Below are 115,343 nucleotides of genomic sequence, written 5' to 3'. Positions count from 1 at the left end.
ATTCGTTTGATTGCATCAATAAAATTGATTCAAGTGCTGTCTTTATTGATTAAATTAAAAATGTTATAGAGAATGAAACAATTAGTAAAGCAAGGGCCGTTGCTAACTTTCCTTCTGTTACGCTTCCACCACTGATAAGAGCACCTACTGTTTTACTCCAAATTGAAAAGCTATAACACAGTTAAAGTAACTGGCCACCGTTTTTTTGACGTTAGAGAGAGCCACTTGAATTTTTATAGTATTCAATAAGAACATCTATATTTAGATTTTGAAACTCTATTTCTGAGAGTTTCTCATTTATTCTGTCGCTTCTGTATGCTCTAAGAAACAAGGCCTTAAAGGATTACGTAGATTCCTTTGTAAAAAAACATGACTAAACTCCAATCAAATTGCTGTAAGAACGCTATTTAACGACTGTAAACAACCGTGATTAACCGGTTGTTTTTTTGCATTAGAAAGGGGAAATCGGCAATGGACCAAGTTCTTGTCCTCCGACAGGATAGCTGTAAGAGACAAGAACTTGTACCGATTGCCGATAATGGACAAGAACATGTTACTATTGCCGATTTGATAGGTGTCTATTTTGATTTACTAAATACAAAAAACTATATATCTGCAGGGAATAATGCGATGCTTGTCGGCACCTCTATATAGTCCAATAGTGGAAAAAAATGAGAATGGAAAGCTCTATGAGATCAAGCAAGATCATTAAGAGACATTGTTTCACGGTTGGCTGTGCTGTCATTCCTTTCTGGAGGAAGCGAAAGAAGGGATCATTAGTGCCGGGAAATTTATGAATGAATTGTATGAGGAATTATTAATGCCTGAATGAACAACACGCAAATCTAATCTGTCATTATTTGATGCTGAGCTATCACCTTTATGGTTATTAGATGTATAATCAGGGTGAAAGCTCAGACAACATACGCCCCAGCCTAGGATAAGAGCTATAAGGCTGGTTTTTTTTATTTACACTAGTGATTCTGAGGGATAGTTTATAAAATTGGTGAAAAACGACATGTAAATTTGCAGTGCTAGGTGAAGCAGGTCCTAGATTTGCAAGAATGACAAAAAGATAAATTGTTAAGCTGAAAGGCGTGAAAGAGGTGGGGGAAGGAAAAAGAAGAAACTGGAAGTCCCTGGTGTTTTTCAGTGTATTGCTTATTTTTATTATTGCAGGATGTTCTACATCACAAGAGACTCATCAACTCGGGAGAGAGAAGGAGCAGGAATTTGACCAAGGAAGTAGAATGAAATTTTCCAGCCTTTCTGAACAAAAGATCGTAGATTTTGCTAAGCTCAGTAAGGTTTGGGGAGTGGTGAAATACTATCATCCTAAGGTTGTATCTGGAGATGTAAATTGGGATTATGAGCTGTTTCGGGTGATGCCCTCTATTTTAGAAGAAAATTCAGATGTGAATTCAATTCTCTATGAGTGGGTTCATTCATTAGGCAGCAAGTCCATTTCTAAAGAGCTTGATGTTCAATATCAATTTTCCGAAGATTCCATACAGCTCAGTCCATCTACAGATTGGTCCAAGGATGAAGAATATCTCGGAACAGACTTGAGTCTTGAATTATCGAAGCTTCTGGATTCTAATATTTCAGAACGAGAATATGCATATGTTAGTTTTAAGGACGATTCATTCTTTCCGTCTATGGGAAATGAAAACCCGTACTCTAATATGAATTTCGATGATACAGGATACAGGTTGCTAGGTTTATTCCGCTACTGGAATATTATCGAATATTACTATCCGTATAAAGATGTCATCGGAGAAGATTGGGATCGAGTGCTTCTGGAGTTTATTCCTAAAATGGTAGATGGATCGGATTATGACTCCTATTTCATGACTTTAGCAGAACTGACAACTAGAATACATGATTCTCATGCATATTTGGTGGGCAAAGATAGAGAGCCGATTACTGATTATTTTGGAACGTATCGGGTTCCCGTAAACTTTATCGAAATTAACAATCAGATTGTTATAAATAAAGTAATTAACAAGTGTGGACTTGAGGTCGGAGACATTGTATTAAAAGTAGGCGACAAAAATATAGATGAATTATTAGAAGATAGAAGAAAATATATATCACAGTCGCGAGAAGACACGGCCAGCTTATTTTTTCTTAATTTATTCCGAACTGAACAGAAGAATACGGACGTTACTGTAATTCGGCAGGGAAATAAGAGGAACATTAGTGCAGTAGGCAGTCAACAAGACATTAATTTCCTGGTGGATACGAAATCACAAGCAATGGAGAGTGGAGAAATCTACTATATTAACGCTGGTCTCTTGAAAGATGGAGAGATTGATAAAATCATGAAAAAATGGTGGAACACTAAAGGACTAATTGTAGATCTTAGAAACTACCCATCTAGCATACTTACTTATGAATTAGCCAAATATCTGATCGCTTCTGAAAAAGAATTTGCCACAGTATCAGTCCCCAATCGTGCAATACCCGGTGAATTTTATTTCCTTGAGCCTTTGGTTTCAGGGAAGCCCCAAGAAACAAATGCCGTTTATAAAGGGAAAGTAGTGATTCTAATCAATGAACATACTGCTAGTCAAGGCGAGTTTACAACGATGTCTCTTAGAAATACAGAAAACTCCATAGTTCTCGGTAGGCCGTCTGCTGGAACTGATGGTGATATACGTATCATTATGCTTCCAGGAAAAATAAAAACCGCTATAAGTGGACTCGGCATATTTAATCCAGATAAAAACCCAACGCAAAGAATAGGATTGCAGCCAGATATTCGTCTTGATCCTACCATTGAAGGGATTATGGAAGGCAGAGACGAGTATATTGAGAGAGCTGTTGAATTAATTAAAGGTGGTTATTAATTATGAAAGTGTATTTGGAATATATGCGGGAGGTCATCGCTTCTTGAAATTTGAACTAGGACGTTGCTTACACTTTCTCCAAGCTGAAGGGAAGAAGAGCGGCAAACCGGTCTTCACGAAAAAAATGAACTGGAAAGAAGCCGACGATATTCGCCTGGAATACACGAACGGGAAAGATACGCTTGCGATCACGAAGTATACTGTGGACGCCGATGGAAGCAAGAATAATGGATTTTTTGACGATGATTTACCGGCAAATGTTTTCCCGAAATACGTTTTTTGGCAAGATGGCGGTAAATTTGGATATAGCATTTCAACCTCATCGGATCTATCACGACAAGAGAAGATCGGAATTCTAAAAGCTGCAATTAAAAAATAACATCTCAAGGCAGGCGCCCATATCGCCCTAGAACTAGGGTCGATATGGGTTTTTTATGTTGGAACAATTGATATAAGTGAATGGTGGACAAGAACTCGATCCCATTGCCGAAAATGATTAAGAACTTAGTCTCGTTGCCAATTGTAAAAATAATTGAGGGTGAGGCTTCTTCGTGAATATTAAGTGACATGACTGGATTTATTATAGGTTCACAATGGTAGTATATATCGAACGTGAAAATATATTTTGTGAGAAGCGCAAATTTGAATTAGCAGAAAGCAAACATAAGGTGATAAAAATCAAAGCCATCTGTTTCAATTTAATGTATATTTTAAACCGTGAGGTGAAGAAATTGTGACAGACAACAAAATTATAGTGCAATTTACAATGCTGACATTTTTTATAGCCTATCTTGTGTCAGGTGCAATGATTGTTCTTGGGCTATTCGGATTCTAGGTACACTCTTCGGTTCAAGAATCGTTACAGAACTTAGGGATGAGTATTCCTTTTGCAATCTATATTTTGTCGCCCGCTATTACTTCATTTATCGTTCTGAAGAAAAATAACAAAATAACAGATTTTAAGGAATGGTTGAAAACTGTTTTTTACGCTAAAAATAATATATCTCTTTGTTTCCAAAATGAAAACATTCACACCATTAAGATTGGCTTGTATGGATGCATATGTTAAAAAGTATGACTGATAATCAAATTGATAAATTAAGTCCTAATTAAGAAGTGGCTTTTTTTGTGACTGAAAACAGAGGGAGTCAGATAAGGGACCATGTACTTGTCCTACAAGGGACTATATTATTGTCCTCCTGTCGGTGGACAATAACATAGTCCCATAAGAGCCCGCGCCCAGCGCGGGTTTTCTGTATTAAGGGGGCATTGAGGGAGGGAACACGCTCTCCTTCAATGAAATCATTGCTATACGGAGAACTTAATAGGTCACCTTGTATGCTCTATTGCAAATAAAAATCATATATAGGATAGGTGAATAAAATGATTGATTTATTACAGTTACAAAAAAGAGTTTATCAGAATAAAATTGCGAAGGGATTTAATGTTACTGATATTTTTCAAGAATTTTGTTTTATATATGGCGAATTATCAGAAGCTTGCGAAGCTTATCTGAAAAAGAAAGACGATTTGGGTGAAGAATTGGCTGATGTTGCACTCTACTTAATAGGACTTTCGGAACTTCTAGGAATTAACTTGGAAGAAGAGATAATGCATAAAATGGAAAAAAACGAAAAAAGAAAATACGAAAATAAAGATGGTGTTCTTACAAAAGTAAAAGAATAATATAAAGAATTTCACACAACACGATAACTACTACGACAATTGGATCCCGCTATCGCTACGGAGCTAGCCCCTCAATTTAAGACCGAACCGAAATGGGAAGGCCTTTTTAAGCTTACTTTAACCGGAGATGATCAAATCCCAATGAACAAACGAGGGAGAGGTGTACGTCGGTTTGTCCTTTTGAACTTCTTTCGAGCTGAAGTTGAATGTAAACAAGCAGATGTAGTCACTCCAGGGGTCATTTATGCCATTGAAAATCGAAACGCCCCAGTTGTGTAAAATAAATCCTGCGGTTCCATATTTATAAAGCGACCCTCGAATTATCATGCTGCACTTCGGCGGAAGCACTTTAAAAGACTGAGTGTCGTTAAACTATCTTAGAATGCTAGGAACCCCTTTAGTCCATATTTACGACCGGATATACATAAAAGAAGAGAGAACCAGTTATACAGATCGTAAAAATGCTGTTGTACTTTACTTTAAAGGAATTGAACTTAAGAATATTCATGTACAGACTGGAGTCACCCCAAGAATCTTCGAAGGCTCGTACACCGCTACATGTCAATCTCAGTTGACGGTCTCGTTTGGGGCTTTAGATGTGATATTAATTTAGGACCTGTTGCTATTCCAATGAGAAGAGGGATTATCGAGCGTTTTTTTGAACAGATCCCGAAAAGAATGCTGTTAAATACAAAATGACCTTTGATCATTTAAAACAACTTATAGACATCAGATATCTGATTACAACGGAAAGCCGCATGGAGGGATTTATCACCAAACACCTCTGGAACTCCTTGGAAAACGTTTAAATTCTGGATTATTACCGAGACAATTAGAAGAAGAACTCCGCAAAGAGGTGTTATTTATGCATCTTTGTCAGGGGACAAGAACATAGTCCTATAAGAACCCGAGCCCCGCGCGGTTTTTGTATTTTAAGGGATCAAGTTCTTGTCCTTTACTCCAGACAAGAACTTGATCCCTTAGCCGTTAATGGACAGGAACATGGTCCTATTACCGATTTGATATTCATTTTTCCTCAAGGACAAGTATATAGTCACATTGACGATTAAATGGATGTCTAATGAAAGGTTATAATACTTAACGTTGGGGCAACTTTTACTCCTTGGTTTCTTTGTCCTTGCCGCCGATATTAAATCCTAACTTTCCATTATATTTGCCTACCTGTCCGGCAACTCCTAAGCCTGCTCCTTGACCGCCGCCGAGTTGTGCCTTGGCCTGGGCGCCGAGACCATTTTCGCCACCAAGCTGCAAATGGGTTTGCAGTCCCGCGCCTTGACTGAACCCCAAGTGTCCTTCGGCATCAGCACTTATACCGTACTCTCCTCCGACCTGCGCCCCCGTATGAAACCCTGCCTCTTTACCGCCACCTATTTGGGTTTTTGCCTGAGCCGCAATCCCGTACTTGCCGAAGGCCTGGGCTTCGGTATTGAGCCCTAGACCCTGGTTGCTGTCCAGATGAGTATTGCCTTGCGCATGGATTCCATATGAAGGAGTGCCCATATGGCCGCCCGCATACATACCCATGCTACCTAAGGCTAAATTCCCGCCAGCATTTAAACCAATGCCGTGTTTACCGCCTACTTCTCCTCCGGTATTTAGCTTAATCCCCTGCCCGCTGGATACATTTTCGTTCATATAACCATTTAGAGGTTCTTTTTTGGTGTTTTCGCTGTCTGAGGGTAGATCTGCCAGGCTGCTTTCTGAACGGAAGTGATGGTAGTAATGAGAGTAAGGGAAAGGATTGTAATGGGTAAAGTAAGGGTATACGGATGGATTAGCCTGGCTGTTTGGATATTCGTTCCCAAAGGTCATATGGGATACCTCCATTATTCAATTTATTACAACAGCCTATTCATGGATGAGTTGAAGTGATACCCTTCCTAAGTAAACCGTATGAATCCAAGGTTCGCAGTCGATGCACAATGAGGGCGAAGTATCACTTATTTTTAACGGGGAAATCTACAACTACCGGGAGCTGCGTGAATCGGTGCCGACGGCGTGGCCAGCTGCTGTGTGCCGCGCACCTGGTTGCTTCGGACACATAGGTGGGCGGAACGACCGAAGTCAGTGACCAATCTCGTTAATTTTGTAAGAAAACATGGTTATTGATCGACTCATTTATATAGGTGGATTTTATATGCCGAAAAAAGTGGGGGAATCAGCAAAGGGACCAAGTTCTTGTCCTATAAAACCGACAAATGAATAATAATGTTCAATGACACAAAAGTGCCAACATAAGCTACTCGAAAAAAGCTTGTTAGATCAGGCTTTTCTTTTTTATGTAGGTACATTTGTTTCAAAGAAAAATGCACAAATGTGCCTACATACTAAACCAGACAGTGGTTTTATGCTCAGCCTTATGAATTACTTGAATATTCAGGATACAATGCAGCTAACACGATTTCTTGATTACGTAGAGGTTAAATTAGAAAGCAAATCTAGAGAATATTCAATACAATAATAGGAGATGTAATTATACAGGTTTTACTTGAAAAGGAGTTACATATGCTGAAAAAGAGTTTTTAAGTGTTAAGCCCTATCCTCGGCGCTTATTTAGGTACATTGTTATGGTATGCACCCTTATAGCAATTCCCATCCCAAGAAAAGCATAGGGCAATTTTTAACTGGTATCAAAGAAATCTTGCATGAGAAGGGTCGCTGGCTGTATGCGATATTTGCAATCGGAGGAATCTGTATGTTTGCAAGCTTCGGAATCCTGTTCCATTTATCTGAGACTTTGGAAGCAAAGTATAAGTTGTATGGAGCTTCAAAGGTATTTGTACTGGCAATTCCTCTTGCGTTGCTGTGTCTGGCCTTTTATGGGAGCGGTAAAATCATCGGCAAAAACAAGGTATTAATGAAATGGCTCGGCTTTAGTGGAATGGCTCTACTCCCGGCAGCAATGCTCATTACTGGCTTTAGTCAGAATATTTATTTCATGGTAGGATTCTTAAGTTTAGGCGGGATTGGAATTGGGGTTGTATTACCTTGTATGGATACGCTGATCACTGAAGGAATTCAAAAAGAAAATTGAGGCACGATCACTTCTTTATATAGCAGTATGAGGTTTATCGGAGGCACTGGGGCCACCGGTTGTTTCACTTCTAATGAACCGAGGACGTTGGGTCTTATTCTTTACTATGGCAGCCGTAGGAGCGGTCGACGGACTGCTATCCTTATTCGCTGTTACTCCAAGCTAGGGAAAGACGGGAGGGGAGAACAATCAGAAGCAAAGCACCTTAGGCATAAGATAGGGAATTCCATGCGCTAGCGTGTGCGATAGTTCACTGTCTGAGCAAGGAGTGGTATATTTTGAAATTAACCATTCGATGGGTAGATTCTTTATCTTTGCGGAGAGTGATGCTGTTGATGGTATTTCTCTCCAGTATATAACTGGCTTTAATAGTCAAATGGAATACTTAGGTGAAGGTAAAGGGTGAACCTTTTCTCACTGCGGACTAAATAAAAAGTAATTTGATCCTGATAATCTTAGTCAAGCATTGGGAATCTGTTATCATAAGCAGATTAGCACATTTAACGTTCCCTTCCTTATTCATCAGTCAAGGAAACGATATAAACTCCCGACAGTTACGAATATCATGGGAATTGACTTGAAAATCTCGAGACTTATTGAATATAAAACATAATTTTTTTCCGTAGCAAGAGAAAATTCTAGGATAGGAAGTCTAGAGAAGGGGAAAATACTTTTGGGTACTGCCAGCCCAATAATATTTGGAGGGAACAAAATGAAAAAGGTTGCTACTTTTGCATCAGTTGCATGCCTTAGTTTACTTTTAAGTATTCCTGCATTTGCGAACCAAGATGAAGCAAACCTAGGTATACAAACACAGTACTCGGTCAATCAAACGAACAACTTGAATGTAAAGAATGATAATACAACGGTGAATCAGAATTCAACAGCTAATCAGAATGGAAATTACAGAGCCCAAGCAGTCGCGAATGAGAATCGGGGAACTAATTGGAGCTGGTTGGGTCTTTTAGGTTTGCTTGGACTTACAGGTTTACGAAAAAGAAGTCCTGAAAGAAGCCACGAAAGAAGTTAAGCTTTTTAGAACTAGAAGGGAATAACTTCTCACAACTAAAACCCCATCAAGTTTATGCTTGATGGGGTTTTGCAATGGAACTCAGGTTGAGCGTAGCTTGAGGATATCATATGTGGAAACGTAAACTTTAGACTTCAATAATAATCGGAAGAATCATTGGACGCCGTTTTGTTTTCTCATAAAGAAATTTGCCTATACTATGTTAATATCAATACCATCCAGACTGTTGATCGACATATAAGAAGTAAGTATTATGGAATCATTCTAATTGCATAAAACAATTTTGGCAGTTACTAAAAAATGATGGGGAAGACTTTCCTGATATTTGTCCATACGCTTATGCTTATTTAAAAGGCGTAAAACACTTTTAAAGACTGAATGTTTTTATCGTTTCGATATTCGAAGCAATGATGTAGCCCGAAGTGGAGGACGATTTGGATATGAGCTGCTTACTAATGCAATAACTGATGACATCAAATTATTATTGGAAGAATATGTTTTTACGAGTGTCTAAAATATGCAGATGAAATATTAGTTCTTGGTAAGAAAATTATTAACTGTGATAAGATACTCATGAGCACAAAAGCTAACTTCAAAATTGCTTTTAAATATCAAGAGGTTAAAGTTAAGAGCGCTGAAAATATAAACTTCAAGATGAATTATGAGAATACAATCAACACAAAAATCACTAAACATCAATGCCCAAATCATAGCTTAAGAAAAAAGAGTGCTATTTCAAAGATGATATCTTACGTACCGGCACGAATATCCATTGATTATCAAAAATTATGAACTAAAAATGGGACCAAGTTCTTGTCCTCGGTCAGAAGACAAGAACATAGTCCCATAAGAGCCCGCGCCCAGCGCTGGTTTTCTGATTTATGGGACCAAGTTCTTGTCCTTTACTCAGGACAAGAACTTGGTCCCATTGCCGAAAATGGACAAGAACATGTTACTATTGCCGATTTGATTATCTAATGTATGTCTTACACCGACTTGACGCAGGCCACAGGTGTCGAATGCTCGCCTATACTCGCGTTCGGAAACAAGGAAGCGTTTGGAATCTGCTGGCGGACGGCATTTGTGTGAGTGATCAGAATAGACCCGGACGTAAAACCATTCCTTTGTAAAGGTGGTGCCCCGAAACGGGAAGCAAACCCAAAAAACATAGGACAATTATTCCTGCTAAGTTATATAATATAAGAGGAAAGTAATATGCTGCTTTTGCTACCTGCGACCTATTCATGAAATGTCTTAGCAAAATTGGTAGATGCTTTACTATTAATAATTAAGCGGGGAGAAGGCTATATGAAACGAAAGAGTTGGATTTATTCGCTAATGCTAGCAATTATAGTATCGGTTGTATTCGGGGTTGGCAGTATTTATGCGGCTGCACAGAACATCACCGACATTGTCAAAGTGACCAAACCTGCTGAGATAAAAGTTGGGGAGTGGAAATCATACGAAATAGCCATCACTGACTGGACCGATGCAGACGTTACGGAACATGACTTCACTCCAATCTCTTCAGATGAGAATGTTGTCAAGGTCGTACGAAAAACGCAATGGGTTTCTGAACTTCATGCAATAAATAAAGGGAATGCTACCTTAACTGTCAATATTGGAGAAAAGTTTGAACCTTATGTATTCAATGTTCAAGTGGTGGATGATTATACAGTCATTCCTGAACCAACTAAGCCGGTAGTTATAAAGGAACCTACACACGAAGAAATTATGTTACAGGATCTTGAAGATTACATTGAGCAGTTGCAGCCATTAGGAAGCTATGAAAAGAAAGCCATAACTACGTTAAATCAAAATAGATTCCTGAACGATTCAACAAGAAAAACAGTCTTTCTTACTTTAAACAATACTGTATTGCCCAATTATACTAAATTTGTATCCGGGTTGAAAAACCTCAAAGCTAATAATGTAGAGTTGAAAGAAATACATACCTACTATCTGGCAGGAGCAAAACTCCAGTTGGAAGGGTTCACTATAATGCGGGACAGCTTGAAGACGACCAAAATAAATTGGTCCAAATTCAATGCAGGTGAAAAGAAGGTGGCAGAAGGAATTAAGCAATTGAACAAATCTGAAATGCTTCTTGACAAGTATGCAATTAAATATGTCAAATAAATAAAATAATAAACAGAACCCTTAAAGTGCTTTAAGTTAAGGGTTCTGTTATTTTTTTGAGGGGCCTGTGCCAAATATATAGACCATTAAGGCATGCCGGCAGGGAGCTGGGGCACGAATGCTTCAAGAATGTAGATTATGTCTTAAAGATAAAGTTCTTATAAATTCTCACATCAGCACAAAAGCTAACTTCAAAATGGCTTTTAAATACCAAGAGGTTAAAGGTAAGAGCGCTGAAAGTATAAACTTTAAGATGTATTATGAGAATACAATCAACACAAGAATCACTGAATATCAATGCCCCAATCATAGCTTAAGAAAAAAGAAAGCTATTTCAAAAATGAAATCCTATGTACCAGCACGGATATCCATTGATTATCCAAAAAATTATGAACTGATTAATTACGTAAGTTCTTATATAAAGAAGCATGATTATTGAAAACTGCTCCAGTTGAGTTGTTTTTTTATGGCCAGAATAGGGGCTTTGTCGGCAAAGGGACTAAGTTCTTGTCCTACAAGGGACTATGTTTTTGTCCACCGACAACACCTTGACAAAATAAGAACCAAACAGGGCTTTTCCCAACCCATAGACATATGTACAAAATACGGGTTTTGTGAGTAAGTAGTATATAAACTAATTCGGCCGTTACGAATACCGTTCACATCTATTATTCGTTGCGTAATCTTCCCGCTTCTATCCTTATACACGATTTCAATTCTCTGGCCAATCTGTATTTTCATAAAGAGAGCCTCCGAATGGGAACGTTTGTTTCTACTATACACGGACATACGTTTGTTTATCAACGTTTTGAAATATTTAACTACTTTTCATTCTGGCTATATGAGCATGAAGCGGCAGAACCATGCTAATGCCGTAGATAACGAATCTGGATTGATCCTAAGCCGCTCCGATATCTATTGTTGCTTGTTGTTTGAGTTAATCGTCGAATGCCTTAAATAACCATTCAGACATGTTGTGCAAGGTATTATAATAAATTATTTTTAAGCGGCTTAAGTGCTATTTATTGACTCGAGTATTCTTTTTCATACATATTAATGTTACGGTTAGGAGAGTATCCATTCGTTTTAAGCGATCGATTCTCTATCATATTCATGCATCATATCCTCGATCCACTCTACATCTGTAAGAACTTCATAACAATCTACAGTCATACGACCGTTAATTCCAGCTGCAGAGTTATCATCGGTATCCTGGGAGTCAAATATAGTGAGGACTCTATGCATGATTGCAAGTAGCTCAACTAATAAACCGCGATAAGTACTTTGAGATAAGCCAGGGAAGCATGCAGTAATAGATGGGTACGAAGCTTTAATTGCTACATCACTATCCCATTCACCTTCAAATGCCATAAGTATGCCTTTTGCTGTGATCAGATTTTCTGCTGACAAAATGTACTTTTCACCGGTACTTGTAAATAGCGCGAACGCTGCAAAGCGTGCTTTAATACCATCATATTTCGGTAACGAATAATTGGATTATGCATATTTCTCCTTTTTTAATAAATATTTACATCATGTTTCTTCAGCTATCGCAAAATCCTTTATCGATAATGGTCTATTTTTGTCGAATGTAAACTTATTGTTGTAAAAATTTCTAGTCAAGTTAGATTGACTCTCCTTCATATGTTACAAATTCCTTAAAAGGGGTAAGTTTGGTGTCATTCTCCCTTAAAGGGTTAATCTTTGTGTCGCAATTTTATGACACTAAGTTTCCCTTGAAAATAAAAAAAACCTTATTTAATAAGGTTTTAAAACAGGTAATGTTTGTGTCACTGTACACTAATGCTGTCTAATGACACAATCCCCCCCTCATTAGTGACACAAATCTCCCCTCATTTGCTTCTGGTCGCTCTTATCTTTATTGTAACGAGGGGAGATTTGTGTCATTAGTTAAATATAAGGTTATGAGTGTGGTGACACTTCGCGGCGACAGCTTCATCCGAGGAGGTATTTTGAATTGAAAAATTGGCAGTCTTCGTAATTTTAATCACTGAACCTTTGTCCAACATTTGTTTTTTTATCCAAATCAACATATACCGTGATACTTTCAGTTGAAACAGTCTCAGTATGATTAAATGTAACGGACCTATCCTCCCATTTGTAGATCAAACCACCCAAAACTGAAAAGGGATAGATCGTATCCACCTCTACTCAAATTATTCTTTGTCAAAATAATCATCTGGCAAATTTAATTCTTTCAAACAACCTATAAATTTTCCCCTGAAATTATTTTTGCTTTTATATTCCGGCCATGCAGCCTTATAATAAGGCAATAACTTCTTATGAGGGATAATGCCCCAAAATAAAATAGTGTTTTTCACAACCTCCTTGTCGCCACCCATTAACATCTGTTCAATGGTTTCCCAACTTTCCGATTTGTCATTGCAATTGCGTGTGGCATAGATTGCGGTAGTTTGTATATTCGAGTCGGTGTGGCACAAAAAGGGCGCAAAGTTTTGTAGTGTAATCGCGCCGGAGGATTCCAAAACATACCCCACATGACGTAACGTTTCCGGGTCCTGAACCCTGTCAAGACTTTGCAATATCACTTTTATAAATTCCGCTAAATCAAATGATTTACCGTACCAGTTCAGAATGTTTAAAGCTTGTAGAAAATCCTCATTTCTTTCAGAATGCAACAGCTCGAGAAGAAAGTCTCTTCCCGCGTCAACAGAGGTTTTGCAGATTAGCTGAATGGCTGTGGTGCGATCATTTTGCCTTTGCTCAGCAACGCTTTTTAAAAAATCAATGGTTGGCTGCAAGATTTTCTTAAACTTGAACATTCCATTAAGCGCTTTTAACTTGATTTCTTCGTTTGGGGCGTTTTGATAAACCTGTATCAACACATTTTCATCGCCCGGCATTCTGCTGCCAAACCACGCGATATCATAATCCAGAATAATTTCGTCCAGCCAGCGCTCATACCAGTCCAGAAAGTTGTCTTCATAGATAAAGAAAAAGGGATGATCAGGATAAAAATCTGAAGTGTAAACGATTTTCCCACTGTGTTGCCCTTCAAGTACGAGATACATATCGTATTCGCAGCCTTGTGTGCCAATGCACAACATGCCGCCCATCACCCTATCACGTGCGGCGTCGTATTCCAGGTCGGAGATGTCCTCATCATTGATCAGGGGCTCGGTCAGATGGTTCCATTCCTCTTTTGTCATTCTGGGGTGCAGAACGCATTTTGTAGTGAGTGCATTTCTATCGGTATAGGAAGTTGCCTTTTCAATCGAATAAATCCCGTAATACGGCCCGGCACCTCCATTTCCGACTTTCGTTAAAAACTGCGTATAAGGCTCCGGGAGTGTGACCTGATTCTTTGCTTGCCAGTCCGCAAGCTCTTTTGCTGTAAGCTTTTCATCAACCCTGTATTTGTGTGAGGATGCTCCAAACACCAAAAAAGTCGTATCTTTGCGCATGGCCTTTTCGAGTTTGTTTTTTATTCGATCAAGTTGCGTTTCTTTCTTCCAAAACAACATATTGAATCCCCCCTGTTGATTATAGCCGGGCTTCCTTCGTTTGCTTATCCAACAATTTCAGCAGATGCGGAAATCGGTATTCACCATGCATACTTTGTATGTGCTCGGCAGCGACTGCTACCTCCATCCGATAGATTTTATATACAAAGCGACAGCGATGATCATTGATAGCGATTCCTTCCTTTATGCTCATTTTAAGTTATAGATTATAGCCATTATATCACTTAGTATTTTTTCTGCCGGCAGGCGCAGCACAGAAAATATCTCAACCATGAGGTTCTATCAATACTTATTCATGAGCAATCCAGAGTAGCCGAGATGGGGCTTACGGGCCAATTTTTCATTGATATGCCAATCGGACTGATTGCTAGCTACAGGCTATTATGAGCTTTCCCTCAAGGAATTGTAATATCGATGTAATCAACTATATCCCTCTCATTCCTGGATTTAATATCTATATTAAACAGAGTTACTATTAAACAGACTGATAATGATCTACGGGTAAGTTCCGTTTGTATAATGAAAGGCAGCTCCGGTGGTGAACAGCGATGCCAAGAGAAGAGTGGTTGTTATCATTTGATGATTTGTATTTCAAAAATATGCTTTTATTGAATCATTGAGCCGTTCCGCGGCAGCTCGTCCGAGTGAGTGCATCCTATGCTCACCGATCATGCCAGCAGGCAACATAGCGCCCGGACAGCACGTCATGACGGTCATGTACCTTCCACGGCAGGATGTGCATGCAGCGCCCTTCCAGCGTCAGCGGCTCAGGACACGGTCCTCCCGACTGATAAAAAGAAGTTGCAGCTGCAGCGCATTTTCAATCTTGCTGCGAAACTCCAGATCATGCATCTTAAACCGCCCGGGGTGATAGCTTTTGACGAACAGCCACCCCTTGTTCGTCTCGACAATCCACTTCTCGTTCATTAGCCCACGCCTTACACGCTCGGCAGACAGCATCTCAGCCGAAAAATGCTTTTTCAGCCAACCCGCGATTTCGTTGACTAATTGGTCCTCAGTCGTCAACAGCATTTAAAGCCAACTTTTCTAATCGACATTTTAGCTATCTAACCAAAGGAAACATTTTCTCAAGCAAAAGTTCCCTTCCAGATTCACCCTCATGATCTGAGGCTTAAAAAGCGTCAGTTGCATCTTGACAGTAACGACACTTCTGAAAATACCTGTTCAAGAGGAGCCAAAAACTTGCCGTTACTTATGATACGGTTCAGCGTATCACTCTAACGGCGAATTTTTTAGGGCACTGGTTGTGTTTAGTTTGAAGTAAAGTTTTGCTGCTGCATGAGTACTTCATGTGTACCTTCTTCAACTATTCTGCCCGGTCCAAAAACATATTTCGGCTAGCAAGTTTCGCCAACCCCATCCTATGAGTAACAATTACGGCGATCTTTCCTTTTCAAGAAGGAAAGACGGTTGTGTTTGACCTCTTGCTCTATCTGACTCTGCTTGGTGGGCTAATACGGCCTCTACACAATAATATTACGATTATGCATAAAATCGTCCGTTAGCGAACAAGCTACTTGTTAGCGCTCCAGTGAGCGCTTCAATTACCAGGAGGCGATATACTAATGTCAAAACCGGATAATCGGGCAGATAATGTTGAGCATTTACAGCAAAGTATTCAGAATACACAGCAAAACCTGAATGAAGCTGAAGGATATTTAAACGAATTCTCCTCTGAAATTAGCAGCGAGGAACGTAACCAAATCGAAGAAAAAAATGAACGCCGTAAAGAAAGTATTAAAGGTTTTCGAGAGGAAGTTAAGGACGAAGCAGAACATTCTCAGGAGTAAGAAAAAAAAACGGCGATTCAACCCCAAAAATTCGAGTGGGGCTGAATCGCCGTTTTCTTAATAAGGGCCATTCCATGAAACGTTGAGTTTTATGGCTGACTGACGAGCACGCAAGCGGTTTGTCCGGTCATGGTCATGACTGGCAAATGGAATAAACCAGGCGTATTCAATATCGAAGAGTTCGATCCGGATCCATTCATGGAAGAGCTGAACAAATGGGGACTATACAATATTCAAAATTGTTCATAATAGCTTACCTTCATGAACAATTGAATCTCTTTTTAGAAATTGATTTGTCTCTAACGAGTATTAAACTTTAAAGTGTATTAAAACATATCTTCAGCTATCCTTAATTGCCTTTCCCGTTCTTTAGTGGCAGCCCCGACCAACGAGGAATCGTTGGATATATCTTAAGTCAAAGGCTCTGATATCACCAGCTATACGCTTTTCTAGCGTTTCTATCCCTAAAACAATTCGCGGGTCATTTATAAGATGTTGATCCAGATGATCCAGGTGTAACAGCAACGTTCAAAGCCCATTTGGCCAGGAACTTCTGCGGTAATTTTTCAAGCGTCTCTTCAAGTTGATTTCTTAATTCAATATTATCTACAATCTTTATCTTTGGACTGCTGTAAGTGAACTCGTTAGTTTCTTTTTTTTGCTGCTCATGTTTATTCCATGCGAATTCCTCAATATCCAAACGATCACTCTCCCATTACAACACGGCACTGTTTAATTGCTTCAGATCTTCTTTTATAAAAAGTGTGTACCACACCGAAAAAATGTAAATTAACCATATTCTACGTGAATAGTCACCTTTATTACTCCGATGCTGGATAAACATCTCTTCGATGATATTCATATTGAATATCTCTTCAATACCGCTATAGCGTATTTGCTCAAACATTATATCTGAAATCGGGGTCTTAAGCCAATCACGAATCGGTACTGGAAACCCTAGTTTTGGGCGATTCACAATAGCATCCGGAACGATTCCTTCCATAGCTTTACGCAAAGCTAGTTTTGTTGTATTTTTGCCAATCCGACTGGAGACTGGAATTTTACTAGCCGTTTCAAAAACCTCTTTATCTAAAAATGGTACTCTTAATTCCAATGAATGTGCCATGGACAACTTATCTGCTTTTGACAAAATATCGCCAGGTAACCAAAAATTCATATCAATAAACTGCATTCTTGTCGTAGGATCTAGGTGCACTGTCTTATCATAAAAAGGCTTAACGATATCCGTAGGATGCAAAAAGCTATTTTGAGCGTGTACCGATTCATGGAGCAAATTCATCTTTCCACTTTTGTTAAAGATATTAGCATTACCGAAAAAGCGTTCCTCTAAAGGTGTCAGCCCCCGAAGTAAATAATTTTTGCCATAAAAATGATATGGATAGATGGTTAATGATTTTCGTAACGAATTCTTTATGAAGTTGGGCATCCATGTGATGGGTCTTAATGCATCTGGCTCTCTATAGATTCTGTATCCTCCGAATAATTCGTCAGCGCCTTCCCCTGATAGGACAACCGTAACATGATCTTTAGCAAGCTGATTTAGATGATAGAGTGCAATGGCGGAAGGATCCGCAACAGGCTCATCTAGATGCCATACCGTTTTCGGTATACTTTCAAAGAAATCTTTTTCAGATAAGACGTGAAAATAATGATCCGTACCCAGTTTGGCTGCCGTTTGATTTGCAATGATTGTCTCATTGTTCACCCCTTCAAATCCAATCGAAAATGTCTTTGTTGATTCTTCTGCTTTCATCATTGCAGCTATAGCTGTAGAGTCAATTCCACTGGACAAAAAACACCCTCTATTCACATCACTTTGTAAATGAAGGCTTACAGACTCTTTCAATTTCCATTGAATTTCTTCGGCATAGTCTGCTAAAGATCGTTCTACCGGATGAAAATGGGGCTCCCAATATTTCTCGAACTTCATTTCGCCTTCAGCGTTAACAATTACTCGCTCTGCAGGTCCTAATTTATGAATATGTTCAAACATTGTATCCGGTTGCGGGACATACTGAAAAGTTAAGTAGCTGAACAAACTTTGATACTGAAGCTTTCTAGGCACTCCTTGAACAGCAAGTATGCTTTTAATTTCCGAAGCAAATAAAAGATTATTCTCATCTTTGTAATAATAAAAAGGCTTGATACCAAAATGATCCCTAGCAGCAAAAAGGGTCTGTTCCTTAAGGTCCCAAATCGCAAAACTAAACATTCCACGTAAATGATGGACACAGTCTTTACCGTATTCCTCATATAAATGCACAATGACTTCTGTATCTGATTGTGTTTGAAAGTGATGGCCCTTCAGCATAAGCTGATCTCGTAGTGTTTTATAATTATAGATTTCACCATTAAAAACAATCCAAAGCGAACGATCTTCATTCGTCATCGGTTGGTTGCCATCACGTAAATCAATAATGGACAATCTTCGAAAACCGAGTCCAATGCGAGAATCGAGCCATACGCCCTCATGATTAGGTCCTCGGTGATGAATTGCCCCTGTCATTTGTTTTAAGGTTTCTTCTTGCGGGGCGTGCCCATTCAACTTTAATATTACTGCAATTCCGCACATGCTATTGTAGTCCTTCCTATAATAAAGATTAGGTTATAGAGTGCCCACAATTGCTATGAACAATCATCATTTTTTAGAATCCCGGTATTGAATCGTACTTTAATCCATAAAAAAACGTCGAACGATTCACAATATGAATCGTTCGACTGTTACTATTCGATATTAACCTGCTTAACTATCTTCGCCCCCTGTTTGCGTAAGGCATCATAATCGTACACTTCTTTAATTTCACCTAACTGGCTTTCAATAGTAGTTAGATCATTCATTTTAAAATAGTTACTCAAAATCTCGTACGGTGTTATTCCTGGTTTCTTCCCTGGTACATCTTCTATCGCTTCTTTCCATGGTAAGTTTGCCTTATCCATCGTTAACTCCAAAGCGGCCCCAGTTTCATAACGCACACTTCTTTCCAAAAAAGAAGGTGACTCCGCTTGTCCGTTAGCAATAAAATCATATGCCTGCATAAATGTCACATGGTAAGGCTCCTGCTTGGTGGCCAGCACCATTAAATTACCGCCAGTTAACTTACTATAGCGATATTCCAAATACCTTGCAGAACCTTCAATGGCTTCTGCCTTCGTCTCGCCAATTAATTGGGGCCATTTATAGTACCTGTAATTTCGTACAACTGTCCAATCACGTAAATACTGTTGAATGCGTTGAGGATTGTTTTCAGCCATTGCTTGATCCAACAGCTTAAACTCGATGCCCATCAAAGCGTAATTCTCCTCATTTACAGGATAGTTATCGATATGCTCAGCCCCATTGGTATCATACGTCCAGTCTTTTTGTTTGAAGATATGAAACCCTTCATGCAATAAAAAAGTAGAAAAATTAAAATATAGCGTGGGATCGCTGAACATTTTGGGATAATACTTAAAATACATTGTTTCTATACCTTTCAGATTTAGCGTCCCAAAATTAGCTGGAAACCATGCAGAGAGGGTTGTCGGTGAAAAACGACTGATCCGATATACCTTCGGTAAGCCCATCGACTCGGGCATTTTGATTTCTTCGGCAAAAATCCCTTCCTGCATAGGTACATTCACGGCAAACCCTTCGCTACGAATCAGTCCGCTATCCTTAGTCGTTCGCACCAGCAACAAAGGTTTGGTGTCAAATCGATAATCCTCATTCCAGAGTTGATCACTGGATTGCTCGAAATTGTTATACAACTTGGATAACTCCGTCAGCATCAGCCGATCGGTTTCAGGCAAGGATTCAAACGTAGTTCTGTAGGTCTTATTTAATAAAATGGATACCAAGCATATCCCAACTATACCTGCCAATATCGATAACAGGATGTTTCTTTTTCTATTCCTTTTGCTCATGGTTTACCTCGCTGTTTATTTCTTGTTATATGAGTAGTATGATTCAAGCTAAAAAAAACGTCAAATGATTCACCATATGAATCGTTCGACGTTTTCTCATTCAAACTTATTTTATTTCACTCATGAAGCTTCTGAAGTTCTCCACGATTTCTTTTGATCGAGTATGGTGTAAATAATGTTCGCCTTCAAACATCATTATCTTCCCATGTAGAGAATCTTTGATCTGTTCTTCATGTAAAGCTTTCCAGCCCTCAACATCAGAATTATCTTCTACTAAGAAGAATATCACAGGAAGTTCTTTAGGGAAATTTAATGTTTCAGCGGCTTTGAAATTGCTTGAGAAATGATCTGCTTCGTTGATGATGTTAGGATTCATCATGTTTTTAAGCGAAATCATTCTATTTTGCTCTTTCGTTTCATCATCCACATCGGGTGCAATGATTTGATCAGGAGAGAGTTTAACCAGCAATCTGTAAAAACCTGATTGTTTAAGTGATTTCAAGGCTGCTGTTGGAAGTTCATCGCCGGCCCCTTGTGCCGGAACACTGCTATCGATCCCTACGAAGGCACTAACTTCATTTTTGTATTTGTTCACATAGTCTAGAGCATAAATTCCGGATATGGAATGTCCCATCAGAATATAACGGTCTATATTTAATTGTTGTAAACTTTCATGTAATTCACTCACAATATTTTCAGTACTTCGTTCTTTTTCGGTGACATCACTTAATCCATAGCCAAATGGCTCAACTACAACCACTTTGTAAAATGGAGATAACTCGTCCACTAGCGGCTTAAAATCAATACCCGGCGCTGCAGTTCCGTATCCTGGTAGTAATACCACCGTCTCTTCACCATTTCCTTGAATCGTGACGTTCATGTTTTTTCCATCTACAGGTACAAGCTGACCATAGGGTTCAATTTTACCTTTCTCAATTTTGTTGCAGATCACATTAACAGTAAAAACAATGGCTAGAATAAGCGCAATGGCTATGACTATAACTCCTATTGCTTTAAGTAAAAAGAAAAATGTCTTTTTCATCATGTAATTCCCGCTCCCCCACATATTTATATCTTCTCTTCTGTCCATTTCATTCTAACAATCCAGTCTTAGATCCTATGAAACACAAACTTAAGTGAACCTTAACTTTCAGGATCAGCTAACAAAATCAAATTAAGCTTCCGTTAAGATAACTTTTTATAAATAGGATTCATCCGCCGTCCATTGGATACCAAAAAAACACCTTTAGATATTCGCTGATTAGCCCATAGGGTATTTCAACGATATTCTAAAGGTGTACATTCATTTCATTTGTTTAAATATTAGTTCAAAGTTTCTTTACGCGATAAACGAATTTTTTCAGGCGTAACATCATTTCCCTCAGGATCTACAATCGTCACTCCTGATAGACTGTTACGAACTTGTCCACGAATTTCACGCAGGTAATCTTCACGCAAAGCGATCTGCTCCACCCATTCACTTTTTGTCAGACCTTCTTCACGTTCTTTCCTAGCCAGTTCATTAATACGAGTCAAACTTGTAATCATCTATGTTCCTCTTTTCTATGTTTTGATTAGCTTGCTAATGGATGTGGTGAGTAATGCCAGATTCAAGATAAATTATCCGCCATCTGTTTCATAAGCCTTCTTAATAATAAACGTTCTTCGGGTAGAATTCCTGTTAATAATTTATCCAGTTGCTTATTCCATATACGTTCCACAGGTTCACAGAGATTACGTCCGGCTGGAGTTAGATACACCCGGCTTACTCTGCCATCTTCAGGATCTCTTTTTCGAACAACAAACCCATGATTTTCAAGTGATTTCACCATATTCGTAATGGTTGGAGGCTCACAATTCAGACTTTCGCTTAACTGGATCTGTGTCATTCCATCTGATCTCCATAACCGGCATAGTAACTGTTCTTGGCCCACATGAAGATTAAGTTCTCTAAGCAGCGCTGCATAATCTCTACGCATTTCCGCTGAAATTCTATCCAGTAGTTCTCTTATCTCATCTTCAATCACAGCTTGTTCCCCCGAACGACCTTACAAATTTATTAGCATGCTAATTATATCATGTTTTTAAGAGGATTTCAAAGGTTGATGATTTTTAGATATCACCCACCAACGAATCCTCTTTAGGATGGTACTTCATGGGATAGAAGTGGTCTTCAATTACTATTTTGCGGGAGTCTCACTTCAAAGATTGTCCGCACCACACTGCTATGCGCAGATACGGTTCCATTATGCTGCTCTACTATATTCTTAGTAATAAACAAACCAAGTCCCGTGCTTCCTGTTGGATGTGATCGTGCACGGTCACCCGTGTAAAACATATCAAAAATACGTGGCAGCTCTTCCGGCTCAATACAATTACCATAGTTAATCACTTCAACGACTACCTCGTTAGCGTCCAAGTAACCATGAATATCAATAAATTGACCATCACTTCCGTATCGGGACGCATTCGTAAGAAGGTTCTCAAATACACGTGCTAACAATTCCCCGTCGCCGTATATCTTCAAAGATTGTGTCATATCCAATCTGGAGGTTAGACCGTTTTTCTCAAAGACTGGATATAATTCTTCATTTAATTGTAAGAGAAGCTCACTGAGATCAATCGAGGATTTCTCAAGCTTAAGCTTGCCATAGTTCATTCTTGTAATTTCAAACAGCTCATCGATCAATTTTTCTAAACGCTGAGATTTGGTATAAGCAATCGTCGTGTAATGTTTCTTTTGTTCAGGAGGTAATTCATCGTCCCTTAAAATAAGATCCAAATAGCCAATAACCGAGGTTAGGGGTGTCCGCAGATCATGTGCCAGATTCAACACGAGCTGATCTTTACTGCTCTCGGCAATGTCTCCCCGCTCAATAGCTTCTTGCAAATTCCCAATGGCTAAATTGAGATCTCGTCCAATCATTCCAAATTCATCTTTGGAGGGTATAACAACTCGTTCTGTGAAATCACCTGACGCTAGCTGATGAATTCCCTTAGAAATTTCCCTGAAGTACTTTGCATACGGTTTAGTGAATAAGAAGAAGAATAGAATGGCTAGTGGTATAAAGATAATTAAAAATGTATTCACATCTCCAATATCTCTTATTACATAGCGAATTTTGGTTAGTGGGTTCTCAAATTTCACCTCAGAGTGATAATATCTCTGGAGCGCCTTATAGATTAAAAAGGTTATCCCACCGGATACTAGCATACTGGCCATCAGCAGCATAATCATTTTTGTACGAAAACTATAAATCATTTTAGGCATTGGTTGTATACCTTTCCCCTACTGTTTTTATCTTTGTAGTGATAATGGTATATGAATTCTGCCTAAATCTCAAATCATTAAAATCACAGGTCCTTCTTCTCAAAAATCCGCAATGAAATGAGATAAGAACAGCTGAGTAAGAACACGTAAGCAAGTCCTAGTATGATATAAGGAATAAAACTAGACTTCACGCTAAAACTCTGCCAGTACTCTAGGTCAGGAAACCATTGAAGCAAACTACCGATCACGTTCGGACCAACCATTATAATCATCATAAAAACGAGATTTACTACTTGTGCTCCTTTAGCCCCTAGCCAGTAATGAATCGGTAAATAAAGCATGGCGAGGAGTGGGAAAATAGCTATCGCAATACCAACCTCTTGCCAAAAATGAGGGGTCACCTCTTTACCTGTCATAATAATCAGGAGATAGGTAAAAGAAGTTGCTGCCAGCCCAACAAGAGCATGCGGAAGGATTGCGAAGTATTTGGCACGGACAAGCTCTTGTCTTCGTACAGGGAGATTAACGAGAAACCGTTGCGTCATCTGCTGAGTATCCATTGAACAAGAGCTTATCAACAACAGCATGGGTGGCATTACCGTAAATAAACTGAAGTTATGATAGTTCGAGTACGCTATAAAAATAAAGAAAGGGATAAGGAGCATCAGAAATTTACGCAGAAGAATGAAGTCTTTTCGAATAAGATAAAATGAATGATACACTATAAGTCCTCCTTAGCTTATAACTCTTCCCTGCTAAACAATCGTAGTGAAATCTTATATGAGAAGTACAAGATGAATAGATAAACGATCCCTATCAAACCTATCTGCACCAGATGATCCATCAGCTTTGTGTGGGTTATTGTTAAGAAAAGTGATGAATTAGTGAGTGAAGATCCAGATAGACCGGAGATCAGACACAACACGAATGAGCAACCCAAGCCGATGAAACTATAAGGAATCAGTGATAAGTATTTAGCCAAGACAACCTCTTGCCGACTTACTGGCAGTCCTATAACAAATTTTCTGTAAAGATTTTGTATATCTATAGAACAGGAATAAACAAGCAGCAATAAAACTTGAAATGCAGCAAACATATTGAAGCTATCCATTTGCACATATGCAACGAACAAGAAACTCAAAAGAAATAAAGGCATAAAATTCCGCAATAGAATAATGTCTTTTCGAATCAGCAAATAGAGATTAGACATGCAAAGCGCTTCCTTTTACCGTAAAATACATGATTTCTTCCAAGGTAGGTATTTCGCATATCGTTTGATCTCTAAAATAGCGCGCCTCCTCAGAATTGTTGTTAAGAAGCCCCTCAAAACCAAGTGCCGTCTCTCTAATCCCAATGAAACACTTCCTCACATCTCGATCAAGCAACTCCTTGTTGCCTTTTACCAGCATATATTTATTAGGTAGAGATTCTTTCATCTCATTAAAAACTAGCCGCCCCTCATTCACAAAAACAATATAATCCGCTATCCGGTCCAAATCAGTCGTGTTATGTGTGGAAAAAAGAATAGATTTCTTCTCATCCTGGATATGCTCACTAAGCAGATCAAGCAGCTCTCTTCGGAATATGGGATCAAGACCTGCAGTAGGTTCGTCCATGATGAGCAGATCTGCACCGTGTGATAGAGCAATGGCGAGCGAATACTTCATTTTCATTCCTTTGGAGAGCTCCTTAATCTTTTTCCGCGGGGAAAGCTTGAACATCTCTATGTATTTCCTATACGTCTCTTTATCCCACTGACTATAAAAGGGGGCCATCATCTTACTCATCTGATCGATGGTTAATTGATCGTAAAAGTAGTTCTCATCGGAAACATACCCAATTCGATCTTTGTACTCTGCATTCTTTATGGACGTTTCTTTGCCAAAAATCTCGATATTTCCTTGATCAGGTTGTACCATACCCATCATCATTTTAATTAAAGTTGTTTTCCCTGCCCCATTGGGTCCAATTAGCCCCGTTATATATCCTTCCTTGATACCGAACGTAAGTTCGTATAGGCTAAAATGGCCATATTTTTTAGATATTTGATTCAATTGAATGACATCGTTCATTCTGTTTCCTCCTCATACAGCAATTTCAACATCTCACTGAACTCTGCAAAATCAATCCCTAACATTTTACTCTCGTCGATAATCTCCTTCATTTTGTTCTCCATAATTCGCAGCCGCTGTTCCCGAATAAACTCCTGATCTGCACCAGAAACAAAGGAACCTTTCCCCACAATGGAATTGATAAGGCCTTCTCTCTCCAGTTCTTCGTAAGCTCGTTTAGTTGTTATTACACTAATCTGCAGCTCTTTGGCTAACAGCCGAATAGAAGGTAAAGGCGTACCTGAGACTAACTCTCCTTGTAGGATCATCTGGCGGATCTGACTTACAATCTGTGCATAGATGGGCTCACCGGAGGTATTGGATATCAATATGTTCATGAACTCGTGCCCTCACTCCTAGTTTATGTGTGTTCAATGTATATATGTAATATATACACTATACTCATTGTTGTCAATGACTTTCAAGTCCACAAAAACAAGCCGATTCCCATGAACTCAGGGTCAGCTTGCTTGGCAGTCAGCGTATCTAATCATCATCACATCAACCCAGCGCTTCTTAAAAAACGGCTAACAATGTCTATCTGATAGCGAATGCGAAGATCACGATCAAGACTCCAGCAAGTTTCCACAGTAAATGCCTTCGCTCCTAAAATACGGGAGACGGCTGCACGTGACGAGCCGGGGCGCTCTCGTAACCGGATATTAAAATGATAGGATGGATTTGCAATCGTACGGTTAATGTCTCTTATGATCTGTCTTGCTGTAGCCGTACCTCGGCTCCCCGGCTTAATGATAATAGTCTGTCCGAGTCGCTTAGGATTTCTTTGAGACAAACCATTAGCTTCATGGAGATCAAGGTACCAGGTGGGTCGATAACTCCGTACTAATAAAAGCAAGGCTACGGATAAAGGATGTTTGGCAGAAGCATTCCGAGTGCGTGGAAACGTTCGGTTCAAATCCGGCACGCCTCGAATTCGTTTGCGATAAGCTTTTTGATTCATGAGAGGGACAATAATAAGAGTGCCTCGGTAAATATATAGTTCTCCTTGTCTCAAGCGATTCACGAGGTTTTGAGCGGCACGAATGCTTGCCGTTTCATTCCCGTGTATGCCGGACACCACCATGAACACAGGACCAGGGAGCATTCCTCTGATCACATAATAAGGGGTAGCATGGGATGTGGACGATGCTAAGGTATAATTCTCAATGATCATTTCGCTTCACCTCCGCATTTAGGTGTCCATATATGTGTATTCCGATGTACCCCAGTTGTCCTAGACAGTTAAGCAAAAAAAGCCTGATTTCTCAGGCTTTCTAAGTACTACTTTTATAGATATAGGCAATTTATTTATACGCTGGTAACCAGTCTCCATGGGCTGTAATCAACTCATCACACATATTCGTAATGCCATCCATCGACAGTTCGGCGGCTGTGTGCGGATCGAGCATGGCTGCGTGATAAATATGCTCTCTTTTATGAGTAATCGCTGCTTCGATCGTTAACAATTGTGTATTAATGTTCGTACGATTCAGTGCGGCGCATTGCGGTGGCAGATCTCCCACAAAGGTTGGAGTGACGCCACTGCTGTCTACAAGGCACGGAACTTCTACACATGCTTCTTTCGGAAGATTGGTGATAAGACCTGTATTCATAACATTACCACCTATTTTGAAAGGCACATTCGTTTCGATCGCTTCCATAATGTAGGACGCATATTCATGCGAGCGTTCATGCACAAGCTCTTTGTTATTTACTAATTCTTCACGCATTTGCTGCCAGCGTTCAATTTGCTCTACACAGCGGCGTGGGTACTCGTCGAGTGGAATTTGAAACCTTTCGATGAGTTCAGGATAATTACGTTTGATAAAATAAGGATGATACTCAGCGTTATGTTCTGAAGACTCCGTAATGTAATAGCCAAATTTAAGCATCATTTCATAACGAACCATGTCCCCGTGATGCTCTTTCTGCTTCTCAGCAGCGCGGCGTTTGATTTCCGGATATAAGTCCTCTCCGTCCTTCGTAACCTCGAGTAGCCAAGCCATATGGTTGATCCCGGCAATCTTAGCCTGTACACCTGTCTGATCCATTCCCAGATGCTTGAATAAGCCAGGAATACAATGCTGTACGCTATGACATAATCCAACAGTCTTCACGCCACCATAGGTGTTCATCACATTCGTCAGTACTGCCATAGGGTTCGTATAATTCATGAAGAGTGCATCTGGACAAACCTCTCTCACATCTGCAGCAAAATCAAGCATGACAGGAATCGTACGTAAGTTGCGGAAAATGCCACCGATACCAACCGTGTCCGCAATCGTCTGACGCAAGCCATATTTCTTCGGAATTTCAAAGTCTGTAATGGTACAAGGATCGTAACCGCCGACCTGAATCGCATTAATCACATATTTTGCTCCACGCAAAGCTTCCTTGCGATCCGTATAGGATTTCACGATACAAGTACTGCCACTACTTGCTTTTATATTACTCAGCATATTCTCGGAATCTTTTAGGCGCTGAAGATCAATATCATATAGGGCAAGCTCAAAGCCTTGAAGAGCTGGAGTTCTCATGCAATCTCCTAAAACGTTTTTTGCAAATACAGTACTACCCGCTCCGATAAATGTAATTTTGGACATGTGAAATATTCCTCCTTAAGTAGTGAGTTCTACGGTCTCGACATCGCTAACCGCTCCGAAAACCTCGAAGGATTCCCCTTATAAACACTAGGATGTCAGAGGGTATCCGTCTCTCTCTTCACTATTCACTATAAATGAGAGCGATCTCAATGAGTATGGAGAAATACAATTCATATATGGATGTTTGTTGCATTTAAGTGGTCCGTCCTATAATCTAATTATAATTCAAATCATGTATAGGAGGTCAGAAGCAAAATGGCTTCAGAGCATTATCATTTCACAGCAGGGTTTAATCTTGCTCCAGATGAACCCGACCTGACTGTATTGTTCAGCGGAGAAGGCAAACCGGTCCCGGGACATAAGATGGGGCCTTCTGTTCACGATTACTACCTTATACATACCGTAATGGATGGGAAAGGCGTATTTCACAGTGGAATTAACTCTCAGGTATGTGGTACGGGAGATACCTTTGTTATTTTCCCAGGGGCATTATTCAGCTATCAGGCAGACATGGAACAGCCTTGGACTTATGTATGGGTGGCCTTGCAAGGGGAAGCCGTTCAACAGTTATTTAAAGAAGTGGGGATTACACCGGACAAGCCGTTAATACACTTAGATAACCTTATAGAGATACATAACTTGTATGAGCAGATTCGTTTTTCTTTTCAGCAGTCTGCTTATCCAAGGTTGGAAAGTTTGGAGGCTTCTGGGTGGCTGCGCCTTCTGGTGCACAAATTCGGAATTGCGAACATAAGTTCGCTCACCCCTAAATCCGCACAATTCCCGGATGTTATCGACCGCCAGATCAATCAAGCGATCCGCTGGATCTCTCTCCAATTTCATCAACAGATCAGTATCGACCACATGGCATCCTCTCTTGGTTATCATAGGGCGCACCTCTCTAAGGCCTTTAAGCAAAAGATCGGAATGTCACCCAAGCAATATTTGTTAAAGGTTCGCATGGATAAAGCAAAGGAACTGCTTGGAGGAACGCTCACCATCGACCAGGTATCCTCTTCGGTCGGTTTTAATGACGCGTTGTATTTCTCCAAGCAGTTCCGTAAATGGAGCGGCATGTCCCCCAGTGAATATCGAAGCCAGCTTCGATCTGGCACATGATTACTTATGGGTTATTTCATGGCTTTCGATAAAATCGAGGTGACAAACGCTGTCTTTCCTTCACAGTAAGCATCAATATCGTAGCGGTGTTGATCCGCCAGACGCTGTTTGACCTCTGCATATGCTTGACTCGCTGCCGGATTTGAACGGAGATAGTCTCTAAAAGCGATATGCTCCAAATACCCTTTTCCATCCTTAGGGCATACATACAGATGATATTTCATAAATCCGTCCGCTTGCTGTCTTTTGAAGGCTTCCCTGCCCTCGATTCCCATGTTCCCTTGATGTTCATAGCCATACTGCTGTAGCCGTTCTATGATTTGTGGGAGTACATCGTAGCTATCCATTACAAGATCAAGATCTATGATGGGTTTAGCAGCGAGCCCTTCGATGGAAGTACTCCCCACATGCTCTATCATAATAATGAGGTCTCCAACATAAGATAACAACTGTTCTCTTATTCTATTGAATTCTACCTTCCACTCTGGATCATATGGGACAACTTCTACGACTTTCGTCTTTTGAGCGATGCTCATGCACCTCCTGCGTTTAATGCCTTCTTCTCAATTACTCTATATATTATCCATATGCATATAGCGGCCACAATTAGCATTCCACCCATCAAGCAAACGCCACTCCAGCCCCAATGCTGCCATGCAAAGCTTCCAAGTGTTGATCCAATAGCGCCACCAGTAAAAGTGCTGACCATAAAAACAGTATTTATTCGGCTGCGCGCCGCCGGCTCAAGTGCATAGATCCGCGTTTGGTTACTTACCTGTGACCCTTGTACTCCAAGATCCAGAATAATAACCCCGGCAATCAGACTCCAGATAGTAAATCCAGCTAAACCAAAAAATCCATAAGCAATCAATGTCAGCAACAGTAGTATACCTACTATTTTTTTCGGTGCGATCCTGTCAGCTAACCTCCCGATAAATGGAGCACCCGCAGCACCTGCTACACCGATTAGTCCAAACAAGCCTGTGATAGAGCTACTATAGTGGTAAGGTTCACCTTCCAGAAAGAAAGCCAGTGAAGTCCAGAACACGCTGAAGCCACCAAACATACAAGCTCCAATCAGCGATGCTTCACGAAGCGTCGAATATTTAAGAATCAAGTTCCCCATCGATTTCAGCAGATCCGTGTAGGATGAATTATTTTCTGGTTTCGTCTTTGGAATTAGTTGGTATAAGATAAAAGATAACAATAGCATTATAACTGCGGCAATCCAGTACATCGCTCTCCAGCCGAACATATCTCCTAAAATTCCGGATATCGTTCTTGCCAGTAAAATACCAAAAAACAGCCCGCTCATTACGGTTCCAATAACCTTACCCCGTTCCTCTGGCAAAGCGAGCTCCGCCGATAGAGGAATGATGACCTGCGGCACCACCGTAGTTATGCCAACAGCAAAACTGGCGATATACATCCAAATAAGGTTCTGAGCTGTAGCGAAACCAACGAGTGACAGTGATACAGCAATAAGAAGTCCGGATATTAGCGTTCTTCGTTCACGAATGTCACCTAACGGAACAAAGAGTAACATTCCAAGCGCATAACCGATCTGAGTAAGCATCGATACATATCCTACCGCGTTAGAGGATGCATGGAATGTTCGTCCTATATCGGCCAAAAGGGGCTGATTATAATACATATTAGCGACGCTTAATCCTGATGCAATGGCTAATATAAGTATGAATTGCTTAGTTAAGCCTCCTCCCACACGAACTGCAGCGGGTGTGATAGATTGTGTCATGAAATTCTGTGCCTCCGATTACGTATGCTGCATCAAACAGCAAGCTTTATTTTCCTAATACATTATAGCAGTCACTGTCAAGCTAACGTATTTCTGCGATATAATAATCCTAAATATAATGATTCTGCATAAGTACAAATTATATTGAAATATATGGAGTGGGGAGTAAATAACATGCACCAGAATGACCGAATTATGACCAGATTGCGCAAGGAACCATTGAAGAATGTCAGTTTATTAAAAATGCTAACCTCATTCCACGAAGTCATGGAGTCTCATCTTGTGGAGCAAGGAAATCAATGGGGTGTTTTATTGCTTCTTCCTGCCTCAGCCTACGCATATGATCATAGAGTATATCCTCAAGCGGATTACATCGCATTTATGGATTACAGCAGCCCAGATGTATTTCCGGCTCTGTTTCAACTGCTGCCTCCGCAAGCAAAAATTGTTTTTAAACTGCAAGACGTGAACTATAAAGAGGCATTATCATCACATTTTTCAATGGAGAAAGTCCGGGGTTTCTACTCATACAGTACAGCTGAGGGACAAATCTTTCCGAAGGACGAAGATGTTGTTATCAGTCATGTGGTTGACGACAGATTAATTCCGCTGTGGGCCGCAAATCATTACACGAAAGACGAAATAGAAGACTATTTTCTAAGTGGTGCTTTTTCCGTGTCAATTTTCCTAGGCGACAATCCAGTCAGTACCTGCTTAGCGTTCCGTAATGAAGAAACTATCTGGGAAATCGGCGCTGTACATACTTTAGAATCCTCTCAAAGAAACGGGTATGCGAAAAAGGTGGTCCAAACCGCCATACAAGAAACGTTAGAACGAGGGTTTATTCCACGCTATCATGTGCTTGAAACAAATCAGGCTTCCATCAGACTAGCTGAATCTATTGGACTCGTTCCTTGTGTACAGCTTGAACACTGGATTAACTACAGCCAATGACACGCTTAATAGGAGGTGATTTGAATGAGTTATGGGCCGAACGAGAATCAAAACTATTATCCTCCCCCGCCCCCACCAACACCGATGAATGGCAAGTCAATCGCTGGTTTCGTCTTAGGAGTACTTTCCATAATTGTTCCTTATATCGGATTTTTGTTAGGGATTGTAGCGGTTATTCTGTCTGCCCTATCCCTTAAAGAAATACGGATTCGCTATGAGCAAGGAAGAGGCTTAGCTATCGCGGGTCTGGTATGCGGGATTGTCGGCACGCTACTTTACGCCATATTAATTTTATTTTTCATTATTTTTATATACGCAGCTTCTAGTTACCCATACTGATACACACAATAAAAGGATCTCTATAGCCGCCCTAATGGCTGCGGAGATCCTTTCGCTTATCCTATGTACCATTTAGAAAGCTCCATTGTTAAGCTGCTGACGATACTCTGTCGGAGTTAAGAGGAACCGCTTGCGGAACAGCTGTGTAAAATGTCGCATATCCTGATATCCAATACGTTCGGCGATTTCTGCCACCTTAAGCTTCGAGTTCACTAGCAGCAGCTTCGCTTGCTCCAATCGTAAGGATGTCACGTATTCTTTATAGCCTTGACCCGTCTTCTGTTTAAATAATTGACTAAAATAGACCGGATTCAAAAATACAACGGAAGCAATCTTTTCCAAAGTGAGATCTTCGTAATAGTGTTCCTTTACATACTGCAATGCGATGTCGATGGCTTTTTCGCCACTACCTTTCGCTGGCGTTAAATCCAATCCTTGCGAATTCACTGCTTCTCTTAAGCTCGTTACGATCTGAGGTACAGTATTTATATCGTAGCTAAGTCCAGAATGTATCATTTGGAAGGAGGTCTTTAAATATTGCTTCAAATATGTTCTTCCATCTTCCAGAAAAGATTCTAATCGTGCTTCTTCTCTTAAGGTGATTAAGGCTAGCAGACTCTGGCGGTCATAGCTGACCACAAACCCACGCCCATCCCGTTCTATCAGCTCAGTTAACACATTCTCTACAATAAAATGTTCTATCCGAACGTTTTTATCACCCGCATCCATTTGCAGCAAAATCAAATAGAAACATTGATGATCTTCTATTAATTGACTAATGTCTAGATTACCGAGATTAAAACCAGATGCGAGTCTCTGAAATACACCTTCTCTTAAGTATTTCAGACTTGACTTTAGCCGGTCTTCATCTTTAATAAGTTTATGATCCTGCTCTATTTCTAGCACTAAGTTACTGATAATCTCAAGTAGCTTGCTTTTGCCAATCGGTTTAAGTAGATAATCTCTCGCTCCAAGACGAACTGCTTCCTGCGCGTAGGCAAACTCACTGTGTGCTGAGATGACGACCCATTTGACATAAGGATACCTCCGTTTAGAAATCCTCATGAACTCCAAGCCATTCATACCGGGCATAAGAATATCTGTTAAGACAATATGAATGGACTGTTCCTCCATAATCTTGACAGCTTCTTCTGTCGACGCAGCAACCTGTACGCAATAATCAGGATATATACTTCTAATAGTACGCTTGATGCCTTCTCGGATCACCCGTTCATCATCAGCTATGAGAATGTTCACGACTATGCTCTCCTTCCTGCGGAATCGGTAGCATGATAGCAACCTCGGTTCCTTCGCCAGGTGAACTTCGAATCACAAGACCATAGGATTCTCCGAACATATGCTGGAGCCGCCGATGCAGATTTTGAAGACCTATCCCCATTTTTCCATTTTCTTTCGTTGTTGGCCGGTCCAAGGATTCCACCAGCGCATTCAGCGTCTCTGTATCCATACCTTTGCCATTATCTTGAACGACGATGTTCAGTACTCCAGCTTCTTCAAGTATACTCACCTTCAGAATACCTTGACGGTCGAGCGATTCCAAGCCATGTTTTACAGCATTTTCAATGACCGGTTGCACAGTCATCTTGGGAAGGCGAACCTCAAGCCATCGTTCATCTATATGTATCTCAATCCGTAGACGACCTTCCAGTCGGATGGAAATAATATTTAGATAATGTCCGATTTGTTCCAGTTCTTCTCGAAGCGTGACTTCTACGTCAGCTTCCCAATGACTACTGTACCGGAACATCGAAGATAGCGAGAGAACAAGCTCGCCCAGTTGTTCATTCCCTTCCTCGTCCAGCATCCAATAGATCATATCCAGAGTATTGTATAGAAAATGTGGGTTCACTTGAGATTGCAAGGCATGAAGCTCAGCATTCTTCTCACTGACAGAAGAAAGCTTTACCCGCTCGATCAGTTCTTCGATTCGACGAACCATACGATTAAATGAAGCAACAAGAATATTAATCTCTTGGTAAGAAGAAACATTCACCATGCCCCGGAAATTACCGATCTCCACTTGCTTCATTTCTCGGATCACCTTTTTAAGCGGCAAAGAAATCGTTCGTGAAACAATAGAAGCTATCAAAGTAGAGACGAGAACAAGAATCGAAAAAACAATGAACAAATAACGTTTCATCTCTACCAATTCTACATTTAGGTCGCGATTAGGAGTAATACTAAGCACCCACCAACCGGAGAAGGACAGTTTAGAAGCGACAAGCAGACGATTGGCTGTCTGTTCGACCACAACATTCTGAGAGTTCTGCAACGACGGAAGCTGAGTTAAATCAGGTTCCTGGTCTTCGGCAGAGGATACGAATCGTCCATCCTGCGACATTAAATACACCTGGCTATGCTCCCCCAGCTTCACATTATCCAGTGCATCCAGAACAGGCTTCGGATTCGTCTCATACAGAACAATGCCAATCGGTTTGTGTTCATTGAGATCGTAAATCTGACGGCCGAAGGCAAACACAGGACTATCCTCCACTTGATCGATAAGAGAATGTTCATAGACGCCGAGCCAGACCATCTTCCCAGAGGAAGCCTGCAGCTGATGGTACCAATCTTCCTTCATATATTCGGGATCAACCACGTTCATATAGTTTCCGTAATTATAGATCTTACCTTTATCTGTAATGACATGAATACCTACCAAATCATCCCGAGAATAAAATATAGCTCCAAGAATATTTGTGATCGTCTGTTCATTGATGTAGGCTATCGCGGGCTCAGTGCTTATCTCATTAATCAAACGAATCAATTCAAAGTTATTGCTGAGTGATTTAGAAAGACTGTCATAGCCCTTGTAGAGCAAGCTGAATAGATCTGCCGTTTGAGCGACATTTTTCTGCGACAAATCACTAATTTTCTCATGAAACTGTACGGTTGTCCGGTTGTAATAGAGCAGACTCACAATCAGTAGAATGCTAGACATACAAAAAAGAAACAGCAAAAACAATCGATGGTGGATGGAATGAAAGCTGTTTCTCAAAAAGGCTTCCCTCCTCAAACTCATCTGTCCCGCTGCTTCTTCATTATAATTCCATTATTGTAATTTGCAATATAGATTTATCCTTTTACTGCTCCCGCTACCATTCCTTTTGTAATCTGATTGGATAAGAAGAAATAGATTAAAATGACGGGTAACGCACCCATAACTAGAAAAGCGCCGATATTCCCATAGTTTACAGAATATTGACTAACGAATGTGTACACGCCAAAGGGTAAAGTCTTCAATTTCTCGGAGGAAATGAAGGTGGCTGCTAAGATATACTCATTCCAAATGTTGATGAACGTCAGAATACACACTGTCATTACCGGTGGTACGGAGACAGGAAGAATAATTGCTCGGAAGATTCGATATACGCTCGCCCCATCGATAAAGGCTGATTCTTCGATTTCATGCGGAATGCTCTTCATAAACCCACTTAATATGAACACCGCAATAGGAGTAGAAAAAGCAACATAAGGCAATATGAGCGACATATGTGTATTCAGAATATGCATATTTTTGAAAATGATCATCAGTGGTAGTAAAGTGGCCTGCATGGGAATCATCATCCCCATTAAGAATATCGTCATGACCAAGTTGCCGTAACGCCAACGGAACCGAGAGATCGCATAAGCTACCATCGAGCTAAGCAGGATGACGAAGACCATCGTTATACCAGTAACCATTACACTGTTGGATAAATACTTTAGATAACTACCGGACTTATAAGCCTCACTATAGTTATGCCACTGAAATACTTTAGGAAATGAGAAAAAACTACCTCCCAAAATCTCTTCATTGGTCTTCAAGGAATAGAGCATTAGCCATAGAAGAGGATATAGCTGGGTAACGACAGGAATCGCAAAGAGAAGATACACGAATCCTTTTTTAAAATATAAGAACGTATAAGTTTCACGGAATACATTATTCTTATATTTCTCGCTTAAACGCTTACCGTCCTTGTAAGGACGCTTTGGGCGTTTATGCTTGACATTCCGCATGATCGCGCACTCCTTTGCTAACTGAATTTTTTCTCAAGCTTATTAAAGATAGTATTAATGCCAGCAGTAAACACAAGGCACAGAATAACCAAGAACGAAGCGATAGCACTACCATATCCATATTTAAAAGATAAGAATGAACTGTTGTACATATGTGTGGAAATAACATCTGTAGCATGAGCGGGTCCACCGGCTGTCATGACCATGACGAGATCAAAGGCCTGCAATGACCCTATAAAGGCGAGTACGATAGATATTTTGAAGATTGGAATAATCAGCGGAAAAGTAATATATCGATCGGCTTTGAATCCGTCAGCCCCATCAATCTTTGCCGCTTCATACAGCTCATCCGGAATATTCTGAACACCGGTATATTGAATCAGCAAATGGTAGCCGAAATATTGCCAAAGAGATACTGCATAAAGCGCGAACATCGCAATTTTAGGTTCTGTGATCCAATTATGAGTCCAGCTATCCAGTCCAAGAAAGATTAGGACGCCATTCAACATCCCTCCCATGGAGACAGGGTCATAAATTGTTTTCCAGAGTTGCCCAATGATAACCACCGACAAAATAACCGGCGTAAAGTAAATAGAAACTAAAGTGTTTCCTTTTCTCACGTACCGGTTTAGAAGGATAGCCATCAACAAACAAAATGGAATTTCCACCATGGAAGCCACAGCATAGAGTAACGTTCTCTTTACAGACGGCCAAAACACTGGATCATGTAAAAACATATCTTTGAAATTAGCAAATCCAGCAAACTTCGCAGTCGTAATTCCGTCCCATTGTAGCAATCCTGTATAAAAGGATACTAGAATAGGAGCAAACACCAAGCACACATACAAAAGCAGGCAAGGTAACACGAAGACGGCGATTGTGCGCGCTGGAACCTTTAGTACCTTCATTATTTCCGCCCCCTAGAATGTAAACACGATGCGAAGAAGCGTTTAAGCACCCTCGCATCGCGTTTGGAACTTTGCTTATTTATTTGCTTCAAATGCGGTTTGATGTTCTTTAGCCACTTGAGCGGAATCCACCTTTTGAACAAAAAGATTTTGGATACTGCTGAGATGGACTTGTGCCGTAGCCGGGTTCATAGTATTGTCAAAGGCCAAGTCGCCACCTTTAACCTGATTGAATAATCCTGAAACGTTGATCGCCAGATCAGAGTAACCTGCGGCTTTCAGGTCTCCATCCACTTTTTGGCCAATTCCTACTGCATTTTTGAGTTCAAATTGCTTTTTAGGATAGTTGAGTGTGAAGAAGTTTAAGAAGTCTTTTGTTTCTTGTAAATGCTCACTGTTCGCAGAAATGGCAAAGGCGCTACCTGGTGCGAGCATGAATTCATTTGGATCTCCTTTACCATTCACACTTGGAAATTGGAAAGCTCCTGTTTTACCAGCCACTGAGGAAGCGTCAATTGCACCTGTTTCCCACGAACCGATAACCCACATAGCAGCTTTACCGGATTTGAAGATATTACCACCTGCGTTAGCATCAATGGAAGTAGCTCCATCTGGGAATGCACCTGCTTGCACGAGATCTTGGAAACGATCCACAGCTTCTACGAAAGCAGGATCTTCAAATGTTTTTTTGCCATCCAGCACATCTTGAAGGAAACCAGGTCCTCCATTAGTGCGAAGCAGGATATTCATGAACAAGAATGAACCCGTCCAGGAATCTTTTTCACCGATCGCGATGGGCGTAATACCCTTTGCTTTCAAGGTTTTTACATCTTGGAGTAATTCATCGAATGTTTTAGGAGTGTCTTTGATGCCCGCTTGCTCGAAAAGTTCTTTATTATAGTAGACTACCTCGATGTTATTACCATCTGGCAGCGCATAAACATTGCCATCGAAGCTGTAGTAATCAAGCAGACCGGATTGATAGGTGTCCTTCAGTCCATTCTGATCCAGCATATCATTCAGGGGAGCAAACAGCTTAGCATCAACGAAAGGTTTCATTTGTGCAGCGGGGTTAACAATCGTAATATCAGGAACTTCTTTGGAAGCGGCTTGTGTTTTCAGTTTGACTTTTTGTTGGTCTGTATTCAGAGTATCCAGTTCGATGTGAATGTTAGGGTTTTCTTTTTCATATTGGTCAACTAATTCATGAAGCATCTTATAAGCAGGTGTTGCTGGATCCGGGTAAATATTTTGAAAAGTAATCGTGACCTTCTTACCGTTTTCGGTTTTTGGAGTTCCGGCATCTGGAGCATTCGTAGCTGTATTCCCTTTCGACTCTGTAGCGCCTTTACTCTCATTGTTTGAATTTCCACATGCTGCCATACTTAAAACCAAAGCTGCTGATAAAGCAATTGTTGAAGTTGCCTTCATTTTTTTGCTGACCATTGTTTGACGCCCCCTATTTTCGTTATAGGCTAATTATTGTACTGTTAAGCGCTTTCAACAAGGTGTCAAAATTAAGATAAATGGTTTGTTTTTTCTAGAAAAATACAAAATATGTCCGAACATAACGAAACACCCGTTAATTCGGGCGCTTCGATTGAAAATATTTTCGATATTCTGTCTGGAAATTCGTTCAATCAGATGTTGTACCAAAATCGGTAATCTTAAGCTTTAAATCAAAGGTCACTGGAATCCGAGTAAATTCCTCGTCCCAATGATCCTTAATCTGTTTCCAGACATGAGGCCTTTCAACGCTGAGCCAATCTCCGAATCCCGCTACATCCACTTTGTAAGTGGATTGCATTTTGTTGATAAGAGCATTGATTTGTTGGGTTAATTTTTCTTCGAATATCTTCTCTAGTTCTTCGAAATAATCAACTTCCGAGGAATGCGCATCAACATCCCAATTCTCAATTAGGCGTCCAGTGGACTCAATTGCAACATGAAATGATATCTTCTTATCGTCGGTCTCTTTCAGCGTAATCTTGCTCTTAACGGATTTCATCTCATAAGTAACCGAGTCGTTTGACTGACTATATGCTTTGAGGCTCCCGCCTCTTATATCCCCCTTGATCCAAGCAATACTCTCCACATCATTTTGGTCGAGATTACCGATCCAATGTCCTGTCTCTCCCTTGATAATACCGGCTCCGGAAAATTTGACCTCACCTTGTGCCTCTATAACGTTCTGCAACACAAAGCTTTGCTCGGAGTACATCAGCGCATCTAGATTCGATAACGTTATGCCCTTCATAACTTTACTGGTTCTGAAATTGTTACGGACCATCTCCACCAGCCGGAAGGAAGGAATCTCCTCCTCAGCCGTCATAAGCGTATCGGACGCACGCCCTTGGCTAAGAAATATGAGGCAGCTGGGACGGATATCGTTATCTCGGAGTACAAAATCCATTAACTGTCTGATCTTCTCCTTTTGCACTAGATCCTCTGATATGACGATAACCTTAAGGTGATGGCCTATAATCTGACGGTTCTTGCGAATGGAGAACTGACGGAATATTTCAAACAGAGAATCCCCTGTTTCTGAAATATTGTAAAAATGGGTTTTGGTTTTTTCGCCTTCTTTACCGGAGCTTCCGATTGTTCTTTCAGGCACAATTTGTACAGTTGCTGTAAGTTTATTATGCTTTGGGTAGCTCCCTCCACGTTCCTCAAATTCCCGCTCGAGCGTTTTAGGTTCCCCCTTCTCAAGCGCCAATCCCGTAATAACACTCAGGTCTTCAATCTCTTTACTGCTCCAACAACCAGGCTGCGTAAGCAGAATCATGAATATTATTAGTAAGTGTATTACCCTCTGTCTAAACATTCTGCTTAAGTCCTTTCTTCCTGATCAGTAATACAATCGACAATAACAGTGGCAACAACATAAAAATCAGCACACCCATATAGCCAATCGAATCACCAAGTCTGAAGACATCGTTGATGCGTTGAGGGATCATCGTGCAGATGAAAATTACAGGCATTAAAGCGAACATCACCGGATGAATCTTCAGATTGAACACTTGCGAAATTCCTAGTGACGCATTAAAGAAAAAACTGCAAAAATTGCAGAACATCTGCATCAGCCATATGACTAACAACGGAAATTCAAATCGTTCAAAAAAGAATCCTGAAATTTCCAAGCTCCGTACCAAATCTATCGTAGGCCAGGTACTGGTGATTACAGAATTGATGGACAGACCTCCAATTACCATCACAACAGTTACCAAATACAGTACCAACGGGATACAGAATCCGACCATCATCCCTTTAACCGCTTCCTGCGGATGCTCCATAAAGGCCGTCATGGTCATAACAACCTCACATCCAGTAAAGATCAGGATGCCCGACTTCATCCCCCGAATGACCGGCATCAGGCCTTCACTCATAAAAGGACGTAAATGATGGATATCAAATATTCTGGAGCTTAAGATAAAACAAATAATCAGGATAAAGATACTGATCGGAAACACAATTTGAAACACACGGGCAATGGAATTAATCCCCCCATATACCAAATAGGTGCCTACCCAGATGAACGGCATCACAATCGCCCAAATTGGAGTCCCTTCCAGAAGAAAGAACAACGTTACTTCCGCCAGTACTCGGATTTCGAAGCCCGCAACCACTATGAAATATAGAATCAGAAGGGAACTCAGTACACCGCCTGGGAGATTCCCTACGATTCTTTTGGAATACTGAAAGACAGTCTTACCAGGAAATTGCTGACTTAGCTTCACCATAATCATAATTACCATAAACACGACGACACCACCCAGCACCACAGAAACCCAGGCATCAGGAGTCTGCACAGCCTTGACAAGATCTCTTGGCAAGGTCAAAATTCCGGCACCCAGCATCGAATTAGTCAATACTATGGCAGCCTGCGAGGTTGTGATCTTGTCATCCGTACGTTTGAACACTGTGGTCTCCCCCCTGCTCCTGCAAGAATACGTTCTCTAGGATTTGCGATTTTTCTTCTGGGTCTTCAGCATCTCCGGTCTTCGCTTCATAATGGATAACGGTGCACGGATAAACAAATCCTTCCAGTCACTTACCCGAAAGGGCGAGATAGGTGTGATGTAAGGAACCCCGAAGCTTGAAAGGCGAGTCAGATGACTGCAAATCAGCAGGAAGAACAGGATGGTTCCGTACATGCCCAGGACCGCTGCAAATAACATGCCTGCGAATCGTAAGATCCGGAGGGTAATTCCAGCACTGTACATCGGTATAGAAAACGAAGAGATCGCTGTCACGGCTACGACAATTACCAGAAAGGGACTTACAATACCAGCCTGTACCGCAGCATCTCCAATGATCAGACCTCCGACAATCCCCATTGCCGGACCTATGGGCTTCGGCAGACGAATTCCAGCTTCACGCAAGATTTCAATGGAAATCTCCAGAATCAGTACTTCAATTAAAGCAGGAAAGGGTACACCTTGGCGTGCTTCAATTATGGAAATGGCCAGCTGAGTAGGAATTAGTCCCGGATGAAAGGAGATAAAGGAAATGTAAAGCGCAGGGGCTAACAGAGCCAGAAATGCTGCGCAGAACCGTAGCACCCGTAAAAGTGTACCTGGAAACCAGCGCTCATAGTAATCCTCGGGAGACTGTAAAAGCATACTGAACGTCACTGGAACAATGAGTGCAAACGGTGTGCCGTCCAGCAAAATTGCAATTCTCCCCTCTAATAAAGAGGCAATCACTCGATCGGGTCTTTCCGTATTCTGTGTTTGCTGAAACGGACTTAGATAATCATCCTCGATTAACTGCTCCACATAGCCGGATTCCAGAATGAAATCCATATCAATTTTGGAGATCCGTTCATTCACTTCCTTAAGCAGATCAGGATTTACAATGTTTTTCATATAAGCGATAACTAGACTCTTCTTGATTTCGCTACCCACTTCAACCATTTTCATTTCCAGATTCTTATTAAGACCTTGGCGCCGTAGCATAGAGGTATTCTCACTGAGCACTTCGGTAAAGCCAATCCGGGGTCCCCGCAGTAAAGCCTCCGAGGTTGGCTCAGTAATTGCACGCACTGCTCCATGTGGAAAGCCAACCAGAAGCATCTCACGCATGCCTTCGACAATCAGTGCAGTGTATCCAAACAGGACAGACTCCTGCAGATGGTCCAAATCTCTAGCATCACTAAGCTGAGCCAGTGGGAGCATATTCTGTTTCATATAGGTGTATATTCCTTCCGAAGCTTGCATTTCACCGGCAAACATCAGATTTTGCAACACCTGTTGATTGATTAGCTCTTCATCCTGCATGCCCTCCACATAGACCAATGCGGCACGTGCCTGAATACCTTTGACTGAGAATTCACGGAAATGCACATCACTATTCCCCCCCAATGCCGTTCTTATCACTGCTAGGTCAGCATCATAATCTTGGGTAAACACTGTAGACGCAGCCTGCTGCTGATTTACTCCGTCGTTGTCTGCCTTCTTATGTTCATCCTGAGAGTTAGCTCCTGACTCCTTGGAGCGTCCGCTTCCAACATAAAAATACAAATGCTTGTAAAGGTAATATAACCCTATGGGAAAGAGCAGCGTGATGGCTGCCTGCATAAAAACTGTCCAATCTGGAATATAAGAGACTATTTTAGACCACATCGCAATCATCCTTTAATAGGAATCTTCTAGATACTATTCTCCGCCTGCCCTGTTTTTATACAACTTATGGAATAGGAGGAAAGTCTATATCCACGCAAAGGGAAATATCCTGTGGTCTGAACATAAAGAGACGCCCACATAAATAGGCGTCTCGATTAAAAATCCTTACTATAGTTACTGTGGTTGACGCCATTGTTTTAGCACTTCAAGCAACCCTGGAACATCTAAACCATCCAAGGAGAATGCTTTGCGAAGTAGCTCATGAGGAATGAATTCGTCATACTTTCCAAGGTAGGGTGCTTCATCCGGAGATAGCAGTGACAAAGGATCTGTCGCTGCCATGCTTTCAGCGATAATTTCTGCCTCCAGCGTTTCCGCATCCGGCTTACCGGCTACGACCATATAATAGGGCTCCATGGGTACAATAGATCGAAGTCCCAGTGAACTCTTCAGGTTATTCTTAAGCAGCCGCTCAAGTGTGCGGAATTGCCGACTCCCTGCCCACGGTAGGATGAACATCGAATCTCCACCTGCTGGCATAACGGAACGTTCAAGCATTCCACTTTCCTTCGCTAAACGACGAGCCCTTTCAAGCCGCGCAGCGGCACTCGGAGCTAAATACGGATACAAGGCCGTTGCGCCTAACACTTCACGTATTTTGGTCATAATTCGTGTATGCACATCCCCACCGGCTCCAAGCCACAACGTATCCACTTTACCGCGTGAAGTTTTCACATAAACAGCTTTATGGCGATTATCGACCTCTTCTACCTTCCAGAGCTTCCCTGCCAGTGTAAAGCAGTAACCAGGTGGTGGTACCGTTGTGATCGAACCGATCTCCTCAGTCCCGTTATAGACAACATGCTCTTCATCGTCTTTGAAGACTGCATAGAAGCGGAAGTTGTTCACGATCTTCTCCCCCGCCATCCCAATAATAAAGCTGCCTTCATCCATCTTCTCGATTTGTCCCATGCCCAGCATATAAGTCATGAAAATGTCGTAGTCTGCAGGATCAATGCTTCTAAATGAAGGTAAGCTCAGAACAGCCTCCTTTAAATCCTCCGGCTCCGCCTCACCCATACTCTTCAATATACTCATCGTCTGATGGTATAGCAGCCCAACAGGTAATTGGCGCACCACCAGTGGTTCAACCCACTTCTCGCGCACATATAGCTCTATAACCGCTATCGCTCGAAGCAGCGTCCAAGGCATCCGTGCCGGAAGCTGCGCTTCCTCATCCTCTTCCTCGGGCGTGACAAAGATCATCTCGGATGCGGCGTCACCACGCCTGCCCGAACGACCGAGTCGCTGCACAAAGCTTGCGCAGCTATAAGGAGCGCCGACCTGGAGCACTCGCTCCAGCTCTCCTAGATCAATGCCCAGCTCCAGCGTCAATGTCGCTGCCGCAACTGCAGGTCCGGAACCTTGCCGCAGCGCGGCTTCCGTCTCTTCACGGAGCATCGCGGAGATGCTGCCATGGTGAACGTGAAAAACATCCCGTTCCCCACGCTTCGCGGCCGTTCTCCGCAGCTCAAGAGTCGCCGTCTCCGCATCCGAGCGGCTGTTCGTGAAGATCAACGCTTTCTTAAGATGCGTGTGATCGTAAATGAAATCGTAGTAAGACTGCTTCGCGCGTTCTAAATGCTCTGCCTGCACTTCATCCCGTGCATCCGGGAAAGAGAAATGCTCCACACTTAAACGGAGCTTACGTCCGCCTTGTGGCGCGGACACCTCTACGCTCTCCCCCGTGCCTGCCGCCAGCCACTCCGTCACCGAAGCATAGTCGCTAAGTGTAGCCGATAGACCGATTCTACGCGGATGGCATCCCGCCATTCGTGAGATCCTTGCCAACTGACTCAGAACCTGAATCCCTCGATCAGCACCCATAAAGGCATGCACCTCGTCAATGACAATAAAACGCAGATCATGGAACAGCGCTGGAATGGCATTCGGGCGGTTCATCAATAGTCCTTCAAGAGATTCAGGGGTAATTTGCAGCACGCCTGAAGGATTCTGCACCAGCTTCGTCTTATCAGCTTGCGGTACATCCCCATGCCAGTGCCACACTGGAATATTTCCTTCTCGGAGTAAATCGTTCAGCCGTGTAAATTGATCGTTAATTAATGCTTTCAGAGGAGCGATATACAGAATACCAACCGAACCGGAAGGACGTTCATAGAGCTCAGTTAACGCTGGAAAAAAAGCCGCCTCTGTCTTACCTGAAGCCGTACCCGAAGCAATCAGTAAGTGATGCGGCGTATCAAACAGCACACGACAAGCATCCACCTGCGCCTCGCGCAAGGTCTCCCAGCGGTTCTTATAAATAAACTCTTTAATGAAGGGAGCCAGCCTATAAAATGGATTATCACTCATAATTCAAACTCCGCGAGGAATCCATCCAACTCGTTTTGCTCTGTCTCAGCAGGTTTGGAGGTTCGTTCACCCACTAGCTTCTCGAAAGAAATCTCCGGATGCTGGTGCAATGTGTGAAGTAGATCCATGAAATCACGCACCACTTCACGCGGAGTCAGGAGCTCGTCTGCCCCTAGTCTGCCCACAGCTTCTTCCATGAAATGAACCAATTGTCCCTGTGTCAACTGTGCTTCGTACCCATAATGAAGCGCATGAATATCTCTAAGCTTTTGCAAAAGTATTAAAATTTCTTCGTGTGATAGCATGTCCAGTGCAATAATAGGTCCAGTGAAATTATTCAGACCTGCCGCGCCGTATCTTCCTGCAACTAATCTAGAACGCAGCGCTTCATAACTAAATAATCCACGCCGTCCATCCTCCACAAACTGCGGAGTCCCCCCTATAAAAATCCCTAGGCTTTCGGCCTTACCCTGCATCGTGTCGTTGAACATCGTAAGCAGCTTCTCATAGTTACTCTGACGTGAGATGCTGTTCGTGATTTTGTAGAGATTGACGCCTTCGTCTATGAACAGCAGCAGTCCCTTATAACCAATAGCAGAAGTGAATTCCGCCCACAGCTTCATATAATCATACCAATTGTCATCATCAATAATCACGCCAACGCCAAGTGCTTTTCGTGCTTCTGTTCGAGTGGCGAATTCACCTCTTAGCCAGCGAAGAGAATCCTGCTTCAATTCATCGTCAGCGAGCTTATGTGCATTCCAATAAGAAGCCAGCACTTTGGCAAAATCAAATCCATGCACCAAACCTCGCATTTCGGAGGCTACAGCATAAATTCGTTTCTCAACCTCATCACCAAGCTGGGGGTGATCAGGTCCGTATTCATTCTCCTGCATCACAGACTGCTGAAGCGTAATGATCCATTTTTGCAAAATAATCTCTAGTGCGCCTCCATCTGGACGCGTCCGGGTAGACAAATGACTCATCAGCTCTCGATATGTAGCAAGACCTTGTCCTTTCGTTCCCACTAATCTTCGTTCAGGGGATAGATCAGCATCTGCCACTACAAAATCACGATCCATTGCATAATTACGGATCATCTGCAAAAGAAAGCTTTTGCCGCTACCGAACTTGCCTGTAATTAGTTTAAAGGCAGCTCCACCCTCCGCGATGTTGTCCATATCTCTCAAGATCGCTTCAATCTCTGGCCGACGGCCAACGGCTATATGCTCTAGTCCGATACGCGGAACCACACCAGCAGTCAGTGAATTGACTAGCGCTGTCGTCATACGTTTAGGAATTTTCAAAACATCCATCTTAAGTTTCACCCCATTAAATATTAAGCAGATGAATTTTATATTCCTCTGCAATTTCTTCACCATCTATGATCAAGTCACCTAGAATGTCCATTGCGATATCATTGATCCCGTCAATCAAGAGCTCTGACATCGTGCCGTTTGCAGCCGCTAGCTTCTGAATGGTTTGTGTTCCGTCTTCGTTCATTAACGCAAGCAGAGCTTCGTGTTGGAGTGAACTTAAAGCATTAGCGAACTGCTCCCACTCCGTCCCTTCGTTAGCTGATTGAACAACTTCTTCAATAGCTAATTTAGGCTCAAGAGATTCAAACGGTATAATGCTTTGTTCTATTTCTTTTTCATCTATTTTTTCATTTTTTTCTGGCTCCGGTCCCTCACTAATGATTTCGATATCGCTATCCTCAAATTCTTCTAGCTCATTCATTTCCTCAACCGTAAGCATGGTTCGTACAATCTCGGAATCACTCTGCAGCCTTTCGAGCTTCTCACGATCAATAACCACTGCCGGACCCTGGTCTTCTTGTTTCTCTTTCTCAAACTCCCGCTTCAGAAAACGAGTGATTAGATCATCCATATCCGCATCCACGTTAACCCCTTTGAGCCTGCCTCGATATCCCATCAGTTCCCGTAATTTATTCTCTGTCAATCGGAATAGCCTTGTAATCAAACTGCGAAGCGGTGGAGATTTACTGATACGCACAACCGGTATAAGTACAGAATAACCATATAGCGAAATATCATATACGGCACTCCGGAATAAATAACGCTCCCGCATTACTGAGGGGCCTGGTGGGAACATTTCAACCAAATTTGAGCCATGTTTCCGGCTGACATAAGCGTTGATTAATGCCACTACCTGTGGAATAAATCGTTCGAGGGCTTCTTTACCTTCCCCCATATAGAACTTAGATTTACTAATATCGTAATCCGACATTGCTGTTAATACTGTAAAGGTTAACTGCTCAGGAGATACAGTAAGACATCTCTCTAATTCTAGCTCTGCCAGATCTCCAGCAAGACCGCGTGAACGAGCAACGATTAAAGATAGAGGCACATCCAAATGATGAACAAACGAGAAGTCCGCGATCCAACCACCCAAATATTGATCCAGACGTTTATAATTTTCTCGATAAGCTTCCCAGATTTGACTGAGCTGCCTATAGCCATCATAAGGATCTTCCCAGCCTACACCATTAATAAGCTCATATACATGCAGAAAAATATATGAAAGATCCGTTTTCGGATATCTACCCTGTCTAACTTCATTTCGCCAATAAAAATACCATCTACTTTGTGTGCCTGTCATATGACCATACGTAGGCCAGTAACTCTTAAATGGAACAAATAGTGCCGACTCCTCGGTTTTATGTTCCAGTTCCTTCGCTCTAGTTACAAACTGACCTTCCGTTGTTGTCACAGGCTCAGGGGTGTCAGTCTCCGTATCCCAAAGCTGCAGCTGTAAAGAAGGTTCAGGCGATGCTTTAGGCTTCTTTATATTTACTGAAGATAACTTAGGCAGCGCTGGTTCTGATGAATTTCGTGGGGGAATAGGAACATTATGCTCCGTGCTTTCCCAAACCAATTCCGTGAAATGAGGTTGCTTCCCATCCTTACTCATGTTCGATCGCTCCGTTCTTATAAAAGAAGGACTAATGCAAGCATAAACGGCTTCGACGTCCTTATATGGACGGTAAGCGTTTAAACGAGAAATATTAGACCTAAAGTATAGGGGAAAAATTATACTTTCTAATATTTTGAAAATATCCCCACAAGCTGTGGCTTTGCTTCGATCATACTCAGGTACTTTGCGGGGACCTCTATAGTTTCTGATAGGTTAAAAAAAACGGCCCTGTTCACAACTGTGAAGGAACCGTTTTGTTCTTATTAAATTTTAGCATTGTTGATAGATTAACATCAAGTATGTAATGAAGAATTATCCTTTACAGGAGCTCCGTTCCCTTTGTCTCTTTTCCTAGGAAGAGCACTGCTAACGCACCAATAATTATCGTTACAAAAAACAACATGAAGATCGAGCCAATCGTTATAGATTTACCTACAAGTACACCTACTAGCAAAGGAGCAATGATTCCTCCAATCCGGCCAAATGAAGTCGCTAAACCAGCGCCTGTTGAACGAATAGCTGTTGGGTACAATTCTGGTGTATAAGCGTACATGCCACCCCATGCTCCGAGATTAAAGAACGATAAGCAAATCCCAGCAGCCATCAGCATGCCCTCTGTAGTCGCATTCCCAAACCATGCAGCACTGACAGCAGTGAACAGCAGGTAGATGACCAGGACAAATTTACGTCCAAACTTCTCAATCAAGTAAGCGGCAGTAAAGTAACCTGGCAGCTGAGCGAGTGTCATGATAAGCACGTACTCGAAGCTTTTAACTAAGCTGAAGCCTTTAAGAACCATAACTGTAGGTAGCCATAGAAACATGCCATAATACGAAAACACTACGGTAAACCATAAAATCCACAGCATAATAGTAGAACGGCGATACTCCGGTGACCATACAGTTGCGATACGTTTTTTCAAGGACACAGGCGCCTTCTTAATCTCAGCAAACTTCGGTGAATCATCTATTGCGCGTCTTAAATATAGAGCATATAGAGCGGGAACAGCACCAATACCGAATGCTACACGCCAGCCATAATCGGGAATGACGAAGAATGCAATTAAAGCAGAAGCGATCCATCCAACCGCCCAAAAGCTCTCCAGTAGCACAACCGCACGGCCTCTCTCACGGGCAGGCATACTTTCAGACACTAATGTTGAGGCGACAGGCAGCTCCCCACCTAGCCCAAATCCAGCGATAAATCTAAGTACACAGAGTATTCCAAAGCCTGTTGCAAAAGCCGACAACCCACTTGCGGCCGAGAAAATCAGGAGTGTCCACAGAAGTATCGGTTTACGTCCAAAACGATCTGCTAATATCCCTGCCGCCGCGGCACCCACAGCCATGCCCACGGAGTTAATACTTGTCAATATGCCGATCTGCTCCGGTCCCAAATTCCAATCCTTGGCTAAAGCCGCAACAACAAAAGAAATCATCCCGACATCCATCGCGTCGAACATCCAGCTTAAGCCTGCGCTGAAGAGTAGTTTCCTTTGCTTCGGATTCCGCAGCAGTGTCATTTGATTCACTTCTAAGCCCCCTTATTTCCAACATCTATCTAATGAAACTTACTTTTGATTGTTTCACTTACACATTTTAAAATCGAAGCGTTCAAAAATCAAGAAATAAAGCCGCATTAAAATATTGTCTGGCAAGCGATTGAAAATAACAGGTCTGAACAGCTATCGTAGCTATCAGCAGTATGTTGCGCACAGATTCTCTCTGAGATCTTGTAAGATGCGTCAGCCGATTGATCACACGATCTGTGGAACTTCTAAGCAGGGAATCTTCTTTCCAAGAGAACTCCTTATGCAAAAGTTGGTCTACTTTACATTGCGTTTGAATTGTTGGATTACTCTTTATTTCCTCAAAAAGTCCAGCATATGCGTAATACAGCTTTGCCGGTTCTATGAGATCATCATCGTCCCGATCTGGCTTTAAGAACATCAGTCGAAATAGCTGACGAATACTTTCGAAATTCAGGGCCGATTTGAGATCATCGATCATAAACAGAAGTGCCGCCTGATTAACCGAATACTTCTTTCCTTCTCTTGGAGAACCGAGATACTCCTTAAAGTCACGTTTTACCCAATTCTGCATAGTAGTCACAGTCAACGTGGAATACTCTATAAGATGACCTAATGAAGCAATTTCACCGAGTGAAAAGCCTTTTACATCGTGGCCCTTAATGATCTTTTGAAAAATGGGTGGAATATCTGTAGATAAAAAAGCCGTTAACGAAGTCCCCTTTTGTACTTCATCAAGATGAAATTTAGTCCATGCCTCTTGGAGGATATTCAGCGGTTTCCGGTCTGATAATCCGGTCAATGAGAGCAGAAGACTGGACATCTCCGCACGAGTCAATGCAAATGATTCCATATCTGTTTTCCTCCACCATTTGATATTTCTTTGAAAAGTTCGTAGAATAGTTCATAAGAACTCATAATATGAGTATAACCTATTTTAGGAACGAAAGGGATGGTAAAGATTATATGGGTATAGGACTTAGTTTGACGTTGGTGGCTATTTTGATTATTTTAACCGCTTTTTTTGTAGCAACGGAATTTGCATTGGTGAGACTTAGAGGTAGCCAGATCAGTCAAATGGTGATCGAGGGAAAGAAGAACGCGTTAGCTGTACAACGAGTGTCTGCTAATCTTGATGGATACCTATCCGCGTGTCAGCTTGGGATTACGATCACTGCACTGGGTATTGGTGCACTGGCAGAGCCGGCGTTTGAGCAGCTGCTCCTTCCGGTATTCGACTGGGCTAATATTAGTTCAAGTGTGAGTCACCCTCTGGCTTTTGCATTCGCATTCATCATTGCAACATTCCTGCACGTCGTTGTCGGGGAACTTGCTCCGAAGACGGTAGCTATAAACATTCCGGAAAAAATCGGTCAAATTACATCACCGCTGATTATTTGGTTCTACAGAATTTTGTACCCACTCATTTGGTTCATGAACGGTTCCGCAAATTTGCTTGTTCGCCTTTTTGGGATGAAGCCTGCCAGTGAGCATGGAGACGCTCATAGTGAAGATGAGATTCGTTTGATCTTGTCCGAAAGCTATGAAAGTGGAAAAATCAATAAAGCTGAATATGGCTATGTCAACCGTATCTTTACTTTTGATGAGATGTTGGCCAAAGAAATCATGGTTCCACGAACGGATATGGTATGTCTTTTCACCAATCATTCATTGAAAGAAAATTTCGAGATTATTCGTAAGGAACAATATACTCGCTTCCCGGTTGCAGAAGGTAGCAAGGATAATATCATCGGAATGATTAATACGAAACAGCTTTATTTGCAATATGACAATAACCCTGATTTTGATTTCAAAGGTTTGATCCAGCCAGTTCTAACCGTATCTGAAGTAACACCTGTTAAGAATCTTTTAACACGTATGCAAATGGAGCGGGTGCATATTGCCCTGTTGCTTGATGAATATGGCGGAACGTCTGGACTCATCACGATTGAAGATATTTTGGAAGAAATCGTTGGAGAAATTCGAGATGAATTTGACGCTGATGAACGCAGAAACGTTGAGAAATTAAGCGCTACTAATTATCTGTTCGATGGTAAGGTATCTCTAATTGAGGTCAAGGAGCTCACCGGTCTTGATTTCGAAGATGAGGAAGTGACCACGATTGGAGGCTGGCTATACAGTCATATTCCAGATCCAGCCGTTGGCAAAAGTATTGTCCATGACCGCGTAACCTTAATCATTCGTGAGATGAACAGATACCGTGTACGCAAGGTTGAGGTCATCATTGAGACCACAGGTGACGCTGAATCGTCTGAGAATTCATAAGCTATTAATCATAAAAAAAAGGATAGAGTCTTCAGATTAAATCTGATCCTCTATCCTTTTTTCTTTTATTAAGATCTTACTCATGTAGTATTCATCTACCCACTGGCCATCGACAATAAGAGATTTCCGCTTCGTCCCTTCGATTTCAAACCCATTCTTAGTATATAGCGCCAAAGCAGCTTGATTATGGGTCATGACGGATAACTCAAGACGAACAATCCCACTATTCATAGCCCAGATGTCCATCTCACGGAACAGACCAGCCCCAATCCCTTTCCCCTGATATTGTTTCTGAATCCCAATCACTATGTATGCGCTATGTCTATTGCGTCTAACACTTCCACCTCTAACAGACAAGTAACCTGCCAAATGATCATCAATCTCTGCCCCCATAAGAATTGAAGTTTCTGCTGCCAGGAAGCTTTCGATCATCTCTTTGACCTGATTAAGACTAGCTTGTCGTTCATCCGGTTCTAATAACATAAACTTGGACTCTTGGTCTAACTGATGCTGAAGTCGAAGCAATTCACCTGCATCCTCCGGCACCAGTTCTCTAAGTGTAACCATCGTTTCATCACTTCCAATCATAAATAGCTATAAGTACTTTTTGAACAGCTTACTTGAGCTGCTATTATATCCAAGATGTTCGTAAAATTGATGTGCATTCTCCCTTCTGACCGCACTCGATAGCATGATCTTAAGGGCGCCTCTAGAGGTGGCTACGTGCTCAGCGTATCTCATTAATTTTGCTCCGTATCCTTTCCCTCTCACCTCTTATGCAGTGTTGACTCTTTCAATGACGGCAAAGGGTCGATCGTCACATAATGCATCCATACATAAATGAATATGAAGTGTTCCAACAATAGTACCTTCTTCTCTTCCTTACTTAATCATTCTTAACAACGACAGACCATGATCACATTACCATCAGGATCTTTAAAATTGAACCAATGATCATGCTCGATATCCGTAAGAATCTTTCCGCCATTAGCTTTCACATAATCATAAGCTGCATCAATATCTTCAGTATTTAGATGAAAAGAAGGAATATTAAGAACGGATTCAGTAGTATAAATTTTGCTGTCTAATACGATTTCTGGTCCCTGCATAGGGATCACGTATAAGTGCCCGAATAATACTTCTCCATCCAAAGGCAAACCAAGTAATTGGCAATACCATTCTTTGGATTTCTCAATATCTTTTACCGGAATAAAAACTGCACCAATCTGATTCAGAATCGGACTTACCACCATTAAGAAAGCCTCCTCTTATAAAGTTGCAGAATAGGGTGTTATTCTAAAATAATTCGATAAAATATGTCAATTACCTCCCTCCGCTTAGGGAAGGTCTGGCAAGTTATGTTATAATTTTGTGAGCACTACTCTAATTTCACGCATGACAGGAGAATTGAATTGGCTAATCTGAACTTCGGTGGGTTGAAATTAACTCCACCTAAAGTCTTATCACTAGGGTTTGTAATACTTATCACTGCCGGAACTTTTTTACTTAACCTGCCGGTCTCCTCAGTAGAAGGGCACATTTCTTTTATTGATGCATTATTTATGGCAACATCGGCAACCTGTGTTACAGGTCTGGCAGTCATTGATACGGGCACACAGCTGACTACTTTTGGACAAGTTGTTCTACTCGTATTATTTCAGTTTGGGGGATTGGGTTTTATTACGATGGCCACTTTGATTACTTTGGTCCTTAATAAACGAATATCGTTTAAAGAACGAATTCTTATGCAAGAATCTATGAACCAGAATTCGATGCAGGGTATTGTCCAGTTAATCCGCAGAGTCCTGATCTATTCCCTTGTTATTCAGCTCACAGGTGCCATTATGTTTGCTGGTAGGTTTATGATGGATATGCCTTTCGGGAAAGCTGTATATTATGGAATATTTCACAGTATTTCTATCTTTAATAATGCAGGCTTTGATCTATTCGGTGACATTCATGGGCCTTTTAGTGGACTTACTCAATTTGTAAATGATCCTATTGTGAATTTCACCTCAATGGTCCTTATCTTTCTTGGAGGGGTCGGTTTTATCGTGCTATCTGATGTTTTTGACTTTCCAAAACGCAAAAGACTTACTCTACATTCGAAGGTTGTTCTTTCGACCTCTGTGATTTTGATTGTCTTTGGAGCAGTTCTATTCTTCTTACTAGAATTTAATTCTACGCTGAAGCCCTTGAGTGCGGGTGGAAAGACGATGGCTACATTTTTACAAGCGATAACACCACGTTCAGGTGGCGTCACTACGATTGAAATTCCACTTATGCGGGAATCAACACAATTTCTAATGATTCTGCTAATGTTCATAGGGGCTGCGCCTGGATCTACTGGTGGAGGAATTAAGATTACTACGTTCGCTGTTCTAGTAGCTGCGGTTTCTGCAAGATTAAGGGGTAAAGAGGATATTGTAATGTTTCGTCATCGGATCGCTAAAGAAAATGTCTATAGAGCCGTGACGATGACATTAATGTCTCTTATGTTAGTTGTCATCGCTACGATGTTGTTATCCGTAACAGAGGAGGCTGACTTTCTTGCTGTACTCTTTGAATCCGTATCCGCATTCGGGACTTCTGGTCTCTCCATGGGACTTACACCAGAACTGACTACTGCGGGTAAAGTGCTCATTATTATTCTAATGTTTCTGGGTCGGACAGGTCCACTTACTCTAGCTTATGCACTCAAACCTAAGGGTAGTAAGGAACTTTACCGCTATCCTGAAGGTAAGATTACCATCGGATAAGGCGAGATGTAACCAGCGGCTATGAATATTGCCGCTGGTAATCAATTAACACTTGTATGTTTTACTCTTCAACGATCTCTTGTTTATCTAGAGCGGCATCAAGCAACTGATTGTATACCTCGTCATTATTTTCAAGTAGCGCGTCAGTTTCTAAGAACTGCTCTTCGCTTCCAGGCTCACCTGCAAAGCTTAGGCTGTAATCCCATTCCGTTCCTCTTGTACTGAAAAAAGTAATTTCATATGGAGCCTTATGGTTTTCGAGAGTGAATATCGTCCTCCCTACATAGCTTTTATCCTCTTTACGGCTCATTTCAGCACTTACAATCTCTAGATTCATCCGCTTATCTTCCTTCCTTTCATCAAATCATTTCCCCTTTCAGTATAGCATTGAAATGAATGTAATTCCTCAATTTACACTGTAAATTCCATGTAATTGACTTTTTTCATCCGGCGGTTAATAATTTAGTACAATACTTGTAAAGTACCAAACTATTAGCAAATGGAGGAAATATCGATGAGTGATTTCGAAGCAAAGCTTTGTAAATATGCAGATCTAGCTGTGCAAATTGGGGTTAACGTTCAACCAGGGCAAATTCTGGTGGTGAATGCGCCAATTCTTGCAGCTGATTTCGTTCGTATAATTACCGCTAAGGCATATGCGATTGGAGCAAGCTTGGTGAAGGTGAACTGGAGTGATGCGAGCATTACACGCCAGCAGTTTGAACATGCTGCACCAGAAGTGTTCACTGAGCCTCCTACTTGGTACGCAGGTGAAATGACCGAACTCGCCGAGAAGGGTGCGGCTATTCTTAACGTGATCGCGGAAGATCCTGATGCACTTAAAGGCATTGATCCTGTACGTATTTCCAATTATCAAAAAGTACGGGGAGCCGCACTCACCAAATATCGTGAAATGCAAATGTCCGACAAAGTTAGCTGGAGTATTGTTGCAGTACCTTGTCAGGCATGGGCAGACAAAGTATTCCCGGATGTTCCAGCTGAAGAACGAGTAAGTAAGCTTTGGGAAGCTATTTTCCACACCGTACGCCTTGATCGAGAAGATCCAGTAGCTGCATGGCAAGAACATCTCGACACCTTAGATCAGAAAGCAAATGTACTCAACGCAAAAAAATATAAAAAGCTGCATTACATAGCGCCAGGTACGGACCTAAGCATTGAGCTTCCGGAAGGTCATATTTGGGCACAAGGAGACAGCATTAATGCTAAAGGTCATTCTTTTGTAGCCAATATGCCTACTGAAGAAGTATTTACGGCTCCTCTAAAGACTGGTGTGAATGGTACCGTACGAAGCACAAAACCTCTTAGCCATGGAGGCAATATCATCGATGGATTCTCTATTACTTTTGAGAATGGACGAATTATAAGTGTTAGTGCAGAGCAAGGTCAAGAAGCACTAGAACACCTCATTAGTATGGATGAAGGAGCAAAATACCTCGGTGAAGTTGCATTAGTTCCTCATAAGTCCCCTATCTCTGAGTCCAATATTCTTTATTACAATACTTTGTTTGATGAGAATGCATCTAATCACCTAGCTATAGGTATGGCTTATGCTTTCTGCTTAGAAGGTGGTAAAGATATGACTCCAGATGAACTGATTGCACATGGATTGAATAACAGCGTTACCCATGTGGATTTCATGATCGGTTCAGCGGAGATGAGCATTAATGGTATCTCTGCTGATGGAACCGAAGAACCTGTATTCCTAAATGGGAACTGGGCGTTCTAATTATTGCAAATATGAAATAAAGACTAGAGATATTGGGGGAGTTGAAACTATGTTGGATTTCAAGCAAAAACTGGAGAATTATGCTTTGCTGGCAGTGAAGATTGGAGTTAATATCCAACCTGGGCAGACCCTTGTTGTAAATGCCGACATCGTTTCCGCAGAACTAGTGCGTCTTGTAGTACGTAAAGCTTATGAAGCGGGAGCGAAGCTCGTCAAGGTTAATTATAGTGATGAGGTTGTTACACGTACTCGATATGACCTCGCTCCATCCGATTCCTTTTTGGAACCGCCACAATGGCAAGCAGATGAATTGGAAGATTTGGCTAAAAAGGGTGCAGCATTTCTATCGATAACTTCAACGAATCCAGATCTATTGAGTGGTGTAGAGTCAGGAAGAATTGCGGATAATCAGCGGATCTCGGGACAGACATTAGCTCCATATCGTGAGTTGTTAATGGGGAATCACGTAAGCTGGAGTATTGTAGCATTCCCATCAGCATCTTGGGCGGCAAAAGTATTCCCTGAAGCATCAACTGATCAGCAGATTGATCTGCTATGGGATGCTATCTTTAAAGCTACACGTGCGGATCAAGCTGACCCTATACAAGCATGGAGTCAACATTTAGATGGTCTGAAAGCACGTTGTACTACCTTGAATGATAATAAGTTCCGCAAGCTGCACTACACAGGACCTGGAACCGATTTGACGATTGAGCTTCCAGAAGGGCATATTTGGTGTCAAGCAGGAGCTGTCAATGGCAAAGGAGTTCCTTTCCTCGCCAATATCCCAACTGAAGAAGTGTTTACTGCCCCTCTGAAGTCCGGTGTGAATGGTAAGGTAAGCAGCACTAAGCCGCTTAGCTACGGGGGTAATCTTATTGACAACTTCACCCTCACCTTTGAGAACGGCAAAGTAACGGACTTCACCGCTGAAAAAGGTTCAGAAACGCTTGCTTCTCTTATCGCTTTGGATGAAGGTTCTGCTTATCTTGGAGAAGTCGCTTTGGTGCCTTTCCACTCCCCGATCTCCGAGAGCGGAATTCTATATTACACTACATTGTACGATGAGAATGCCTCCTGCCATTTGGCGCTAGGTGCAGCATATGCCTTTACGCTTCAAGAGGGTACGACAATGACCAAAGAACAATTGCAGGAAAAAGGAATGAACCAAAGCCATACACATGTTGATTTTATGATGGGCTCACCTGAAATGAGCATTGATGGCATTAAGGATGATGGAACAACCGTACCTATCTTCCGTGATGGAGATTGGGCTTAAATTATTCGCTTAGATTATAGAATAAATAAAATACCAAACAACCTGCTTTGTTCCTCTTCCGAGGATAAAACCAGGTTGTTTTTTATTGCACACAAGATATCCAGATAACAAATAGTCCAAATTTGAATAAAAGTTCAACATTTGTTCACACTATTGTTGATTTCCGTTCACAAATATGTCACAATACAGTTAAGGATCTAATTTCCAAGGAGGGGATTATCATGTTGAGAGACCCAATATCCAATGAAATTGACAGCGTTGAAGAAGAACAGCTCGAAATTCAAACACCGGTGGATTCAAGAATTGTTGCATCTAATGCAATCAAATATACCGCCTATGTTATGCTGTTTTTCGGATTCTTGTATTTCCTGATTGCTTACTTGGCACCTATGTTGGAACAATAATGTGATGGATATGACTTTATTAGAATACGCTTACGGTTAACCACTCTCATGGGAGTAGTGGTTAACCGTTTTTATTTCCATGAGAATGCTTTATTCGTCCAGGCTATTGCTGTAGGCGACCATATGCCATTCATTTTGGAATGTAGCCAAGCTATTGCCTCTTCTCGATCGCCTTCAAATGAGGAAAGGCCGTTATCTTCCATCCAGTGGTTTACGGTCTCAAACGAGGTACTGCTCCAGCCATTTTTCTCACCTTCTGCATTTTGGCGTTCTTTTACACCTGAAATAACGATGTCCAGCGATGCCTGTAGCTCCGTAACCGCATTATCGAATGCCGTTTTCTTTTCTTTAGCCTTCATATCAGCCTCAGCACGAAGTACACGCGTATCAATCCCTTGATGTTCACGGACAATTTGCAGTAAAGTCACTGCTTCTCTGCTTGCCAAACCATCGTTATAACGTTCTTCTATAGATTTAGTGCTTCCTACAGCTGCTACAAATGCCGGAAACCACTCGCTAGAGACTAAGATAGCTTTTTTCTTAACAAACTTTCCATACCCAGCCAGGCCTTCACCAGGAAACCTTACACGCCATGACCACGGATCTAGCTCTGATCCCGTATGCCAATTCTCCGCTTTCGTTAATCCATTTAAAGATGGGTGCTCAGGAATCAGGGTTGCAAGCGGCAAAATCCCAATCTTGGTAACGATTTCTGCAGTTTCCTCAAAAGTGATGACACTTTCCTTTTCATATCCCTTATACATCACTACATCATCTCCTATGTACTATTACTTAGACTTCATATTTCCGATCCCAGCAATATAACTACTGATGAGCCGAGATAGGCTTACATTAGTATCAAGCGCCATTCCAAAACCGCCTTTTTGTTCCAAAGAGGCAAAGCCATGCAGAATGCTTCGTAACCCGCGTACTGCATGAATTTCTCCTTCCTCACCCAAGTGATAATCCTTCATCACATCAATGATCAGCTTCAAAATATGATCACTTGCCTTTTCCAGCTCCATATTTGCCTGTTCAGGGGCTCGCAGCGTTGTCTCGTATAATCCAGGTCGACTTCTAGCAAAGTCCACATACGCTCGCCCCATCGCCTGTACAGCAACGTCTCCACTAAAGCCATTAGCTGCGTTATTCATTGCATTGGAAAGCTCGCTTAGTCCATAAATCGCAAGTTGTGTACGCAATTCCTGTAGCCCGTTAATGTGATTGTATAATGACGGAGAACGAACACCTAGTTTCTTAGCCAATGCGGCTAAGGTTACGGCCTCTATTCCTTCATGATCAGCGATTTCAGCAGCTGCAATAACTAACGTACGACGATCTAATCCTGCTCTAGGTGACATTTTAATTACTCCTATCTTGAATCATTTGTGCTTTGAGTATAGCTTTCTCCATGGTTTCTACTGGGTTTTTAAGTAAGTCTCCATGTCCAGAAGCCAGTATTGTAGGAGAAGCCTCTAGAAGCTTAATCGCACTTTTTAAGGCTTGATTCTTACTCCAGGTTGCCATAGCAGGAAACGGAAACCAAGGAATTACGGTTCCTGAAACTGCGGTTCCTCGGAAGGTTTGAAATGCATCTCCAACGATAACAGCGCCGCTTCGTGAATCAATGAAGGACATAGAACCAGGGGTATGACCAGGCGTTCGAATTGCTGTTAATGAACCAATGGTATCTCCATCATAGAGTAAAACATCTGGTCTTGTTGTAACCTTCTTGGGCACACCTCCCTTTATAGGGGTCTGAGGTTCTCCCTCACGAAGTGAACGATCTCCGCGAAGCAAAGCTGCATCCCTTTCTGAAATGTACACCTGAGCCTCTGGAAGCTGATTCTTTAGCTCATCCAGTGCACCTATATGATCGTCATGAGCATGCGTTAATATAATACGAGTGATCTTCTTATTTAACTTCGTTGCGGTATCTATAATTCCTTTTACACTGAACGGCATTGCCGCATCTATCAAAGTCAATTCATTGTCTTCCTCAATAATGTAACAATTCACAGGAAACACTCTCGGCATCCAAGTCAGCTGTAATAAATGACCTTCACGTGTTACTCTCATCATTACCCCTCCACAAAAACTAATGGTATTAGCTTAAATATAAACTAATCATATTAGTTTCACAAGAGTGAATTAATTCATTCTTCTAACCATTTAGATTTTTGTCCGCATTTTTATTAGATTTTTTGATGATGAACCACTGCATCCATGTAATCCCAATGAAAAATATAACGGAACCCACAAGGGTGCTCATGATACTTTTAGCTATATCCAATTGCCCGGCTTCTCTAAGATCAGATAGGTACACCTTTACAAAAAGACTAACCAGAAAGCCCACAAACACAATCATAAACCTATGCGTACTAAACTTCTGAATTTCGGTGATAATCCGCTCATCTTTAATCCTTGACCCTCTCAATTTTAATCCTCCCAAAAAATATCGTTTAATGATCGATCCAATGCTTTGCAGATAGCTATGCACAACTTAAGCGTCGGGTTGTAGTTCCCGGCTTCAATCAGGCCTATCGTCTGTCTTGTAACCCCTACAACTTCCGCTAACTGTTCTTGGGAAAGATCTTTTTGTATACGAGCCAGTTTCATCTTGATGTTCTTGTTCTCCCCCACGCTATTCCCTCCTTATTTAGATTCATCCATTTAACCAAATTGTAATCAATATCATTCATTATGCACATTATATATTGCTTTAGACATTTTAACACTACTTTGCTATCTGGCCATGTTGGTACTCCACCCATTATTACACTTCCTTCGACGGATTCTATACAACAAAAAAAGCACCCCTTCGGATGCTTTGTATATATATTCCTGTGATAGTCATTATTCAAATAACGTATTGTCTCCTGTTTATTCCACTACCTCGTTCTCTGGATAGCTATCTACTATCTTCAGCAACTCTGAAGCATCCGTGCGCGGACGGCTGTCTGGCACAGTTTCCGGGTATCCGGCGTGGATCATAGCTATAATCTTCTCACCTGGCTTCACACCAATCTTGTTACGGAATTCAGGAGAATTGATATAAGGATCGGTCTTCCAAATCGTTCCGACGCCCTGTTCCCAAGCTGCTAGCTGAAAGTTCTGTACAAGTGCGGACGCTGCTGCAAAGTCCTCATCCCATTCTCTCTGCCGAGGATCTTCAGGCATTACCACCATTAACGTTAAAGGAATATTTGAGATATATTCTTTTCGCTTAGCAGCCACTTCAGGATCAGAAAAGGCACGTTTCACGAAAGCAAATGCCGCTTCAGCCAAGAACTTTGTACCTTCGCCTTGAAAAGCAATAAATCTCCACGGCTCACGCACACCATGATTCGGCGCCCATACAGCTACATTTAACAAATCCTCTAATAGTCCTTGTGGCAGTGGATCTTTTTTAAAAAGCTTAATAGAGCGACGTTCTTTAATCACATCAGCTACGCTATTCTTTTGAGTCGGTTGAGTTTGTGTCATCAGATCCACTCCCTGTAGTAATAATGATAATCATTATCATAAATGATACAGTATCTATCTCCCTTTTGCAAATAACAGGAAACAAAAAACATCGTCCCCTAAGGAACGATGTTAAAGTGCTTCAGCCGAAACGACCCATGATATATTCTTGTGTCATTTGATTCTCAGGATTAGTAAAGACCTTATCCGTCTTATCGTATTCTACAAGAGATCCTAGATAGAAGTAAGCGGTATAATCAGAAATCCGTGCAGCTTGCTGCATGTTGTGTGTCACAATTACAATGCGAAGCTCTTCTTTTAACTCCTTGATGAGCTCCTCTACTTTACCCGTGGAAACCGGATCTAGTGCGGATGCTGGTTCGTCCAAGAGTAGAATTTGTGGGTTAACTGACAACGCTCTTGCAATACAAAGGCGCTGCTGTTGTCCACCTGACAAAGCTAATGCTGAATCTTTTAACCGGTCCTTCACTTCATCCCACAATGCTGCCTTACGAAGGCTGCTCTCTACGATCTCATCGAGTGCTTTTTTTCCTTTAACCCCATGATACTTAGGTCCAAAAGCGATATTATCGTAAATGGATTTATAGAACGGATTCGGCTTTTGCCAAACCATCCCGATCTTCTGACGCAGTTTGATAACGTCTGTGCCAGAAGCATTAATATCAACGCCATCAATCCAGATGCTTCCTTTGGTCGTTGATCCGGAGATTTCGTCATTCATCCGGTTCAGTGAACGAAGAAAGGTTGATTTACCGCAGCCGGATGGGCCGATCAGTGCAGTTACCGTATTTTCAGCAAAAGGAAGACTAATCCCCTTTACTGCCTCATATGTTCCATAAAAAATACTCAGGTCCTCGGTTTGAAAAGATTCACGCACTGCTGTTGCCGACGTTCCCATCGATTACTCCTCCTACATCTCTACTTTAATTTTTAGGAATTAGTTCATTCTTTTTGAAGCTGTAAGCTTACGATAAATGAATCTTCCGAAATAACGTGCTGCCAAGTTGAAGATTAATACCATAATTACAAGTACTGCTGAAGCTCCCGCAGCAATTTGAGCGGCATCAGGAGCAATGCCTTCACTATTTACCTTCCAGATATGAACAGCCAGTGTTTCTGCTGGACGGAAAGGATTCAGTGGTGAGTTCGGACTAAGTGGATTCCAGTTGGTGAAATCTAGTCTTGGACTACTCATTCCTGCAGTGAACATCAATGCGGCTGCTTCCCCAAAGACACGGCCAGCGGACAAAATTGTACCCGTAATAATCGTTGGTAATGCTACTGGAAACAACACAGAGGTTACGATTTTCCACTTGGACAATCCAAGCGCAAAACCAGCCTCTTTTTGTTGCTTCGGAACACTACGGAAAGCTTGCTCAGTAATCCGAACCATCAGCGGTAAATTAAAGACCGTCAATGCCAGTGCTCCAGAAATTAAGGAAAAGCCAAGATTAAAATAGTTAACAATCAGCAATAGACCAAACAAGCCGACTACGATTGAAGGGAACGAAGATAATACCTCAACTATTAAGCGAATAAAGCCGGTGATTTTTCCTGGACGAGCATATTCAGCCATATAAATACCGGCACCCAGTCCCAGAGGCACTGTAATAATTAGCGTGAGGACCAAAAGGAATAAAGAGTTGAATAGCTGAGGACCTATCCCTCCACCTGCTCGAATTTTTTGAGGTGCGGAGAATAGAAAGTCCCAACTAATGTGACTAAGACCTCGAAAGAGGATATATCCCAATAGACCAACCAGAATGGCTACGATGAGCAATGCGAAAAATACAATAAGGCTTGTGGCAATTTTATTTACGGTTCTCGGCTTCAAATTTTATTTCTCCTTTCAAGCAGTCTCACAAAGAAGACAAATACAAAGGTCATTAGCATAAGAACCAGTGCCATACTCCATAGTGCATTATTGTGTGCAGAGCCCATGGTTGTGTTCCCCATTCCAAGCGTGATCACACTCGTTAGGGTTGAAGCTGATTCGAAGAGTGATTTGGGTACGAATGGCGCATTCCCGATAACCATCTGTACAGCAAGGGCTTCGCCGAATGCACGTGCCATCCCCAGTACTATACCTGTCATAATCGCAGGAAACGTTGTCGGAATAATTACTCGAGAGATCGTCTGCCACCGGGTGGCACCAAGCGCATAGGAGGATTCCTTTAAATTTTGCGGCAATGAAGCCAGCGCGTCTGCAGCCACGCTTGTAATCGTCGGAAGAATCATGACCGAGAGCACAAGCGCGCCTGCAGCTACCCCGATGCCTTGACCAGGCAGGTTGTTGCGTAGAAACGGTACAATAACACTTAATCCGATGAAACCATATACAACTGAAGGGATACCTGCCAACAGCTCAATTACTGGCTGAAGCAATTTTTTGCCCCATCCTGGAACAATCTCAGTCATGAATAGCGCTGCGCATAGGCTAAGTGGACTAGCAATCAATGCTGCAAGTAAAGTAACCAAGAAGGATCCTGTGATAAACGGAAAAGCACCAAAGGACGGCGTATCCGCTTCAGGTGACCACTTTGTACCGAATAGAAAATCAGTAACGCTAACATCACCACTTGTGAAAGTTGAAATACCTTTTGACGCTACAAAATATACCATCGATACAATGATTGTTATCAATAGTAGTACACAGAAGGACATATAGGTACGTCCCACAAAATCTTCAATATGATGTTTCTCGATGCGTGAGTTCTTTAGTTTCACCCTCAATTGCTCCCTCTTTCTAAAGTGAAAAGAGAGGCAGATGTATCCGCCTCTAATCACTTGAGATTCTAATCCTTACTAATTGCTTAGAAGTGAATTACTTAGCTGTAACATTTCCTGCAACGTCACGAGTAACTTGCATTTTCACTGCTGGAATGTATCCAAGCTCAACGACTTCACCTGTTTGTACTTCGTCTGTTAAGAAAAAGTCTAGGAATGCTTTTACAGTTCCATTTGGTTCGCCGTTTGTGTACATATGCTCGTAAGCCCATACTGGATATTTACCAGAAATAACATTGTCTACAGATGCTTCTACACCATCAAGGCTAAGTGTTTTGATTGAATCATCAAGGTATGAAAGAGCCAGATAACCGATAGCCCCTGGAGTTTCTCCGATCATCTTCTTAACAGTACCGGAGGAATCTTCTTGAATCGATCCTGGGATATCTTCAGTTTTGGTTCCAAGTGCAAAGCTTTCAAAGGTTGCGCGAGTACCGGAGCTGCCTGGACGGTTGATGATTTGGATTTTTTGATCCGCTCCACCAACCTCTTTCCAGTTCGTAACTTTTCCTGTGAAAATATCGATAAGCTGTTGCTTAGTCAAGCTGTCCACACCTGCATCAGGATGAGTTACTGCTGCAATCGCAACTACTGCTACTTGATGATCTACAAGAGCTGCTGCTTTTTCTGCATCTTTATCTTTTAGTTTTTCTTCTGCAAATACGTCAGAGTTACCGATATCTACTTGTTTCTCAGCTACTTGAGTAAGACCAGTACCACTGCCGCCGCCTTGAACTTGAATATCTACACCAGTATTTTTATCCATGAAATTCTCTGCTACCAGCTCAACCAATGGTTGTAGTGCTGTTGAACCTGAAGCTAGAATCGAACCACTTATTTTAGAACCGCTTCCCTCATTTGTAGCTGCAGCATTTCCTCCCGTGTTGTTTGCCCCACCATTACCGCAAGCCGAAAGTGCCAGTACGCTTGTTAAAGCCAAAGTCATAATCCATGATTTTTTGAATTGCATTGTTTTGTCTCCTCCTAAATGTTTTGTTAGCATGGCTTCCTTATACAGTTCATACAAACTGGCCTCGAAAGCTTTAACATGGTGTTGTAGAGCTTTGGCCCCCATATGCTTGTTTACTGTAAAAGTGCATTGTATGCATATGTTATTGTTGTTGTCCGGTGCTTCTTGGCCCCTCTGACTCTTCTTATTCTAGAGCTCGTTCGTTAGAGAAACTTCTTAACTTTGTAAAGCCAACAATAAAAATACCAATAGAAACTATATATATGTATAGATTTAATCTATAATGGAGATATAATTTGTTATCCAACTAAGCATCATCCGGAGGAAAATCATGAACATTATGAAGTTAAAGATCGTTATCCTACTTGAAAAATATAAGAAAGTAACCGACGTAGCTGCTGAATTAGGTCTTAAACAACCCACTGTATCTTTTCATATGAAGAATCTTGAGAATGAATTTGGAACTCCTTTATTTCTATATCGAAGTGGAAGAGTGCTGCTCACAGATGCAGGTCGGGCTCTATATCAATATGCGCTCAAGATTGTCTCACTTACAGCCGAAGCTGAACGTACTGTAAAACAGTTTTCTTCTCCTTCACAAGGTACTTTAAAGCTTGAAGCAAGCTATATTCCTGCAACTTATATTTTACCTAAAGGGCTAATCCAATTCATGAAACAATACCCGGGGATTAATAATTCAATAACGATCCAAAGTGATACTTTGTTAAGGGAACGACTCCGAAGCCGAGATATTCAAATGGCTATTTTACACACTGCTGATTGGCATGATGAATCCTTTAACTTTCAGATCATTGTCCGAGACGAGCCTGTACTCATTTTTGCACCTGGTCATCCATTTGAAACTATAGAGAAATTAACACCGGAACAGATCGCGCTTGAGCCTTGGATTCAGTATGAGGTTGGCTCTTGTTTACGAGGATTTGCGGATCAATGGGCAGAATTAAATCATTTCCGCTTGTGGAACCGATCCGAGTTGAACTCACCCGAGACCCTAAAGAAGCTAGTCAGCGGGGGGGATGGCGTAGGAATTTGTTCTAGAGTTAGCATTGAAGCAGAACTTGAATTAGGTCGTCTTTCTTATGCTCCACTACCAGGAATTTTGCCTGAGAGCGGTGGTTTTGTTCTGGCGTGGCGAAAAGATCATATATTAACACCGTTGCAGCAATCTTTTGCCCAAATATTAAGCAACTTATAAGGTTATATGTTATAAAAGGGAGCGCCCAAAGCCATAATGGTTTTGGGCGCTCCCTTATTTAAAATATAGAAAGTATAAGTTTCACACTCTACTAATCCTTATAGTTCTCACTTAAACGCTTACCGTCCTTTAGGGACGCCGATGGCGTTATTACTTGCTATTCTATAAACGGAAACATTAACTTCTCATTCTCGCTTGTGTACATATTTTCCTTCGTAATGAATTCGGAGCCTGTATCCATAACAGGAGGTACTTTGTGACCAGAAACGACTTCAAGTGCTGTTTTCACTGCCAAGTACCCCATAGTAAAAGGTTTCTGAATCACCGTTCCCAGCATAATTTCTTTCTCCAGCAATTGAACCTCACTACTAGAATTGTCGAACCCAACCAGCTTCACTTTTGATTTTAAGCCCATATCCATAATTGCCAGTCCCGCACCTAATGTAGATGGCTCATTGAGGCCAATGATTCCCTTTAACTGTGGCTGTTTCTTTAGAAGATCAATAGTTAATTGGTATGCCCTCTGCGAAGATCCGTTGCTATAAAGGGTATCATACACATGATTAACTCCATTCTGAGAGAAAGCATCCCGAACCCCTTTCTCTCTCTCGATAGCTGTAGCGGAGCCTTGTACAAAATTCACAATGGCGACTTGATCGTCGCTATAAATATTTTCAATCAACTCCTGTGCTGCTTTACGTCCTGCTTCGTAATTATCTGTGGCGATAAAACTTTCCGATACACCACCGTTCAGTCCCGAATCCACCGTAATAAGAGTGATACCGGCAGCCTTAATCTTCTCTGCAATCGGAACGAGACGATAATAGTCAGTAGCAGCCAAAATAATGGCATCAGGCTTCTTCTGAATCGCCTGTTCCAGTAGTTGTATTTGCTTATCCACATCAAGCTCGGTATCTGTTCCTACCGTATGAACGTCTGCACCGAATTCCTTGGCAGCAGTCGCCACACCTTGTTTCATTACTTCCCAGAATTCAATACTACTATCGATGGTCTTAGGAACGTATATAATGGTTCTGACCTTTGTATCCAGCTCATTCGTAAACATACGATAACCTACCCACCCAAGCGCTACAATGAAGAATAATAGTAGAGCAGACAGGCCTATTTTTGACCATAGTGAACTCATGGACTCCCCTCCTCATAGAGCGCAGGAATTCTCAATGTGACCGTCGTCCCTTCTTCCATTTCACTTGTAAAAGACAAACCGTAATGGTCACCGAAATAAAGCTGAATACGATGGTTTACATTCGCAACGCCTACCCCACTGCCAATCCTGTAATCTGCCTTTTGAAGCAGTAACTTGCTCATCTGCTCTGGATTCATACCGACACCATTGTCAATAACCTGAATGGTAATATCATTTTGCTCTTTTTTACCCCTAATCAGGATGTGGCCTTGTTCAGGATTATGCTTTATCCCATGATAAATCGCGTTTTCAACTAAGGGTTGAAGGACTAATTTCAATATACTGCATTCAAGAATGTCTTCATGCACCTCTATTGAATAAGTGAATTTATTGCGATAGCGCATGTTCTGAATCGTTAAATAGTGCCGAATATGTTCTAATTCTCTTGCGATCGGGATCAATTCCTCGCCCTCTCCGATCGTAGAACGCAGCAGCTTCGATAATGATGAGGTCATTTCAACCACCTCCTCCATTTTACCGGTCTCTGCCATCCAGATGATCGAGTCTAGGGTATTATACAAAAAATGGGGCTTAATCTGTGCTTGCAGTGCCTTTAACTCACTCACACGCTTCATCTCTTGCTCCATGACAATCTGACTCATTAACTCTTTAATCTTCATAATCATCAGGTTAAATGTTCGGGCAAGCTTGCCGATTTCGTTCGTACTCTCAATCTCTACGCGAATGTCGAACTCTCCGCGTTCAGCCTTTTTCATATTAATTTCCAAATTCTTGAGCGGTTTGGTCAAAGCGTACGAAAGAAGCACAGATATTGCCATAGCAAAGATTAGACTTACGGCTCCCCACAAGGCGGCGGTCCCTTGCATCTGCTGTTTGTTAGCGACTAGATCATCTGGATAGGTAACCCCCACAATCTTCCAGCCAAAGCTGGTTGTATCCACGGTATATAGTTTTTGTTCGTTCCCTGTGTTCACCGTAACCGACCCGCTCTTAATCCCAAGAACGGTTTCCAATTGCTCAAACTTGAGCTGTGAGTAGATCAGCTGCTGTTGAGGATGATAAACTAGGCTTCCTGACGGATCTACGATGAATACATAACCACGCTTTCCAAGTTCGATTTGTTTGCACAAATTGTTAATAACGCTGTAATTAAGATCCACAAGTAGCACACCCTGTCGATCTGCTTCCATCTCAGAAAAAGTATCCGAAAGCTTTCTACTGATCGACACTACCCAACGATATTCATCCTGGAATAAGTGCTGAACATGTGAGGAGGAGACAGCCACTCCGGTCTGGTTCATAGCTTGCTGATACCACTCTTGGGCAATCAACTCAGGAAGCGGTTTCAAAACTGCGTCCAGTCGATCCGAAACCGTTATCCCCTCCGAGCTTGCATACACTATAGAAGATATGTCAGTGCGGGATTGGATGACAGATCGAAGATATTGGCTGGCTAACTGCTTATCTTTGACCTTACCTTCTCGTCCCGAACTCGAACCTTTTACATATTTCTCAAGATCACTGCTAGTTAATACCAAAGCAGCAATACTCTCCATGTTGCTAATATAATTCTCGATATTCAGCTTTACTTGTTCAATTAATTGTGAAGTATAGGCTACAGAATTCCCCATGACGGCAGCTGAGGAGAGTCGGTATGAAGTATAGCTTAGTACTATAGTCGTGCAGAGGATTAGAAGTGAAAAAGAAATAGCGATATTATTATGAATACTTCGACTTCGGAAGAAGCGGTGAGGTTTCATAGAAGGAGATTCTCCTTCTGTCGCTGTCGATATTCTTTCGGTGTGATTCCAACATTGCGTTTGAAAATCACACTGAAATACTGAGGATCAGCATAGCCAACTCTAGCAGCGATGTCGTAAGTCTTCAACTGTGTGACGGTAAGGAGTTCTTTAGCTTTTTCCAAACGAAGGCGAGTCAAATACTCAATAAAAGTCTCGCCGGTATGCTGTTTAAAAGTCGCACTGAAATAACTGATGCTCATAAAAATATGGCTGCATAGCTCATTAAGTGAAAAACTGTCATTACAATAATTCTCCCGAATATAAGCTTCTGCGGATTTCATCTGAGAAGTCCTTACGGTTGTTCTTTGTTCTGATAGCTTGAGTATCAGCTCATGGCAAGTTCTTTCCAAGTAATTCCTTGCTTCATCTAAAGTCTTAAGGGCTGCAACCTCAGCGAACATATTATGCGAAACAAGCTCTGTATTTGGGAATCCGATATCGACCACATAGTTCATTAGAGAGACGAGCATCTGGTAGATGCTACTGCGGCAGCCTTCTATTGAAGAGCTATTGCTCTTTAGCTCCTGAAACCATTTTGAGAGAACCTCCGAGGTCACTGATGCTTTACCTGTCTTCAACGCGGATATGAATTGCTTTTCCCATGATGAGAAATGGGCTTGATCCAATCCTTTGCCATACTCAAGATCCTGTATGGAGATAACCTTATCTATCCCTAAAAGATATCGATATTCTATGGATGAAATTGCTTCCTGGTATGATTGTGGAATTTGCTGTAAGTCAGCGTATTTTCTACCGATGCCGATAGTTGCCGTCAGGTTCAAATACTTGTTCAGGCTAGACTGAACTTGATCCGCGAGAAGCTGTGTTGTGACTTCAATCTCTTCGGAATCTCCTGAAAGTATCGCGGCGAGTTTCCCATCTCTCGTCTGAAACACCACGCCGCCCTGCTCCTTCTCAAGTTGCTCCTGCACAATGTTAAAAGCCGCAAAGTGCAGTAGCTCAGCGTCTGAAGCAATATCCAGGCTCCGATTCTCCATTTCTATATCGATTACGATTGCTAGGTTAACCGCACCCCGCAATTGAATATGAAAATAGCTCATTTTATTCTCGATCTCTTCGTTTTTCATTCGAGTAGTAACAAGCTTCTCCAGAAAACGTTCGCGAAGCAAAGGAAAGCTCTGATTTAATTGCATGCGAAGCTTAGCGATATTAGCCTTTTGTAAATGCTCTTCATCCAAATCTTGCTTCATTTTTCTTAGATATTCGGCAAACTCACGAGCATTAATCGGTTTTAACAAATATTCAGTCACCTTCAAGGTTATAGCCTGCTTGGCATATTCGAAGTCTTCATAACCAGTTACGATAATGACCTTCATGTCCCGGTATCGTTCCATTACAGCTTTGGCCAATCCTAGTCCATCCATAAAGGGCATGCAAATATCTGTAATAATCACATCCGGTCGATACTGCTCGATCGCATCAAGGGCATCTCTGCCGTTATCGAAATCTCCAACGAGCTCAAAACCATGATTATTCCAAGATATCTTCTGTTTGATCCCTTCACGAACCTCATCTTCGTCATCAACCAGAATAATCTTATACATCCAACACCTCCTCAGCTATTAACTCTTCGATTACTTATAATGTAAAAGTTTACCTTTTGGGATAAGCATAATAGAGGTCGCCTTCTTGAGGCAACCTCTATTATTAATCTCTTCTATTCGTATAGCAGAGGTTTGATCTCATCGGAATCAATATTGTTCTTATCGTACCAGTGAAACCCGGTGTCAATATTCTTTTCTACGGTTTCCCCTTTAATCGCCTGAACTGCTGCCTTCACCGCTTGATAACCAATACCAATGGGGTCCTGTGTAACAGCGCCAGCCACAACACCACTACGAATAGCATCCATTAACTGTTTACCGGAGTCAAAGCCGATGACCACAATCTTTCCACCCATCTGCAACTCATTTACTGCATTAGCTACACCTACTGCAGAACCTTCGTTTGAGCCATAGATCCCTTTAAGGTCTGGATTGGCTTGCATCATCGCTTTTGCAAGATCCGTAGACTTCAACTGATCTCCACCGCCATATTGTGGCTCTAACACTTCAATATCTGGATATTTCGCTTTCATTTGTTCTAAGAATCCATCACGACGCTGTTGACCTGTGCTACTTGTTTGGTCATGTACGACTAGACCTACTTTCCCCTTTTTGCCAATCAACTCAGCCATTTTATCAGCTGCCAACGCTGCTGCTGCTTTATTGTCAGTCGCTGCTGTCGCTACAGGAATATCGCTATCTACACCGGAGTCAAAGCCAATGATTGGAATATTGTTTTCCTTTGCCTTTTCCAGATATGGAATCGCTGCTTTGCTATCCAGAGCTGCTAACGCGATTGCTGCAGGTTTCTTGTCTAGCGCCGTCTGTAACATCTCAATTTGTTTATCTACCTGACTCTCATTTTCAGGTCCCTCAAATGTAATCTCGACATTAAACTCCTTTGCAGCCTTCTCGGCCCCTTGCTTCACCGCTTGCCAGAATTGATGCTGGAAGCCTTTTGAAATGACTGGGATATATGGTTTGTCTGAACCGGATGCACTCTTTTTGCTATCACTGTTGTTACAAGCACCAAGTAAGGTAGTAGCCAGTAACAAACTGGCAAGCATGATAATCCCTCTGCGACGCTGTTTCATTTGAATTTTCCCCCTCGTCATTTGCTTTGTATATCACTCCGTATGGAGATAATACCTCGTTCATTGCTTCCGTCTGCGAAGAATATCAGCATATACCGCTATGATGATGACAACGCCAACAATGACTGTCCGCCATTCCTGAGCAACGGACATAATCTGTAAGCCATTCGTCAGTACACTCATAATCAGTGCGCCAATAATCGTACCTAGAATAGAACCTACGCCCCCGCTTAAAGAAGTGCCTCCAATGACGACTGCCGCTATAGCTTCAAGTTCATAACCAGTACCAAGTGACGGCTGGGCTGAATTTAGTCGTGATGCCATCAGGATACCAGCGATTCCGCTGAAGATCCCCGTGATGGTATAGATTACAATCTTCCATTTGACCGTATTCACACCGGATAAGCGAGTTGCTTCTTCATTGCTACCAAGCGCAAAATTATAGCGTCCAATAATCGTCTTCGACAAGATGATGCTTGCGATAACTCCCAGCAATAAGAAGATAATGATGGTATTCGGAATGCCTGGGATCATCTTACCCATTGCAATCTTGGCAAATATCGGATCATCATTGAAGTAAATCGGCTTGGCACCCGTTATGACAAGGGACAATCCTTTAGTGACCATCATGATCGCCAGAGTAGCAATGAAAGGTGGTATATTCATTTTTGCCACCATTAAACCGCTTATAAAGCCACATAGTGCACCAGCTAGAATCCCGCCTACAATTCCGAATGGAACGGGTAGACCCCAGAATGTAATAATGACGCCAACCATCACCGAGGAGAAGGTCATCACAGTACCCAAAGCAAGGTCGATTCCACCCGTAATAATTACAAAGGTTGCGCCCAGCGCTAATACTCCAATTACAGCTGTAGAGACGAGGATCCCCACTAGATTAGAAAACTGAAAAAAGTTACTTGATGCCACGGAAAATACGATGACCAGTATGATCAAACTTGCGAATGCTAATAATTTTTGTTTAAACCCTGATTGCGCTCCGGTTTGCTTGGAGCTGATAGGCTGGCTAATCCCTTTACCTGCGATCTTCATGACCTTGACACCTCCGATAAACTCTTGAACGATTATGAACGCATTGTCGCATATTTCATTATCATTTCTTGCGACGCTTCTTCTGCGAGTAGTTCACCAGTTATACGTCCTTCACACATGACAATAATGCGATGGCTCATTCTTAGAATCTCTGGGAGATCTGAAGAGACTATAATGATCGCCTTTCCCTCACTCGCCAGCTGATCAAGTAACTTATAGATCTCACTTTTCGCACCTACATCAATACCACGAGTTGGTTCATCGAAGATCAACACATCGCAATCTCTCGTTAACCATTTCCCGATAACTACTTTTTGCTGATTGCCACCGGATAAGAATTTGACTTTTTGACTTACACTTGGAGTCTTGGTTGCTAGTGCTTCCGCATGCTGCTCCGCTGACTTTCGCATCTCCCGATCCCTCATCCATCCGAATGCATTACGGAATTTGTAGAAGGAAGCAATCGCATTATTCATGCTAATGTCCATATCTACAAGCAGTCCGTAGCGTTTGCGATCTTCGGACAAATAGCCAATACCATGCTGCACCGCATGATGAGGCTGTCTTATACGAACCGTATTTCCATGCAGCTTAATCTCACCCTTATCGATAGGATCAGCACCAAATACGGCACGAACAACCTCAGTACGTCCAGCTCCCATTAATCCAGCGAAGCCCAGGATTTCACCTTTATTCAGATGAAAGCTGATATCCTTCAACAACTGCCCACTAGATAGATTTCGGACCTCTAGTACCACTTGCTGTGTTTGTAACGAAACCGTTGGCTTCGACGTTTGATACAGTTCACGACCGACCATCATGCTAATAATCTGATCAATCGTTACCGAATCTGTCCTAACGGTATCCACATAACAACCATCCCGCATGACAGTAATGCGGTCTGTGATCCGTTTCAACTCATCCATACGGTGCGAGATGTATATAATACCTACACCTTCTTCTCGTAATTGCTTGATCATACGGAATAACTCGTTAATTTCCATATCTGTCAACGCTGCGGTTGGTTCATCCATAATCAGTACCTCCGCATTAAAAGACAAGGCTTTGGCGATTTCAACCATTTGCTGATTAGCGACCGTCAGGTCTGAGACCAAAGTCTTCGGATCCAGCTTTAGATTCATCTGATCAAACAGTTCCTGCACCTTACGGTTTAGCTCCAGCTCATCAACGAACCATTTCAGTGCCTTACGCGGCTCACGACCAATAAATATATTTTGGGCCACTGTGAGATGCGGCATTAAGTTCAGTTCCTGATGGATAATACTAATCCCGAGCTCCTGCGCAGCACGGGTATTGGCAATCTCCACCTCAGATCCCTTGTACCACATCTGACCCGCATCCTTGGAATAGACACCTGTTGCAATCTTCATTAAGGTAGACTTTCCTGCGCCATTTTCACCAACTAATGCATGCACTTCCCCACGCTTTAGTTCAAATTGACATTGATTCAATGCATGAACACCTGGGAAAAATTTATCAATCCCCGCCATTCGTAATAATATTTCGTCCATTTCATATCCACCTCAAATCCTTTATGAGTACCTTTTTTTATGAAGTAATCGCTTTCAATGTTGAATGTAAAATCATTGTATTACCTATAAGTTTCCAATGTAATGGAATATTCTCCGTAAAAAAGTTTAAAATTTTATGTTTTGAATCAAGCAAAAAAACGACTGCGCCGTCCTTTCAGGGACGATGCAGCCGTTTCTACGAGAACTATAAGAATATTGTAATGCATAAAATATACTCCTACAGGTTCAGACCATTTCCAGCCACCAAGGTGAATGTCTTGGGTATTCCTTTATCATAAACATCCGAAGATAGATTGGGTTCTTCAACCAATTGTTGGATCACAAGCCCGGAGCTGGCAGCGGCTGTTACAATTTCTCCAAGCGTCCAGCGGCGCCAATATACAACGCTATGCTCCTGTTCGCCTACTGCTTTACCTGTGGAAGGTAGATACTTAGAGTACGAGACCTTTTTTTCTTCCAATGTCGTATCGAAATAGTTACCGCTAACTTTGTGCTTGCGAACCTTCGCTGTAGATCCTTTAGAGGATATAAGCTTAGTTGTCACAGGATGGAAATCTCGCAGAACAAAAATTCCACCAGGAGAAAGTAAATGGCGGACGGTTTCCATGAACGGTGCTAGGTCGGTAAAGTAGTGTACAATTCCTAATTCAGCAAATACGACATCATATGAACCATCAAGCACGTGATCTGGAAGCTTAAGAACATCCGATACGATATAGTTAAGCTGAACACCCGCTTCTTGTGCGAGATCAGCTGCATAACGAGCATTAGCTTCTGAGAAGTCAGCAACCGTTACGTCTGCCCCAAGTAATGACAGTGCGACTGCTTTCATTCCGTTTGATCCCATGAGATTCATCATCTTTTTACCCTGTACATCCCCAAAATAAGAAGAGAGCGGGTACAGCTTTGCACCTGGTTCCTTAATCAACTTGGCTGCTGCCTCTGACGGTGCACCAAATCGAGCAACCCAAGCTGTGTACGTGTCTTCGTTCCATAGTTCCTCACTCGTTGGCCCTGTGTTTTTTTCAGTATTCTGATCTACAATTTGATCTTGTTCTTCCATACCTTGTGACCCCTTTATGATTAAAATATCTGTTATGAAGCATTCTGAATGGCTTCTGCCATCTGAATCGTTTTCTTTCTTCCAGCATACAAATATACGCCCAGTCCAAACATAACCAAAAGTCCACCTGCCCATTGTAGCGCAGTTAATTGTTCTCCCAAGAGCAGATAAGCTAGGATACTTGCCCCCACTGGTTCACCTAAGATATTCATTGATACCGTAGTTGCGGATACATACTGAAGTAGCCAATTAAATAAAATATGGCCGAACACCGTTGGAACCACTGCTAGCAATAGGAAGATTCCCCACTCATTCGCAGGATAGTTGAAGAAGGAAATCCCCATTATCAGATTGTATATAGCAAACACGCCAGCCGCTGACAAGAACACTATCAAGCTATACAAATATGAAGGCATGCGCACTACAAGCTTTTGACCGATAAGCATATGCACAGCTACCGCTACTGTACCTCCAACCGATAACAAATCACCTTTAAGATTATCCGCAGAGATACCAATATCTCCCCAGCCGATAAACACTACTCCGCCAATAGCAATACTCAGCCCCAGAATAGCCGATACAGCCGTTTTTTCCTTATACAAAAAATAAACACCCAGCATAATAAACACTGGCTCCAGCGCCATGATCATCGTTGAACTAGCTACCGAAGTATACTTCAAAGAGCCCATCCAAAGCAAAAAATGTAGAGCTAGCATAGTGCCTGAGAGCACTAACATGATCCAGTCTTTTTTACGAAGAGCGAACGCTGCTCCGCAGTATGGTCTTGCAAAAGGTAACATCAGGAGTGCGGTGAACAGCAGCCGATACATTCCTTGTATAGATGCAGGCGCTGCAGACCACTTAATAAAAATGGCGGAAAAAGAGATGGCCACAATCCCAATCAACATTAAAATTGGAATAGGAAGTGGCGGTTTTTTAAGCTTCACATGGTACGCGTCCTTTCACTATCTTAAGTCACTTATGTTAATTTAACGCAGACCGTGAAAAAATGCATCTAATTTCATTAGATTTCACTAAAAAAAGCATAAGCAATGTCATTTCTGACGAGAGCATATGCTTCTTAAAGGCTAAGGTTTCAGAACCACCTTGATGCAATCCTCTTTTTTCTCACTAAAAACGTCATAGCCTTGCTCCGCTTTACTGATGGGCAGGCGATGCGTAATGATATCTGTAGGATCAAATTTATTCTCTTTAATCATTTTATAAAGTAAAGGCATATAGTGAATAACTGGGGCTTGTCCCATCTTTAATGTAATATTGCGTTCAAATAGATGGCCAAGCGGGAACATATTGTAATTAAGCCCATAAACCCCTACAAGCTGAATGGTCCCGAATTTGCGTACGATGTTCGTGGCCATTCTGAATGCGCTGAGTGAGCCTCCCTGCAGCTTCAGAGTGGTTTCTATCTTCTCCAAGGCAGATATTTTGGCATCCAAGCCTACACAATCAATAACTACATTTGCGCCCCCACGGGTTATCTCCTTCAAATGAGCCTCAATATCCTTGAACTCTTCAAAGTTATAAACTTCAACATTATTGGTCCGCTTCGCATGCTGTAGCCGATAGCCAATGTGGTCAACAGCAATGACTCTGGTGGCACCTTTGATCCAAGCAAATTTTTGAGTTAGCAGACCAACCGGTCCGCAACCGAGAACAATGACTGTATCCCCAGGCTTCACTCCTCCGCTTTCTACTCCCCACCAAGCTGTAGGTACGATATCTGATAAGAAAAGAATTTTCTCATCTTCCATTTCTGCATCCTCAGGAACTACAAAAGGGCCAAAATTGCCATAAGGTACCCGCAGTAATTCAGCTTGCCCACCGGCAAAGCCGCCATAAGTATCGGAATAACCTAAATAACCGCCAGTGTCCTTGGCATCATTAGAATTGTCACATTGACTCTCCATCTCATGCTGGCAGAAGAAGCACTGCCCACAGGCCACATTAAAGGGAATAATGACACGGTCGCCCTTCTTGACTTTAGTTACGTCAGGACCTGTCTCCTCAACAATCCCCATAGGCTCATGACCAATAACATAATCATCATGCATACCTGGAATTTCACCGTTAAAAATGTGCAGATCTGAGCCACAAATCGCTGTAGAGGTAATTCGAACGATAATGTCATCCTTTTTCTCAAGCTTTGGATCAGCTACCTCTTTTACTTTCACTTTCTTCTTCCCTTGGTAGGTTAGTGCCCTCATGCTGTTAATCCGCTCCTTTGGAGTATGGTATAGGGATAAAACGATACAACCTCTCTATGTTATAACCCTAAGGCCTACCCTCTTATCCATGAAGAAGTGGGGAATACATCATAAGCGCGTAGTTATCCGTTACAGCTTCATCTCCAACTAGGTCGTCGGTACGTGTGAATATTTTTCTACTGATCTTGTTGCTACGAATATATCCGCCCCATGGTTCTAGGATAATCCGATGATCACTTTCGTACACTTCATATTTATAAAGGGACTGCTCATCGCATCTCCATTCCCCATGCAAATGGCTGTCATCCAGCCAGAGCTTTAATTGATACGTTTGATCCGTGTTATTCTTCACTTGAAGATCCAAATAATTATAAGAACAGGTTGCCCCGCTTCCAAATGGCTGTGTACGCTGTTCATCTGGAAATACATCATAGCTGTGCCTATGACGTTCCGTTACTGTAAGAGGTGTATGCAGTGTCATCCAGTAGATCAGATTGGACAACTGGCATAAGCCTCCGCCAACTCCAGAATGGAAGCCCCCATAATGCAGCACCATTCCATCCAAATAGCCTTTTCGCTTACTGGGCTTACCGATGCTTCTCCAATAGGAGAATGTCTCCCCAGGGCGTACCATGAGTCCATCCAGTTTCGCGATCGCCAGTCGTAAATTAGTTATTTTATTGTACTGAAGCACCATATCTACATTCCGAAGACTTCTTAATAATGGTGTAGCGTGATTCATGGCCTCATAAGATAAAATATCACTAGTGCGCTGCTTCGCTACCTTACTGCGGCTAGTGCACCATTTCAAGTATCTTTTCCAAATAAAATACCGCTTTCCGGCAAATAGTCTAAGTCGAGAACGCTGAATAGGTTTCATGACAGCCTGAGGGTATTCATCTAGAACTGAACCTCGCTTTCAGCTCGTAACTGGGCGAATCTACCTCCAATTACCGCGTTATGATGCTTAACAATCTCACTACTACTCAGAACCCCGTTATCAAAGGTGCTATGAGCATCTTGGACGAGAACACTCTTATATCCTATACTGTATGCGCGTCTTATCGTCGTATCTAGGCAGAACTCACTTTGCATCCCACAAATCACCAGATTCGTGATCCCGAGCTTTTGTAGCTCATCTTGCAGTTCGGTTCGGTGAAAAGCATCCCAAGTGGGCTTCTCCACAATAACTTCGCCTTCCTGCGGTGTGATGTTGTGACTGATCTGCCATGTGGGTGTGCCTTTTGTGTATTCCTCATCTTCGGTGTGTTGAATATAAACAATTGGAGTACCTGCCACCCTAGCCTTATGCTGAAGGGAAATAATTCTCTCCATCACACCCTCTTCATCGTACAGCTTTTGATCAGGATAGGAGAACATAGCTTCTTGAACATCAATAATTAATAGTGCAGTTGAATTTCCCATTAGGTACCTCCTACAACTTTTATGAAAATCATACCAGATTATGGGACATTCTATCTACCTATTTAAAGACTCAAATCAATAAAAAAAGGGCATCTGCTAAGCAGACACCCGTTACATTTCAATACTTTTTACTTGCCACGCTTATTATGCCAGATCAATGCATGCAGTTGCGGAAGTACACGCACTCTATTCATTTCTGGATCCAAGATTACTTTATTAAACAACCACTCAAGCCTTCCCAAAAGCCGAGCAGAAATGTCGCCCTCTTCAGTGACATCATCATTCCCAGGCTGCAGAAAGAGCTGCACATTGGGATATCGCCGGTGAATATCTTTTGCATAATCAAAATCCTTATCATCAAATACAACGACTTTAAGACTGTGCGTAGAACGGCCCAGATTCTCCATCTTACTCATGATGTTATCTAGTATTTCCCAATTCGTCGTCATCCCTGAGCTTGGCGGCTTGGGACTGATGGTCAGCACATCCACGTCATTGAACCATTCCTGCCATTTACTGCCCTGAGTTTCTATTGCAGCTTGTATCCCCCGCTCATGTAGCAGGTTGATAAAAGTGCCCATCCCTTCACCAATCAATGCAGGATTTCCGCCTGAAATTGTAACACAGTCGAAGTTATCTCCAGCTAACGCTAATAGTTCATTCATGATTTCATCCGCGGCCATCATTTGAACCTTATTCTTAGCAGTACCATCCCAAGTAAAAGCGGAGTCACACCAGCTGCAGCGATAATCGCAACCATAGGTGCGGACAAACATCGTCTTCACTCCAATTACCGTACCTTCGCCTTGAATAGTAGGACCAAACATTTCAATTACGGGAATCTTACTCACAGTCACAGCCTCCATACAAACGGTAGGATGGCCCTTCATCCGGAACATCTTCAGCCAGCACCTCAGCCCAGGATGTTGGTGTCTCCCACAGTTTTACAGCGTACAGCGGCAGCCCCGCTTGCTTCAGCTTGTATGCAATATAGGAAGACATATTCTCAACTGTGGTGCGGAAAGACAGCAAAGCTACTTTGGAACCCGTATTCGTTAACGTCTCAAACACAGGTTCATTTCCCATAGCGAGAAAAGCGTGATCTAGACGGTCAACAAGAGTTTGTTGCACTGTCGTCTTGATATCGCTGAAATCAATAACAAACCCCTCATCCGAGTGACCTTCCGCGGCCATAGGTTTACCCTTAAGCACTACTTCAAGCTTATACGTATGTCCATGCAGGTTGCTGCATTTTCCTTTGTGACCCACTAACTGATGCGCCGAGTCGAACGTAAATATTTTGCAGACTGAGACCTCGTTAAGCATTAAGAGCTTACCCCCGTTCTCTCCGCCTCATATTGTTCAAGACCACGCTGACGTAATAGACAAGCTGGACAAGTTCCACAGCCACTGCCAATAATTCCGTTGTAACAGGTCAATGTGTGTTCGCGAACATAATCAAAATAACCCAGTTCATCGGCCATCTTCCACGTTTCTTTTTTATCCAGCCACATCAGCGGAGTGTGTATCGCAAACTCATAGTCCATGGATAAATTCAGCGTAACATTCAATGATTTCACAAAAACATCACGGCAGTCCGGATACCCGCTAAAGTCTGTTTGGCAGACACCAGTAACGATATGGGAGTACCCCAGCTGTTTAGCTAATATTGCGGCAAATGATAAAAACAACAGATTCCGTCCGTCTACAAACGTACTCGGAAGCTCATCACCTTCGCCAGCAACGATATCAATATCCTGACGTGTGAGTGCATTTGGTGCCAGCTGATTTAGTAGTCCAAGGTCAAGGATATGCTGTCTCACATTAAACTTAGCAGCTATTTCTGTAGCAACTTCGATTTCAGCCGCATGACGCTGATTGTAGTTGAAGGTCACTACCTGTACTTCTTCAAACTGCTTCAAAGCCCAAACCAGGCAAGTGGTGCTATCTTGTCCGCCGCTGAATACGACGAGTGCTTTTTTATTCATATGAATCTCTCCTTATCAACTTGTTGGGATTAGCGGTTATCCACTTTTTCCGGATAGAGGTCGTGATTAATTAAGCGGTGCTCCGCTATCGCCTCATATTTCGTACCCGGTCTTCCATAGTTGCAATAAGGATCAATCGATATGCCTCCACGCGGAGTGAACTTGCCCCACACCTCAATATAACGTGGGTCCATCAGTGAGATCAGATCATTCATAATAATGTTGACACAGTCCTCATGAAAGTCTCCATGGTTACGGAAACTAAACAGATACAATTTTAATGATTTAGATTCCACCATTTTCTGCTCAGGAATATACGAAATATACAGTGTGGCAAAATCCGGCTGACCTGTTACAGGACATAAGCTAGTAAACTCAGGACAGTTGAACTTAACAAAATAATCACGCCCAGGATGCTTGTTATCAAACACCTCTAGAATGTCTGGATCATAACCGAACTTGTACTGCGTTCCCTGATTACCAAGCAAAGTGACTTCTTGCATTTCCTCTTTCACTCTTCCTTCTGACACGACAAAAAACCCCTCTCTTTTCCTTCGGCCTTGGCCGGTAATGGAAAGAAGAACGAGATTTCGAAAACTTGGCTCTACTAAGAAGAAACGGAAGCAACGTCCGGGTAAAGGACAGCATTCCGCTATACGATTTAATATACTCTTAGTTTTTTATAGAGGGAGTTCGCGAACCTCTCCTGCACAATCCGTGCAGACTTCTTCTTCAAGCATATTGCGTCTTGAACTATACCATGGGTAGCCGCTCCTGACAAGTTCTACTCTTTATCTATCTTCCAAATCCAGACCGAAAGTATCGCAATCCACAAAAACAAAAGCAGACTTTCTACGAGTAATATCCCTTCTCCATTAAGAATACTGTTCAAAGCCTCAACGATTTCAATACTTGGCAGAACAGCAAAGATCGGATAGGTCCATTCTGGAAGCGCTAAATAAACAGAAGCTACCAAGAAAAAAACAACCATAAATGCGGAGCTGATGGCTGAACCATTTTTGGAGGAACTTACCTTTAATCCGATGATGACTCCGACTTGCACAAAAATAATTCCACCCAATAACATATACAACAAGGAAGGCAGTAAATCCATGGTCAAACCCTGATTTAATATATAAACTATCAGCTGTGATAATAAAGAAAAAACAAGAACTGATCCGGCTTTTGCAGTAATAATCTGCCCTCTGCTTAGCGGAGTGATCAGGAGCGCATCAAAAGTTTTACTTTCCCGCTCCTCAATTAATCCTGGGCCGCTAATCATGATCCCAACCATCACTTGCGCAAACAATATCCACGTAGAAAGAAGCATGAAGTCCAAACCGCCCTTGTCCACTACAGTGATGATTATTTTAGCCATAAGTATAGGCAATATAATTAGAATTACAGTCGCTGGATTACGAAGTATATCCTTACATTCATGCTTAAACAGCTTCCATAATGGATAGCTCAACTTAACTCACTTCCCGTCAGGGCAGCGAATACGTCTGCCAGCGAAGCCTCTTTTGTGTGCATACTTATGATTTGATGATTAGACATTAGCTGATAAATATGGTCTTTTGTAGCTTCTTCCGCTATCGGACAGGATTTCATAACCACTTTCCCATCCTGCTTATATTTAACTTCAATTTCTGGTTTACCATAAATGGTCTTAAGTCTATGCGGTTTATCAAGTGCCACCAATGCGCCGGCGTGCATGATGCCCACTCTATGGCTTAATTCTTCGGCTTCGTGCATATCATGTGTCGTCAAGACAATGGTTGTACCTTCTTCTTGAATTTTCTTGATATGATTACGAATGAGTGAAGCTGAATTGGGATCTAACCCACTTGTAGGCTCATCTAAAAACAACACAGGGGGCTTATGTAATAAGGCTCTGGCGATTAAGACACGCTGCTTCCAACCTTTAGACAAGCTGCTCACATTAGACTTTTCCTTATCTAACAGCTGGAGGGTTTCCATGACTTCATTCACTCGACTTGCCGCTACTCTATACAGATCAGCGAACAGGTTCAGATTATCTCGAATAGAACTACGCATGTATAGGTTCGGAAGCTCGAAAACAACGCCAATTTGAGCATGAATTTCTTTTTTATGACGTGAAATATTCATTCCATTAATTAAAATTTCTCCGCTTGTAGACTGAAGAAGCCCCGTCATCATGCGCATCGTTGTAGTCTTCCCTGCACCATTGGGACCTAGAAATCCAAAGACCTCACCTTTCTCCACCGTGAAAGTAATTCGATCAACCGCGCACCTTTCCTGATAATATTTTGAGACCTCAGTTAGCTGAATCAATAGCACTCCCCCCTTTTCGAATAGTTAGCTTTCTTCTATCCTTATTCTATTTGTAGAGGATTATCTCTGTTGTTGCTATTCTGTAACATTCGCTATACCTTAGGACCTTCCTTTGTTCATATCTGCTCAGATGTGGCAAAAATATGGATTCAAATCCTAAGAAAAGGGTAACTTAAACATAATAATCTTCGAGGTAAGGGTGGGATCATCTTATGGATCAAAGTATACAGAAACTTATGGACTGGATTAACAGTCATGTGAATGAAACCATTGTTATTGAAAAAAAAGAGCTTCGTGATCTGGATAAAATTCATTTTAATCTAGAGGCCGTTGAGTTTCGGAGCGCGGAGGATGTTATCGATGACTATCTAGGGAGTGCATTAATATTAAAAGGATTTGGCAGCACTTTAAACGCCGTTGGTGAGCTAGTATCGCTACCACAATCTACCTATGACTTAGCGATTGACGGGCTTCGTATTGAGGACATAGGTGATCGCAAGGCGGAAATAACTACAGAGAGAGCTAAATACACCCTTTCGGTGGATTAAACCATATGTGATGACAGTAAAAGAGCCCACAGTAATCTGCGGGCTCTTATTAATTATAGGTTACTCTTCGCCAATGATCTCTACTTCAGTTTCCAGCTCCACACCAAATTTATCTTTCACAGTCGCTCTTACATGGTGAATAAGCCCAATGTAATCACTGGCTGTTGCGTTATCTGCATTTACAATAAATCCTGCATGCTTCCTGGATACCTCAGCTCCACCGATTCTTGTTCCCTGTAAGCCACTCTCTTGAATTAGCTGACCTGCAAACCGACCTGGAGGACGTTTAAAGACACTCCCACAGGATGGATATTCAAGTGGCTGCTTAGATTCACGCAGATAGGTTAGCTCATCCATTTTAGCTTTGATGGTTAATGCATCTCCGGAAGTCATTGCAAAGTTGGCCTCAAGCACGATGTACTCACCGCTTGCGAACACACTTTTTCTGTATCCCCATTGCAGATCATCACCTTGAAGAGTCACCAACTGTCCGCTCTTAGTTATAGCCAGCGCACTATGCAGTACATCTTTAACTTCTCCGCCATAGGCGCCTGCGTTCATGTATAACGCTCCACCAACCGTTCCTGGAATACCGCAAGCGAACTCAAGACCTGTAAGCTCCATATCCAGTGCATATCGGGAAACATCAATAATCTTGGCACCGCACTGAGCGTATAAAAGATTGTCACGAATCCCCATTTCTGTTAGTCCTGCCGTTTGCAGAACTATTCCACGCACACCGCCATCACGGATAATCACATTGGAGCCGTTCCCAAGTACCGTGAGGGTTATCCCATTCTGTTCCGCATATGTAACGATCTTTTGAATTTCCTCATAAGTAGCAGGTGCTGCCAAAATATCAGCTTTACCGCCCATTTTGGTATACACGTGATCTTTTAAGTTCTCATGACGCTTCACTATTCCTGCAGTCACCAACTGCTCTAGGTCATCTTGAATTTTGTCAATATTCATGCTTCATGCTCCTTTAACCATGTATAAATGATGGTCCTTGATCTATTTTTAGTAGTGGTATCATGGAATTGTAGGCAACCACAACTGTAACAACGAACAGGCTCCCTTGTCAATGACGGGAGCCTGTTCGTTGTATGATTTTCAATTATGATTACACCGCTTTGTAGGCTGCAAGCTCGTAAGGAAGACACAGTGGCACACCGGTTCGTGGATCTGGAACAATATCTGCCTCAATTCCAAACACTTCCCGCAGTACATCTGGTGTCATAACTTCAGTAGGTGAGCCTTCACTAACCACGGTACCGGACTTAATAGCTACCATATGCTGTGCATAACGAGTAGCATGATTCAAATCATGCACTACCATGATAATGGTACGGCCTTCTTCCTCATTCAGCTTTTGCAGAAGCTGTAGAACTTCAAGCTGGTGAGCCATATCCAGAAATGTTGTTGGTTCGTCCAAGAATAGAATGTCAGTTTCTTGCGCCAATGCCATAGCGATCCAAGCACGCTGACGTTGTCCACCAGATAAGCGGTCAATCGGACGGTCATGGAAAGACTCCATACCTGTAACAGTGATGGCGTTGGAAATAATGCTGCGATCCTCTGCTGTCATTGTGCCGAATCCTTTTTGATGTGGGAAACGGCCATAGCTGACAAGTTCAGAGACCGTTAGTCCGTCTGGAGCCGTTGGGTTTTGCGGTAAGATTGCAAGCTGACGAGCTACCTCTTTCGTTGAAAAGTTATGGATCGATTTGCCGTCCAGCATTACACTGCCGCTCTTAGGCTTCATGATCCGGGCCATTGTCTTAAGAATTGTAGATTTACCAGATCCGTTAGCACCCACTAGTGCAGTGATTTTTCCCGTAGGGATAGATAAGTTCAACCCTTTAACAATTGTAGCCTCTGCATACCCAATACTTAACTCTTCTGTGTTCAAACGTTCTGACATATTTACAACTCCTTAAAAGTTTTATGGAGCTATGCTCCTAGAATGAACTACATAGTAAAACTCGCTTCGTACGCATTATGCTTTTGATTTGGCGAGTAAATATAAAAAGTAAGGTGCACCAATGATCGCAACCACGATGCCTGTTGGTACTTCTGCAGGCTGTAACACCCATCTGCCGATAGTATCAGCAGTAATCATAAGAAGCGCCCCTGTCAACGCACTAGCTGGTAATAATACCTGATGACGGGGTCCTACAAGCTTGCGGGCTAGATGTGGTGCAATTAGACCGACAAAGCCAATCCCTCCGCTTACAGCGACACATGAGCCAGCAAGCGCCACTGCTGTCACCAAGAGAAGAATACGCTCCTTCTCCACTCGCATTCCAAGCCCTAAAGAAGTATGATCTCCTAGATTCAATACATTAAGAATCCGGGCTTTATAGAAGGCGAACGGTAACAGAATCGCTATCCAAGGTAGCAGCGCAAGGACAAATCTCCAATCGCCACCCCATATTTTACCGGCAATCCAAGTGGCTACAAATTGATAATTATTAGGATCAAGCCGAAGGGCCAACACAAGCTGGCAAGCATTAATTCCGGCAGCGACCGCAATCCCGATAAGGATCAGCCTCGTAGGAGACAAACCATCAGCTTTCCGATAAGCAAGAATATAGATTAAAGCGGCGGTTAGGCTAGCCCCTCCAAGCGCTAAGAGCGGCAAGACGAATACCGGAGCTGCTGTTGTAGCCGGAAAAAACGAGATAAAAATGATTACCGCAAAACCTGCACCCGCACTTATGCCCAGCGTTGCCGGTTCAGCAAGTGCATTTCGGGCGAGACTTTGTAAGATACAGCCCGACACTGCAAAGCCCGCTCCAACTAACAATGAAATTACGATGCGGGGTAATCTGAAATCAAATAAAATAAGCTTTTGCTGATGCGTTCCATCACCCAGCAGTGTATGTAATACCTCCCGTGGGGATAGACGCATAAATCCCGTATTCATACTGACAATAAATACAACAATGATCAATATGGCAAGTAGCGATAACACTGTAATGGCGCGTGTGCGGCGTTCTTTTTCATTGGGAGAAAGGGTTACTCTATGCATTACAGCTCCCCCTTCCGCTTACTCGCCAAGTAAATAAAGAAAGGTACACCGATGATGGCAATTAAGGCGCCTAAGGGCGTCTCATAAGGTGCATTTATCATTCTAGCGGCGATATCCGCAAAGATGATCAATAAGCTCCCCAAAACTGCCGAGCAAGGAATGATCCAGCGATAATCTACTCCAACGAAATAACGTGCTACATGTGGAATAATAAGTCCTATAAAAGCAATTGGCCCAACCATTGAGACTGCACTTCCGGCAAGAACTACTACAACAATCATACATGCCAACTGTACTAATCTGGTCCGCTGCCCCAGACCAACTGCAACTTCTCTTCCTAAGCTGAGTAATGTGACGGACCGCGATAACATCATCGCTGCAATTAATGCCACGAACACCCAAGGGAAAATAATCTTGATCTGAGTCCAGCTTGCCCCACCCATTCCGCCAGCCAACCAAAAGGCAATATCCTGGGATAAGTTAAAAAGAATAGCTATGCCCTGACTAACAGCAACCAGTAGTGCACTAACCGCGGAACCTGCGAGCGTCAAACGTAAAGGTGTAAGGCCATTAAATGAAAGCGACCCAATACCGAACACTATAAAAGACGCTATAGCAGCACCTATAAAACAAAACAACATAAGTGAAGTGAATGAGAGCGAAGGTGCAAAAGCAAAAACTATGGCCAGCGCTACACCTGCTCCAGCATTCAAGCCTAGCAGACCTGAATCTGCAAGAGGGTTCCTTGTCATCCCCTGCATGATTGCCCCTGCTACTGCGAAGCAAGCACCAACCAAAGCGCCTGCTATCGCGCGTGGAAATCGCAGTTCTCTTATCACCTGATGTTTTTGTAAATCTGGATTGAAATGAAATATCGCTTCCCATACCGTAGCTAGCTTGATATCTGCCGCACCCACTGAGACCGAAAGTGCCAGTCCAAAGGCAATGGCAGCGAGTCCTATCACTAGAATACTCATTGCAGCTGCCGGTCGGGTATGTATAGCTTTTTTTGTATCATTTTTATTGCGATGTGCGATATCTGAGGGTGAAACCATGTGTCGTCTCCTTAATCAATAGTTACAATGGTCTATATGATAACAACAATCATTCTCATTATCGCAAAAAAAATTAAGTTGTACAATTGTAGGAACTATTTTTCCGTAAAATAGGAATGTTTTATAAAAAAATGGTGCAGATCTTAGTATCCTAAGATACTTGATCTGCACGCCCTTCCCCACCCAAATGATCAGTCTCATTCATGGTGAATTACGACTTTTATTTCACAAGATTTTTTAACACATCGTCAATAATTTTGCCGCCAGCGTTCGCACCACTGTATAGCCAACTGCTTGTTGAACTCATTTCATGCACATTCCCAGCTTTTACGGCCGGAATACCTTTCCAAATTGCACTGTCCAAGATCTCCGAACCTTCAGTCTTATCACTATTTACAAGGATAATATGATCTGCTGTCAGCTCAGATAGCTTCTCTAGTGAGATTGGATTCCAAGTAGCTCTTGTACCAACAGGGATTTCTGTGACTAAGTTAGGCAGCGTTACACCAAGGTCTGTATATAATACAGCACCACTGCTCCGAGTTTCGTCTACAATATAGAAGTTCTTTTGCACCAACCATAAAATTGCCACGGACTCTTCTCCAATAGCTCCTTTAAGCTTTTCTTTCGCATCAGCTGCTTTATCTTCGTAATCTTTGATGGCTTTCTCTGCTTCAGGGGTCTTGTTCAGAATTTCACCAATCTTGAGTAGCGATTTTCGCCAATCTTGATTTAGCTCGTCCCCAATCACATAAGTCGGTGCAATCTTATTCAGTTGGTCATAGATACCGTTCTGTACAGAAGACTCCGATGGGATAAGAATAAGATCCGGAGCGAAGCTGGTTACTGCCTCGAGCGGAAGATCGTAGCTAATCGTAGGAACATCCTTTAATTCAGTGGTCAGATAATCCTGAACACCATTAGGTACAGACCATTGTGCTACTGGAGTCACGCCTAGAGTTACCAGAGCATCCTCCAAATAAGAACCCAGTACACGTTGTGGATTAGCTGGAATCGTTACTTCATGTCCCATTGCATCCGTTAACGTCTTAGGAGCTGCAGGAGCTTCCGTGGTTTCAGCAGTAGGTGCCGTCGTTGGCTCTGTTCCTGCGTTTGAAGCGTTACCGGGATTATTATTACCACAAGCGGATAAGAATAGCGCCATCACCATTAATCCGATCATCGTTAATTTCATGCTTCCAAGTCTTTTTCTGTTAAACCAAAACATTAAATACCCTCCTAGTGTGTACAAGCTATGCTTCTCAAAGGTGTCGATTAACCCTGTCTCACTTCTAAATGATATTGATTCTCATTCTCTATGTCAACATATAAATTTTAAATTTTGTGGATTTGCAATAATTTCCTGCTTGAAAATTAAAAAAAGGCTATATTCCGAACGTTCCGGATTTAGCCTCTCCTTAATGATCCATTATTTATTCAAATGATAAGGGACAGTCGCAACCACAACATCTTTTGAATTCATTAGATACGAGCGGATTAAAAAGCTGGTTTGATTGTGAAGTACAGCTTGCCACCAATGCTTAGTTATAAATTGTGGAATCAGGATCGTGATATGATCCGTCGCTGCGGTCTTCCACTCCACTGTATCAATAAATTTCAGCAGCGGACGAATAATACTGCGATATCTGGAACGAAGTACAATCAGGCGTACCCCTGGATTCCATTCCTCCCACCGTTGCTCCATCTTTTGAATGTCCTCTTCATCAAAGCCAACATACACGGCTACAACATTATCCGTTAAAGACTTGGCATAGCTAATGGAATGCAGTACAGCACGTGTTACACCGGCAACAGGGACAACAACCGTGCTGCCTTTAATCAAAGGTTTATCTGTACTCGGACATATACGAAGCTGATCTGCAGTGTTCAAATAGTGCTTGTGAATACGGTGGAACACGAACATTACAGCAGGCAAGAAAATGAAAGCCATCCATACGCTTGAGAACTTAGTAATAATAAAAATAAGTGTAATCGTCAATGTAGTCAGCATACCGATGGTATTTACAACAAAACTTTTTTTCCATCCTGCTGGTTTTGTTTTAAACCAATGAACCATCATTCCTAGTTGTGACAATGTGAAAGGAATGAAGACACCAACCGCATACAGAGGTATTAAGCTTTCTGTATTTCCGTGGAATGCAGCTACAAGCACCGCAGACAGAACACCTAGAAAAATAATACCATTGGAGAAGCCTAGACGGTCACCACGAACCATAAAGGCATGTGGCATATATTTATCTTTCGCAAACATAAATGCGAGCAGCGGGAACGCTGAGTAAGCCGTATTAGCTGCCAAGAACAAAATCACTGCGGTGATCCCTTGAATGAAAAAATATAAGGTTCCGCGACCAAAGGTCGATTCAGCGATTTGAGAAACAACCGTGGCCTTTTCGTCAGGGACTATACCGTACCAATAGGCCAGTAGTGTAATACCTGTAAACATAAATCCAAGTATACCCCCCATGACCATTAATGTCTTGGCTGCGTTCTTTTCTGCTGGTGCTTTAAAGTTTGGAATGGCATTAGATACAGCCTCTACACCCGTAAGTGCCGAACAACCAGAACTGAATGCTTTTAATAGTAGAAACAAACTAACATTAGATACAGCAGATCCAATTTCAGGGACATTCGCATGAACGCCACCTGCAGCATATTTAATAATACCGGAGATTATCAACACTACAATCGACACCACAAACAAATACACGGGGATTGCGATGAATGAAGCTGATTCTGTAACTCCGCGAAGATTAATTAATGTAAGAAGAAGAATAACTGATACTGCAATAAGAACGGTGTGATTATGAAGACTTGGGAAAGCCGATGTGATCGCATCCGTTCCTGCCGACGCACTAACAGCAACGGTCAGAATGTAATCCACTAATAAAGACCCTCCTGCTAAGAGCCCTGTCGGAATACCGAGATTACTCTTGGCAACGATGTAAGCTCCGCCTCCTTGAGGATAAGCATAAATCGTCTGCCGATAGGATAAAATCAGGATGGCCAGCAGGCCCAATACGGCTAATGCAATTGGCAGGGAATACCAGATGGCAGTAAACCCCGCAGCCACTAGTACAATCAGAATTTGTTCCGTTCCGTAGGCTACAGACGAGAGCGCATCAGAAGACAGGACAGCCAGTGCTTTCACCTTGGATAACTTTTCATGATCGAGTTCGTTCGACTTCATCGGACGCCCGATCAATAGTCGTTTTACCTTGCTTACCATTGTGGATACAGTTCCTTTCTTTGAGAGCAGAAACGGAAATTCCGCGCGCTGTTTTCATTGGTGGATTCATAAATGCAGACACAAAAATAGCATACGGAAATGATCCGCATGCTATGCATGGTCATTATCCCACCTTGCTTACGAGGTTAGCTGGCGGATTCGGGCTGTGGTATAGCCCTACGGTTTAAGTCCAATCGACCCCATTCCGATTCACCCCATTGGCACAAATGCCAAGTTTGGTTCCCCCGTTTTTCCTAAGAAAATTCAGCGCATATTCAACTTCTCACAAGGTCTAATATTAGTCTACAAAGTGTATACAGTAAAGCGTTGAAAAAAATGAAAAAAGAATGAAAAAACATCCAATAAGCGCAAATAATGCGTCTTATTGGATGCTCTCTTTCATTATCTTCAATTATCCCTCTGGACCGTGTTTTTAATCACTTTTCACATTTTTCCGAATCCCTCAAAGCTAAAAAACTAAAATCCTAAACTTTCCTCAGTTTCTAACTCCATCACTTCTTCTTCCTTGCGTCCGTACCAAAGTAAAATACTAATTAAAGCAAATGCGATTAACGCAAGGAAAGGAATCGTAATGAACCCAAAATAGTTTAAGTAATCCTTATTACACGGAACACCAATTGTACAAGGAAGAACTTTACTTAACGCAGGAATCTTCTGTTCCGCATAATGATAGATCGAGATACTGCCACCCATCAAGCTTAGTGGAAGTACATAAGGAATAATCCGCTTATCCCCTCTAAACGTCGCAATTCCCAGTAGGAATAACTGAGGATACATGAAAATTCGCTGGAACCAGCAAAGCTTACAAGGTTCATATTTCAATACTTCGCTTAAATACAAGCTACCGGCTACAGCTACTAAAGAGACGAACCAGGCCAGATACAGGCAGTTACGCTTGCAAAAAGATAGGAACTTTATCACTTTGCCTCCACGGATTTTGCGGCGTCATTAATTTCAGTTGAAATCGCTTCAATGTTAAATGGATCCGCAGTCATTACTCCATTGATGTAAAGGGATGGTGTAGTCGTCACCCCAGCTTCACTAGCTAGCTGCATACCCTTATTCAGCTCATCTGCATACGTACGATCCTTAATATCTTTACGCAGCAGTTCGTAATCGATAGCTAACTTCTCTTTCTCCGCAAGGCTTACTAAGAAATCTTCAGTCGCCCATTCTTCGCTCTCATCACCTTGCTGTGCGTGTACAGCATCATAGAACTTCCAGAATTCATCATTATTCTGATGGTATACAGATAATGCAGCAAGTGAGGCAGTCTCAGAGTCTGGACCAATGAAAGCCATATTTACAAAGTAGAGCGCTGCTTTTCCGTCGTTGACAAAATCTTGAACAATTTTCGGTTTAACTGAAGTTGCAAATTGGGAACACGCTGGACATTTTAAATCTCCAAATTCAACAATTTTAACAGGTGCATCCTCTTTACCGACTCTAGGCAGCTCGCTGTAATTGAATGCTACTGGTTCTCCCGATGTGGCATTTTTTGCGGCATCTTTCGAAGCTAACATAAACAATCCAACAAAAATGATGACTACTAAAGCTATTGAACTAATAATTAAAATTCTCGTCTTCTGCTTTTGTCGCTCCTGTTCTACCCGCCGCTTCTCTTGTTTGCTCAGCTGGGGAACGCTTGTACTTTTATTAGGTTTACTCAAGGAGAGTTCCTTTCTGTCCTCTGTGGACTAATGTAGTTTTTATCATATACATTTAAAATTATATAATTATTACTCTCTTTTTGGCAAACAATACTGTAAATACACTGTAAAAAAGGACACAGTGCTATAGCACTGTGTCCTAATAATTATTAATATGTTCGTTATGCACCAGCTTCTTCAGTCAATAGCTGTAACTTCAGTAGCTTAATTCGAGAAATCCGCTTATTATCCGTTTCTTCCACAATAAACAGATGATCATCAAATTCTACAGACTGCCCTTTTTGAGGTGGATTAACCTCCAGTTTAGAATACAGCCAACCGCCTATCGTATCATAATCCTCTGTATCCATATGGAGACCCAAAAGATCATTGATCTCTTCAATAAGCATCAAGCCGTCGATGGAATGTTCATCCTCCCCCAGCTTCTCAACACCAGGACGCTCTTCATCGAACTCATCCTGAATTTCTCCCACAATTTCCTCCATGATATCTTCCAGCGTTACCATTCCTGATGTTCCACCGTACTCATCAATCAGAATGGCGATTTGTGTCTTCGCGCGCTGCATGACTTTCAGCAGAGCACTAATCTGAATAGATTCTGGTACGGTTAGTATAGGACGAATTAATTTATTATAGCTTTGTTCACGATCCCTGATTAAGTCCTTGATATGAATGAAGCCTAGAATGTGATCCTTATCTCCATCACAGACTGGATAACGCGTCCTCATTCCATCAAAAGCAATCTCAAGGTTCTCTTCAGTTGAAAGATGATTATTCAGGCAGATCATTTCTGTCCGAGGAATCATGATCTCACGGGCCATTGTGTCCACAAATTCAAAAATATTGTCAACCAGCGCCATTTCGGTATTATCAATAAAGCCGCTTTTATTACTTTCTTGCATGATAATACGGATTTCTTCTTCCGTATGCGCCGTTCCCAGCTCTGAAGCAGGGGATAAACGGAAGATCCGTAATAAACCACGTGCCAGCCCATTTACGATCCAAATCACTGGATACATGATCTTGTAAAACACATTCATCGGTCCAGATGTTAGCAAAAGGACAGATTCAGCCTTGTTAACAGCAATAGTCTTAGGTGCAAGCTCACCAAGTACGATATGCAAGATAGTGATAAACATTAGAGCAATAATCAAAGATACAACATTAACAGCGGTTACTCCAAAACCTATACTTCCTAATAATGGTCCAACAAGGTTAGCTATAGCGGGTTGACCCAGCCATCCTAGCGCAAGCGAAGCCAATGTAATACCAAGCTGACAGGCGGATAGATAACCTTCCAAGTTGCGTACGATGCTTCTCGCTTTTAATGCTTTTTTACTACCTTCTTCAATAAGGGTATCAATTCTACCGCTTCGTACTTTCACCATTGCATATTCGACTGAGACAAAGAATCCATTTAACAATACCAACAAAATAATAAGACCTACGTGTAATATACCGGGTAAAGGGTCGCTCAATTTATAATCCTATCCATCATTCTCCGTACGGATGGATAGGCCCACCTCCTTCGTTTTTTCAGAGTGTTGGCAAGAAGCTTGCCAGTTGTTCCTTTCAGTATCAATTTCCCAATGGTTTCATCTCCAGTCTGGAATCACGTTTTTGAATATATACTTTATTATATTAATATATTGGGGCAAACCGCAAGCATGCGTGTCCTTTTGAAAAAAAATGGGTCTTTATTCCCCTTATTATTCCAAATTATCAGTATGTATAAAGAAAACCCCCTCACCGTTAAGTGTTGGGGTTTCCACAAATATAAGGACTTGATTAGCGACAATTTCTAGTTGTAGGAGGATTACCGATCACGCCAGGGTACTGGTAAGTAAGGGGCTCATCAAATGTAGCATAATCAAAATAAATCATAAGTAATACAGTACGTTGACCAGTTACTGGGTCACTAATAATAATGTGGTCACGGCCCGCAGCTTCCAGTACACCCTTGTAAACTTTGGCATTCCACTCTTTGTTGTTTTCATAAGTAAAATAAAATGTACCTACTTTACCTAAATTCAGCCGGAAAATATTTTCGATATACGATTGTTCGAACTGCTGTGGTGGGTTTTGAACTACAACCCCTCCTGGTGTCATCGGACTTCCGCTGCTAACTTGTGGCGGCATGCTGCCCATGCCTTGCATTCCTTGCATTCCTGTAGACATCGGCATTTGCATACCTGAAGAAACACTACCAATAGTGTAAGTAACGGGACGGTATGGTTGAACGATCATTTAATGAAACCTCCTAAATATTTATCGGAGCAACTGCTCCCTTTGGACACAAAAGAACTTAAAACTACCTTACTGAGAGAATTACTCATAACATTGAGTAATTCTCTTTGCACAGTGACCCTGCTAATTTCCAATAAATACAGCTGGGCAATCTTCTCCAGTCGGAGTAAAGAAACAATGTGCTTTAAAGCGGCCTGTGTTTTGTTGGTTATACCAGGTTGGAGGACATTCTCCTACAGGACGGAAGAACCATAAAGCATTGGTAGCTGGCCAGGTTCTTTCACCTGCAATTGCTCGTTTAGCAAGACGGATGTCTGCTTCTCTTGCTCGTTGATAGAAGTAGCTTTTTTGCGGAGCTTCGAATCCACCTGGACTTTGATAGACCATGTCATTCACATTACGAATATTCATAAAGTCCAAGCAATTGCCAAGAATCCGGTTGACACCAACATTGCCGACCATAAGCATGCCGAGATCTCCATCTCCCTCAGCTTCCGCTCTCATCAACCTCGCTAGCACCCTCACATCTTCCGAGTTCGTTTTGATGACGGCCACGCTGTCTCCTCCTTGGGGTCGCTTCTTGCTTGCAACCTCGTTCTTAACTGCATGCTGTATTGTATGTGCATTAGCCCAAGTGGTGACAGTCCCCGCCTAATTTTACAGTAGATTTCTTTCCGTTTTTTTGCTTATTAGTCTGCACATAAAAACCATCCTCCCGCTCCGTAGAATGGAACAGGGGATGGTTTTAGAATCAATGAATAGCTAATGACTACTCCGCAGTGGAGTATTGTGGCTGTCGTTCAAATCCGTAATATCTAGTTCCTTGATAGGTAAGCATGCCTTTATCGCCTTCTGCACTCATTCCATATTCATGGCCATCTACTTTAAATTCTATTCGACTGCCACCATTCAATTCGTACGTTAAGTAGTAAGTTGTACTTGTACGACTTGGACCATTATCTTCTTGAGCCTGCTGCTGTCTTATTTCACTTCGTTTGCTGACGATACGGGCAGGGATGGTTAGCATGGGTGAGCTATTGTTCCGGCTCCATTGAAGCAAACCCCTGCCTGCTGATACTGCAAGAATACCAACCATTACAATGAGAAATATTGGCATCACTGTTCCAGAGAAATCAAACATCCATGATAGATCCGGGCCCATTCCCATGACATTTTCCCCCTTCATACCCATGTAATTCCGACCTTTACTTAGCTTCAGGCACTTCTGTACATGTATATGCCTCATCTAGTCCAGAAAGCATTAAATTAGTGAGACTTCATGCAAAAAGACCACTCTGTTTTCTTAGAAATCAAGAATTGAGTGGTCTTTAATCATAGTTTTGTGTGATCAGATTAAGCATGAACGAGGTCTAGCAATTGCTTCGTTTCGTCAGTCTCAATATCTAACATACCATTATCTGCCCAACATGCTCTGCATTGTTCTTCCGTTTCACACAGGTGAGCGTCATCACAGTTGTAGCAAAGTTGCAGCAGGTTTCTTGTCATATAATCTGTTTCAAAAGTTTTCATTGTAATCTCTCCTATTCGAAAGTTAAGTTTGTGAAAAATTGAACTTGTTCTATGTGTTAAATATATCACACGATCATTTAAATGTCATGTGATTTTTTTCACATCTTTAAAGAAAATTTTAATTAAGTTTTTTCCTTATATTCAATCAATCAAAAACACAATAATTTGGGGTTTTATTCCTTTCCATTTACAAAAATGAGGCTGTCCCATAAGTAGTATCTACCACTTGTGAAACAGCCCTTTCATCACTTTACATCACACGCCAACTAATCCCACCATTCGTAGTTTGTAAGAGGAGCGAGCGTTTTTGTTCTTTTTTCTCAAGCAAAAGCCACCCCACATCTGCGGAAATAAACTGCATCTTAATCGTCTCAGGATATTCCTCAAGCTTCGACCGCAGAACACTGCTCTCTTTAAGAGGGAGCCAAGTGTTCCCTTGGTTAACGGTGTGGTAAAGGGTGTCACCTAGGATGGCCCAACCGACTTGCGAATTCAGAAACGTCGGAGCGCTCTGATGATTGCCTTCGGTTGGACTCTTTAATTCAAAAGGTGCAAATTTCCAGTTCTGTCCACCATTAGCGGTAAAGTAACCGTGATAAGTTATCGTTTTATCTTTATCGTTTTGGCAGCCCACAGACATCCAGCCATTAGTTTTACTAACATCGAAGAACTCTGGTTTGCCAGTAATGACTCTGTCACAGCTTTCCAGTTGTTCATTCACCAGAAAAGACTGTCCTGGATTCCAACTCTGACCACCGTCCTTAGTCATAAAGATTTTAGGAAGGGCAGCTGTTTGAAGAGTCACAAATCCATCTACACGGTTCTTGAATATCATTCCAGTACTTACTCCTGAGAACGGTATCGAATGATTTGGAAGGTTCGGATTATATTGTTCATTCTGCATCACTTCTTCCCAAGTGGCTCCACCGTCCGACGTTGAGTAAAGAGCCTTGCTCTCCTTATTAGGAGTAGCGTTCGCTGAAGTCATAAGCCATCCCTGTGTTGGTGAAATGAAATAAATGGAAGACACAGCATTATCATCACCTAGGGATGAGATTTTCCAGCTCTCCCCTCCATCAGTCGTCCGTAACACTATATTCTCTGTCGTGCCAAATGCACTTCTTATAATCCAACCATGATTCGGGTCCGTAAAAAAGATACCTTTTCCATAGACAGGCGTGGAAAGAAACTGCACATTGGGCGCAGGAGAAATATTAGCCCATGTCGCCCCGTTATCACGGGTAATATACAAACGAAGTTCATTTTTTGTTACACCCCAGACCATACCCACTGTCTCACTAATCAGATGAAAACCCGTAATTCGAGTTTGAACCTGATATTTTGGTCCACTCTCTTTGTTTGTATTGTTACTAGGTGGTGTTATTAGAGTAATTGTCTGTCCTTCTTCCGGTGCTTCAGTAGGCTGTGGCTGTGGAGAAGGCTCCGGTGGTGGTGATGAACATGCCGAGACTATCCACGCTAAAAAAAATAGCATTATAAACATTCTTAGTGTTTTCAATCCAGCGGTCCTAGATGTCAATGCCCTCTCTCCTCTCATTTCGAATCTTATTTATGATTCAATTTACTATTACGGTAGCCATATAAAAAATAGATCAGAAGTCCAAGACCCGTCCAAATAAGAAATCCAATCCATGTCTCACTTCCTAGATTATACATCAAAAATCCGCATGTTGCCGCACTTAGCAACGGAATGAAAGGTACCCAGGGCACTCTGAACCCTCTTTTCATATTGGGATGAATATACCTCAAGGCAATTACACCCAAAGAAACGACAAAAAAGGCAAACAGTGTTCCAATACTTGTTAAGTTAGCCAACCGATCCAAAGGGATGAAGCCCGTTAATACTGCTATAATGATGCCAACCATCCATGTACTTCGAATAGGTGTTAGAGTTTTAGCATTGATCTTAGACAATCCTCTTGGTAAAAGTCCATCCCGTGAGATTGCAAATATCAGTCGAGTTTGACCGAACAGCATTACGAGCAGAACTGTGGTCATTCCGGCAATAGCCCCAACCGAGATTAGACCCGCTATCATGTCTTGATTTACGACACGTAGTGCATATGAAACGGGATCACTAACATTAAGATCCGTATAGGGTATAATGCCCGTTAATACGAGTGAAACTAATATATACAATACAGAACATATAGCAAGGGATGAAATAATCCCTATAGGCAAATCGCGCTGCGGCTGCTTTACTTCTTCTGCAGCAGTCGATAACGCATCAAAGCCTATGTAGGCAAAGAAGACAGTTGCTGCACCGTTCACGACACCTTGATAACCAAACGGTAGAAATGGAGTCCAGTTCTCTGGTTTAACATAGAAGAATCCCGTTACGATAAACAAAAGCACTACAGCAATTTTGATGACAACCATAATGGCATTAAAACGTGCAGTCTCTTTAGTTCCCCGTGTCAGTAAGTAGGAAATTAGTAAAATAATAATTACTGCTGGTAAATTAATAAAGGTACCTGCTTCCGCATTATACGCCCCTGATAGTGCTGTAGGAATAATATGAATCCCAAAGCCCTCTAAAAGTCCCTGCAAATAGCCTGACCATCCACTGCTTACTGCAGCTGCTGCAACGCCATATTCTAATACAAGGTCCCACCCTAAAATCCAAGCGAGTAATTCTCCAAAAGCTACATAACTATAAGCATAGGCACTTCCGGAGACCGGGATGGCCGATGCAAACTCTGAATAACAAAGGGCTGACAGCACGCAGGCGAAAGCGGCTAACAGGAATGAAATGACAAGGCCAGGACCAGCGTGTTCTGCTGCCGCTACTCCTGTCATTACAAAAATACCAGTACCGATAATCGCACCTACACCCAGCATGGTTAAATCCAGCGCACCCAGTGTTTTGTTTAATTTGGTTGCACCGGAGTTGGAAGGTGCAATTAGCGGTTTTTTGCGAAATAAATCCATTCTTACATTCTCTCCTGTCTAGTCTTGTTGTCAAATTGATTAGAGATTTCTATTTAGTATGCCCAAAATAGGGTAATGCATTAAATAAGACCTGCTTGAAAACAATAACGTTAGCGATTATGATGGACAAGATTAAAAGCTAAAAATTTTAAATACTGAGGAGATGGAATTATGGCCCCCCCGAAACCCAATCGTATCGTAGTCATAGGTACTGGAGCAGTTGGTACAACAACAGCCTATACATTACTGCTACGGAGACGTATGCCTGAGCTCGTACTTATTGACGTTAATCAAAAGAAAGCTCTTGGAGAAGCGTTGGATATGAATCACGGCATGCCTTTTGTTGGTGGTGTGAAACTATGGGCTGGTACATATGAAGATTGCCGTGAAGCGGATATCATCATTGTTACTGCCGGTGCATCACAAAAACCGGGTGAAACCCGGATAGATCTGCTCCGCAAAAACATTTCAATTTTCAAAGATATTGTTCAAAAAATCACCAAATATAATCAACATGCGATACTACTTATTGCTACTAATCCTGTAGATATTTTGTCATATGCCACCTTGAAAATAAGCGGATTTGATCGCAGAAGAGTCATCGGTTCAGGAACGGTGTTGGATAGTGCACGGTTTCGTTATCTGATCGGGCGCCACAAAGAAATTGATCCTCGCAGCATTCACGGACAGATTATCGGTGAACATGGAGATTCGGAACTTCCTGTTTGGAGTTTGGCGAATGTAGCCGGTATTGATCTTGGTTTTGACGAAGCAGAACAAGATGAAATCTTCCAAGATACTAAGAATGCCGCTTATGAAATTATTGATGCTAAAGGCTCAACCTCTTACGCAATAGCACTAGCACTTGATCGTATTGTAGTCTCCATTCTTCATAATGAAGGTTCTGTGTTGAACGTATCTACTTTATTGAATAATTATAACGGAGTTTCGGATGTCTACCTTGGTGCTCCTTGCGTCGTAGATCGATCCGGTGTACGAGAAGTACTAGATCTTCCATTGAATGAGACAGAAAAAGCTTTATTCCAGAAATCTGCTGAGAAGCTTAAAGCTGAAATTGCTAAGCTAGAACTCTAAGCAAGAATTGGGGCTATCCTAAATGTCATGATATATGACTAGGGATAGTCCTTATTTCATGAATAGAATTTCACTTTAAATTCTATCAAATCTGGACTTGCAATTTCGACATGGCTTCTTCTTTCTCCCGGCTCGTGATATGCGTGTAAACCGTTGTTGTCTGAATGGAAGAGTGTCCCAGCAGCTCCTGAACCGTCCGAAGATCCGCCCCTTTTCGTAGCAGCATGGTAGCGAAGGAATGTCGAAGCTTATGGCTGGAATAGGGTCGACGTTGTGCAGCAGGCACATCCTTTTGGAAACGATCGAAGGTGTCCGCAGCGATTTGCTGAATACCTCGTATGGACAGCCTGCGTCCTTTTTGGGAAATGAACATAGCCTCCTCTTTACTGCGCCAAGGATTTAATCGTTCTTCTAATGCCAGATCGAGAAAAGGTACCACATCCTCTGGAATCGGTACATTACGCCATTTACGTCCCTTACCGAACACTCGAAGTGAATGCCTTTCTACATTATAATCACTTAAATTCAGCGTGTGGACTTCTCCCACCCGAAGCCCCATATAGGACATGAGTAAAAAGACTGCTAAATTACGGCCTTTGTACTTCCCATCTATTGAAGACAAAAATCGCCCCAGATCACCTTCATCTAAGTAGACCGGCTCACGATTGATCTCAGTTTTAGATTTCTTAATCCCAGCTGCAGGATTGGTTAGAAGCAATTCCAGTTCAATTAATGCCTTGAAAAAACAGTTAATAGAGGCATGCTTCCGGTTACGGGTAGCGTCACTTACACCACGTTCACGCACAGACGTAAGAAAGGAAATAACATGTAGCTTTTTTACCGACTCTAACTTTTTACCATTCAGACTTTCTAAAAACTGTCTTACATCTACTAAATAGGATTTCTGCGTGTAGGGAGTGTACCCGGCATCCTTCATCCAGATTAAAAAAGCTTCAAGCCCCTCTTCGTAGTCTTCACTCCACTCATTCATGGCTTCGAGCCTCCCTTGATTTCGACAATCTATTGTACCATAGAATAGCTACGAGCTTTATGCTTAACTTCTCCAATTTTCAGCATGCTTTTGTACAGATTTTAAAAACTCTGTTAGTACAGGAGATTTCCATTTCTTATGATGATAGGCTATTTGAGTAGCCACACGCTGCGATTCATCATTCCAATTCAGCCTAGCTAACTTCCCTTCTGCTAATTCGTTGTTCACTGTGATCAGTGGAATAAAAGCGATGCCTAGACCGGCCATAACACATTGCTTGATCGCCTCAATACTCCAAAACTCTAGCGTAGGGTCCGGAAATACCCCATGACTGTTTAAATGACGTTCAAACAAAGTGCGGTAGCTACAACCGGTTTCCGTATGCAATATCGTTTCTCCCTTAAGATGAAACGGCTCTACCTCTGAAAGACTCATTAAGGGGTGATCCGGCGGGGCGATCAGGGTCATTTGTTCATGCACCAGTGTTTCTATATTCAGATCTTTATCTTCCGTCTCTGGTTGCAGTAAGAAGGCCAGATCCAGTTCACCGGAACGAACCAGATCCGTTAGCTCCCAGCAGGCCCCAGGCTTTAAAATAATTTGGACCTTCGGATATTTCACGCGAAACTCCTTGATAATGCCTGGTAAGCGAAAAGCAGCCAGAGATTCTGGAGCGCCAATCCGCAAAGAACCTGTTAGCTCACTCTCGGAACGAAGGGCATCTTGGGCCAAGGTGTGCATTCGGGATATCTCTTGCGCGAAGGGGAGCAGACGTCGACCTGCATCGGTTAGGATAATCTTTTTACTAATCCGATCGAATAAAGGCTGACCAATTTCAGTCTCTAGTGCCTGAATCTGTGCGGTGATACTGGACTGTGCATAATCAAGCTTCTGTGCAGCGCGTGTGAAGCTACCTGTCTCCACTACGACTATAAAAGTAAAAAGATGACGCGATTCCATGCGTACCCCCTGAGTGATAGTCAACCATCGGAATTTCGAATGGATACTATTCAAAAATTCTGTTTTTCCAATGGATCTATTATCTGCTACTCTATAACAAAAGACAATGAAAGCAGGATTAAAAATCATGAAGGATTCAAGTTCAACCACTTTACAAAGAAACATCGGCATGCCGCAGGCCATAGCTCTTTACATAGGTGCTGTATTGGGTTCAGGAGTCTTAATCGTTCCTGGGCTGGCTGCAGAAATGGCTGGTCCCGCTTCATTGCTGGCTTGGGGATTTATGACGCTGTTGATCCTGCCGATGGCCTTATCTATGGGTCTGCTCTCTGCCAAATTCCCTAACGCTGGAGGCGTGTCCCATTTCGTTACCCTTGCCTTCGGACCTAAAGCTGGATCTTTAGTGGGCTGGTTCTTCCTGATGTCCGTTCCGATTGGTGCGCCTGTCGCTGCACTGACCGGAGCTGGTTATATGACAGCCGCTATGGGCTGGGATGAACCTGCCAGAATTACTATCGCTGCTGTTATGTTGGCCATTGGCCTAATTACAAATTGGATTGGCATGCAAGTGGCTGGTAAGGTACAAATTGCAGTAGTGATTGCGATTGTAGCTGTTCTCGTCTTCTCCTTTGCTACTGCTCTTCCTCGTATCGAGGTTGAACACTTCACTCCCTTTGCTCCGCATGGCTGGATGAGCATTGGTCAAACTGCAGCAATCTTATTTTGGTGTTTTATTGGCTGGGAAGCTGTATCACACCTCTCTGAAGAGTTCAAAGATCCGCAACGCGCTGCCGTTAAAGGTGTGACCATTGCTGCTATTATTGTAGGTATTCTATATTTCTTATCCGCTTTAGCAACAGTTGGCACACAGAGCTACCTTAAAGGTGGTTCGAGCACTTCCCTTGTTTGGATCATCAGCCAGCCTCTTGGACGCTGGGGAGGATTTATCGCAGGTGTTACAGGTCTCTTCATTTGCACCGCCACCATTATCGCTTATGCCGGTGCCGCCTCGCGCGTGGCTTATGCGTTATCACGTCAGGGCTATGCGCCGCATTGGATGGGTAGACTATCCAAACAGTATCATACCCCTATCGGTGGGATAGCTTTCCTGCTCCTCTGTTTCGTAACAGTCATGTCACTGTACGGCAGCGGATCCATATCTATCACTACTTTGATTCAGTTTCCGAATGCGACATTTATCCTGACATATATCGGAGGCTGTGCCGCCGGGATACGCCTACTCAAGGGAAGTAGATTAGGCGTGACGATTAGCTGGATCTCTTTTCTAGCTACTGCTGCCGTGTTTCCTTTTACAGGTTGGGCGATAGGCTATCCGTTACTTATTACTTTGATGTTTATTTTGATCTTTCGTATCAAACATAAACAAGCGATGGCCGGAATGAACGAATTAAGTTGTGAAATGAATGAGGATCAACGAAAAGCATTATAAAGATCAAACACCCGTAACCAGTCCTTCATCAGGATCGGGTACGGGTTTCTTCAAATTCATTTTCGTTTCAGCAGCTCCTTAGATGGTTATGGAATGAAGAGGGTAAACTATACTATGACCAGACAAAGGAGACGATACATCATGCCAAATCAACCAAAGATCATGCTTGAGCCAGCAGCACAGAAATTTGCCGATGATAATTCAAAACCTCCGTTCCTTCCTGATCTTGGACCAGAAAAAGGTCGCAAGACGGTAGATACAGTACAATCCAGTGAGATATATAAACCTGAAGTTGATGTTGAAGATCTTATGGTGCCAGGAGGCCCTAATAGTAATGTTTCGATAAGAATTGTTCGGCCCCCTAGCTCCTCTTCCGCGTCGTTGCCAGTCATCCTTTACATTCATGGTGCAGGCTGGGTATTTGGTAATGCCCATACCCATGACCGCCTGATCCGTGAACTGGCTGTTGGAGCGGAGGCTGCTATTGTTTTTCCAAATTACAGCCTTTCTCCAGAAGCTAAATATCCTACAGCAATTGAAGAAATCTATGCTGTTCTGAAATGGATAGCTGAACAGGGAAGTGAACATGCCCTTGATGCTAGCAAGTTATCCATAGGTGGTGATAGCGTAGGTGGGAATATGGCTGCCGCCATTACTCTGATGGCTAAAGAACGCAGTGGCCCGAAGATAGGGAAACAATTATTGTTCTATCCAGTAACGGATGCCTCATTTGATACCGAATCCTATCATGAGTTCGCAGAAGGATATTTCTTGCAGCGGGACGGAATGAAATGGTTCTGGGATCAATATACCACTGACCCTGAAGAGCGGAATCAAATCACGGCCTCCCCGCTTCGTGCCAGTGTAGAGCAGTTACGCGATTTACCCGAAGCACTAGTCATAACTGGTGAAGCAGATGTTCTACGTGATGAAGGTGAAGCTTATGCCGCCAAATTACGTGAAGCAGGTGTCACTGTTACAGCAGTTCGTTTTCAAGGGATCATACATGATTTTGTGATGCTGAATCCTTTAGCAGAAACCAATGCCAAAAAAGCCGCCATCAAGCTGGCGACGACATGGCTTCGTGAAGGTTACTAAAACTAATAAGTCCTTCGACTTATTCTACATGGGAGTGTCTCAAAAGCCATGAAACGGCTGCTGAGGCACTCCTTTTACAGTTTTTTTCGCCAGATTCAGTATTTGATCGCCTCTCCTCTTCGAGACTCGAGCTCCCCTATTAATGAAATTCATCTTCTTAAGGAACAGAGTTATCATTAGTTAACATAATAATGGTTATGTTAACTAATTTAGTTTGAGAAATAAAAAAAACAACTAGCGAGCCCAAAAGAATTATTACAGATGCTGTTACGTCTCATTTTCCGAAGCTATTTCTCGCTTGAACTCACTGGTTCGACTCTCTAGGTGAACAGAACCACCGTTTCCAATCTGGAAGGTCGTGCCAGACCCAATCGATAAAACCCTAATATATTGCATATTAATCGTTGATTCCTTGGAATCATTCAAAATCTCAACTTCATCTTCATTCACTTGCTTCGACCATGCCGTGAGTGGGATCTCTAAGGGTGAAGCCTCTCTATTATTGCTATTAATCTCTTTTATGTTAAATAGGTAATTTTCTTTACTACCCACAAATTTAGACTGAATCCGCTCTACAGATCCACATATGAAAATCGAACTGTCAGACAGATTATTGATATACACATCTAGTATACGTGAGGTGTGCATTTGTTAACTGCCTTTTTGGACTTGATCTGGAGCACTCGGAGCATATTCTATCACGCTGTCAAACGCCGAAGAACAGTTAATCGTCTGTGTATCCCCTACTAAAAATACCGAAGAACCTGAGATCGAAACCACTTTTACTGCGTTTACATTTATCTCTCTGTTAGTCACGGTTACTTTCATGCGGCTCCCGCCTTCCAGTTATGTTTATTTCCAAATGCCGTTCTACCGCCGTAACAATATCTCGTTTGATTTGCTCAACAATAGAAGTACTTTCCTCTTCTGTGTATCCACGCCCTTCTTCTGCGGCAGGAAGCTGGCTTACATACTCGTTAATCCGGCCATCCATCTGATTCAGCAGATCCTGGGTTACCATATGGATATACTGCTCATCAATACTTAAGTTCTGCTCTTTTTCTAAGCGTGAAAATTGAGAAGGAACTTCCTCTTGCACATACTTCAGAATCTCTGGACGAATTTTATCAGATAATGCAGTTGCAGTTGGTGTCCCTCCCTCTTGCTCCCCAATAGGCTTACCATTGATCATCGCTTCATCCAGATTATTTCCCTCATTTGGTGTAATGCCTATATTTAAAGTGCCTTCCAGCTTCTCGATTTTCAATTGTTCAAAATGATAATTTATAGGACCTATACTTGCAGTTTTATTGTTCTTTATGCTGTCTACGTCCCCTTTTAAATCTTGGAGCTGTTTCTCTAGCATTTGAATCTTTTCTGCTTGCACTCTTAGTGCATTAAAGACTTGCTGAACATAATACGGGTGCATACAACCCCCTCCTATAGTTTATTGTATGCGAAGGATAAGAGCCTAATTCTAGCGTGTATATAGTTCAGTTGGTGGAGGCAAGGATACAAGAGGTGAATCACTTACCGCTGGTGATGGCGCAGGAGGAGATTCTGGAACGTCACTAGACTGATAACTATGAGACAAGGCATTAATTCGGCCGGAAGTACCGATCTGTAGAACCGATGAATTTGAGATCGTACCAATTTTCAAATGATTTACCGATATGCACTGATATACCGTAATATTCATGTAAACCCACCCTTAAGGAGGCGATACTTGATCCACCACATCTGAATCCATCGTGTTCGTACTGCTGGCTGCATTATTCGTAATGTTTGTACCTATGGAGTCACCTATGGAGAAGGAGTTGGCACCGGCATAGGTTTTGGAGTTACTGCTCAAGATAACAGATGCCGTATTTCCTACTAAGACTGTGGAACTAGGGCCCACGCTGTTGATTTTAATGTTACCGATGATTGAAACCACCAAACCACTCCTCCCTTCGGAATGTTAACCTATTCTATGTAGATATTCGCCCAGATGTCACTGAATAAGTCATAAGCCCATACAATGGATTAAAAATGAAGGAGGTTAAGCGTTCATGAGTCCGAATAAATCGAACCCTTTAGATTGGATGAACGAAGATCCCTTTTTTAAGAAAAAGCTATCCTTGAAGTCGCTTGAAGAGCAATGGAAGCTGGATCCAAGCCAGATCGATGGTTATGTTGAAAAAATAATCAGAGAAGCTACCTCGGCGACCACTTCATCACTGACGGACGAAACCTCAAGTCTGCAATTTGAGCATCTGGACACACATAATTATCTGATCACGAAAATTCGTATTCCAAGTGGAATTCACCCCGAAAGTATATGGGCACAAATTAACCGAACACAAATTAAATTAAGTGGTCTTGGAAAAAATCACAGCGAGATCATTCCACTCCCCATTCCAATCAATCCGGATCAGAGCAGAGCCACTTATAAACAAGGCTCATTGCAATTCAGAATGCCAAAAATGTCTTCAGGTAAATTTAGAGATATCAACATCCGTTATTTATAAAATAACCCTTATAATTCCTCCTTTTTACTCGTCCAAGTGGTGATCCATCCTCAAAAAAACGCCTTAAAATCAAAACAGCGTATAATTTAAGTTATGCGCTGTTTTTTAGGGCGTTTTTAGCCCTTATTTATCCTTTATTTTGCCTGCAATCACATTGGGATTTATAAGCTTCATTCTCCGAACTTTAAGGTCCCCTCGCTCATAAGATAGGGTATCAATCGCAAAGGTGGGCTATTTATGTCCAAAAACAAGCGCGGCAAAGCACTCTGGCGTATGCCATCCCGAGGTAGAGGAACATGTCTCATCTGCGGCAGCACTCGTATTAAGCTTTTGTACATCGGAAAAGGACTTTCAGGTGAAAAGGTTAACGTGTGTAAGAAATGCGAGGGTAAACAAGTCACTAACAGTAACTGAACAAAATTGTTCAGAGGATTTTCAGTAATCATTTTTTACAAGGCGAACGGATTACTAAAAAAGTGCAATTCTGCCATCGAGCCTCGATGAACCTGAATCACACTTTGCTTAGTAATCCTCCACTTCAAGAACTAGGGGAGCTCTATACGATACCGTCTTTCCTCACTTGATAAATTGAATCCGACAGATTCATAAAGATGCAATGCAGAATCATTATTTGTTAACACCATTAAATAAGCATCTTTAAGTCCATGTGTTCTGAAATAGTTTAACGCTTGTGAAAGCATGTACTTAGCAATCCCCGATCTTCTCCACGGCTCAAGTACAAATACATTTTCAATATACCCGCTTTCCTCTTCCTGCCATAACATCAAGCTGCCTACAATCCTCTCCTCTTTCCGAACAACTATCGAGTTCCAAAGAGGATTTTGCTTAAATTGAGATAATCGTTCTTTCCCGAGTGGAGTTTCTGGCCAAACCTCAGCTTCTAATTCTAAATAATGATCTTCTTCTTGAGACGTCTCCATCATCCAAGTCGCGAATTCAAACGCCTTGTTTAGCTCAGGAACGGAGAAGGTGTCATTCAGATTATGATTCATTCTGTATAAGCTATTGTATTGACAGAAGCCCTTTTCCTTTTCGAAAAATTGCGTGTTCGCGATCTCTGATGCATTATTCCCCACACATAGCGTCGTTTTGTATTCTGCCGATAAAGTTTCCTTTAACTCAAGCGCTCTCAAGAAGAGTGTCTGGTACATACTCTCTAATAAATCATAATCTTCTTCTCGTTCAGGTATTGTTTTCAAATTCAAATAAATTGAATGTCTACTTTCCTCTGAGCGACCAGGGGGTACAATATTCATGATCTCTACTTGACCTTTGGCAACCATTTTCGCATTTTCAAAGGCGCAGTACACATTCGCCCAGTTTTCCTCATCTCCAACCCACCAAAAAACAGCATTTTCCCGCGAAGTAACCGAGTTATATAACTCACCCAGTAATGGCATGTCCCCTTGTTCAAAATTTCGAATCATCATTCCTTCGGATGAAAGAATCGTAGATTTTGTCAAAACAAAACCCCTTTTCATATAAATTTTGGTATACATTTAGGGTAGCACATCTCTTCCAATTTCACTTGTTAATGAATAGTTATAATTAATTCTTATATACCGTAACATTTTTCGAATGAACCCTGTCTTACTTACATAGGGGGACTGCATGATGAAGAGACGATTTTTTATAGGTATTGCTATATTTTCAATGGGTATTGTGATAGCTTTCGGGATCAGTACGGTATCAAATATCCTAAGTCCATTTAAGAGTTTCTCGCTCACTGTAGATAATCAGTCGGATGTTGATATTAGCTCTATTGAAATAGGTTTAATCCATATGGATTCCAAGGAATTATTTACAAGTCCCATCAAAAAAGGACAAACGAAAAAGTTCAAACCTAAACTGGGTTTAAGTGGTGAAGGTGCCATATACCTTAAGTATACTGACGCAAAAGGACAATCCACCCAAGAAACTGTATGCGGCTATACTGAGTATTTATCTGGTTATTCAACAGTCACGATAACTAATGAGGGCACAACTGTAGTTCAGCAATGCAATTAAATCCGTTCTTCAAAGGAGAACGTGTATTGTGAAACTTATACTTTCTTATATTTTCAAAAAAAGAGAAGGTAAACCCTTTTAGGTTCACCTCCTCTTTTCATTTATGTAGCTTGCGATTATACCTCCTAACTGGAAACCCTCGAGATCATATAATAGTCGTCAAATGACACCAGTGCGTTACCTTCAATTATTCTATACCCACTATTTAATAGTGCATTGATTCTTTGCTTAGCGCTAGGAATGGCTTTGGTAATCATTGCATCAACCCCAAAACAATCATAGAACTCCTTCTCAATCAAAGAGAGAATCTCTGTAACAATTCCTTCATTCTCCAGTCTTGAGATCAGATCGATTCTTAGGACACCAACCACGCCTATCCCTTCAACGCTCTCATTCCTCGCAAAAAATTCAATGGTACCAACAGCTTTATCACTATTTTTCTCCACAATACTAAAACGGACGTAACCATGCTCTGCATATTCATCCAGCCAGAATCGTATACAGCCACTCATCTCTTCTATCGTTTGAAAGTTAAAATCGTTATTACAGTTATCGCTATTGAAGAGCGGGATAGAAGCAACGTCAGAATAACATTCTAGCAGGTCCGCAGCGTCTACCTCTTGCACCAATCTATACACCAAACGCTCACTTTCAAACACCGGGCATACCTGATATGGACTTATTGACATCCTAAATTCCTCCTTTCTTTCCAAGTTTGGCGGCCGTGTTCGTCATTTCACAGACGAATACGGCCACTTGTGACACGAAGTATTACTTCAATCGTTTATGCATTCCCCAGAAGATTTAATTGCCAGGTCACACCAAAACGATCCGCTACCCAACCAAATTTCGGACTAAATGGATAGCTACCAAGAGGCATTAGGACCTGTCCACCTTGCGCTAATGATTCGTAGACCCGATCAATTTCAGCTTCACTCTCACAATTTACATATAAGGATATCGCTGGAGTAAAGGTGAATCCGTGCTGAACATAGCTATCTATACACATAAATACTTGTCCATGTAAAGAAAAAGAAGCCTGCATAACACTCCCTTCAGGTCCTGCTTCGTCCGCTCCATAGCGCTTAATGCTAATAACTTCGGAATCATCAAATAAAGAAGTATAGTAATTCATAGCTTCTTCTGCCTTCCCCTCGAACATTAGAAAAGTCATGATCTTTTGATTCGTTTCTTTCATGATTGTCCAGCTCCTTATTCTGATTTAAAGTAGATCATCTCATATCATTAACGCTTTCATATACTTTCAAACGGGCATACATGGTTTCGAGAACCGGATACGCATCATCTTGCCCCGGTAAAGCCATTGCCAGAAGAGCTCCATGCAGGTGATCTGCTTCTACAGGTAATTGCTTATGCATATCCCGATGCATGGATGAAGTAAATTCGGGTAATACAGAAAGCATCTTTTGCATCGTGGAAGCAATGTTTTCCGGTCCCACAGGCATTCCAGCATTTTGAGCCAGACTAACAATCTCTTGAAGAAGCTGCTCATAAATAGCACGTGCCTCAGGTGAGGCTAAAATAGGCCCGACAGAGCTATCCATTAAAGTAGTAATCCCACTTAGACTAGCTACAAATATATATTTCTGCCACACTTCGCGCTGAATGTCAGAACTTAATGTCACGGTAAAACCAGCATTATCCAAATGACTCAGAAGCAACTGTGTTCGTTCTGACTCATCACCTGCCCATTCACCAAACACAATACTATGGAACGAACTGCTTTGAACGATAGTACCTGCTGAATCTAGAGTTGTTTCTATATAACAAAGACCACCCAGTACATGTTCTGGTCCAAAACGCTTCTGCAAAATGCTAAATTGGTCATAACCATTGAGGAGCGGGAGTATTAGTGTATGTTCACCGACGTAGGGTTCAATGTCATTCATCACCTGAAGCAAATGGTATGCCTTGACCGCTATAATAATGCAGTCGAAAGGTTCTGCTTCTTCTCTAATAGAAATCGTTCGTACAGAAGTTTGAAAATCCCCATGAACACTTTTTATGATCAAACCGTCCGCTTCTAACTGAATCTGTTTGGCATTACGAACGAGGAAAGTAACATTTTCTCCTTTTTGAACTAGACGCCCCCCAAAATATCCACCTATAGCTCCTGCACCCACGATAAGAAATCGCATGATAGTCTCCCTTTCTTTTCCCTTAATTTGAACAAACAAAAAGACCTTTTAGCTATTTGCTAAACAGGTCCGAAAGGCAAAAAAAGAGTCAAGTATCGACCGTTCTTTTGTCTCGGTCCTTACGGATCTGAGCAAAATCCAACGAGTTCACCTCCATGGCTACAAGTTAATTACTATTCATTTATTAAAACCTATTAGAGCACCATTCGATAATTTATCGATACAGCCTCCCTGGAAAGTATATCAAAAGAAACCATTCCTGTATAACAGTATTTAGGGGACTTTCCTTAAAGACTAGTATTTTTGATCCACAGCTTAGAGATATCCAGAAATCCAAATGAGCTGGTATGAAGTCCAAACAAGCTTTGATTTAGCTGCGCTTTTTTATTCATATGACAACCATATAATACCCAATAGTTGTCCCTAAGCACATCTTCTGCCTGATCCAGCAACTTAATTCTTCCTTCCTTAGGGGATTGCGTGAAATCGGTGAGTACATCTGAGAATAACAAGATCTGATCGTCTCTCAGCATAGAAAATAAATAATTAAGTTTATTATTAAAGTAGTTAACCATTCCCCATTGCCAATCATCTTCAAGAACCTCTTCAGCAAGGAGGATTTCGGCAGTGTTCTTTATATCTGCTGAGTTAAACTCATTGAAAAAACACAGCTCAATATGCAGTCCTACTGAAGCTGCTCGTGCTTGAAGCCACAGGGCTTCTTCTCGCTCTTCTTTTTTATCTTTTGTAGCTAAAGTTAAGATCTCCCCCTGATAGCCACTTGCCACTAGAAGCTCTCTCGCTTGTTCCAAGGTAGGCTCAACAATGTTTCGATTACTGCTCTGCCAAGGTAAAAAGCTGTCAGCAGGGGTACTACGATTCCCTCCTAACTCCTTAATTAAGGCCGCTCGACTGTAAAGGATTCTAATGGCCTGCCGAAATCGTTGGTGTTGATGAACTCCTTCCTTATGGAAATTGAACAAGAGATACCGGCATCCCAAAGCAGGGTAGTCAATACTGTGGTTACAGATAATATTAGGTAATAAACCTTCCTGAACGGAGTCCGGCAGTTCATACAATCTTTCATTTGAAGCTTGTTCTGGCAAATACCAGATTTCCACACGATCTAGTAGCGGACGAATACCGTAATAATAGTCAAATGCTGCGAGGACCAGGACATCTTCATTTAGATCTAATAAACGAAAGGGTCCTGTTCCACTCAGCTCATTCGCGAGATCTACGTCATAAGGAAGAATCGACATATGAATACAACTGAACATGTGGAGAAAAAAGAGATTCGAACGAGACAGCTCAAACCTGATCCTGTGATCTCCTTCAAGCTCTATTCGTTCAATATCTTTGTATAGGCTCAACGCTGGACTGTTCAAATCTATAAGGCGCTGAAATGTCTCTTTTACGTCTCTGGAGGTCATAATCCTGCCGTGATGGAATCGTACACCTTTACGTAGATAAAAAATATAACTTGTGCAATCTTCATTCGCTTCCCACATATGAGCCAGTCCGGGGAGAAAGGTATCACTAGCCGCATCATAGATAACTAATGTGCTATAGATTTGGCCGAGTAAATAGGATTCAAACGCGGTGTATACATAAGCTGGATCTAGCACTTCCATATGCCGGTTACGTGTAATTCGCAAGACATCCAATCCTGATGTCGACTCCGTTTCACTACGGAAGCCCATCTGCTTATTTAACACCATTAATAACCGTTCCTTTAATGGGGCGCTAACCTGACCCCGACTTAATAACTCTATAGCTTCCTTAATCTTCCCCTTATCAATCAGTTCCTGAAAGCTGACCTCCAGCACCTCTTCAATCGTTCGTAGAAACGTTAGCTGCGAGATATTTCCACGCCCTCTTCCAGGCTGCCAGTGTATAAAACCCTGCTCTTCAAGCTTTCGCAGAATAAACTTTACGTTACGCGGAGTGCAGCACAGAATCGAAGCTAGTCTATCTATAGTCACAGGAATAGCTTCCCCTATATCTATTGGGGATGGGATGGCTATTGCTAAACATAAAAAATGATTACTAATATGGTCCACGATCGTTCACTCCTTTAAAGGTGAAACACTGTAAGTAATTCTTACACTTTTACTTCCCCCTTTTATCGTTATAATTATACATATATCAGCAAGGAATATGCAGTATTTATATTATAGCTATCAGATTAGGAGACCTTTTCAATTATGAATCAGCATCTAAGGCATATTCACCCACTAGCTTGGACTATCATTGTCGGTACGATGTTCGGACGTTTGGTAACTTCAATGAGTATTCCGTTCTTATCCATCTATTTAACCCAAGTTCTTGGAGCTACCCCCACCCAAACAGGGATTACGGTAGCCGTCAGCTCGCTGGCGGGCGTAATGGCCAGCTTCTACGGAGGATATATCTCGGATATTGTAGGCCGGAAAATCGTCATGTTAATCTCCGTATTTGGCTGGGCGGCAGTATTCTTCGGATTCTCTGTTGCACAACATCTGTGGGTGTTCTTCCTGGTCAACACCCTGAACGGATTATGCAGATCCGTATTTGAGCCCACATCACGGGCACTTTTATCCGACATTACACCAGCTGAAAGTAAGCTGCTTGTATTCAATCTTAGATACGCTGCAATTAACCTTGGTGTTGTCTTTGGTCCGATTATTGGAGTGCAGCTCGGTTCTGCCGAATCTACATTTCCCTTTATGATCGCTGGAATTGTATATGTTGCATACGGGCTTGTGTTATTCGTGCAATTTAAATTGCATCGTTCAACCATGGAGAGTCATACTTCAGCTGAACCACCACGTTTACTTGAAGCCTTGGCAACAACCGGCAGAGACCGTGTATTCTTGCCAGTTCTACTCGGTACTATCTTTTGTGTACTAGGATACGGGCATTTTGGCTCAACTATGGCGCAGTATTTAGCAATGAACACCCATTTCACAAATGGCGGGCAATTATTTTCTTATATGTTGTCGCTCAATGCCATCACAGTGCTCGTAGTACA

Annotated in this window: 118 protein-coding genes, 2 pseudogenes and 2 riboswitches (1 of these 122 running past the window's edge); of the genes and pseudogenes, 28 read left to right on the top strand and 92 right to left on the bottom strand. The window is 42.0% G+C overall.

Annotation, left to right across the window (positions count from 1 at the left end; genetic code table 11):
- The first annotated feature begins 471 nt into the window (after positions 1-471).
- The 6 genes and pseudogenes from UQ64_RS10960 (at position 472) to UQ64_RS32845 (ending at position 4,817) form a co-directional block, all read left to right on the top strand.
- Entirely contained in the window at positions 472-654 is a 183-nt protein-coding gene (locus UQ64_RS10960) for a hypothetical protein (protein ID WP_060623502.1), read from the top strand.
- Between the two features lie 443 nt (positions 655-1,097).
- Complete coding sequence (locus tag UQ64_RS10955) at positions 1,098-2,852, top strand: S41 family peptidase (RefSeq protein ID WP_245237923.1); 1,755 nt, start codon at positions 1,098-1,100, stop codon at positions 2,850-2,852.
- A gap of 43 nt (positions 2,853-2,895) precedes the next feature.
- Positions 2,896-3,231 carry a hypothetical protein gene (locus UQ64_RS10950; RefSeq protein WP_245237922.1) on the top strand — a complete coding sequence of 112 codons (336 nt, stop codon included), beginning with the start codon at positions 2,896-2,898 and terminating at the stop codon, positions 3,229-3,231.
- Between the two features lie 354 nt (positions 3,232-3,585).
- Positions 3,586-3,861 (top strand): annotated as a pseudogene (locus UQ64_RS32675) (CPBP family intramembrane glutamic endopeptidase); the annotation flags it as partial.
- A 374-nt stretch (positions 3,862-4,235) separates the two neighbouring features.
- On the top strand, positions 4,236-4,538 hold the full coding sequence (locus UQ64_RS10945) for a MazG-like family protein (protein ID WP_209445749.1): 303 nt from the start codon (positions 4,236-4,238) through the stop codon (positions 4,536-4,538).
- A gap of 39 nt (positions 4,539-4,577) precedes the next feature.
- Positions 4,578-4,817 (top strand): AAA family ATPase, encoded by a 240-nt coding sequence (locus UQ64_RS32845; RefSeq protein WP_425339583.1) that lies wholly within the window; start codon positions 4,578-4,580, stop codon positions 4,815-4,817.
- 837 nt (positions 4,818-5,654) lie between these two features.
- Here the strand turns inward: UQ64_RS32845 and UQ64_RS10940 are convergent.
- Complete coding sequence (locus tag UQ64_RS10940; protein ID WP_156417511.1) at positions 5,655-6,386, bottom strand: hypothetical protein; 732 nt, start codon at positions 6,384-6,386, stop codon at positions 5,655-5,657.
- Between the two features lie 70 nt (positions 6,387-6,456).
- On the opposite strand from UQ64_RS10940, the gene UQ64_RS29985 reads away from it, so the two are divergent.
- From UQ64_RS29985 to UQ64_RS10930, 3 genes and pseudogenes are all read left to right on the top strand, one after another.
- Entirely contained in the window at positions 6,457-6,630 is a 174-nt protein-coding gene (locus UQ64_RS29985) for a hypothetical protein (protein ID WP_280818189.1), read from the top strand.
- Positions 6,631-7,085: 455 nt separating this feature from the next.
- Positions 7,086-7,759 (top strand): annotated as a pseudogene (locus UQ64_RS29980) (MFS transporter); the annotation flags it as partial.
- Between the two features lie 546 nt (positions 7,760-8,305).
- Positions 8,306-8,623, top strand: a complete 318-nt coding sequence (locus UQ64_RS10930) for a WGxxGxxG family protein (protein ID WP_060623498.1) — start codon at positions 8,306-8,308, stop codon at positions 8,621-8,623.
- A gap of 127 nt (positions 8,624-8,750) precedes the next feature.
- Here the strand turns inward: UQ64_RS10930 and UQ64_RS32840 are convergent, their stop codons facing one another.
- Positions 8,751-8,819, bottom strand: a complete 69-nt coding sequence (locus UQ64_RS32840; protein ID WP_167348477.1) for a hypothetical protein — start codon at positions 8,817-8,819, stop codon at positions 8,751-8,753.
- A gap of 1,112 nt (positions 8,820-9,931) precedes the next feature.
- Here UQ64_RS32840 and UQ64_RS10925 point away from each other — a divergent pair.
- Complete coding sequence (locus tag UQ64_RS10925; protein WP_060623497.1) at positions 9,932-10,762, top strand: hypothetical protein; 831 nt, start codon at positions 9,932-9,934, stop codon at positions 10,760-10,762.
- A 1,086-nt stretch (positions 10,763-11,848) separates the two neighbouring features.
- Here UQ64_RS10925 and UQ64_RS10910 read toward each other — a convergent pair.
- From UQ64_RS10910 to UQ64_RS31605, 4 genes are all read right to left on the bottom strand, one after another.
- On the bottom strand, positions 11,849-12,172 hold the full coding sequence (locus UQ64_RS10910; protein ID WP_060623494.1) for a hypothetical protein: 324 nt from the start codon (positions 12,170-12,172) through the stop codon (positions 11,849-11,851).
- Between the two features lie 767 nt (positions 12,173-12,939).
- Positions 12,940-14,268 carry an SMI1/KNR4 family protein gene (locus tag UQ64_RS10905; RefSeq protein ID WP_060623493.1) on the bottom strand — a complete coding sequence of 443 codons (1,329 nt, stop codon included), beginning with the start codon at positions 14,266-14,268 and terminating at the stop codon, positions 12,940-12,942.
- Between the two features lie 19 nt (positions 14,269-14,287).
- On the bottom strand, positions 14,288-14,461 hold the full coding sequence (locus UQ64_RS31610; RefSeq protein ID WP_156417510.1) for a hypothetical protein: 174 nt from the start codon (positions 14,459-14,461) through the stop codon (positions 14,288-14,290).
- A 566-nt stretch (positions 14,462-15,027) separates the two neighbouring features.
- Positions 15,028-15,300 (bottom strand): hypothetical protein, encoded by a 273-nt coding sequence (locus UQ64_RS31605; protein ID WP_060623492.1) that lies wholly within the window; start codon positions 15,298-15,300, stop codon positions 15,028-15,030.
- Positions 15,301-15,854: 554 nt separating this feature from the next.
- On the opposite strand from UQ64_RS31605, the gene tlp reads away from it, so the two are divergent.
- Positions 15,855-16,079: a small acid-soluble spore protein Tlp gene (tlp, locus tag UQ64_RS10895; protein ID WP_060623491.1), complete on the top strand. Its 225-nt coding sequence runs from the start codon at positions 15,855-15,857 to the stop codon at positions 16,077-16,079.
- 481 nt (positions 16,080-16,560) lie between these two features.
- On the opposite strand, the gene UQ64_RS10890 is transcribed toward tlp, so the two are convergent.
- From UQ64_RS10890 to melA, 13 genes are all read right to left on the bottom strand, one after another.
- Positions 16,561-16,779: a hypothetical protein gene (locus UQ64_RS10890; protein ID WP_060623490.1), complete on the bottom strand. Its 219-nt coding sequence runs from the start codon at positions 16,777-16,779 to the stop codon at positions 16,561-16,563.
- 15 nt (positions 16,780-16,794) lie between these two features.
- The gene (gene asnB, locus UQ64_RS10885; protein ID WP_060623489.1) at positions 16,795-18,672 is read right to left on the bottom strand and encodes an asparagine synthase (glutamine-hydrolyzing); all 1,878 of its coding nucleotides are present in this window, start codon (positions 18,670-18,672) and stop codon (positions 16,795-16,797) included.
- Positions 18,673-18,824: 152 nt separating this feature from the next.
- Positions 18,825-20,003 carry a hypothetical protein gene (locus UQ64_RS10880; protein ID WP_060623488.1) on the bottom strand — a complete coding sequence of 393 codons (1,179 nt, stop codon included), beginning with the start codon at positions 20,001-20,003 and terminating at the stop codon, positions 18,825-18,827.
- Positions 20,004-20,109: 106 nt separating this feature from the next.
- Positions 20,110-21,048 (bottom strand): alpha/beta fold hydrolase, encoded by a 939-nt coding sequence (locus tag UQ64_RS10875; protein WP_060623797.1) that lies wholly within the window; start codon positions 21,046-21,048, stop codon positions 20,110-20,112.
- A 278-nt stretch (positions 21,049-21,326) separates the two neighbouring features.
- Positions 21,327-21,551, bottom strand: a complete 225-nt coding sequence (locus UQ64_RS10870) for a DUF896 domain-containing protein (protein WP_042188496.1) — start codon at positions 21,549-21,551, stop codon at positions 21,327-21,329.
- Between the two features lie 62 nt (positions 21,552-21,613).
- A complete protein-coding gene (locus tag UQ64_RS10865; protein ID WP_245237920.1) occupies positions 21,614-22,030 on the bottom strand; it encodes a MarR family winged helix-turn-helix transcriptional regulator in 417 nt (138 codons plus the stop codon).
- A 146-nt stretch (positions 22,031-22,176) separates the two neighbouring features.
- On the bottom strand, positions 22,177-23,274 hold the full coding sequence (locus UQ64_RS10860) for a HAMP domain-containing sensor histidine kinase (RefSeq protein ID WP_060623487.1): 1,098 nt from the start codon (positions 23,272-23,274) through the stop codon (positions 22,177-22,179).
- Between the two features lie 83 nt (positions 23,275-23,357).
- Positions 23,358-23,996 carry an ABC-2 transporter permease gene (locus tag UQ64_RS10855; RefSeq protein WP_060623486.1) on the bottom strand — a complete coding sequence of 213 codons (639 nt, stop codon included), beginning with the start codon at positions 23,994-23,996 and terminating at the stop codon, positions 23,358-23,360.
- 17 nt (positions 23,997-24,013) lie between these two features.
- On the bottom strand, positions 24,014-24,484 hold the full coding sequence (locus UQ64_RS32835) for an ABC-2 transporter permease (protein WP_060623485.1): 471 nt from the start codon (positions 24,482-24,484) through the stop codon (positions 24,014-24,016).
- Positions 24,477-25,346, bottom strand: a complete 870-nt coding sequence (locus tag UQ64_RS10845; protein ID WP_060623484.1) for an ABC transporter ATP-binding protein — start codon at positions 25,344-25,346, stop codon at positions 24,477-24,479. The genes UQ64_RS32835 and UQ64_RS10845 overlap by 8 nt, the downstream gene beginning before the upstream one ends.
- On the bottom strand, positions 25,343-25,723 hold the full coding sequence (locus UQ64_RS10840) for a GntR family transcriptional regulator (protein WP_042188506.1): 381 nt from the start codon (positions 25,721-25,723) through the stop codon (positions 25,343-25,345). The genes UQ64_RS10845 and UQ64_RS10840 overlap by 4 nt, the downstream gene beginning before the upstream one ends.
- Positions 25,724-25,881: 158 nt before the next feature.
- Positions 25,882-26,559, bottom strand: a complete 678-nt coding sequence (locus UQ64_RS10835; RefSeq protein WP_060623483.1) for a M14 family metallopeptidase — start codon at positions 26,557-26,559, stop codon at positions 25,882-25,884.
- 130 nt (positions 26,560-26,689) lie between these two features.
- Positions 26,690-27,988: an alpha-glucosidase/alpha-galactosidase gene (gene melA, locus UQ64_RS10830; RefSeq protein WP_060623482.1), complete on the bottom strand. Its 1,299-nt coding sequence runs from the start codon at positions 27,986-27,988 to the stop codon at positions 26,690-26,692.
- Between the two features lie 255 nt (positions 27,989-28,243).
- Here melA and UQ64_RS10825 point away from each other — a divergent pair, with 255 nt between their 5' ends.
- Positions 28,244-29,107 (top strand): AraC family transcriptional regulator, encoded by an 864-nt coding sequence (locus tag UQ64_RS10825; protein ID WP_060623481.1) that lies wholly within the window; start codon positions 28,244-28,246, stop codon positions 29,105-29,107.
- Between the two features lie 11 nt (positions 29,108-29,118).
- On the opposite strand, the gene UQ64_RS10820 is transcribed toward UQ64_RS10825, so the two are convergent.
- Positions 29,119-29,643 carry a GrpB family protein gene (locus UQ64_RS10820; protein ID WP_060623480.1) on the bottom strand — a complete coding sequence of 175 codons (525 nt, stop codon included), beginning with the start codon at positions 29,641-29,643 and terminating at the stop codon, positions 29,119-29,121.
- Positions 29,640-30,863 carry an MFS transporter gene (locus UQ64_RS10815; RefSeq protein WP_060623479.1) on the bottom strand — a complete coding sequence of 408 codons (1,224 nt, stop codon included), beginning with the start codon at positions 30,861-30,863 and terminating at the stop codon, positions 29,640-29,642. The genes UQ64_RS10820 and UQ64_RS10815 overlap by 4 nt, the downstream gene beginning before the upstream one ends.
- Positions 30,864-31,037: 174 nt before the next feature.
- Between UQ64_RS10815 and UQ64_RS10810 the strand changes: the two genes are divergently transcribed.
- Positions 31,038-31,817, top strand: a complete 780-nt coding sequence (locus UQ64_RS10810; protein WP_060623478.1) for a GNAT family N-acetyltransferase — start codon at positions 31,038-31,040, stop codon at positions 31,815-31,817.
- A 24-nt stretch (positions 31,818-31,841) separates the two neighbouring features.
- A complete protein-coding gene (locus UQ64_RS10805) occupies positions 31,842-32,156 on the top strand; it encodes a DUF4190 domain-containing protein (RefSeq protein WP_060623477.1) in 315 nt (104 codons plus the stop codon).
- A gap of 72 nt (positions 32,157-32,228) precedes the next feature.
- Here the strand turns inward: UQ64_RS10805 and UQ64_RS10800 are convergent, their stop codons facing one another.
- The 13 genes from UQ64_RS10800 to UQ64_RS10740 form a co-directional block, all read right to left on the bottom strand.
- A complete protein-coding gene (locus UQ64_RS10800; RefSeq protein ID WP_060623476.1) occupies positions 32,229-33,413 on the bottom strand; it encodes a response regulator transcription factor in 1,185 nt (394 codons plus the stop codon).
- Entirely contained in the window at positions 33,394-35,175 is a 1,782-nt protein-coding gene (locus UQ64_RS10795) for a cache domain-containing sensor histidine kinase (RefSeq protein ID WP_060623475.1), read from the bottom strand. The genes UQ64_RS10800 and UQ64_RS10795 overlap by 20 nt, the downstream gene beginning before the upstream one ends.
- A gap of 77 nt (positions 35,176-35,252) precedes the next feature.
- A complete protein-coding gene (locus UQ64_RS10790; protein ID WP_245237919.1) occupies positions 35,253-36,176 on the bottom strand; it encodes a carbohydrate ABC transporter permease in 924 nt (307 codons plus the stop codon).
- A gap of 17 nt (positions 36,177-36,193) precedes the next feature.
- Positions 36,194-37,084: a carbohydrate ABC transporter permease gene (locus tag UQ64_RS10785; protein ID WP_060623474.1), complete on the bottom strand. Its 891-nt coding sequence runs from the start codon at positions 37,082-37,084 to the stop codon at positions 36,194-36,196.
- A gap of 75 nt (positions 37,085-37,159) precedes the next feature.
- The gene (locus tag UQ64_RS10780; protein ID WP_060623473.1) at positions 37,160-38,530 is read right to left on the bottom strand and encodes a sugar ABC transporter substrate-binding protein; all 1,371 of its coding nucleotides are present in this window, start codon (positions 38,528-38,530) and stop codon (positions 37,160-37,162) included.
- A gap of 190 nt (positions 38,531-38,720) precedes the next feature.
- Positions 38,721-39,911 (bottom strand): Ger(x)C family spore germination protein, encoded by a 1,191-nt coding sequence (locus tag UQ64_RS10775; RefSeq protein WP_060623472.1) that lies wholly within the window; start codon positions 39,909-39,911, stop codon positions 38,721-38,723.
- Positions 39,904-41,007: a GerAB/ArcD/ProY family transporter gene (locus tag UQ64_RS10770; RefSeq protein ID WP_060623471.1), complete on the bottom strand. Its 1,104-nt coding sequence runs from the start codon at positions 41,005-41,007 to the stop codon at positions 39,904-39,906. The genes UQ64_RS10775 and UQ64_RS10770 overlap by 8 nt, the downstream gene beginning before the upstream one ends.
- A 36-nt stretch (positions 41,008-41,043) precedes the next feature.
- Positions 41,044-42,711 carry a spore germination protein gene (locus tag UQ64_RS10765; protein ID WP_060623470.1) on the bottom strand — a complete coding sequence of 556 codons (1,668 nt, stop codon included), beginning with the start codon at positions 42,709-42,711 and terminating at the stop codon, positions 41,044-41,046.
- A 174-nt stretch (positions 42,712-42,885) separates the two neighbouring features.
- The gene (locus tag UQ64_RS10760) at positions 42,886-45,084 is read right to left on the bottom strand and encodes a DEAD/DEAH box helicase (RefSeq protein WP_060623469.1); all 2,199 of its coding nucleotides are present in this window, start codon (positions 45,082-45,084) and stop codon (positions 42,886-42,888) included.
- The gene (locus UQ64_RS10755; protein ID WP_060623794.1) at positions 45,081-46,400 is read right to left on the bottom strand and encodes an ATP-binding protein; all 1,320 of its coding nucleotides are present in this window, start codon (positions 46,398-46,400) and stop codon (positions 45,081-45,083) included. The genes UQ64_RS10760 and UQ64_RS10755 overlap by 4 nt, the downstream gene beginning before the upstream one ends.
- Before the next feature lie 16 nt (positions 46,401-46,416).
- Positions 46,417-48,018, bottom strand: a complete 1,602-nt coding sequence (locus UQ64_RS10750) for a TerB N-terminal domain-containing protein (protein ID WP_060623468.1) — start codon at positions 48,016-48,018, stop codon at positions 46,417-46,419.
- 322 nt (positions 48,019-48,340) lie between these two features.
- The gene (locus tag UQ64_RS10745) at positions 48,341-49,543 is read right to left on the bottom strand and encodes an MFS transporter (protein WP_060623793.1); all 1,203 of its coding nucleotides are present in this window, start codon (positions 49,541-49,543) and stop codon (positions 48,341-48,343) included.
- Positions 49,544-49,634: 91 nt separating this feature from the next.
- Positions 49,635-50,402, bottom strand: coding sequence for a DUF1836 domain-containing protein (locus UQ64_RS10740; protein WP_060623467.1), 768 nt, complete (start codon positions 50,400-50,402; stop codon positions 49,635-49,637).
- 113 nt (positions 50,403-50,515) lie between these two features.
- On the opposite strand from UQ64_RS10740, the gene UQ64_RS10735 reads away from it, so the two are divergent.
- Positions 50,516-51,835, top strand: a complete 1,320-nt coding sequence (locus UQ64_RS10735) for a hemolysin family protein (RefSeq protein WP_060623466.1) — start codon at positions 50,516-50,518, stop codon at positions 51,833-51,835.
- 36 nt (positions 51,836-51,871) lie between these two features.
- Here UQ64_RS10735 and UQ64_RS10730 read toward each other — a convergent pair whose 3' ends face one another.
- From UQ64_RS10730 to UQ64_RS10725, 3 genes are all read right to left on the bottom strand, one after another.
- Complete coding sequence (locus tag UQ64_RS10730) at positions 51,872-52,423, bottom strand: GNAT family N-acetyltransferase (RefSeq protein WP_245237918.1); 552 nt, start codon at positions 52,421-52,423, stop codon at positions 51,872-51,874.
- 6 nt (positions 52,424-52,429) lie between these two features.
- A complete protein-coding gene (locus tag UQ64_RS32830) occupies positions 52,430-52,606 on the bottom strand; it encodes a GNAT family N-acetyltransferase (RefSeq protein WP_425339582.1) in 177 nt (58 codons plus the stop codon).
- Between the two features lie 125 nt (positions 52,607-52,731).
- Positions 52,732-53,085 carry a VOC family protein gene (locus tag UQ64_RS10725; RefSeq protein WP_060623792.1) on the bottom strand — a complete coding sequence of 118 codons (354 nt, stop codon included), beginning with the start codon at positions 53,083-53,085 and terminating at the stop codon, positions 52,732-52,734.
- Between the two features lie 162 nt (positions 53,086-53,247).
- Here UQ64_RS10725 and UQ64_RS10720 point away from each other — a divergent pair, with 162 nt between their 5' ends.
- On the top strand, positions 53,248-54,594 hold the full coding sequence (locus tag UQ64_RS10720; RefSeq protein ID WP_082651065.1) for a TrkH family potassium uptake protein: 1,347 nt from the start codon (positions 53,248-53,250) through the stop codon (positions 54,592-54,594).
- 61 nt (positions 54,595-54,655) lie between these two features.
- On the opposite strand, the gene UQ64_RS10715 is transcribed toward UQ64_RS10720, so the two are convergent.
- Positions 54,656-54,931, bottom strand: a complete 276-nt coding sequence (locus UQ64_RS10715; RefSeq protein ID WP_060623464.1) for a hypothetical protein — start codon at positions 54,929-54,931, stop codon at positions 54,656-54,658.
- Between the two features lie 177 nt (positions 54,932-55,108).
- Between UQ64_RS10715 and UQ64_RS10710 the strand changes: the two genes are divergently transcribed.
- The 3 genes from UQ64_RS10710 to UQ64_RS10700 all read left to right on the top strand — a co-directional run bounded on the left by UQ64_RS10710 (position 55,109) and on the right by UQ64_RS10700 (position 58,024).
- Complete coding sequence (locus tag UQ64_RS10710; RefSeq protein ID WP_060623463.1) at positions 55,109-56,341, top strand: aminopeptidase; 1,233 nt, start codon at positions 55,109-55,111, stop codon at positions 56,339-56,341.
- A 49-nt stretch (positions 56,342-56,390) separates the two neighbouring features.
- Positions 56,391-57,620 (top strand): aminopeptidase, encoded by a 1,230-nt coding sequence (locus UQ64_RS10705; RefSeq protein ID WP_060623462.1) that lies wholly within the window; start codon positions 56,391-56,393, stop codon positions 57,618-57,620.
- A gap of 221 nt (positions 57,621-57,841) precedes the next feature.
- A complete protein-coding gene (locus UQ64_RS10700) occupies positions 57,842-58,024 on the top strand; it encodes a hypothetical protein (RefSeq protein WP_060623461.1) in 183 nt (60 codons plus the stop codon).
- Positions 58,025-58,095: 71 nt separating this feature from the next.
- Here the strand turns inward: UQ64_RS10700 and UQ64_RS10695 are convergent, their stop codons facing one another.
- From UQ64_RS10695 to UQ64_RS10650, 10 genes are all read right to left on the bottom strand, one after another.
- The gene (locus UQ64_RS10695) at positions 58,096-58,788 is read right to left on the bottom strand and encodes an AlkZ-related protein (RefSeq protein WP_060623460.1); all 693 of its coding nucleotides are present in this window, start codon (positions 58,786-58,788) and stop codon (positions 58,096-58,098) included.
- 24 nt (positions 58,789-58,812) lie between these two features.
- Positions 58,813-59,385 carry a TetR/AcrR family transcriptional regulator gene (locus tag UQ64_RS10690; RefSeq protein ID WP_060623459.1) on the bottom strand — a complete coding sequence of 191 codons (573 nt, stop codon included), beginning with the start codon at positions 59,383-59,385 and terminating at the stop codon, positions 58,813-58,815.
- 1 nt (position 59,386) lies between these two features.
- Positions 59,387-60,103, bottom strand: coding sequence for an MBL fold metallo-hydrolase (locus UQ64_RS10685; protein WP_060623458.1), 717 nt, complete (start codon positions 60,101-60,103; stop codon positions 59,387-59,389).
- Positions 60,104-60,188: 85 nt separating this feature from the next.
- Positions 60,189-60,461: a hypothetical protein gene (locus UQ64_RS10680; RefSeq protein WP_060623457.1), complete on the bottom strand. Its 273-nt coding sequence runs from the start codon at positions 60,459-60,461 to the stop codon at positions 60,189-60,191.
- Between the two features lie 2 nt (positions 60,462-60,463).
- Positions 60,464-60,643, bottom strand: coding sequence for a helix-turn-helix transcriptional regulator (locus tag UQ64_RS10675; protein WP_060623790.1), 180 nt, complete (start codon positions 60,641-60,643; stop codon positions 60,464-60,466).
- Positions 60,644-60,907: 264 nt separating this feature from the next.
- A complete protein-coding gene (locus UQ64_RS10670) occupies positions 60,908-61,510 on the bottom strand; it encodes a nitroreductase family protein (protein ID WP_060623456.1) in 603 nt (200 codons plus the stop codon).
- Between the two features lie 121 nt (positions 61,511-61,631).
- Positions 61,632-62,408 (bottom strand): phosphate ABC transporter ATP-binding protein PstB, encoded by a 777-nt coding sequence (gene pstB / locus UQ64_RS10665; protein ID WP_060623455.1) that lies wholly within the window; start codon positions 62,406-62,408, stop codon positions 61,632-61,634.
- Positions 62,409-62,447: 39 nt separating this feature from the next.
- The gene (gene pstA / locus UQ64_RS10660; protein ID WP_060623454.1) at positions 62,448-63,344 is read right to left on the bottom strand and encodes a phosphate ABC transporter permease PstA; all 897 of its coding nucleotides are present in this window, start codon (positions 63,342-63,344) and stop codon (positions 62,448-62,450) included.
- Complete coding sequence (gene pstC, locus UQ64_RS10655; RefSeq protein WP_042128137.1) at positions 63,341-64,243, bottom strand: phosphate ABC transporter permease subunit PstC; 903 nt, start codon at positions 64,241-64,243, stop codon at positions 63,341-63,343. Before pstC ends, pstA begins: the two co-directional genes overlap by 4 nt.
- 91 nt (positions 64,244-64,334) lie before the next feature.
- The gene (locus UQ64_RS10650; protein ID WP_060623453.1) at positions 64,335-65,267 is read right to left on the bottom strand and encodes a phosphate ABC transporter substrate-binding protein; all 933 of its coding nucleotides are present in this window, start codon (positions 65,265-65,267) and stop codon (positions 64,335-64,337) included.
- A 331-nt stretch (positions 65,268-65,598) separates the two neighbouring features.
- Between UQ64_RS10650 and UQ64_RS10645 the strand changes: the two genes are divergently transcribed.
- Positions 65,599-66,483: a LysR family transcriptional regulator gene (locus UQ64_RS10645; RefSeq protein WP_060623452.1), complete on the top strand. Its 885-nt coding sequence runs from the start codon at positions 65,599-65,601 to the stop codon at positions 66,481-66,483.
- A gap of 157 nt (positions 66,484-66,640) precedes the next feature.
- Here UQ64_RS10645 and UQ64_RS10640 read toward each other — a convergent pair whose 3' ends face one another.
- The 17 genes from UQ64_RS10640 to UQ64_RS10560 form a co-directional block, all read right to left on the bottom strand.
- Positions 66,641-67,630 carry a substrate-binding domain-containing protein gene (locus tag UQ64_RS10640; protein ID WP_060623451.1) on the bottom strand — a complete coding sequence of 330 codons (990 nt, stop codon included), beginning with the start codon at positions 67,628-67,630 and terminating at the stop codon, positions 66,641-66,643.
- On the bottom strand, positions 67,627-69,411 hold the full coding sequence (locus UQ64_RS10635) for a cache domain-containing sensor histidine kinase (RefSeq protein WP_060623450.1): 1,785 nt from the start codon (positions 69,409-69,411) through the stop codon (positions 67,627-67,629). The genes UQ64_RS10640 and UQ64_RS10635 overlap by 4 nt, the downstream gene beginning before the upstream one ends.
- A complete protein-coding gene (locus tag UQ64_RS10630; RefSeq protein ID WP_060623449.1) occupies positions 69,408-71,018 on the bottom strand; it encodes a response regulator in 1,611 nt (536 codons plus the stop codon). The genes UQ64_RS10635 and UQ64_RS10630 overlap by 4 nt, the downstream gene beginning before the upstream one ends.
- Positions 71,019-71,131: 113 nt before the next feature.
- Positions 71,132-72,112: an ABC transporter substrate-binding protein gene (locus UQ64_RS10625; RefSeq protein ID WP_060623448.1), complete on the bottom strand. Its 981-nt coding sequence runs from the start codon at positions 72,110-72,112 to the stop codon at positions 71,132-71,134.
- A gap of 60 nt (positions 72,113-72,172) precedes the next feature.
- Positions 72,173-73,165 carry an ABC transporter permease gene (locus UQ64_RS10620; protein WP_060623447.1) on the bottom strand — a complete coding sequence of 331 codons (993 nt, stop codon included), beginning with the start codon at positions 73,163-73,165 and terminating at the stop codon, positions 72,173-72,175.
- 32 nt (positions 73,166-73,197) lie between these two features.
- On the bottom strand, positions 73,198-74,697 hold the full coding sequence (locus UQ64_RS10615; RefSeq protein ID WP_060623446.1) for a sugar ABC transporter ATP-binding protein: 1,500 nt from the start codon (positions 74,695-74,697) through the stop codon (positions 73,198-73,200).
- 238 nt (positions 74,698-74,935) lie between these two features.
- A complete protein-coding gene (locus tag UQ64_RS10610) occupies positions 74,936-75,781 on the bottom strand; it encodes a class I SAM-dependent methyltransferase (protein WP_060623445.1) in 846 nt (281 codons plus the stop codon).
- 32 nt (positions 75,782-75,813) lie between these two features.
- The gene (locus UQ64_RS10605) at positions 75,814-76,728 is read right to left on the bottom strand and encodes a DMT family transporter (protein WP_209445748.1); all 915 of its coding nucleotides are present in this window, start codon (positions 76,726-76,728) and stop codon (positions 75,814-75,816) included.
- Positions 76,729-76,869: 141 nt separating this feature from the next.
- A complete protein-coding gene (locus UQ64_RS10600) occupies positions 76,870-78,006 on the bottom strand; it encodes a zinc-dependent alcohol dehydrogenase (protein WP_060623444.1) in 1,137 nt (378 codons plus the stop codon).
- 82 nt (positions 78,007-78,088) lie between these two features.
- Positions 78,089-78,886, bottom strand: a complete 798-nt coding sequence (locus UQ64_RS10595) for a VanW family protein (protein WP_060623443.1) — start codon at positions 78,884-78,886, stop codon at positions 78,089-78,091.
- Positions 78,887-78,906: 20 nt separating this feature from the next.
- A complete protein-coding gene (locus tag UQ64_RS10590) occupies positions 78,907-79,431 on the bottom strand; it encodes a cysteine hydrolase family protein (RefSeq protein ID WP_060623442.1) in 525 nt (174 codons plus the stop codon).
- A gap of 128 nt (positions 79,432-79,559) precedes the next feature.
- Positions 79,560-80,282 (bottom strand): 7-carboxy-7-deazaguanine synthase QueE, encoded by a 723-nt coding sequence (gene queE, locus UQ64_RS10585; RefSeq protein ID WP_245237917.1) that lies wholly within the window; start codon positions 80,280-80,282, stop codon positions 79,560-79,562.
- Complete coding sequence (locus UQ64_RS10580) at positions 80,275-80,757, bottom strand: 6-pyruvoyl trahydropterin synthase family protein (protein ID WP_060623440.1); 483 nt, start codon at positions 80,755-80,757, stop codon at positions 80,275-80,277. The genes queE and UQ64_RS10580 overlap by 8 nt, the downstream gene beginning before the upstream one ends.
- The gene (queC, locus tag UQ64_RS10575; RefSeq protein WP_060623439.1) at positions 80,757-81,419 is read right to left on the bottom strand and encodes a 7-cyano-7-deazaguanine synthase QueC; all 663 of its coding nucleotides are present in this window, start codon (positions 81,417-81,419) and stop codon (positions 80,757-80,759) included. The genes UQ64_RS10580 and queC overlap by 1 nt, the downstream gene beginning before the upstream one ends.
- 29 nt (positions 81,420-81,448) lie before the next feature.
- A complete protein-coding gene (gene queF, locus UQ64_RS10570; protein WP_060623788.1) occupies positions 81,449-81,922 on the bottom strand; it encodes a preQ(1) synthase in 474 nt (157 codons plus the stop codon).
- Positions 81,923-82,085: 163 nt separating this feature from the next.
- A riboswitch (PreQ1 riboswitch) is annotated at positions 82,086-82,129 on the bottom strand.
- Positions 82,130-82,203: 74 nt separating this feature from the next.
- A complete protein-coding gene (locus UQ64_RS10565; protein ID WP_209445747.1) occupies positions 82,204-82,890 on the bottom strand; it encodes an ABC transporter permease in 687 nt (228 codons plus the stop codon).
- Positions 82,887-83,735 carry an ABC transporter ATP-binding protein gene (locus UQ64_RS10560; protein ID WP_060623438.1) on the bottom strand — a complete coding sequence of 283 codons (849 nt, stop codon included), beginning with the start codon at positions 83,733-83,735 and terminating at the stop codon, positions 82,887-82,889. The genes UQ64_RS10565 and UQ64_RS10560 overlap by 4 nt, the downstream gene beginning before the upstream one ends.
- Positions 83,736-83,947: 212 nt before the next feature.
- Between UQ64_RS10560 and ymzB the strand changes: the two genes are divergently transcribed.
- Entirely contained in the window at positions 83,948-84,283 is a 336-nt protein-coding gene (ymzB, locus tag UQ64_RS10555; protein WP_060623437.1) for a protein YmzB, read from the top strand.
- Between the two features lie 60 nt (positions 84,284-84,343).
- Here the strand turns inward: ymzB and murB are convergent, their stop codons facing one another.
- The 15 genes from murB to bcaP all read right to left on the bottom strand — a co-directional run bounded on the left by murB (position 84,344) and on the right by bcaP (position 100,039).
- Positions 84,344-85,255: a UDP-N-acetylmuramate dehydrogenase gene (murB, locus tag UQ64_RS10550; protein WP_060623436.1), complete on the bottom strand. Its 912-nt coding sequence runs from the start codon at positions 85,253-85,255 to the stop codon at positions 84,344-84,346.
- A 151-nt stretch (positions 85,256-85,406) separates the two neighbouring features.
- On the bottom strand, positions 85,407-86,207 hold the full coding sequence (locus UQ64_RS10545) for an ABC transporter ATP-binding protein (RefSeq protein ID WP_060623435.1): 801 nt from the start codon (positions 86,205-86,207) through the stop codon (positions 85,407-85,409).
- A gap of 75 nt (positions 86,208-86,282) precedes the next feature.
- Entirely contained in the window at positions 86,283-87,317 is a 1,035-nt protein-coding gene (locus UQ64_RS10540) for a FecCD family ABC transporter permease (protein ID WP_060623434.1), read from the bottom strand.
- Positions 87,317-88,372 carry a FecCD family ABC transporter permease gene (locus UQ64_RS10535; RefSeq protein WP_060623433.1) on the bottom strand — a complete coding sequence of 352 codons (1,056 nt, stop codon included), beginning with the start codon at positions 88,370-88,372 and terminating at the stop codon, positions 87,317-87,319. Before UQ64_RS10535 ends, UQ64_RS10540 begins: the two co-directional genes overlap by 1 nt.
- A gap of 220 nt (positions 88,373-88,592) precedes the next feature.
- Positions 88,593-89,600: an iron-hydroxamate ABC transporter substrate-binding protein gene (locus UQ64_RS10530; protein ID WP_060623432.1), complete on the bottom strand. Its 1,008-nt coding sequence runs from the start codon at positions 89,598-89,600 to the stop codon at positions 88,593-88,595.
- 201 nt (positions 89,601-89,801) lie between these two features.
- Positions 89,802-91,619 carry an APC family permease gene (locus UQ64_RS10525; protein ID WP_060623431.1) on the bottom strand — a complete coding sequence of 606 codons (1,818 nt, stop codon included), beginning with the start codon at positions 91,617-91,619 and terminating at the stop codon, positions 89,802-89,804.
- Between the two features lie 121 nt (positions 91,620-91,740).
- A riboswitch (cyclic di-AMP (ydaO/yuaA leader) is annotated at positions 91,741-91,899 on the bottom strand.
- A gap of 197 nt (positions 91,900-92,096) precedes the next feature.
- Positions 92,097-92,558 (bottom strand): disulfide oxidoreductase, encoded by a 462-nt coding sequence (locus tag UQ64_RS10520; RefSeq protein WP_060623786.1) that lies wholly within the window; start codon positions 92,556-92,558, stop codon positions 92,097-92,099.
- On the bottom strand, positions 92,558-93,310 hold the full coding sequence (locus tag UQ64_RS10515; RefSeq protein WP_060623430.1) for a DsbA family protein: 753 nt from the start codon (positions 93,308-93,310) through the stop codon (positions 92,558-92,560). Before UQ64_RS10515 ends, UQ64_RS10520 begins: the two co-directional genes overlap by 1 nt.
- Before the next feature lie 161 nt (positions 93,311-93,471).
- A complete protein-coding gene (locus tag UQ64_RS10510; RefSeq protein ID WP_042188644.1) occupies positions 93,472-94,788 on the bottom strand; it encodes a hemolysin family protein in 1,317 nt (438 codons plus the stop codon).
- 310 nt (positions 94,789-95,098) lie between these two features.
- On the bottom strand, positions 95,099-95,500 hold the full coding sequence (gerQ, locus tag UQ64_RS10505; protein WP_425339593.1) for a spore coat protein GerQ: 402 nt from the start codon (positions 95,498-95,500) through the stop codon (positions 95,099-95,101).
- Between the two features lie 180 nt (positions 95,501-95,680).
- On the bottom strand, positions 95,681-96,112 hold the full coding sequence (locus UQ64_RS10500; RefSeq protein ID WP_060623428.1) for a cell wall hydrolase: 432 nt from the start codon (positions 96,110-96,112) through the stop codon (positions 95,681-95,683).
- A 214-nt stretch (positions 96,113-96,326) separates the two neighbouring features.
- Positions 96,327-96,743, bottom strand: coding sequence for a DUF2500 domain-containing protein (locus tag UQ64_RS10495; RefSeq protein WP_425339581.1), 417 nt, complete (start codon positions 96,741-96,743; stop codon positions 96,327-96,329).
- Between the two features lie 167 nt (positions 96,744-96,910).
- On the bottom strand, positions 96,911-97,087 hold the full coding sequence (locus UQ64_RS31245; RefSeq protein ID WP_167348470.1) for a hypothetical protein: 177 nt from the start codon (positions 97,085-97,087) through the stop codon (positions 96,911-96,913).
- A gap of 250 nt (positions 97,088-97,337) precedes the next feature.
- Positions 97,338-98,627, bottom strand: coding sequence for a WD40/YVTN/BNR-like repeat-containing protein (locus UQ64_RS10490; RefSeq protein ID WP_060623427.1), 1,290 nt, complete (start codon positions 98,625-98,627; stop codon positions 97,338-97,340).
- 26 nt (positions 98,628-98,653) lie between these two features.
- A complete protein-coding gene (gene bcaP / locus UQ64_RS10485; RefSeq protein WP_060623426.1) occupies positions 98,654-100,039 on the bottom strand; it encodes a branched-chain amino acid transporter BcaP in 1,386 nt (461 codons plus the stop codon).
- 171 nt (positions 100,040-100,210) lie between these two features.
- Here bcaP and UQ64_RS10480 point away from each other — a divergent pair, with 171 nt between their 5' ends.
- On the top strand, positions 100,211-101,134 hold the full coding sequence (locus UQ64_RS10480) for an L-lactate dehydrogenase (protein ID WP_060623425.1): 924 nt from the start codon (positions 100,211-100,213) through the stop codon (positions 101,132-101,134).
- An 85-nt stretch (positions 101,135-101,219) separates the two neighbouring features.
- On the opposite strand, the gene UQ64_RS10475 is transcribed toward UQ64_RS10480, so the two are convergent.
- Together UQ64_RS10475 and UQ64_RS10470 are read right to left on the bottom strand one after the other, a co-directional pair.
- On the bottom strand, positions 101,220-102,125 hold the full coding sequence (locus UQ64_RS10475; protein WP_060623424.1) for a tyrosine-type recombinase/integrase: 906 nt from the start codon (positions 102,123-102,125) through the stop codon (positions 101,220-101,222).
- A 63-nt stretch (positions 102,126-102,188) separates the two neighbouring features.
- Positions 102,189-103,085, bottom strand: coding sequence for a LysR family transcriptional regulator (locus UQ64_RS10470; protein ID WP_060623423.1), 897 nt, complete (start codon positions 103,083-103,085; stop codon positions 102,189-102,191).
- A gap of 127 nt (positions 103,086-103,212) precedes the next feature.
- Here UQ64_RS10470 and UQ64_RS10465 point away from each other — a divergent pair, with 127 nt between their 5' ends.
- Positions 103,213-104,535, top strand: a complete 1,323-nt coding sequence (locus UQ64_RS10465) for an APC family permease (protein WP_060623422.1) — start codon at positions 103,213-103,215, stop codon at positions 104,533-104,535.
- Between the two features lie 141 nt (positions 104,536-104,676).
- The gene (locus UQ64_RS10460) at positions 104,677-105,633 is read left to right on the top strand and encodes an alpha/beta hydrolase (protein WP_060623421.1); all 957 of its coding nucleotides are present in this window, start codon (positions 104,677-104,679) and stop codon (positions 105,631-105,633) included.
- A 267-nt stretch (positions 105,634-105,900) separates the two neighbouring features.
- Here UQ64_RS10460 and UQ64_RS10455 read toward each other — a convergent pair whose 3' ends face one another.
- From UQ64_RS10455 to UQ64_RS10445, 5 genes are read right to left on the bottom strand one after another with little or no spacing between them, the layout of a single operon-like run.
- Positions 105,901-106,281, bottom strand: coding sequence for a hypothetical protein (locus UQ64_RS10455; RefSeq protein WP_060623420.1), 381 nt, complete (start codon positions 106,279-106,281; stop codon positions 105,901-105,903).
- 3 nt (positions 106,282-106,284) lie between these two features.
- Positions 106,285-106,461 carry a spore gernimation protein GerPD gene (locus UQ64_RS30765; protein WP_156417507.1) on the bottom strand — a complete coding sequence of 59 codons (177 nt, stop codon included), beginning with the start codon at positions 106,459-106,461 and terminating at the stop codon, positions 106,285-106,287.
- Positions 106,442-107,062 (bottom strand): spore germination protein GerPC, encoded by a 621-nt coding sequence (gene gerPC / locus UQ64_RS10450; protein ID WP_060623419.1) that lies wholly within the window; start codon positions 107,060-107,062, stop codon positions 106,442-106,444. Before gerPC ends, UQ64_RS30765 begins: the two co-directional genes overlap by 20 nt.
- Positions 107,063-107,110: 48 nt before the next feature.
- Entirely contained in the window at positions 107,111-107,332 is a 222-nt protein-coding gene (locus tag UQ64_RS29970; protein ID WP_082651062.1) for a spore germination protein GerPB, read from the bottom strand.
- A gap of 12 nt (positions 107,333-107,344) precedes the next feature.
- Positions 107,345-107,569, bottom strand: coding sequence for a spore germination protein (locus UQ64_RS10445; RefSeq protein ID WP_060623418.1), 225 nt, complete (start codon positions 107,567-107,569; stop codon positions 107,345-107,347).
- Positions 107,570-107,684: 115 nt separating this feature from the next.
- Between UQ64_RS10445 and UQ64_RS10440 the strand changes: the two genes are divergently transcribed.
- Both UQ64_RS10440 and UQ64_RS31240 read left to right on the top strand, forming a co-directional pair.
- Positions 107,685-108,143 carry a hypothetical protein gene (locus UQ64_RS10440; RefSeq protein ID WP_060623417.1) on the top strand — a complete coding sequence of 153 codons (459 nt, stop codon included), beginning with the start codon at positions 107,685-107,687 and terminating at the stop codon, positions 108,141-108,143.
- 237 nt (positions 108,144-108,380) lie between these two features.
- A complete protein-coding gene (locus UQ64_RS31240; protein ID WP_167348469.1) occupies positions 108,381-108,557 on the top strand; it encodes a hypothetical protein in 177 nt (58 codons plus the stop codon).
- A 131-nt stretch (positions 108,558-108,688) separates the two neighbouring features.
- Here UQ64_RS31240 and UQ64_RS10435 read toward each other — a convergent pair whose 3' ends face one another.
- Positions 108,689-109,627 (bottom strand): GNAT family N-acetyltransferase, encoded by a 939-nt coding sequence (locus UQ64_RS10435; protein ID WP_342447585.1) that lies wholly within the window; start codon positions 109,625-109,627, stop codon positions 108,689-108,691.
- Between the two features lie 148 nt (positions 109,628-109,775).
- On the opposite strand from UQ64_RS10435, the gene UQ64_RS10430 reads away from it, so the two are divergent.
- Positions 109,776-110,171 (top strand): hypothetical protein, encoded by a 396-nt coding sequence (locus UQ64_RS10430; RefSeq protein ID WP_156417506.1) that lies wholly within the window; start codon positions 109,776-109,778, stop codon positions 110,169-110,171.
- Positions 110,172-110,296: 125 nt separating this feature from the next.
- Here the strand turns inward: UQ64_RS10430 and UQ64_RS10425 are convergent, their stop codons facing one another.
- From UQ64_RS10425 to UQ64_RS10410, 4 genes are all read right to left on the bottom strand, one after another.
- The gene (locus UQ64_RS10425; protein WP_060623415.1) at positions 110,297-110,860 is read right to left on the bottom strand and encodes a GNAT family N-acetyltransferase; all 564 of its coding nucleotides are present in this window, start codon (positions 110,858-110,860) and stop codon (positions 110,297-110,299) included.
- Between the two features lie 95 nt (positions 110,861-110,955).
- On the bottom strand, positions 110,956-111,369 hold the full coding sequence (locus tag UQ64_RS10420; RefSeq protein ID WP_060623414.1) for a VOC family protein: 414 nt from the start codon (positions 111,367-111,369) through the stop codon (positions 110,956-110,958).
- A gap of 34 nt (positions 111,370-111,403) precedes the next feature.
- The gene (locus UQ64_RS10415) at positions 111,404-112,330 is read right to left on the bottom strand and encodes a ketopantoate reductase family protein (RefSeq protein WP_060623413.1); all 927 of its coding nucleotides are present in this window, start codon (positions 112,328-112,330) and stop codon (positions 111,404-111,406) included.
- A gap of 287 nt (positions 112,331-112,617) precedes the next feature.
- On the bottom strand, positions 112,618-114,315 hold the full coding sequence (locus tag UQ64_RS10410) for an ABC transporter substrate-binding protein (protein ID WP_245237916.1): 1,698 nt from the start codon (positions 114,313-114,315) through the stop codon (positions 112,618-112,620).
- 222 nt (positions 114,316-114,537) lie between these two features.
- Between UQ64_RS10410 and UQ64_RS10405 the strand changes: the two genes are divergently transcribed.
- On the top strand, positions 114,538-115,343 hold the 5' portion of the coding sequence (locus UQ64_RS10405; protein ID WP_060623411.1) for an MDR family MFS transporter. Its footprint extends 430 nt past the window's final position; the window shows 806 of its 1,236 coding nt (coding positions 1-806); its start codon is at positions 114,538-114,540; its stop codon lies off the right edge, out of view.

The sequence above is a fragment of the Paenibacillus etheri genome, assembly GCF_001012825.1.
GTDB lineage: Bacteria > Bacillota > Bacilli > Paenibacillales > Paenibacillaceae > Paenibacillus_AQ > Paenibacillus_AQ etheri.
Note: the sequence above shows the minus strand (reverse complement) of the source record. Positions and strands in the feature narration are given on the sequence as shown.

What these genes read in the sequence shown, in the direction of transcription:
- queF (WP_060623788.1), bottom strand. Translation starts at nt 81,922, where the DNA reads ATGCAAGAAGTCACTTTGCTTGGTAATCAGGGAACGCAGTACAAGTTC.
- UQ64_RS10740 (WP_060623467.1), bottom strand. Translation starts at nt 50,402, where the DNA reads ATGGAATCATTTGCATTGACTCGTGCGGAGATGTCCAGTCTTCTGCTC.
- UQ64_RS10430 (WP_156417506.1), top strand. Translation starts at nt 109,776, where the DNA reads ATGATGAAGAGACGATTTTTTATAGGTATTGCTATATTTTCAATGGGT.
- UQ64_RS10735 (WP_060623466.1), top strand. Translation starts at nt 50,516, where the DNA reads ATGGGTATAGGACTTAGTTTGACGTTGGTGGCTATTTTGATTATTTTA.
- UQ64_RS10475 (WP_060623424.1), bottom strand. Translation starts at nt 102,125, where the DNA reads ATGAATGAGTGGAGTGAAGACTACGAAGAGGGGCTTGAAGCTTTTTTA.
- UQ64_RS10540 (WP_060623434.1), bottom strand. Translation starts at nt 87,317, where the DNA reads ATGCATAGAGTAACCCTTTCTCCCAATGAAAAAGAACGCCGCACACGC.
- UQ64_RS10470 (WP_060623423.1), bottom strand. Translation starts at nt 103,085, where the DNA reads ATGGAATCGCGTCATCTTTTTACTTTTATAGTCGTAGTGGAGACAGGT.
- gerPC (WP_060623419.1), bottom strand. Translation starts at nt 107,062, where the DNA reads ATGCACCCGTATTATGTTCAGCAAGTCTTTAATGCACTAAGAGTGCAA.
- UQ64_RS10875 (WP_060623797.1), bottom strand. Translation starts at nt 21,048, where the DNA reads ATGATGAAAAAGACATTTTTCTTTTTACTTAAAGCAATAGGAGTTATA.
- UQ64_RS32835 (WP_060623485.1), bottom strand. Translation starts at nt 24,484, where the DNA reads ATGTCTAATCTCTATTTGCTGATTCGAAAAGACATTATTCTATTGCGG.
- UQ64_RS10415 (WP_060623413.1), bottom strand. Translation starts at nt 112,330, where the DNA reads ATGCGATTTCTTATCGTGGGTGCAGGAGCTATAGGTGGATATTTTGGG.
- asnB (WP_060623489.1), bottom strand. Translation starts at nt 18,672, where the DNA reads ATGTGCGGAATTGCAGTAATATTAAAGTTGAATGGGCACGCCCCGCAA.
- UQ64_RS10535 (WP_060623433.1), bottom strand. Translation starts at nt 88,372, where the DNA reads ATGGTTTCACCCTCAGATATCGCACATCGCAATAAAAATGATACAAAA.
- UQ64_RS10695 (WP_060623460.1), bottom strand. Translation starts at nt 58,788, where the DNA reads ATGTATAAGGGATATGAAAAGGAAAGTGTCATCACTTTTGAGGAAACT.
- UQ64_RS10705 (WP_060623462.1), top strand. Translation starts at nt 56,391, where the DNA reads ATGTTGGATTTCAAGCAAAAACTGGAGAATTATGCTTTGCTGGCAGTG.
- bcaP (WP_060623426.1), bottom strand. Translation starts at nt 100,039, where the DNA reads ATGGATTTATTTCGCAAAAAACCGCTAATTGCACCTTCCAACTCCGGT.
- UQ64_RS10930 (WP_060623498.1), top strand. Translation starts at nt 8,306, where the DNA reads ATGAAAAAGGTTGCTACTTTTGCATCAGTTGCATGCCTTAGTTTACTT.
- UQ64_RS31610 (WP_156417510.1), bottom strand. Translation starts at nt 14,461, where the DNA reads ATGAGCATAAAGGAAGGAATCGCTATCAATGATCATCGCTGTCGCTTT.
- UQ64_RS29970 (WP_082651062.1), bottom strand. Translation starts at nt 107,332, where the DNA reads ATGAATATTACGGTATATCAGTGCATATCGGTAAATCATTTGAAAATT.
- UQ64_RS10625 (WP_060623448.1), bottom strand. Translation starts at nt 72,112, where the DNA reads ATGAAACAGCGTCGCAGAGGGATTATCATGCTTGCCAGTTTGTTACTG.
- UQ64_RS10945 (WP_209445749.1), top strand. Translation starts at nt 4,236, where the DNA reads ATGATTGATTTATTACAGTTACAAAAAAGAGTTTATCAGAATAAAATT.
- UQ64_RS10455 (WP_060623420.1), bottom strand. Translation starts at nt 106,281, where the DNA reads ATGCACACCTCACGTATACTAGATGTGTATATCAATAATCTGTCTGAC.
- UQ64_RS10700 (WP_060623461.1), top strand. Translation starts at nt 57,842, where the DNA reads ATGTTGAGAGACCCAATATCCAATGAAATTGACAGCGTTGAAGAAGAA.
- UQ64_RS10710 (WP_060623463.1), top strand. Translation starts at nt 55,109, where the DNA reads ATGAGTGATTTCGAAGCAAAGCTTTGTAAATATGCAGATCTAGCTGTG.
- UQ64_RS10495 (WP_425339581.1), bottom strand. Translation starts at nt 96,743, where the DNA reads ATGAAGGGGGAAAATGTCATGGGAATGGGCCCGGATCTATCATGGATG.
- UQ64_RS10760 (WP_060623469.1), bottom strand. Translation starts at nt 45,084, where the DNA reads ATGAGTGATAATCCATTTTATAGGCTGGCTCCCTTCATTAAAGAGTTT.
- UQ64_RS10465 (WP_060623422.1), top strand. Translation starts at nt 103,213, where the DNA reads ATGAAGGATTCAAGTTCAACCACTTTACAAAGAAACATCGGCATGCCG.
- UQ64_RS10805 (WP_060623477.1), top strand. Translation starts at nt 31,842, where the DNA reads ATGAGTTATGGGCCGAACGAGAATCAAAACTATTATCCTCCCCCGCCC.
- UQ64_RS10480 (WP_060623425.1), top strand. Translation starts at nt 100,211, where the DNA reads ATGGCCCCCCCGAAACCCAATCGTATCGTAGTCATAGGTACTGGAGCA.
- UQ64_RS10780 (WP_060623473.1), bottom strand. Translation starts at nt 38,530, where the DNA reads ATGGTCAGCAAAAAAATGAAGGCAACTTCAACAATTGCTTTATCAGCA.
- ymzB (WP_060623437.1), top strand. Translation starts at nt 83,948, where the DNA reads ATGGATCAAAGTATACAGAAACTTATGGACTGGATTAACAGTCATGTG.
- UQ64_RS10810 (WP_060623478.1), top strand. Translation starts at nt 31,038, where the DNA reads ATGCACCAGAATGACCGAATTATGACCAGATTGCGCAAGGAACCATTG.
- UQ64_RS10525 (WP_060623431.1), bottom strand. Translation starts at nt 91,619, where the DNA reads ATGGTAAGCAAGGTAAAACGACTATTGATCGGGCGTCCGATGAAGTCG.
- UQ64_RS10730 (WP_245237918.1), bottom strand. Translation starts at nt 52,423, where the DNA reads ATGATTGGAAGTGATGAAACGATGGTTACACTTAGAGAACTGGTGCCG.
- UQ64_RS10790 (WP_245237919.1), bottom strand. Translation starts at nt 36,176, where the DNA reads ATGCGGAATGTCAAGCATAAACGCCCAAAGCGTCCTTACAAGGACGGT.
- UQ64_RS10635 (WP_060623450.1), bottom strand. Translation starts at nt 69,411, where the DNA reads ATGAAACCTCACCGCTTCTTCCGAAGTCGAAGTATTCATAATAATATC.
- tlp (WP_060623491.1), top strand. Translation starts at nt 15,855, where the DNA reads ATGTCAAAACCGGATAATCGGGCAGATAATGTTGAGCATTTACAGCAA.
- UQ64_RS10925 (WP_060623497.1), top strand. Translation starts at nt 9,932, where the DNA reads ATGAAACGAAAGAGTTGGATTTATTCGCTAATGCTAGCAATTATAGTA.
- UQ64_RS10425 (WP_060623415.1), bottom strand. Translation starts at nt 110,860, where the DNA reads ATGTCAATAAGTCCATATCAGGTATGCCCGGTGTTTGAAAGTGAGCGT.
- UQ64_RS10860 (WP_060623487.1), bottom strand. Translation starts at nt 23,274, where the DNA reads ATGCCTAAAATGATTTATAGTTTTCGTACAAAAATGATTATGCTGCTG.
- queC (WP_060623439.1), bottom strand. Translation starts at nt 81,419, where the DNA reads ATGAATAAAAAAGCACTCGTCGTATTCAGCGGCGGACAAGATAGCACC.
- UQ64_RS10765 (WP_060623470.1), bottom strand. Translation starts at nt 42,711, where the DNA reads ATGTGGTCTAAAATAGTCTCTTATATTCCAGATTGGACAGTTTTTATG.
- UQ64_RS10690 (WP_060623459.1), bottom strand. Translation starts at nt 59,385, where the DNA reads ATGTCACCTAGAGCAGGATTAGATCGTCGTACGTTAGTTATTGCAGCT.
- UQ64_RS31240 (WP_167348469.1), top strand. Translation starts at nt 108,381, where the DNA reads ATGTCCAAAAACAAGCGCGGCAAAGCACTCTGGCGTATGCCATCCCGA.
- UQ64_RS10610 (WP_060623445.1), bottom strand. Translation starts at nt 75,781, where the DNA reads ATGGAAGAACAAGATCAAATTGTAGATCAGAATACTGAAAAAAACACA.
- UQ64_RS10440 (WP_060623417.1), top strand. Translation starts at nt 107,685, where the DNA reads ATGAGTCCGAATAAATCGAACCCTTTAGATTGGATGAACGAAGATCCC.
- pstB (WP_060623455.1), bottom strand. Translation starts at nt 62,408, where the DNA reads ATGGGAACGTCGGCAACAGCAGTGCGTGAATCTTTTCAAACCGAGGAC.
- UQ64_RS10820 (WP_060623480.1), bottom strand. Translation starts at nt 29,643, where the DNA reads ATGAGCATCGCTCAAAAGACGAAAGTCGTAGAAGTTGTCCCATATGAT.
- UQ64_RS10685 (WP_060623458.1), bottom strand. Translation starts at nt 60,103, where the DNA reads ATGAGAGTAACACGTGAAGGTCATTTATTACAGCTGACTTGGATGCCG.
- UQ64_RS10630 (WP_060623449.1), bottom strand. Translation starts at nt 71,018, where the DNA reads ATGTATAAGATTATTCTGGTTGATGACGAAGATGAGGTTCGTGAAGGG.
- UQ64_RS10835 (WP_060623483.1), bottom strand. Translation starts at nt 26,559, where the DNA reads ATGATCATTGAGAATTATACCTTAGCATCGTCCACATCCCATGCTACC.
- UQ64_RS10530 (WP_060623432.1), bottom strand. Translation starts at nt 89,600, where the DNA reads ATGTTTTGGTTTAACAGAAAAAGACTTGGAAGCATGAAATTAACGATG.
- UQ64_RS10845 (WP_060623484.1), bottom strand. Translation starts at nt 25,346, where the DNA reads ATGAACGATGTCATTCAATTGAATCAAATATCTAAAAAATATGGCCAT.
- UQ64_RS10905 (WP_060623493.1), bottom strand. Translation starts at nt 14,268, where the DNA reads ATGTTGTTTTGGAAGAAAGAAACGCAACTTGATCGAATAAAAAACAAA.
- UQ64_RS10840 (WP_042188506.1), bottom strand. Translation starts at nt 25,723, where the DNA reads ATGAACATATTGATATCCAATACCTCCGGTGAGCCCATCTATGCACAG.
- UQ64_RS10745 (WP_060623793.1), bottom strand. Translation starts at nt 49,543, where the DNA reads ATGACACTGCTGCGGAATCCGAAGCAAAGGAAACTACTCTTCAGCGCA.
- UQ64_RS10640 (WP_060623451.1), bottom strand. Translation starts at nt 67,630, where the DNA reads ATGAGTTCACTATGGTCAAAAATAGGCCTGTCTGCTCTACTATTATTC.
- UQ64_RS10650 (WP_060623453.1), bottom strand. Translation starts at nt 65,267, where the DNA reads ATGCAATTCAAAAAATCATGGATTATGACTTTGGCTTTAACAAGCGTA.
- UQ64_RS10715 (WP_060623464.1), bottom strand. Translation starts at nt 54,931, where the DNA reads ATGAATCTAGAGATTGTAAGTGCTGAAATGAGCCGTAAAGAGGATAAA.
- UQ64_RS10960 (WP_060623502.1), top strand. Translation starts at nt 472, where the DNA reads ATGGACCAAGTTCTTGTCCTCCGACAGGATAGCTGTAAGAGACAAGAA.
- UQ64_RS31605 (WP_060623492.1), bottom strand. Translation starts at nt 15,300, where the DNA reads ATGCTGTTGACGACTGAGGACCAATTAGTCAACGAAATCGCGGGTTGG.
- UQ64_RS10595 (WP_060623443.1), bottom strand. Translation starts at nt 78,886, where the DNA reads ATGAAACCTATTCAGCGTTCTCGACTTAGACTATTTGCCGGAAAGCGG.
- UQ64_RS10670 (WP_060623456.1), bottom strand. Translation starts at nt 61,510, where the DNA reads ATGACACAAACTCAACCGACTCAAAAGAATAGCGTAGCTGATGTGATT.
- UQ64_RS10870 (WP_042188496.1), bottom strand. Translation starts at nt 21,551, where the DNA reads ATGATTACAAGTTTGACTCGTATTAATGAACTGGCTAGGAAAGAACGT.
- UQ64_RS10460 (WP_060623421.1), top strand. Translation starts at nt 104,677, where the DNA reads ATGCCAAATCAACCAAAGATCATGCTTGAGCCAGCAGCACAGAAATTT.
- UQ64_RS30765 (WP_156417507.1), bottom strand. Translation starts at nt 106,461, where the DNA reads ATGAAAGTAACCGTGACTAACAGAGAGATAAATGTAAACGCAGTAAAA.
- UQ64_RS10825 (WP_060623481.1), top strand. Translation starts at nt 28,244, where the DNA reads ATGGCTTCAGAGCATTATCATTTCACAGCAGGGTTTAATCTTGCTCCA.
- UQ64_RS10675 (WP_060623790.1), bottom strand. Translation starts at nt 60,643, where the DNA reads ATGAAACTGGCTCGTATACAAAAAGATCTTTCCCAAGAACAGTTAGCG.
- UQ64_RS10590 (WP_060623442.1), bottom strand. Translation starts at nt 79,431, where the DNA reads ATGGGAAATTCAACTGCACTATTAATTATTGATGTTCAAGAAGCTATG.
- UQ64_RS10755 (WP_060623794.1), bottom strand. Translation starts at nt 46,400, where the DNA reads ATGGATGTTTTGAAAATTCCTAAACGTATGACGACAGCGCTAGTCAAT.
- murB (WP_060623436.1), bottom strand. Translation starts at nt 85,255, where the DNA reads ATGAATATTGACAAAATTCAAGATGACCTAGAGCAGTTGGTGACTGCA.
- UQ64_RS10785 (WP_060623474.1), bottom strand. Translation starts at nt 37,084, where the DNA reads ATGAAGGTACTAAAGGTTCCAGCGCGCACAATCGCCGTCTTCGTGTTA.
- melA (WP_060623482.1), bottom strand. Translation starts at nt 27,988, where the DNA reads ATGTCCAAAATTACATTTATCGGAGCGGGTAGTACTGTATTTGCAAAA.
- UQ64_RS10880 (WP_060623488.1), bottom strand. Translation starts at nt 20,003, where the DNA reads ATGAGCAAAAGGAATAGAAAAAGAAACATCCTGTTATCGATATTGGCA.
- gerQ (WP_425339593.1), bottom strand. Translation starts at nt 95,500, where the DNA reads ATGCAAATGCCGATGTCTACAGGAATGCAAGGAATGCAAGGCATGGGC.
- UQ64_RS10545 (WP_060623435.1), bottom strand. Translation starts at nt 86,207, where the DNA reads ATGTCAGAACGTTTGAACACAGAAGAGTTAAGTATTGGGTATGCAGAG.
- UQ64_RS10940 (WP_156417511.1), bottom strand. Translation starts at nt 6,386, where the DNA reads ATGGAGGTATCCCATATGACCTTTGGGAACGAATATCCAAACAGCCAG.
- UQ64_RS10645 (WP_060623452.1), top strand. Translation starts at nt 65,599, where the DNA reads ATGAACATTATGAAGTTAAAGATCGTTATCCTACTTGAAAAATATAAG.
- UQ64_RS10775 (WP_060623472.1), bottom strand. Translation starts at nt 39,911, where the DNA reads ATGTTTAGACAGAGGGTAATACACTTACTAATAATATTCATGATTCTG.
- UQ64_RS10580 (WP_060623440.1), bottom strand. Translation starts at nt 80,757, where the DNA reads ATGCTTAACGAGGTCTCAGTCTGCAAAATATTTACGTTCGACTCGGCG.
- UQ64_RS10600 (WP_060623444.1), bottom strand. Translation starts at nt 78,006, where the DNA reads ATGAGGGCACTAACCTACCAAGGGAAGAAGAAAGTGAAAGTAAAAGAG.
- UQ64_RS31245 (WP_167348470.1), bottom strand. Translation starts at nt 97,087, where the DNA reads ATGAAAACTTTTGAAACAGATTATATGACAAGAAACCTGCTGCAACTT.
- UQ64_RS10815 (WP_060623479.1), bottom strand. Translation starts at nt 30,863, where the DNA reads ATGACACAATCTATCACACCCGCTGCAGTTCGTGTGGGAGGAGGCTTA.
- UQ64_RS10420 (WP_060623414.1), bottom strand. Translation starts at nt 111,369, where the DNA reads ATGAAAGAAACGAATCAAAAGATCATGACTTTTCTAATGTTCGAGGGG.
- UQ64_RS10620 (WP_060623447.1), bottom strand. Translation starts at nt 73,165, where the DNA reads ATGAAGATCGCAGGTAAAGGGATTAGCCAGCCTATCAGCTCCAAGCAA.
- UQ64_RS10615 (WP_060623446.1), bottom strand. Translation starts at nt 74,697, where the DNA reads ATGGACGAAATATTATTACGAATGGCGGGGATTGATAAATTTTTCCCA.
- UQ64_RS10750 (WP_060623468.1), bottom strand. Translation starts at nt 48,018, where the DNA reads ATGAGTAAGGATGGGAAGCAACCTCATTTCACGGAATTGGTTTGGGAA.